Annotated in this window: 105 protein-coding genes (2 of these 105 only partly in view); 70 read left to right on the forward strand and 35 right to left on the reverse strand. The window is 60.1% G+C overall.

The genetic code is table 11. The features are described 5' to 3' along the window. The 7 genes from BSF40_RS09950 to BSF40_RS09985 form a co-directional block, all read right to left on the reverse strand. A protein-coding gene (locus BSF40_RS09950) for a gamma-aminobutyraldehyde dehydrogenase (RefSeq protein WP_095964997.1) crosses the window boundary here: on the reverse strand, window positions 1–253 show its start. The gene continues 1,172 nt to the left of window position 1, outside the view; only the first 253 of its 1,425 coding nucleotides appear in the window; the start codon lies at window positions 251–253; its stop codon lies off the left edge, out of view. 177 nt (window positions 254–430) lie between these two features. Beyond that, window positions 431–1,240 (reverse strand): ABC transporter permease, encoded by an 810-nt coding sequence (locus tag BSF40_RS09955; RefSeq protein WP_015093712.1) that lies wholly within the window; start codon window positions 1,238–1,240, stop codon window positions 431–433. After that, window positions 1,230–2,177 carry an ABC transporter permease gene (locus tag BSF40_RS09960; protein WP_095964998.1) on the reverse strand — a complete coding sequence of 316 codons (948 nt, stop codon included), beginning with the start codon at window positions 2,175–2,177 and terminating at the stop codon, window positions 1,230–1,232. The genes BSF40_RS09955 and BSF40_RS09960 overlap by 11 nt, the downstream gene beginning before the upstream one ends. A gap of 1 nt (window position 2,178) precedes the next feature. Beyond that, window positions 2,179–3,216: an ABC transporter ATP-binding protein gene (locus tag BSF40_RS09965; RefSeq protein ID WP_095964999.1), complete on the reverse strand. Its 1,038-nt coding sequence runs from the start codon at window positions 3,214–3,216 to the stop codon at window positions 2,179–2,181. Window positions 3,217–3,426: 210 nt separating this feature from the next. Next, window positions 3,427–4,578 carry a putative ABC transporter substrate-binding protein YdcS gene (ydcS, locus tag BSF40_RS09975; RefSeq protein ID WP_007975060.1) on the reverse strand — a complete coding sequence of 384 codons (1,152 nt, stop codon included), beginning with the start codon at window positions 4,576–4,578 and terminating at the stop codon, window positions 3,427–3,429. Window positions 4,579–4,695: 117 nt separating this feature from the next. Next, on the reverse strand, window positions 4,696–6,183 hold the full coding sequence (locus tag BSF40_RS09980; RefSeq protein WP_095965001.1) for a gamma-aminobutyraldehyde dehydrogenase: 1,488 nt from the start codon (window positions 6,181–6,183) through the stop codon (window positions 4,696–4,698). A gap of 102 nt (window positions 6,184–6,285) precedes the next feature. Continuing rightward, window positions 6,286–7,200, reverse strand: coding sequence for a LysR family transcriptional regulator (locus BSF40_RS09985; RefSeq protein WP_007975056.1), 915 nt, complete (start codon window positions 7,198–7,200; stop codon window positions 6,286–6,288). 204 nt (window positions 7,201–7,404) lie between these two features. Between BSF40_RS09985 and BSF40_RS09990 the strand changes: the two genes are divergently transcribed. The 15 genes from BSF40_RS09990 (at window position 7,405) to BSF40_RS10060 (ending at window position 23,967) form a co-directional block, all read left to right on the forward strand. Continuing rightward, window positions 7,405–8,097, forward strand: coding sequence for a tellurite resistance TerB family protein (locus BSF40_RS09990; protein WP_095965002.1), 693 nt, complete (start codon window positions 7,405–7,407; stop codon window positions 8,095–8,097). A gap of 311 nt (window positions 8,098–8,408) precedes the next feature. Continuing rightward, complete coding sequence (locus BSF40_RS09995; RefSeq protein WP_095965003.1) at window positions 8,409–10,031, forward strand: methyl-accepting chemotaxis protein; 1,623 nt, start codon at window positions 8,409–8,411, stop codon at window positions 10,029–10,031. Continuing rightward, entirely contained in the window at window positions 10,031–10,567 is a 537-nt protein-coding gene (locus tag BSF40_RS10000) for a chemotaxis protein CheW (protein ID WP_095965004.1), read from the forward strand. Before BSF40_RS09995 ends, BSF40_RS10000 begins: the two co-directional genes overlap by 1 nt. Further along, window positions 10,564–11,835 (forward strand): protein-glutamate O-methyltransferase CheR, encoded by a 1,272-nt coding sequence (locus BSF40_RS10005; protein ID WP_095965005.1) that lies wholly within the window; start codon window positions 10,564–10,566, stop codon window positions 11,833–11,835. The genes BSF40_RS10000 and BSF40_RS10005 overlap by 4 nt, the downstream gene beginning before the upstream one ends. Continuing rightward, window positions 11,832–12,512, forward strand: a complete 681-nt coding sequence (locus BSF40_RS10010) for a chemotaxis protein CheW (protein ID WP_095965006.1) — start codon at window positions 11,832–11,834, stop codon at window positions 12,510–12,512. The genes BSF40_RS10005 and BSF40_RS10010 overlap by 4 nt, the downstream gene beginning before the upstream one ends. Continuing rightward, window positions 12,509–14,782, forward strand: coding sequence for a hybrid sensor histidine kinase/response regulator (locus tag BSF40_RS10015; protein ID WP_095965007.1), 2,274 nt, complete (start codon window positions 12,509–12,511; stop codon window positions 14,780–14,782). The genes BSF40_RS10010 and BSF40_RS10015 overlap by 4 nt, the downstream gene beginning before the upstream one ends. After that, window positions 14,779–15,789 (forward strand): chemotaxis response regulator protein-glutamate methylesterase, encoded by a 1,011-nt coding sequence (locus tag BSF40_RS10020; protein ID WP_095965008.1) that lies wholly within the window; start codon window positions 14,779–14,781, stop codon window positions 15,787–15,789. The genes BSF40_RS10015 and BSF40_RS10020 overlap by 4 nt, the downstream gene beginning before the upstream one ends. A gap of 48 nt (window positions 15,790–15,837) precedes the next feature. Then, window positions 15,838–16,839 carry a PleD family two-component system response regulator gene (locus BSF40_RS10025; RefSeq protein ID WP_095965009.1) on the forward strand — a complete coding sequence of 334 codons (1,002 nt, stop codon included), beginning with the start codon at window positions 15,838–15,840 and terminating at the stop codon, window positions 16,837–16,839. 207 nt (window positions 16,840–17,046) lie between these two features. Next, window positions 17,047–18,142, forward strand: a protein-coding gene (gene prfB, locus BSF40_RS10030; RefSeq protein WP_095965010.1) for a peptide chain release factor 2 whose coding sequence is annotated in 2 segments (ribosomal slippage) — window positions 17,047–17,118 and window positions 17,120–18,142 — 1,095 coding nt in all. Because the reading frame shifts where the segments join, the coding sequence is not laid out codon by codon here. Between the two features lie 95 nt (window positions 18,143–18,237). Then, on the forward strand, window positions 18,238–19,740 hold the full coding sequence (gene lysS / locus BSF40_RS10035; protein ID WP_033047908.1) for a lysine--tRNA ligase: 1,503 nt from the start codon (window positions 18,238–18,240) through the stop codon (window positions 19,738–19,740). 111 nt (window positions 19,741–19,851) lie between these two features. Then, window positions 19,852–20,556: a TetR/AcrR family transcriptional regulator gene (locus tag BSF40_RS10040; protein WP_081500975.1), complete on the forward strand. Its 705-nt coding sequence runs from the start codon at window positions 19,852–19,854 to the stop codon at window positions 20,554–20,556. A gap of 158 nt (window positions 20,557–20,714) precedes the next feature. Continuing rightward, the gene (locus BSF40_RS10045; RefSeq protein ID WP_095965011.1) at window positions 20,715–21,269 is read left to right on the forward strand and encodes a hypothetical protein; all 555 of its coding nucleotides are present in this window, start codon (window positions 20,715–20,717) and stop codon (window positions 21,267–21,269) included. 32 nt (window positions 21,270–21,301) lie between these two features. Next, on the forward strand, window positions 21,302–22,579 hold the full coding sequence (locus BSF40_RS10050; protein WP_095965012.1) for a flavohemoglobin expression-modulating QEGLA motif protein: 1,278 nt from the start codon (window positions 21,302–21,304) through the stop codon (window positions 22,577–22,579). A 147-nt stretch (window positions 22,580–22,726) separates the two neighbouring features. Then, on the forward strand, window positions 22,727–23,641 hold the full coding sequence (locus tag BSF40_RS10055) for an alpha/beta hydrolase (protein WP_095965013.1): 915 nt from the start codon (window positions 22,727–22,729) through the stop codon (window positions 23,639–23,641). After that, window positions 23,638–23,967 (forward strand): hypothetical protein, encoded by a 330-nt coding sequence (locus BSF40_RS10060; RefSeq protein ID WP_007975029.1) that lies wholly within the window; start codon window positions 23,638–23,640, stop codon window positions 23,965–23,967. The genes BSF40_RS10055 and BSF40_RS10060 overlap by 4 nt, the downstream gene beginning before the upstream one ends. A 141-nt stretch (window positions 23,968–24,108) precedes the next feature. On the opposite strand, the gene BSF40_RS10065 is transcribed toward BSF40_RS10060, so the two are convergent. The 3 genes from BSF40_RS10065 to BSF40_RS10075 form a co-directional block, all read right to left on the reverse strand. Continuing rightward, window positions 24,109–24,906 carry an OmpA family protein gene (locus BSF40_RS10065; RefSeq protein WP_095965014.1) on the reverse strand — a complete coding sequence of 266 codons (798 nt, stop codon included), beginning with the start codon at window positions 24,904–24,906 and terminating at the stop codon, window positions 24,109–24,111. 46 nt (window positions 24,907–24,952) lie between these two features. Next, window positions 24,953–25,366 (reverse strand): DUF4398 domain-containing protein, encoded by a 414-nt coding sequence (locus tag BSF40_RS10070; RefSeq protein ID WP_095965015.1) that lies wholly within the window; start codon window positions 25,364–25,366, stop codon window positions 24,953–24,955. Window positions 25,367–25,738: 372 nt separating this feature from the next. Continuing rightward, window positions 25,739–26,083 (reverse strand): hypothetical protein, encoded by a 345-nt coding sequence (locus BSF40_RS10075; protein ID WP_015093732.1) that lies wholly within the window; start codon window positions 26,081–26,083, stop codon window positions 25,739–25,741. A gap of 201 nt (window positions 26,084–26,284) precedes the next feature. Between BSF40_RS10075 and ppc the strand changes: the two genes are divergently transcribed. From ppc to BSF40_RS10110, 6 genes are all read left to right on the forward strand, one after another. Continuing rightward, window positions 26,285–28,915, forward strand: coding sequence for a phosphoenolpyruvate carboxylase (gene ppc, locus BSF40_RS10080; protein WP_095965016.1), 2,631 nt, complete (start codon window positions 26,285–26,287; stop codon window positions 28,913–28,915). A 287-nt stretch (window positions 28,916–29,202) separates the two neighbouring features. Then, window positions 29,203–29,850 carry an adenylate kinase gene (gene adk, locus BSF40_RS10090; protein WP_015093734.1) on the forward strand — a complete coding sequence of 216 codons (648 nt, stop codon included), beginning with the start codon at window positions 29,203–29,205 and terminating at the stop codon, window positions 29,848–29,850. Between the two features lie 94 nt (window positions 29,851–29,944). After that, the gene (tsaB, locus tag BSF40_RS10095; RefSeq protein WP_095965017.1) at window positions 29,945–30,619 is read left to right on the forward strand and encodes a tRNA (adenosine(37)-N6)-threonylcarbamoyltransferase complex dimerization subunit type 1 TsaB; all 675 of its coding nucleotides are present in this window, start codon (window positions 29,945–29,947) and stop codon (window positions 30,617–30,619) included. Between the two features lie 249 nt (window positions 30,620–30,868). Beyond that, window positions 30,869–31,174: a hypothetical protein gene (locus tag BSF40_RS10100; RefSeq protein WP_095965018.1), complete on the forward strand. Its 306-nt coding sequence runs from the start codon at window positions 30,869–30,871 to the stop codon at window positions 31,172–31,174. Further along, complete coding sequence (locus tag BSF40_RS10105) at window positions 31,174–32,034, forward strand: DUF72 domain-containing protein (RefSeq protein WP_095965019.1); 861 nt, start codon at window positions 31,174–31,176, stop codon at window positions 32,032–32,034. The genes BSF40_RS10100 and BSF40_RS10105 overlap by 1 nt, the downstream gene beginning before the upstream one ends. A gap of 35 nt (window positions 32,035–32,069) precedes the next feature. Further along, on the forward strand, window positions 32,070–32,891 hold the full coding sequence (locus BSF40_RS10110; RefSeq protein ID WP_095965020.1) for an oxaloacetate decarboxylase: 822 nt from the start codon (window positions 32,070–32,072) through the stop codon (window positions 32,889–32,891). Window positions 32,892–32,894: 3 nt separating this feature from the next. Here BSF40_RS10110 and BSF40_RS10115 read toward each other — a convergent pair whose 3' ends face one another. Beyond that, window positions 32,895–33,515 (reverse strand): energy transducer TonB, encoded by a 621-nt coding sequence (locus BSF40_RS10115; RefSeq protein ID WP_095965021.1) that lies wholly within the window; start codon window positions 33,513–33,515, stop codon window positions 32,895–32,897. A 93-nt stretch (window positions 33,516–33,608) separates the two neighbouring features. On the opposite strand from BSF40_RS10115, the gene BSF40_RS10120 reads away from it, so the two are divergent. Further along, entirely contained in the window at window positions 33,609–34,391 is a 783-nt protein-coding gene (locus BSF40_RS10120) for a class I SAM-dependent methyltransferase (RefSeq protein ID WP_007995774.1), read from the forward strand. 138 nt (window positions 34,392–34,529) lie between these two features. On the opposite strand, the gene BSF40_RS10125 is transcribed toward BSF40_RS10120, so the two are convergent. Beyond that, entirely contained in the window at window positions 34,530–35,168 is a 639-nt protein-coding gene (locus tag BSF40_RS10125) for a TetR/AcrR family transcriptional regulator (protein ID WP_095965022.1), read from the reverse strand. Between the two features lie 93 nt (window positions 35,169–35,261). On the opposite strand from BSF40_RS10125, the gene BSF40_RS10130 reads away from it, so the two are divergent. The 4 genes from BSF40_RS10130 to BSF40_RS10150 all read left to right on the forward strand — a co-directional run bounded on the left by BSF40_RS10130 (window position 35,262) and on the right by BSF40_RS10150 (window position 42,224). Beyond that, window positions 35,262–36,362 (forward strand): efflux RND transporter periplasmic adaptor subunit, encoded by a 1,101-nt coding sequence (locus BSF40_RS10130; RefSeq protein ID WP_095965023.1) that lies wholly within the window; start codon window positions 35,262–35,264, stop codon window positions 36,360–36,362. 6 nt (window positions 36,363–36,368) lie between these two features. Further along, window positions 36,369–39,434: an efflux RND transporter permease subunit gene (locus BSF40_RS10135; RefSeq protein ID WP_095965024.1), complete on the forward strand. Its 3,066-nt coding sequence runs from the start codon at window positions 36,369–36,371 to the stop codon at window positions 39,432–39,434. Between the two features lie 1,017 nt (window positions 39,435–40,451). Then, window positions 40,452–40,733 (forward strand): DUF6124 family protein, encoded by a 282-nt coding sequence (locus BSF40_RS10145; RefSeq protein WP_095965025.1) that lies wholly within the window; start codon window positions 40,452–40,454, stop codon window positions 40,731–40,733. Between the two features lie 144 nt (window positions 40,734–40,877). Further along, window positions 40,878–42,224: a Fic family protein gene (locus BSF40_RS10150; RefSeq protein WP_095965026.1), complete on the forward strand. Its 1,347-nt coding sequence runs from the start codon at window positions 40,878–40,880 to the stop codon at window positions 42,222–42,224. A gap of 50 nt (window positions 42,225–42,274) precedes the next feature. Here BSF40_RS10150 and BSF40_RS10155 read toward each other — a convergent pair whose 3' ends face one another. Genes BSF40_RS10155 through plsB form a run of 3 tightly spaced genes read right to left on the reverse strand, consistent with a single transcriptional unit; the run spans window position 42,275 to window position 45,948 of the window. Beyond that, entirely contained in the window at window positions 42,275–42,964 is a 690-nt protein-coding gene (locus BSF40_RS10155; RefSeq protein ID WP_015093746.1) for a DUF4197 domain-containing protein, read from the reverse strand. 29 nt (window positions 42,965–42,993) lie between these two features. Further along, window positions 42,994–43,392 carry a YbaY family lipoprotein gene (locus BSF40_RS10160; protein WP_095965027.1) on the reverse strand — a complete coding sequence of 133 codons (399 nt, stop codon included), beginning with the start codon at window positions 43,390–43,392 and terminating at the stop codon, window positions 42,994–42,996. 54 nt (window positions 43,393–43,446) lie between these two features. Further along, window positions 43,447–45,948, reverse strand: a complete 2,502-nt coding sequence (plsB, locus tag BSF40_RS10165; protein WP_095965028.1) for a glycerol-3-phosphate 1-O-acyltransferase PlsB — start codon at window positions 45,946–45,948, stop codon at window positions 43,447–43,449. A 236-nt stretch (window positions 45,949–46,184) separates the two neighbouring features. On the opposite strand from plsB, the gene BSF40_RS10170 reads away from it, so the two are divergent. Continuing rightward, window positions 46,185–46,394 carry a cold shock domain-containing protein gene (locus BSF40_RS10170; RefSeq protein WP_007954750.1) on the forward strand — a complete coding sequence of 70 codons (210 nt, stop codon included), beginning with the start codon at window positions 46,185–46,187 and terminating at the stop codon, window positions 46,392–46,394. Window positions 46,395–46,540: 146 nt separating this feature from the next. Here BSF40_RS10170 and BSF40_RS10175 read toward each other — a convergent pair whose 3' ends face one another. From BSF40_RS10175 to BSF40_RS10190, 4 genes are all read right to left on the reverse strand, one after another. Then, on the reverse strand, window positions 46,541–46,918 hold the full coding sequence (locus BSF40_RS10175) for a hypothetical protein (protein ID WP_007978418.1): 378 nt from the start codon (window positions 46,916–46,918) through the stop codon (window positions 46,541–46,543). Window positions 46,919–47,002: 84 nt separating this feature from the next. Continuing rightward, window positions 47,003–47,812 carry a putative RNA methyltransferase gene (locus BSF40_RS10180; protein ID WP_095965029.1) on the reverse strand — a complete coding sequence of 270 codons (810 nt, stop codon included), beginning with the start codon at window positions 47,810–47,812 and terminating at the stop codon, window positions 47,003–47,005. Next, window positions 47,812–48,963: a succinyl-diaminopimelate desuccinylase gene (gene dapE, locus BSF40_RS10185; RefSeq protein WP_007995764.1), complete on the reverse strand. Its 1,152-nt coding sequence runs from the start codon at window positions 48,961–48,963 to the stop codon at window positions 47,812–47,814. The genes BSF40_RS10180 and dapE overlap by 1 nt, the downstream gene beginning before the upstream one ends. Window positions 48,964–49,203: 240 nt before the next feature. Further along, a complete protein-coding gene (locus BSF40_RS10190) occupies window positions 49,204–51,795 on the reverse strand; it encodes a glycosyltransferase (RefSeq protein ID WP_095965030.1) in 2,592 nt (863 codons plus the stop codon). Between the two features lie 212 nt (window positions 51,796–52,007). On the opposite strand from BSF40_RS10190, the gene tcdA reads away from it, so the two are divergent. Next, entirely contained in the window at window positions 52,008–52,826 is an 819-nt protein-coding gene (gene tcdA, locus BSF40_RS10195) for a tRNA cyclic N6-threonylcarbamoyladenosine(37) synthase TcdA (RefSeq protein ID WP_015093753.1), read from the forward strand. 118 nt (window positions 52,827–52,944) lie between these two features. Here tcdA and BSF40_RS10200 read toward each other — a convergent pair whose 3' ends face one another. The 4 genes from BSF40_RS10200 to BSF40_RS10215 form a co-directional block, all read right to left on the reverse strand. Then, a complete protein-coding gene (locus tag BSF40_RS10200) occupies window positions 52,945–53,349 on the reverse strand; it encodes a SufE family protein (RefSeq protein ID WP_095965031.1) in 405 nt (134 codons plus the stop codon). Next, window positions 53,346–54,551 (reverse strand): aminotransferase class V-fold PLP-dependent enzyme, encoded by a 1,206-nt coding sequence (locus BSF40_RS10205; RefSeq protein WP_095965032.1) that lies wholly within the window; start codon window positions 54,549–54,551, stop codon window positions 53,346–53,348. The genes BSF40_RS10200 and BSF40_RS10205 overlap by 4 nt, the downstream gene beginning before the upstream one ends. 152 nt (window positions 54,552–54,703) lie before the next feature. Next, entirely contained in the window at window positions 54,704–55,738 is a 1,035-nt protein-coding gene (gene dapD, locus BSF40_RS10210; protein WP_008000057.1) for a 2,3,4,5-tetrahydropyridine-2,6-dicarboxylate N-succinyltransferase, read from the reverse strand. Between the two features lie 32 nt (window positions 55,739–55,770). Beyond that, the gene (locus tag BSF40_RS10215; RefSeq protein ID WP_095965033.1) at window positions 55,771–56,133 is read right to left on the reverse strand and encodes an ArsC family reductase; all 363 of its coding nucleotides are present in this window, start codon (window positions 56,131–56,133) and stop codon (window positions 55,771–55,773) included. Between the two features lie 313 nt (window positions 56,134–56,446). Between BSF40_RS10215 and BSF40_RS10220 the strand changes: the two genes are divergently transcribed. Continuing rightward, window positions 56,447–58,078, forward strand: a complete 1,632-nt coding sequence (locus tag BSF40_RS10220; RefSeq protein WP_095965034.1) for a Na+/H+ antiporter — start codon at window positions 56,447–56,449, stop codon at window positions 58,076–58,078. Between the two features lie 21 nt (window positions 58,079–58,099). Here the strand turns inward: BSF40_RS10220 and BSF40_RS10225 are convergent, their stop codons facing one another. The 4 genes from BSF40_RS10225 to map all read right to left on the reverse strand — a co-directional run bounded on the left by BSF40_RS10225 (window position 58,100) and on the right by map (window position 63,894). After that, window positions 58,100–58,855, reverse strand: coding sequence for a M12 family metallopeptidase (locus tag BSF40_RS10225; protein ID WP_095965035.1), 756 nt, complete (start codon window positions 58,853–58,855; stop codon window positions 58,100–58,102). A 154-nt stretch (window positions 58,856–59,009) separates the two neighbouring features. Then, window positions 59,010–60,209, reverse strand: a complete 1,200-nt coding sequence (gene dapC / locus BSF40_RS10230; protein WP_015093759.1) for a succinyldiaminopimelate transaminase — start codon at window positions 60,207–60,209, stop codon at window positions 59,010–59,012. Between the two features lie 158 nt (window positions 60,210–60,367). Continuing rightward, the gene (locus tag BSF40_RS10235; protein WP_095965036.1) at window positions 60,368–63,070 is read right to left on the reverse strand and encodes a [protein-PII] uridylyltransferase; all 2,703 of its coding nucleotides are present in this window, start codon (window positions 63,068–63,070) and stop codon (window positions 60,368–60,370) included. 41 nt (window positions 63,071–63,111) lie between these two features. Continuing rightward, on the reverse strand, window positions 63,112–63,894 hold the full coding sequence (gene map / locus BSF40_RS10240) for a type I methionyl aminopeptidase (protein WP_008057306.1): 783 nt from the start codon (window positions 63,892–63,894) through the stop codon (window positions 63,112–63,114). Window positions 63,895–64,264: 370 nt separating this feature from the next. Here map and rpsB point away from each other — a divergent pair, with 370 nt between their 5' ends. From rpsB to ispD, 23 genes are all read left to right on the forward strand, one after another. Then, entirely contained in the window at window positions 64,265–65,002 is a 738-nt protein-coding gene (rpsB, locus tag BSF40_RS10245; RefSeq protein WP_007978390.1) for a 30S ribosomal protein S2, read from the forward strand. A gap of 189 nt (window positions 65,003–65,191) precedes the next feature. Further along, a complete protein-coding gene (gene tsf / locus BSF40_RS10250; RefSeq protein ID WP_095965037.1) occupies window positions 65,192–66,055 on the forward strand; it encodes a translation elongation factor Ts in 864 nt (287 codons plus the stop codon). 209 nt (window positions 66,056–66,264) lie between these two features. Beyond that, the gene (gene pyrH, locus BSF40_RS10255) at window positions 66,265–67,008 is read left to right on the forward strand and encodes a UMP kinase (RefSeq protein WP_003222124.1); all 744 of its coding nucleotides are present in this window, start codon (window positions 66,265–66,267) and stop codon (window positions 67,006–67,008) included. Next, complete coding sequence (gene frr, locus BSF40_RS10260) at window positions 67,005–67,562, forward strand: ribosome recycling factor (RefSeq protein WP_007978385.1); 558 nt, start codon at window positions 67,005–67,007, stop codon at window positions 67,560–67,562. Before pyrH ends, frr begins: the two co-directional genes overlap by 4 nt. Before the next feature lie 13 nt (window positions 67,563–67,575). Next, entirely contained in the window at window positions 67,576–68,331 is a 756-nt protein-coding gene (gene uppS, locus BSF40_RS10265; RefSeq protein WP_095965038.1) for a polyprenyl diphosphate synthase, read from the forward strand. Continuing rightward, entirely contained in the window at window positions 68,331–69,137 is an 807-nt protein-coding gene (locus BSF40_RS10270; RefSeq protein WP_015093764.1) for a phosphatidate cytidylyltransferase, read from the forward strand. Before uppS ends, BSF40_RS10270 begins: the two co-directional genes overlap by 1 nt. Next, on the forward strand, window positions 69,134–70,324 hold the full coding sequence (ispC, locus tag BSF40_RS10275; RefSeq protein ID WP_095965039.1) for a 1-deoxy-D-xylulose-5-phosphate reductoisomerase: 1,191 nt from the start codon (window positions 69,134–69,136) through the stop codon (window positions 70,322–70,324). The genes BSF40_RS10270 and ispC overlap by 4 nt, the downstream gene beginning before the upstream one ends. A 53-nt stretch (window positions 70,325–70,377) precedes the next feature. Beyond that, window positions 70,378–71,730 (forward strand): sigma E protease regulator RseP, encoded by a 1,353-nt coding sequence (rseP, locus tag BSF40_RS10280; RefSeq protein ID WP_095965040.1) that lies wholly within the window; start codon window positions 70,378–70,380, stop codon window positions 71,728–71,730. A gap of 72 nt (window positions 71,731–71,802) precedes the next feature. Further along, window positions 71,803–74,178: an outer membrane protein assembly factor BamA gene (gene bamA, locus BSF40_RS10285; RefSeq protein WP_015093767.1), complete on the forward strand. Its 2,376-nt coding sequence runs from the start codon at window positions 71,803–71,805 to the stop codon at window positions 74,176–74,178. Window positions 74,179–74,223: 45 nt separating this feature from the next. After that, window positions 74,224–74,727 carry an OmpH family outer membrane protein gene (locus BSF40_RS10290; protein WP_015093768.1) on the forward strand — a complete coding sequence of 168 codons (504 nt, stop codon included), beginning with the start codon at window positions 74,224–74,226 and terminating at the stop codon, window positions 74,725–74,727. A gap of 3 nt (window positions 74,728–74,730) precedes the next feature. After that, window positions 74,731–75,786, forward strand: coding sequence for a UDP-3-O-(3-hydroxymyristoyl)glucosamine N-acyltransferase (gene lpxD / locus BSF40_RS10295; RefSeq protein ID WP_095965041.1), 1,056 nt, complete (start codon window positions 74,731–74,733; stop codon window positions 75,784–75,786). Between the two features lie 272 nt (window positions 75,787–76,058). Then, a complete protein-coding gene (gene fabZ / locus BSF40_RS10300; protein WP_007978374.1) occupies window positions 76,059–76,499 on the forward strand; it encodes a 3-hydroxyacyl-ACP dehydratase FabZ in 441 nt (146 codons plus the stop codon). Further along, entirely contained in the window at window positions 76,496–77,272 is a 777-nt protein-coding gene (gene lpxA, locus BSF40_RS10305; RefSeq protein ID WP_007978373.1) for an acyl-ACP--UDP-N-acetylglucosamine O-acyltransferase, read from the forward strand. The genes fabZ and lpxA overlap by 4 nt, the downstream gene beginning before the upstream one ends. A 2-nt stretch (window positions 77,273–77,274) precedes the next feature. Next, window positions 77,275–78,405 carry a lipid-A-disaccharide synthase gene (gene lpxB, locus BSF40_RS10310; RefSeq protein ID WP_095965042.1) on the forward strand — a complete coding sequence of 377 codons (1,131 nt, stop codon included), beginning with the start codon at window positions 77,275–77,277 and terminating at the stop codon, window positions 78,403–78,405. An 11-nt stretch (window positions 78,406–78,416) separates the two neighbouring features. Beyond that, entirely contained in the window at window positions 78,417–79,043 is a 627-nt protein-coding gene (rnhB, locus tag BSF40_RS10315; RefSeq protein WP_007978371.1) for a ribonuclease HII, read from the forward strand. Between the two features lie 345 nt (window positions 79,044–79,388). Then, window positions 79,389–82,910 carry a DNA polymerase III subunit alpha gene (gene dnaE, locus BSF40_RS10320; protein ID WP_095965043.1) on the forward strand — a complete coding sequence of 1,174 codons (3,522 nt, stop codon included), beginning with the start codon at window positions 79,389–79,391 and terminating at the stop codon, window positions 82,908–82,910. A 139-nt stretch (window positions 82,911–83,049) separates the two neighbouring features. Next, a complete protein-coding gene (locus tag BSF40_RS10325) occupies window positions 83,050–83,997 on the forward strand; it encodes an acetyl-CoA carboxylase carboxyltransferase subunit alpha (RefSeq protein ID WP_007978369.1) in 948 nt (315 codons plus the stop codon). A gap of 126 nt (window positions 83,998–84,123) precedes the next feature. Next, window positions 84,124–85,452 (forward strand): tRNA lysidine(34) synthetase TilS, encoded by a 1,329-nt coding sequence (gene tilS / locus BSF40_RS10330; RefSeq protein ID WP_095965044.1) that lies wholly within the window; start codon window positions 84,124–84,126, stop codon window positions 85,450–85,452. 274 nt (window positions 85,453–85,726) lie between these two features. After that, window positions 85,727–87,358 (forward strand): CTP synthase, encoded by a 1,632-nt coding sequence (locus BSF40_RS10335; RefSeq protein ID WP_007970707.1) that lies wholly within the window; start codon window positions 85,727–85,729, stop codon window positions 87,356–87,358. 5 nt (window positions 87,359–87,363) lie between these two features. Then, window positions 87,364–88,209, forward strand: coding sequence for a 3-deoxy-8-phosphooctulonate synthase (gene kdsA / locus BSF40_RS10340; RefSeq protein ID WP_007970708.1), 846 nt, complete (start codon window positions 87,364–87,366; stop codon window positions 88,207–88,209). 156 nt (window positions 88,210–88,365) lie between these two features. Next, window positions 88,366–89,655: a phosphopyruvate hydratase gene (gene eno, locus BSF40_RS10345; RefSeq protein WP_015093774.1), complete on the forward strand. Its 1,290-nt coding sequence runs from the start codon at window positions 88,366–88,368 to the stop codon at window positions 89,653–89,655. Between the two features lie 171 nt (window positions 89,656–89,826). Further along, window positions 89,827–90,105, forward strand: a complete 279-nt coding sequence (gene ftsB / locus BSF40_RS10350) for a cell division protein FtsB (protein ID WP_007970710.1) — start codon at window positions 89,827–89,829, stop codon at window positions 90,103–90,105. Beyond that, window positions 90,102–90,809 carry a 2-C-methyl-D-erythritol 4-phosphate cytidylyltransferase gene (gene ispD, locus BSF40_RS10355; protein ID WP_095965045.1) on the forward strand — a complete coding sequence of 236 codons (708 nt, stop codon included), beginning with the start codon at window positions 90,102–90,104 and terminating at the stop codon, window positions 90,807–90,809. Before ftsB ends, ispD begins: the two co-directional genes overlap by 4 nt. Window positions 90,810–90,987: 178 nt before the next feature. Here the strand turns inward: ispD and BSF40_RS10360 are convergent, their stop codons facing one another. Further along, on the reverse strand, window positions 90,988–91,884 hold the full coding sequence (locus tag BSF40_RS10360) for a LysR substrate-binding domain-containing protein (RefSeq protein ID WP_095965046.1): 897 nt from the start codon (window positions 91,882–91,884) through the stop codon (window positions 90,988–90,990). Window positions 91,885–91,991: 107 nt separating this feature from the next. Here BSF40_RS10360 and BSF40_RS10365 point away from each other — a divergent pair, with 107 nt between their 5' ends. From BSF40_RS10365 to rpoS, 8 genes are all read left to right on the forward strand, one after another. Next, entirely contained in the window at window positions 91,992–93,104 is a 1,113-nt protein-coding gene (locus BSF40_RS10365; RefSeq protein WP_015093777.1) for an S-(hydroxymethyl)glutathione dehydrogenase/class III alcohol dehydrogenase, read from the forward strand. Between the two features lie 85 nt (window positions 93,105–93,189). Further along, window positions 93,190–94,041: an S-formylglutathione hydrolase gene (fghA, locus tag BSF40_RS10370; protein WP_172435694.1), complete on the forward strand. Its 852-nt coding sequence runs from the start codon at window positions 93,190–93,192 to the stop codon at window positions 94,039–94,041. A 43-nt stretch (window positions 94,042–94,084) separates the two neighbouring features. Further along, the gene (gene ispF, locus BSF40_RS10375) at window positions 94,085–94,558 is read left to right on the forward strand and encodes a 2-C-methyl-D-erythritol 2,4-cyclodiphosphate synthase (protein WP_007970721.1); all 474 of its coding nucleotides are present in this window, start codon (window positions 94,085–94,087) and stop codon (window positions 94,556–94,558) included. After that, window positions 94,555–95,613, forward strand: coding sequence for a tRNA pseudouridine(13) synthase TruD (gene truD / locus BSF40_RS10380; RefSeq protein ID WP_095965048.1), 1,059 nt, complete (start codon window positions 94,555–94,557; stop codon window positions 95,611–95,613). Before ispF ends, truD begins: the two co-directional genes overlap by 4 nt. Further along, window positions 95,601–96,350, forward strand: a complete 750-nt coding sequence (gene surE, locus BSF40_RS10385) for a 5'/3'-nucleotidase SurE (RefSeq protein ID WP_095965049.1) — start codon at window positions 95,601–95,603, stop codon at window positions 96,348–96,350. The genes truD and surE overlap by 13 nt, the downstream gene beginning before the upstream one ends. Before the next feature lie 41 nt (window positions 96,351–96,391). Further along, a complete protein-coding gene (locus BSF40_RS10390) occupies window positions 96,392–97,027 on the forward strand; it encodes a protein-L-isoaspartate(D-aspartate) O-methyltransferase (protein ID WP_172435346.1) in 636 nt (211 codons plus the stop codon). Window positions 97,028–97,238: 211 nt separating this feature from the next. Further along, complete coding sequence (locus tag BSF40_RS10395) at window positions 97,239–98,096, forward strand: peptidoglycan DD-metalloendopeptidase family protein (RefSeq protein WP_095965050.1); 858 nt, start codon at window positions 97,239–97,241, stop codon at window positions 98,094–98,096. Between the two features lie 105 nt (window positions 98,097–98,201). Further along, window positions 98,202–99,209, forward strand: coding sequence for an RNA polymerase sigma factor RpoS (gene rpoS / locus BSF40_RS10400; protein ID WP_095965051.1), 1,008 nt, complete (start codon window positions 98,202–98,204; stop codon window positions 99,207–99,209). Between the two features lie 471 nt (window positions 99,210–99,680). Here rpoS and fdxA read toward each other — a convergent pair whose 3' ends face one another. Both fdxA and mutS read right to left on the reverse strand, forming a co-directional pair. Further along, window positions 99,681–100,004: a ferredoxin FdxA gene (fdxA, locus tag BSF40_RS10405; protein WP_007970729.1), complete on the reverse strand. Its 324-nt coding sequence runs from the start codon at window positions 100,002–100,004 to the stop codon at window positions 99,681–99,683. 142 nt (window positions 100,005–100,146) lie between these two features. Continuing rightward, a complete protein-coding gene (gene mutS, locus BSF40_RS10410; RefSeq protein ID WP_095965052.1) occupies window positions 100,147–102,726 on the reverse strand; it encodes a DNA mismatch repair protein MutS in 2,580 nt (859 codons plus the stop codon). A gap of 210 nt (window positions 102,727–102,936) precedes the next feature. Here mutS and BSF40_RS10415 point away from each other — a divergent pair, with 210 nt between their 5' ends. From BSF40_RS10415 to recX, 5 genes are all read left to right on the forward strand, one after another. Beyond that, window positions 102,937–103,671 (forward strand): XRE family transcriptional regulator, encoded by a 735-nt coding sequence (locus tag BSF40_RS10415; protein WP_095965138.1) that lies wholly within the window; start codon window positions 102,937–102,939, stop codon window positions 103,669–103,671. A 174-nt stretch (window positions 103,672–103,845) separates the two neighbouring features. After that, window positions 103,846–104,187 carry a phage holin family protein gene (locus BSF40_RS10420; protein WP_095965053.1) on the forward strand — a complete coding sequence of 114 codons (342 nt, stop codon included), beginning with the start codon at window positions 103,846–103,848 and terminating at the stop codon, window positions 104,185–104,187. A 116-nt stretch (window positions 104,188–104,303) separates the two neighbouring features. Further along, window positions 104,304–104,804 carry a CinA family protein gene (locus BSF40_RS10425; RefSeq protein ID WP_095965139.1) on the forward strand — a complete coding sequence of 167 codons (501 nt, stop codon included), beginning with the start codon at window positions 104,304–104,306 and terminating at the stop codon, window positions 104,802–104,804. Window positions 104,805–104,887: 83 nt separating this feature from the next. Next, window positions 104,888–105,946 carry a recombinase RecA gene (gene recA / locus BSF40_RS10430; RefSeq protein WP_007971148.1) on the forward strand — a complete coding sequence of 353 codons (1,059 nt, stop codon included), beginning with the start codon at window positions 104,888–104,890 and terminating at the stop codon, window positions 105,944–105,946. 8 nt (window positions 105,947–105,954) lie between these two features. Then, entirely contained in the window at window positions 105,955–106,422 is a 468-nt protein-coding gene (gene recX, locus BSF40_RS10435; RefSeq protein WP_095965054.1) for a recombination regulator RecX, read from the forward strand. Between the two features lie 45 nt (window positions 106,423–106,467). On the opposite strand, the gene BSF40_RS10440 is transcribed toward recX, so the two are convergent. Next, window positions 106,468–107,586, reverse strand: coding sequence for a TIGR00730 family Rossman fold protein (locus tag BSF40_RS10440; protein ID WP_015093788.1), 1,119 nt, complete (start codon window positions 107,584–107,586; stop codon window positions 106,468–106,470). A 480-nt stretch (window positions 107,587–108,066) separates the two neighbouring features. Here BSF40_RS10440 and BSF40_RS10445 point away from each other — a divergent pair, with 480 nt between their 5' ends. Next, complete coding sequence (locus BSF40_RS10445; RefSeq protein ID WP_007971153.1) at window positions 108,067–108,261, forward strand: hypothetical protein; 195 nt, start codon at window positions 108,067–108,069, stop codon at window positions 108,259–108,261. Here the strand turns inward: BSF40_RS10445 and BSF40_RS10450 are convergent, their stop codons facing one another. Next, window positions 108,262–108,684, reverse strand: coding sequence for a quorum-sensing-regulated virulence factor family protein (locus BSF40_RS10450; RefSeq protein WP_007971154.1), 423 nt, complete (start codon window positions 108,682–108,684; stop codon window positions 108,262–108,264). A gap of 188 nt (window positions 108,685–108,872) precedes the next feature. Here BSF40_RS10450 and BSF40_RS10455 point away from each other — a divergent pair, with 188 nt between their 5' ends. The 3 genes from BSF40_RS10455 (at window position 108,873) to BSF40_RS10465 (ending at window position 110,940) form a co-directional block, all read left to right on the forward strand. Beyond that, window positions 108,873–109,631, forward strand: coding sequence for a tRNA-uridine aminocarboxypropyltransferase (locus BSF40_RS10455; protein WP_095965055.1), 759 nt, complete (start codon window positions 108,873–108,875; stop codon window positions 109,629–109,631). Window positions 109,632–109,849: 218 nt separating this feature from the next. After that, on the forward strand, window positions 109,850–110,500 hold the full coding sequence (gene erdR / locus BSF40_RS10460; protein ID WP_095965056.1) for a response regulator transcription factor ErdR: 651 nt from the start codon (window positions 109,850–109,852) through the stop codon (window positions 110,498–110,500). 77 nt (window positions 110,501–110,577) lie between these two features. Then, window positions 110,578–110,940, forward strand: coding sequence for a diacylglycerol kinase (locus BSF40_RS10465; protein ID WP_015093791.1), 363 nt, complete (start codon window positions 110,578–110,580; stop codon window positions 110,938–110,940). Here BSF40_RS10465 and BSF40_RS10470 read toward each other — a convergent pair. Next, on the reverse strand, window positions 110,937–111,863 hold the full coding sequence (locus tag BSF40_RS10470) for a LysR family transcriptional regulator (protein ID WP_015093792.1): 927 nt from the start codon (window positions 111,861–111,863) through the stop codon (window positions 110,937–110,939). The two genes, BSF40_RS10465 and BSF40_RS10470, sit on opposite strands and share 4 nt — an antisense overlap. A gap of 145 nt (window positions 111,864–112,008) precedes the next feature. Here BSF40_RS10470 and fpr point away from each other — a divergent pair, with 145 nt between their 5' ends. Next, on the forward strand, window positions 112,009–112,788 hold the full coding sequence (gene fpr / locus BSF40_RS10475; protein ID WP_003443014.1) for a ferredoxin-NADP reductase: 780 nt from the start codon (window positions 112,009–112,011) through the stop codon (window positions 112,786–112,788). Between the two features lie 157 nt (window positions 112,789–112,945). Here the strand turns inward: fpr and tsaA are convergent, their stop codons facing one another. Together tsaA and BSF40_RS10485 are read right to left on the reverse strand one after the other, a co-directional pair. Further along, entirely contained in the window at window positions 112,946–113,644 is a 699-nt protein-coding gene (tsaA, locus tag BSF40_RS10480) for a tRNA (N6-threonylcarbamoyladenosine(37)-N6)-methyltransferase TrmO (protein ID WP_095965057.1), read from the reverse strand. A 184-nt stretch (window positions 113,645–113,828) separates the two neighbouring features. Next, window positions 113,829–114,558, reverse strand: the 3' portion of a protein-coding gene (locus tag BSF40_RS10485) for an SDR family oxidoreductase (protein ID WP_095965058.1). It continues 41 nt past the right edge of the window; only the last 730 of its 771 coding nucleotides appear in the window; its start codon lies beyond the right edge, outside the window — the gene reads right to left on this strand; it ends in the stop codon at window positions 113,829–113,831.

The raw sequence follows: 114,558 nt of genomic DNA on the forward strand, positions 1-114,558 counted from the left end.
CCAGTTTGGCCAGCTCTTCGCCGTGGGCCTCGATGGCATCGGCGAGTTTGAGCAGCAGCAGCGAACGTTCTTTCGGCGGGGTCTGCGACCAGCTGGTGAAAGCGGCGTCGGCGGCACGTACGGCGGCATCGACCTGGGCTTCGCTGGCTTCGTTGATTTCCACCAGCACACGACCCAGCGCGGGGTTGAACACCGGTTGGGCAGGGCCTTCGCCGTCTTGCAGTTGGCCGTTGATCAAGAGTTTGGTTTGCATGGCGTTGTCCTCTTCGGAACTGTTGTTTTTTCTCTGTGGAAACCGGCCAAAATGTGGGAGCGGGCTTGCTCGCGAAAGCGGTTTATCAGTCGCCATCATTGTTGAATGTGATGGCCTCTTCGCGAGCAAGCCCGCTCCCACAGGATCCGGTTCCCCCATTGGGAGTTGAGTTGTCAGTTACTTGCCGCCACTGCCCGCAACGCTTTCACCGCCACGGGTCAGGTAATAGGCGCCAAGGATCGGCAGCATGGTCACGATCATCACCAGCATCGCCACGACGTTGGTCACCGGCACGTCCCGTGGGCGGCTCAGCTGGTTGAGCAGCCACAGCGGCAGGGTCCGTTCATGGCCGGCGGTGAAGGTGGTGACGATGATTTCGTCGAACGACAGGGCAAACGCCAGCATGCCGCCGGCCAGCAACGCCGAGCCGAGGTTCGGCAGGATGATGTAGCGGAAGGTCTGCCAGCCGTCGGCGCCGAGGTCCATCGAGGCCTCGATCAAGCTGTGGGACGTACGGCGCAAGCGGGCGATGACGTTGTTGTAGACGATCACCACGCAGAAGGTCGCGTGGCCGACGATGATGGTGAACATCCCCGGCTCGATGCCCAGTGTCTTGAAGGTTGCCAGCAACGCGATCCCGGTGATGATCCCCGGCAGGGCGATCGGCAGGATCAGCATCAGCGAGATGCCCTGCTTGCCGAAGAAGTCTCGGCGGTACAGTGCCGCCGAAGCCAGCGTGCCAAGGACCATGGCAATCAGCGTGGCAATCGAGGCGATCTGCAACGACAGCTTGATGGCTTCGAGCACGTCCGGCCGGGAGAACGCCACGCCGATCCACTTCCAAGTGAAGCCCTTGGGCGGAAAGCTGAACGCCGCGTCTTCGGTGTTGAAGGCGTACAGGAAGATGATCAGGATCGGGAAGTGCAGGAACACCAATCCGCCCCAGGCCGCGATGCGTAGCCCGAGAGATGCTTTTTCAGAGTGCATCGAAGGCCCCCAGACGTTTGACGATGGACAGATAGATGGCGATCAGCACGATCGGCACCAGGGTGAACGCTGCGGCCATGGGCATGTTGCCGATGGCGCCTTGCTGGGCATACACCATGCTGCCGACGAAGTAGCCGGGCGGGCCGATCAGTTGCGGCACGATGAAATCGCCCAGGGTCAGCGAGAAGGTGAAGATCGAACCGGCGGCAATGCCCGGGATCGACAGCGGCAGAATCACTTGCATGAAGGTCTGGCGCGGCTTGGCCCCGAGGTCGGCGGAGGCTTGCAGCAGCGAGGGCGGCAGGCGTTCCAGCGAAGCCTGGATCGGCAGGATCATGAACGGCAGCCAGATGTAGACGAACACCATGAAACGGCCCAGGTGCGAGGTCGACAAGGTGCTGCCGCCGACGCCTGGAATCCCCAACACGAACTGCAGGACCGGTTCCAGCCCCAGGTGCTGCACGAACCACTGTGCCACGCCGCCCTTGGCCAGCAGCAGTGTCCAGGCGTAGGCCTTGACGATGTAACTGGCCCACATCGGCATCATCACCGCGATGTAGAAAAACGCTTTGGTCTTGCCCGTGGTGTAGCGCGCCATGTAGTAGGCGATCGGGAATGCGACGATGGCGCTGGCAATCGACACGGCAATCGCCATGCCCAGAGTGCGCAGGATGATGTCGAAGTTCGACGGCTGGAACAGCGCGGTGAAGTTGGCCAGGGTCAGGTCGGGAGTGACCGCCATGGTGAAGTCATCGAAGGTGTAGAAACCTTGCCACAGCAGAACCAGCAACGAACCCAGGTAGATCGCGCCGAACCACAGCAGCGGCGGTACCAGCAGGAGCGACAGGTAAAAATTCGGCCGACGATACAGCAGGTTGGAAAACCTGCGCAGCAGCGAGCCGCTGGCCGGCGATTGAGGGATGGCTACGGTGTTCATCTCACACCCCGCCTGCAACGGTGTCGTGCAACGGGATCATGGCTTCGCGTGCCCAACGCGCGCTGATGCGCTGACCGGTCTGGTGTTGTGCGCTGGTGTCCAGCCACTGATTGTTGGCCTGGCTGATGTTCAGGGTCTGGCCGTTTTCCAGTTTCAGTTCATAGCGGGTGGCGCTGCCCTGGTACTGGATGTCGTGGAGCAAGCCGGTGACTTCGATTTCGTGGCTGGCCAGCGGGCCTTCGGCGAAACGCACGTGTTCCGGGCGAATCGAGAACGGCTGTGGATTGCCACTGAGCTGCCTGGCCAGGTCACCGCGAATCACGTTGGAGGTGCCGACGAATTCCGCCACGAAGGTGGTGGCCGGTTTCATGTACAGGTTGCGCGGGCTGTCGACCTGTTCGATGCGGCCCTTGTTGAACACCGCCACGCGGTCGGACATCGACAGCGCTTCGGTCTGGTCGTGGGTGACGAAGATGAAGGTGATGCCGAGCTGGCGCTGCAGTTTTTTCAGCTCGCTCTGCATTTGCTCGCGCAGTTTCAGGTCGAGTGCGCCGAGTGGCTCGTCGAGCAAGAGTACGCGAGGACGGTTGACCAGGGCGCGGGCCAGGGCCACACGCTGGCGCTGACCACCGGAAAGCTGCACCGGCTTGCGGTCGCCATAGCCGCCGAGGGCGACCATATCGAGGGCTTCTTCGGCGCGTTTCAGACGTTCGGCCTTGCCCACGCCTTTGACTTTCAAACCGTAGGCGACGTTGTCGCGAACGTTCATGTGCGGGAACAGCGCGTAATCCTGGAATACGGTGTTCACGTCACGCTGGTACGGCGGCAGGCCGGCGGCCTCTTCGCCATGAATACGGATGGAGCCTGCGCTCGGTTGTTCGAAACCGGCGATCAGGCGCAAGCAGGTGGTCTTGCCCGAGCCGGAAGGCCCCAGCATGGAGAAGAACTCGCCGTCCTGGATGTCGATGGAAACCCGGTCTACGGCTTTCACTTCGCCGAATTGACGGGAAACGTTGGTGAACTGGACTGCAAGCGTCATGGTGCGGTGCTCCAAAAAGGCGAAGGCCGTCGCAGCGGCCCTGCCTGGACTTCTGAAAAAGCTGAATCGAATACGGTGTGTTGGTTGTAGATTTCCCCCTGTGGGAGCGGGCTTGCTCGCGAATGCAGTGTGTCAGGCAACATCAATGCTGGATGTGATGGCCTCTTCGCGAGCAAGCCCGCTCCCACAGGGGCGGTGTCATCTCACAAACTACCTGCCGCCCATGATCGCGATGTAGTCCTGGGTCCAGCGGCTGTACGGCACGAACTTGCCGCCTTCAGCTTGTGGGGTTTTCCAGAAGGCGATCTTGTCGAACTGGTCGAAACCGTTGGTCTTGCAGCCTTCGGCGCCGAGCAGTTCGCTCTCCTTGCACGCCGCAGGGACCGCTGGCAGCGAGCCGAACCACGCCGCTACGTCGCCCTGGACTTTCGGTTGCAGCGACCAGTCCATCCACTTGTAGGCGCAGTTCGGGTGCTTGGCCTCGCTGTGCATCATGGTGGTGTCGGCCCAACCGGTGGCGCCTTCTTTCGGGATGGTCGAGGCGATGGGCTGTTTCTCGTTCATCAGGCCGTTGACCTGATACGGCCACGCGCCGGAGGCGACCACGCCTTCGTTCTTGAAGTCACTCATTTGCACGGTGGTGTCGTGCCAGTAGCGGTGGATCAACGGCTGCTGGGCGCGCAGCAGGTCGAGCACGGCCTTGTACTGGGCCTCGGTCAGTTCATACGGGCTCTGGATGCCCAGTTCCGGTTTGGCGGTTTTCAGGTAAAGCGCCGCGTCGGCGATGTAGATCGGGCCGTCATAGGCTTGCACGCGGCCCTTGTTCGGCTTGCCGTCCGGCAGGTTTTCGGCATTGAACAGCACGCCCCAGGTGGTCGGCGCGGTCTTGAACACGTTGGTGTTGTACATCAGCACGTTCGGGCCCCACTGATAGGGGGTGCCGTAGGTCTGCTTGTTGACCACGTACCAGGGTGCATCCTTGAGGCGCGGGTCGAGGTTTTTCCAGTTCGGGATCAACGCGGTGTTGATCGGCTGTACACGCTTGCCGACGATCAGGCGCAGGGAGGCGTCGCCCGACGCCGTCACCAGATCGTAACCACCCTTGGCCATCAGACTGACCATTTCATCGGAAGTGGCCGCGGTCTTGACGTTGACCTTGCAGCCGGTTTCCTTCTCGAAACCGGTCACCCAGTCGTAGGCCTTGTCGCTCTCGCCACGTTCGATGTAGCCAGGCCAGGCCACAATATCCAGTTGGCCCTCGCCAGCCCCGACAGCTTTGAGCGGCTCGGCGGCCTGGAGGCTGGCACTGGCCAGCAGCGCGGTGGTGATTGCACTGAGCAGTGCGGTCTTGTGCACGAACATGGGACACACCTCTTTGTTTTTTAGGTTTTTGTTAAGAGTAGCTGCAAGCGGCAAGCTTCAAGCTGCAAGGAACAGCGATCTGCTTTGGCTTGTAGCTTGTAGCTTGTAGCTTGCCGCTTAAAGCTCCTGTCCATGCCGTGCCATGATGTGCCGCACCACGCTGTAGTCCTGAAGCGAATCGCTGGACAGGTCCTTGCCGTAGCCCGAACGCTTCAGGCCGCCATGGGGCATTTCGCTGACCAGCATGAAATGGCTGTTGATCCAGGTGCAGCCGTACTGCAGGCGCGCCGCGACCTGCATGGCCTTGTCGAGGTTCTGGGTCCAGACCGACGACGCCAGGCCGTATTCCGAATCGTTGGCCCAGTCCACCGCTTGTTCCAGTTCATCGAAACGGGTCACGGTGACCACCGGTCCGAACACTTCGCGCTGGACGATCTCATCGCCTTGCTTGCAGCCGGCCAGCAGGGTCGGCTGGTAATAGAAACCGGCGCCGGAATGCACGGCCGCGCCGGTCACCCGCTCGATGTGCGGCTGGCCGAGGGCGCGTTCGACAAAGCTGGCCACGCGGTCGCGCTGGCGGGTGCTGATCAGCGGGCCGATTTCGTTGTCGGCGTCGCGCTTGCCGGCGAAGCGCAGGCTGCTGACGGCCGCGCCGAGCTCGGCCACCAGACGGTCGTGAATCCCGGCCTGGGCATAAATGCGGCAAGCGGCGGTGCAATCCTGGCCGGCGTTGTAGTAGCCATAAGTGCGCACACCTTCGACCACGGCCTGAATGTCGGCATCGTTGCAGACGATCACCGGAGCCTTGCCGCCGAGTTCGAGGTGGGTACGCTTGAGGGTTTTCGATGCGGCCTGGAGGATTTTTTGCCCGGTGACGATATCGCCGGTCAGCGACACCATGCGCACTTTAGGGTGGCTCACCAGGTGGCTGCCGACGCCTTCGCCACCCCCGCAAACGATGTTGATCACACCCCGTGGCAGGATCTCGGCCAGCGCGGGTGCCAGGGCCAGGATCGACAGCGGCGTGTGTTCCGACGGTTTGAACACCAGGGTGTTGCCGGCGGCGAGGGCCGGGGCGATTTTCCACGCGGCCATCATGATCGGGTAGTTCCACGGCGCGATCGACGCCACGACCCCGATAGGATCGCGGCGCACCATGCTGGTGTAGCCCGGCAGGTATTCGCCGCTGAGCTGGCCGGTCTGGCAACGCACGGCACCGGCGAAGAAGCGGAACACGTCGACCGTGGCGCTCAGGTCATCCTGGCGGGCCAGGTGCAACGGCTTGCCGCAGTTCATGGACTCGAGGCGGGCCAGCAGGTCGGCGTTTTTTTCGATGGCGTTGGCGATGTCCAGCAACAGGTTCGAACGTTGCTGTGGCGTGGTCCGTGACCAACCGGCAAACGCGCGGTGGGCGGCGAGGATCGCGGCTTCGACTTGCTCGGTGCTGGCTTCGGCGATTTGCGTGATGATTTCGCCGGTGGCCGGGTTGAGAATCGGCTCGACACAGCCTTGACCGGCGACTAATTCACCATCGATCAACAATGCGGTGAACAACGGGGTCTGCGCGCCAGCCATTTTTCGGGTTCTCTTTTCTTGTGTGGCCATGGTGTTCCCAGTGATTGGGACCCGGCCGTCTTATATAGATGTAACAAGACTAGTTCGCGGGCCCGAGGACAACAAATACTAAATACTGAAGGTGGCGTTCGATTAAATAGATGGCTTGCGCCCGCCATGGGGTTGTTCGCGGGCGACCGTCAGGAACGGGTCTACCAGCGCCGGCCGGGCCGTGCCGCGACGCCAGGCGAGGCCGACATCCAGGGTCTGGCTGAGGTCGGCAATCGGCCGCGCTTCGATGATGTCGCCCTCCAGCGACCACGGGCGATAGGTCATGTCGGGTTGGATCGATACCCCCAGGCCGGCGGCCACCAGGCTTCGCACCGCTTCGGTCGAGGCCGTGCGCAGGGTGATGCGCGGTTGCAAAGAGGCGGCTGACCACATGCGCTGGGCGTTGCGGTCCATTTCATCGACGTTCAGTTGAATCAATGGCTCGCGGGCCACATCGGCGAGGTTGATGCTGTCGTGTTCCAGCAAGGGATGCTGGGCCGGCAGCCATAGCCGGTGCGGCGAGTGGGTCAGCACTTCGGTCTGCAAGGCGTGACGGTCTTCGAGGTTGGAGAGGATCAGCACGCCGACATCGATCTCGCCGCTGACCAGCAAATGCTCGATGTACGGGCGCTCATCTTCCATCACGCGGATTTCCACGTTGGGGTAGGCGCGCTGGAAGCGAGTGAGCAAATCCGCCAGGTAGTAACCGGCCACCAGGCTGGTCACGCCGACGATCAATTGCCCGGCAACCTGGTCGGTGCTCTGTTGCAGGCTGCGCTTGGCGTTATCCACGGTGGCCAGGATCAAGTGCGCCTGGCGCAGGAATTGATGGCCCTGATGGGTCAGGGTCATGCCCTTGGCGTGGCGGCTGAACAGGCTGACGCCGATTTCCTCCTCCAGCTGCTGGATGGCCAGGGTCAGGGTCGACTGGGAAATGAACGCGGTTTGTGCGGCGGCGGAGATCGAACCGGTCTCGGCCACAGCGATGAAATGGCGGATCTGACGCAAGGTCATCATGGGGGGAGGCACCCGGTGGGCTGTTTTTATCGATTTGTTGGAGTGTATATCGTTTTTTTTAAACGCAGTTTTATGTCGCAGGCTTCAAGCGGCTGGCAGAAAGGCGGAGCAACATCTCGAAGCACTCTTGCGGGCAGCTGTCGTGAACTTTCGATCTAGTCTGGTGCCCTTGATTTCAGGTTAAACGTCCTGTGGAGGCAGCAAATGAACACCCGTGGATTGCTCGATCAACTACTCAAGTCCGGCCAGGACTTGCTTCAGAACAAGACCGGTGGCTCACAGCAAAAGGGCGCGAGCGGTGGCACCGGTGCCCTCGGCAGTTTGCTCTCCGGCGCAAGCGGCGGGGCATTGGCAGCAGGTGCGATGGGCTTGCTGCTCGGCAGCAAGAAGGCCCGCAAGGTGGGCGGCAAGGTTGCGGTCTATGGCGGCCTCGCCGCGTTGGGCGTGCTGGCCTACAAGGCCTACGGCAACTGGCAGGCCCAGCAGGGCACTGCGCCAGAAACGGAACCGCAAACCCTCGACCGCTTGCCTGCCGCGCAAGTCGAGCAGCACAGCCAGGCGATTCTCAAGGCGCTGGTGGCCGCGGCCAAGGCTGACGGGCATGTCGACGAGCGTGAGCGCGCGCTGATCGAGGGCGAGTTCATCAAGCTCGACAATGACCAGGAGCTGCAACACTGGCTGCACGCCGAACTCAACAAGCCGCTTGACCCCGCCGACGTCGCCCGTGCCGCGCGCACGCCGGAGACCGCCGCCGAGATGTACATCGCGAGTGTGATGATGGTCGACGAGGAGAACTTCATGGAGAAGTCCTACCTGGATGAGTTGGCGCGGCAACTCAGGCTGGAGCCGGGGTTGAAGGCTGAGCTGGAGAAGCAGGTTCGCCAGGCTTCGATGTAATTGTGGGAGCTGGCTTGCCAGCGAAGGCAGTCATTCAGTCAGTAATCGGTTGTCTGACACGACGCTTTCGCTGGCAAGCCAGCTCCCACAGGGTCCTCGTTTTCAGCCACGCCACACCCCCAATGGCCGATCCGTCGCCCGATTCTACCCAATCACCCCTAACACCCATTCCCTCAATTAGCGGACAGTCCCACCCAGAGCCCATCCCGCCTTTTTTCAACGGGATGAGAAGTGGGTTGCATCTGTCTTATAAATGAAACACCGCCCTCGGCTATACTCCCCGCATTTCGAATCAGGCCCGAGGATTGACTGTGAAGAACTGGACGTTACGCCAACGCATTTTGGCGAGCTTTGCGGTAATTATCGCCATCATGCTGCTGATGGTGGTCGTCTCGTATTCGCGGCTTCTGAAGATCGAAAGCAGCGAAGCCAGCGTTCGTGAGGATGCTCTGCCCGGGTTGTATTACAGCTCGATGATCCGCGGCGCCTGGTCCGACAGTTATCTGAGGATGATGGGGATGCTGGGGCTGGAGCAGGGACAGGGCTTCACCGACAAGGATGCATCGGACTTCAAGGATTTTTCCGCGCGTCTGCAAGAGCAGATGGAGCTTTATCGTCAAACGATCACGACGGATGAGGACAAGGTCGAGTACGCCGCGTTTGAAACCATCCACAGGGATTACCACCGGATCCTGCTTGCCGTTGCCGAGTTGCATAAACGCAACCAGGACGCCGAAGCCATCAAGATGTTCAACGAAGAACTGACCCCGGTCTGGACGGCTGGTCGAATGAGACTCAGTGAGATTCTGCGTCATAACAAAGCGGTGGCAGACCAGGATGTTGCGGCCATCGATGATGCGGTGCTCACCGCAAAAACCATCATGGGCATTTCCCTGCTGGTGGCGGTGCTGGCTGCCGGTCTCTGCGGCCTGTTGTTGATGCGCGCGATCATGGCGCCGATGAACCGTATCGTGCAGATCCTCGAAGTCATGCGTACGGGCGATCTCAGCCGCCGTCTCAACCTGGAGCGCAAGGACGAATTCGGCGCGGTAGAGACCGGTTTCAACGACATGATGACCGAGCTCACCTCGCTGGTGTCCCAGGCACAGCGTTCATCGGTGCAGGTGACCACGTCGGTCACCGAGATCGCCGCCACCTCCAAGCAGCAACAGGCGACTGCCACGGAAACCGCCGCCACCACCACGGAAATCGGCGCGACCTCCCGTGAAATCGCCGCCACCTCCCGGGATCTGGTGCGCACCATGACCGAGGTTTCCACCGCCGCCGATCAGGCTTCCGTGGCCGCCGGCTCCGGGCAACAGGGCCTGGCGCGCATGGAGGAAACCATGCACTCGGTGATGGGCGCGGCCGATCTGGTCAATGCCAAGCTGGCGATCCTCAACGAGAAGGCCGGCAACATCAATCAGGTGGTGGTGACCATCGTCAAGGTGGCCGACCAGACCAACCTGCTGTCGCTCAACGCCGCCATCGAGGCCGAGAAGGCCGGTGAGTACGGGCGCGGTTTTGCCGTGGTCGCCACCGAAGTACGGCGCCTGGCGGACCAGACGGCGGTGGCCACCTACGACATCGAGCAAATGGTGCGCGAGATCCAGTCAGCGGTATCGGCCGGGGTCATGGGCATGGACAAGTTCTCCGAAGAAGTGCGTCGCGGCATGTCCGAGGTGCAGCAGGTCGGCGAGCAATTGTCGCAGATCATCCATCAGGTCCAGGCGCTGGCGCCGCGGGTGCTGATGGTCAACGAAGGGATGCAGGCCCAGGCTACCGGTGCCGAGCAGATCAACCATGCGCTGGTGCAGTTGGGTGATGCCAGCAGCCAGACAGTCGAGTCTCTGCGCCAGGCCAGTTTCGCCATTGATGAACTGAGCCAGGTAGCCGTCGGGCTGCGCGGCGGCGTTTCGCGATTCAAAGTCTAATGAGCGAAATCACGGCCAAGCGCTCTGCCGTGAAGCAGGCGCTGCATGCATTGTTTCTGGTGTTTCGCATCGGCAGCGAGCGCTATGCCTTGAAGGCTGTCGAAGTGGTTGAAGTGCTGCCGCGCCTGCCCTTGAAGCCCATTGCCCATGCCCCCGCCTGGGTCGCCGGGGTGTTCGCCTATCGGGGCGCCGTGGTGCCGGTGATCGACTTGAGTGCACTGACGTTTGGCGCGCCGGCACAGGCCCGTACCAGCACCCGGCTGGTGCTGGTCAACTACTGCCCGGATGGAACCGCCGAGACGCAGTTGCTCGGGCTGATTCTGGAACAGGCGACCGACACCTTGCGCTGCGATCCGGCGGATTTTCAGCCCTACGGCCTGGACAATCGCCAGGCGCCGTACCTGGGGCCGGTGCGCAAGGACGAGCAAGGCTTGCTGCAATGGGTACGGGTCAGTGATCTGCTGAACGATCAGGTGCGCGCCTTGTTGTTTCCTTCGCCGCCAATGGATCCGGCGCTGCTGGAGGTGCGGCCATGAGCAGCGATCAGCGTTTTTTCGACTTCCTCAAGGAGCGAATCGGACTCGACGTGACCTCGGTGGGGCCGGCAATCATCGAGCGGGCGGTGCGCCAGCGCAGCGTGGCTGCGCAAGCAGTCTCGGCCGATGAGTATTGGCTCACCTTGCAGGGCTCACGGGACGAGCAACAGGCATTGATCGAAGCGGTGATCGTTCCGGAAACCTGGTTCTTCCGGTATCCGGAATCCTTCGCCACCCTGGCGAAACTGGCGAGCAAGCGTCTGGCTGAAATCAACAACCTGCGCGCACTGCGGATTCTCAGCCTGCCGTGTTCCACCGGTGAAGAACCGTATTCAATCGCCATGGCGTTGTTCGATGCCGGACTCAAGCCGCACCAGTTCAAGGTCGACGGCATGGACGTCAGCCCGTTGTCGGTGGATAAAGCCAGGCGAGCCTTGTACGGCAAGAATTCCTTTCGGGGCGACGACATTGCGTTTCGCGACCGCCATTTCATAGCCGAAGGCGACGGCTATCGCCTGGACCCGCGTGTGCAGGAACAGGTGCGCTTGCAGGTCGGCAATCTGCTGGACCCGGCCTTGCTGGCCGGTGAACCGCCCTTCGATTTCGTGTTTTGTCGCAACCTGCTGATCTATTTCGACCAGTCGACCCAGAAGCAAGTCTTTGAAGTGCTCAAGCGCCTGACCCACGATGATGGCGTGCTGTTTATCGGCCCGGCCGAAGGCAGTCTGCTGGGGCGTTTGGGGATGCGCTCGATCGGTATCGCGCAGTCCTTCGCCTTCAGTCGACAAGGGGCTGCGGAGCCTGAACCCCTGCCGGCATTCGTTCCAACCCCCTTGCCTGTGCCGCAACCGCTGCGCAATCGACCTGTTGCGCCGGTGCGCAGTCGTCCGTTCGCCAGTGTCGTGCCACTGGCGTCTGTGCCGAAAACCTCTGGCACCGATACGGCCGTGCTGCTGGCGAACATCGCCGGGCTGGCCAACGAAGGTAAAAGCGCCGAGGCAAAGGCTGCGTGTGAAAGCTATTTGCGCAGTCATGAACCGGTAGCCCAGGTGTTCTATTGGCTGGGACTGCTCAGTGATGTTGCGGGAAACGTCCTGGAAGCCCAGGGCTTTTATCGCAAGGCGTTGTACCTCGAACCGCAACATCCCGAAGCGTTGATGCACCTGGCCGCCTTGCTGCAGGCCCAGGGTGACGCGGCGGGGGCCAGACGATTGCAGGAACGTGCCGCCCGCAGCGCACGCGCCGCCGACAGTGAGCGTAAACGATGATCGCCTCCGACACCTTCAGCGTCACCCGGGATGCCCAGGTCATCGACGATTGCTGGAACCGCATCGGTATCCACGGCGACAAGTCCTGCCCGTTGCTGGCCGAACATATTCATTGCCGCAATTGTGCGGTGTATTCGGCCGCCGCGACGCGTCTGCTCGATCGTTATGCCTTGCAGCAGCAAGAGCGCGGACCAGTGTCCGTCGGGCTCGAGAGTGAGGTGAAAACCCGCTCGTTGTTGATGTTCCGTCTGGGAGAAGAGTGGTTGGGACTGGCCACGCGCAGCCTGGTGGAAGTGTCGCCGTTGCAGGCGATTCACTCTTTGCCGCACCAGCGCTCCCGGGCCTTGCTCGGCGTGGCGAATGTGCGCGGCGCGCTGGTGGCCTGCCTGTCGCTGGTGGAGCTGCTCGGGCTCGACGGAACCAACAGTGTGGCACCGGGTGCGCGGGTCATGCCGCGCATGCTGATCATCGCGGCCCACGGCGGGCCGGTGGTGGTGCCGGTGGACGAAGTCGACGGGATTCACGCCATCGACGAGCATATCCTCGATAGCGCATCGCGCTCGGGGGCCCAGGCCAGCGCCAGATACACCCGTGGCGTGTTGCAATTCAAAGGTCGCAGCCTGCGTTGGCTGGATGAAGAACAGCTGTTGTCCGCCGTGACCCGGAGCCTCACATGACCCCCGAGCAAATGCGCGACGCCTCTTTGCTGGAGCTGTTCAGCCTGGAGGCCGAAGCCCAGACCCAGGTCTTGAGTGCCGGCCTGCTGGCGCTTGAGCGCGATCCGACCCTGGCCGATCAGCTTGAATCGTGCATGCGTGCGGCGCACTCGCTCAAGGGGGCGGCGCGGATCGTGGGCGTCGATGCCGGGGTCAGCGTCGCCCACGTGATGGAAGATTGCCTGGTCAGTGCCCAGGAAGGGCGCCTGTTGCTGCGCCCCGAACACATCGATGCGTTGCTGCAAGGCACCGATCTGCTGATGCGCATCGCCACGCCGGACAACAATCCGCAGGCCGCGGACATTGAGGCTTACGTATCCTTGATGGCACGCTTGCTGGATCCGACAGCACCGCTGGTTGCGCCTGCCGAACCGGTCATGGCCGAACGGATTATCTCCGAGCTCATGCTTGAAGCACCCGCGCCCGAGGTCGAACCGCCTGCGGCGCCCGCCCTGCGCAAGACCAAACGCACCACCGAAAATGGTGAACGTGTGTTGCGCGTCACCGCCGAGCGCCTGAACAGCCTGCTCGATCTGTCGAGCAAGTCCCTGGTGGAAACGCAGCGCCTCAAACCGCACCTGGCGACCATGCAGCGACTCAAGCGCATGCAGAGCAACAGCCTGCGAGCGCTGGAGAATCTCAACGTTCACCTCAAGGATCACGCCTTGAGCCTGGAAGCCCAGGAAGCCCTTGAGGATGCGCGGCGCTTACTGGCGCAATCCCAGCAATTGCTCATGGAAAAGAACGCCGAACTCGATGAGTTCGCCTGGCATGCCAGTCAGCGGGCGCAGGTGTTGTACGACACGGCGCTGGCCTGTCGCATGCGGCCCTTTGCCGATGTGCTGACCGGGCAGGTGCGCATGGTCCGTGATCTGGGGCGCGACCTGGGTAAACAGGTGCGACTGGAAATTGAAGGCGAGAAGACCCAGGTCGATCGCGACGTGCTGGAAAAGCTCGAGGCGCCGCTGACTCACCTGCTGCGCAACGCGGTCGACCACGGCATCGAACTCCCGGAACAACGCCTGCTGGCCGGCAAGCCGGCGGAAGGTTTGATTCGTCTGCGCGCTTCGCATCAGGCTGGTTTGCTGGTGCTTGAATTGAGCGATGACGGTAATGGCGTGGATCTGGAAAAAGTCCGTCGCAGTATCGTTGAACGAAATCTGTCCCCCGCAGAAACCGCCGCGCAGTTGAGCGAAGAAGAGCTGCTGACGTTCCTGTTCCTGCCCGGTTTCAGCCTGCGCGACAGGGTCACCGAGGTGTCCGGTCGTGGCGTCGGCCTGGATGCGGTGCAGCACATGGTCCGGCAGTTGCGCGGTGCGGTGGTGCTGGAGCAGACGGCGGGCGAGGGCAGTCGTTTCCATCTTGAAGTGCCGTTGACCCTGTCGGTGGTGCGCAGCCTGGTGGTGGAGGTTGGCGACGAGGCCTATGCCTTTCCGCTGGCGCACATTGAGCGCATGTGTGATCTGGAGCCGGCGGATATTGTGCAGGTCGAAGGTCGCCAGCATTTCTGGTACGAAGGCCGGCATGTCGGGCTGGTGGCGGCCAGCCAGTTGCTGCATCGCCCGGCCAGCCAGAGCAGCGGGCAAACCCTGAAAGTCGTGGTGATTCGCGAGCGCGATGCGATCTATGGCGTGGCCGTGGAGCGGTTTATCGGGGAGCGGACATTGGTGGTGCTGCCGCTGGATGAGCGTCTGGGCAAGGTGCAGGACATTTCCGCCGGAGCCTTGCTAGACGACGGTTCGGTGGTGTTGATCGTCGATGTCGAAGACATGCTGCGGTCCGTGGAAAAACTGCTCAACACCGGGCGCCTGGAGCGCATCGCCCGCCACAGTAATCAGGTGGTCGAGGCGGCCCGCAAACGAATTCTGGTGGTGGACGATTCCCTGACCGTGCGAGAGTTGCAGCGCAAGCTGTTGCTCAATCGCGGATACGACGTGGCGGTTGCGGTAGACGGCATGGACGGCTGGAACGCATTGCGTTCGGAGGATTTCGATCTGTTGATCACCGACATTGATATGCCGCGCATGGACGGCATCGAACTGGTTACGTTGCTGCGTCGGGACAATCGCCTGCAATCGCTCCCGGTGATGGTGGTGTCCTACAAGGATCGCGAGGAGGACCGGCGCCGTGGACTGGATGCCGGGGCCGACTATTATCTAGCCAAGGCCAGTTTTCATGACGACGCCTTGCTCGATGCAGTGGTCGAGCTCATCGGAGGAGCGCGTGCATGAGGATTGCAATCGTCAACGACATGCCCATGGCGGTGGAGGCCCTGCGCCGCGCCCTGGCATTCGAGCCGACACACGAGGTGGTCTGGGTCGCCGGCAATGGCGCCGAAGCGGTGCGCCTGTGCGCCCAGGACACGCCGGACCTGATCCTGATGGACCTGATCATGCCGGTGATGGATGGCGTCGAGGCCACGCGGCGGATCATGGCTGAGACCCCGTGCGCCATTGTCATCGTCACCGTGGATCGCCAGCAGAACGTGCACCGGGTGTTCGAGGCCATGGGCCACGGTGCGCTGGACGTGGTCGACACCCCGACCGTCGGCGCCGGCAATGCCCAGGACGCGGCTGCGCCGTTGTTGCGCAAGATCATGAACATCGGCTGGCTGATCGGCGACAAGGGCAACCCCCCACGCCCGACGCTGGCGCCAATGCGCAGTTCGGGCTCACGCCAGAGCCTGATCGCCATTGGCTCATCCGCCGGTGGGCCGGCTGCGCTGGAAGTCTTGCTCAAGGGTCTGCCACGTGATTTTTCTCCAGCTATCGTGCTGGTGCAGCACGTTGACCAGGTGTTTGCCGCCGGCATGGCTGAATGGCTCGGCAGTGCCAGCGGCCTCAACGTGCGCCTGGCCGAGGAAGGCGAGCCGCCGCAAAGCGGCACGGTATTGCTGGCCGGCACCAATCACCATATTCGCTTGCTGAAAAACGGCACGCTGGCCTACACCGCCGAACCGGTCAACGAAATCTACCGGCCCTCCATCGATGTGTTCTTCGAAAGCGTGGCCAGTTACTGGAACGGTGACGCCGTGGGGGTTTTACTCACCGGCATGGGGCGTGATGGCGCCCAGGGGCTTAAACTCATGCGCCAACAGGGCTACCTGACCATCGCACAAGACCAGGGCAGCAGTGCGGTGTATGGCATGCCAAAGGCGGCCGCAGCCATCGACGCTGCCGTGGAGATTCGCCCGCTGGACAAGATAGCGCCACGATTGCTGGAGATTTTCGCCAAATGAGCACATTTTTCCTCATTCCTGGCTCAAGTAGTACTCAGGTGACCGCACATGAATGAATTACAGCTCGACGACTTCAAGACCGACGAAAACGCCGCCATGGTGTTGCTGGTGGACGATCAGGCCATGATCGGCGAAGCCGTGCGCCGCGGCCTGTCGAACGAAGAGAACATCGATTTCCACTTCTGCGCCGACCCGCACCAGGCCATCGCCCACGCGGTGCGCATCAAGCCGACGGTGATCCTGCAGGATCTGGTCATGCCCGGCCTTGACGGCCTGAGCCTGGTGCGCGAATACCGCAATCACCCGGCGACCAAGGACATTCCGATCATCGTCCTGTCGACCAAGGAAGATCCGCTGATCAAGAGCGCGGCCTTTGCCGCCGGGGCCAACGATTACCTGGTCAAGCTACCGGACAACATCGAACTGGTCGCGCGCATCCGCTATCACTCACGGTCCTACATGACCCTGCTGCAACGGGACGCGGCCTACCGCGCGTTGCGGGTCAGCCAGCAGCAACTGCTCGACACCAACCTGGTCCTGCAACGCCTGATGAACTCCGATGGCCTGACCGGGTTGTCGAACCGTCGACACTTCGACGAGTACATGGAACTGGAGTGGCGTCGCTCGCTGCGTGAGCAGAGCCAGTTGTCGTTGCTGATGATCGATGTCGACTACTTCAAGACCTACAACGACAGTTTCGGCCACCTGGAAGGCGATGAAGCCCTGCGCAAGGTCGCCACGGCGATCAAGGAAGCCAGTGCCCGGCCTTCGGACCTGCCGGCCCGCTACGGCGGCGAAGAGTTTGCCCTGGTGCTGCCCAACACCTCCCAGGGCGGCGCGCGGCTTGTCGCCGAGAAGCTGCGCCAGACCGTGGCAGCCCTGAAGATCCCGCATAACTCGCCAACCGAAGGGTCGAGCCTGACCATCAGCATCGGCCTGTCGACCATCACCCCGAAAGCGGGCAGCAACTGCCGCGACCTGATCCTGGCGGCGGACAAGGGGCTGTATTCGGCGAAGAACAACGGGCGCAACCAAGTGGGGATCGGGTGACCACCACGCCCCTGTAGGAGCGAGCCTGCTGGCGATGGTCGTTAACGATGACGATGGCTATCTGAATAAACGCGGTGCCTGAGCGTTTCTCGCGAGCAAGCTCGCTCCTACAGGGACTTGGCATTTCGGCCAAGCGGACTGCCGTTTTCGGCTGTTTCCCGTTATACTCGCCGGCTTTCAAAAGTTCGCCAACGAGTGCTGCCCGTCATGGAAATCAACCCGATCCTGAACACCATCAAGGACCTGTCCGAGCGCTCCGAAACTATTCGGGGGTATCTTTGACTACGATCAAAAGCATGAGCGTCTGACCGAAGTCAATCGCGAGCTTGAAGATCCGAGTGTCTGGAACAAACCTGAATACGCTCAGGAGTTGGGCCGCGAGCGCGCTGCGCTGGCGCAAATCGTCGATACCCTGGACGAACTGAACACCGGTCTGGCCGATTGCCGCGACCTGCTGGACATGGCCGTCGAAGAAAACGACGAAGGTGCAGTGGACGATGTCGTCGCCGAGCTGGCCCGACTCGAGGAAAGTCTGGCCAAGCTGGAATTCCGTCGCATGTTCAGCCACGAAATGGACCCGAACAACGCCTACCTGGACATCCAGGCCGGTTCCGGCGGCACCGAAGCCCAGGACTGGGCCAACATTCTGCTGCGCATGTACCTGCGCTGGGCCGACAAACGCGGTTTCGACGCGACCATCATGGAACTGTCCGCCGGTGAAGTCGCCGGGATCAAGGGCGCGACCGTGCACATCAAGGGCGAATACGCGTTTGGCTGGTTGCGCACCGAGATCGGCGTGCACCGCCTGGTGCGCAAGAGCCCGTTCGACTCCGGCAACCGTCGCCACACCTCGTTCTCCGCGGTGTTCGTCTCGCCAGAGATCGATGACAAGGTCGAAATCGAAATCAACCCGGCAGACTTGCGGATCGACACCTATCGTTCCTCGGGTGCCGGTGGTCAGCACGTAAACACCACCGACTCGGCCGTACGTATCACCCACGTACCGACCAATACCGTGGTCAGCTGCCAGAACGAACGTTCCCAGCACGCCAACAAGGACACCGCCATGAAAATGCTGCGGGCCAAGTTGTACGAGCAGGAAATGCAGAAGCGCAACGCGGCGTCCCAGGCGCTGGAAGACACCAAGTCCGATATCGGCTGGGGTCATCAGATCCGTTCGTACGTGCTCGATGCCTCGCGGATCAAGGATCTGCGCACCAACATCGAACGCAGCGACTGTGACAAGGTGCTCGATGGCGACATCGACGAATACCTGGAAGCGAGCCTGAAGTCCGGGCTGTAAGTTACTGACACACCGCGATCCCCTGTAGGAGCCGGCTTGCCGGCGATCCCCGGCCGCAGGCCGGGGAAAACGAACCAGATGGAATATTTAAAGACATGAGCGACCTAGAACTCGACCCGCAAGCCCTGCAACAGGAAGAAAACTCCCTGATCGCCCTGCGCAAGGAAAAGCTTGCTGCCGAGCGCGCCAAGGGCAATGCCTTCCCGAACGACTTCCGCCGCGAAAACTACTGCGATGCACTGCAGAAACAGTACGCGGACAAGACCAAGGAAGAGCTGGCAGAGGCTGCGATCCCGGTCAAGGTTGCCGGTCGTATCATGCTCAACCGTGGCTCGTTCATGGTGATCCAGGACATGACCGGTCGTATCCAAGTCTACGTCAATCGCAAGACCCTGTCCGAAGAAACCCTGGCAGCGGTGAAAACCTGGGACATGGGCGACATCATTGCCGCCGAAGGCACCCTGGCCCGTTCCGGCAAGGGTGACCTGTACGTTGAAATGACCAACGTGCGCCTGCTGACCAAATCCCTGCGCCCGCTGCCGGACAAGCACCACGGCCTGACCGACACCGAACAGCGCTACCGCCAGCGCTACGTTGACCTGATCGTCAACGAAGACGTGCGCCAGACCTTCCGCGTGCGTTCGCAAGTCATCGCCCACATCCGCAGCTTCCTGATGAAGCGTGACTTCCTGGAAGTGGAAACGCCGATGCTGCAGACCATTCCGGGCGGCGCGGCAGCCAAGCCGTTCGAAACCCACCACAACGCGCTGGACATGGAAATGTTCCTGCGCATTGCGCCTGAGCTGTACCTCAAGCGCCTTGTTGTCGGCGGGTTCGAGAAGGTGTTCGAGATCAACCGCAACTTCCGTAACGAAGGCGTTTCGACTCGTCACAACCCTGAATTCACCATGTTGGAGTTCTACCAGGCCTACGCCGACTACGAAGACAACATGGACCTGACCGAAGAGTTGTTCCGTGAACTGGCGCAGCTGGTTCTGGGCAGCACCGACGTGCCGTACGGCGACAAGGTGTTCCACTTCGGCGAGCCGTTCGTGCGCCTGTCGGTGTTCGACTCGATCCTCAAGTACAACCCCGAGCTGACCGCTGACGACCTGAACGACATCGACAAGGCTCGCGCCATCGCCAAGAAGGCCGGCGCCAAGGTGCTGGGCTTCGAAGGCCTGGGCAAGCTGCAGGTGATGATTTTCGAAGAGCTGGTCGAGCACAAGCTGGAACAGCCACACTTCATTACTCAGTACCCGTTCGAAGTGTCGCCGCTGGCACGTCGTAATGACGACAACCCGAACGTCACCGACCGATTCGAGCTGTTCATCGGTGGTCGTGAAATCGCTAACGCCTACTCCGAGTTGAACGACGCGGAAGACCAGGCCGAGCGTTTCATGGCCCAGGTGGCCGACAAGGACGCCGGCGACGACGAAGCCATGCACTACGACGCCGACTTCGTGCGTGCGCTGGAGTACGGCATGCCGCCAACGGCGGGTGAAGGCATCGGTATCGACCGTCTGGTGATGCTGCTGACCAACTCCCCGTCGATCCGCGACGTGATCCTGTTCCCGCACATGCGGCCGCAAGCGTAAGTGTTTCAATTAAAAAACCGCCTTTTCAGGCGGTTTTTTATTGCCTGTCTGGTACAAACGTATCAACTTGTTAGTTTCATCTGAGAGGAAATACCTGTCGTGATTCGTGCAATGGCTCAAGAAGGTGCAGCGGGTATCGCCACTGCGGTCGCTGAAAGTGTTCAGTACCAGGGCCGCAAGGCCAGCCGACAGGGCAGTGAGCAGCGTCGACAGGACATTCTCGACGCCGCGATGCGCATTGTCGTGCGCGATGGCGTGCGCGCCGTACGGCACCGTGCGGTGGCCGCCGAGGCGCAAGTGCCGTTGTCGGCGACCACTTACTATTTCAAGGATATCGATGACCTGCTCACCGATACCTTCGCCCAATACGTGGAACGCAGTGCCGCGTACATGGGCAAGCTGTGGGTCAACAACGAGGGCCTGCTGCGCGACATGATCGCCAGTGGCGATGGCAGCCCGCAGGCGCGCTCGAAACTGGCGGACGATATCGCACGGCTGATGACCGACTACGTTCACCGGCAACTGATCAATCGCCGCGAACACCTGATGGCCGAGCAGGCGTTCCGCCAGGAGGCGTTGCTCAACCCGCGCCTGGCCGAACTGGTGCGTTCGCATCAGCAAATCCTGTTGCAGGGCTCTTGCCAACTGTTCCAGGTGCTGGGCTCGCGCGAGCCGCATCAGGATGCCAAGGTGTTGACGGCAATTATCGGCCGGATGGAATATCAGGGCCTGCTCAACGTAGACGAGCCTGCCGCCGAAGAGGAAATGCTCGGCATCCTGACGCGCTACATGCACCTGGTGCTGGCGTCGGAGTAGTCCCGGCTGGTGCTTTCCCCTGTGGGAGCGAGCTTGCTCGCGATAGCGGTTTACCATTCAACATTAATGTTGTCTGACACACCGTCATCGCGAGCAAGCTCGCTCCCACAGGGGAATGTGTCCACCTTAGGGCGGTGTGTATTCATAGGGAGTATTGAATGAAAGCCTGGCGTGTCGTTGTGATCGCCTTGTCGTTCTTGCTGCTCAGTGGCTGTCTGGTGTCCTTCAAGGAACCGCTGCCTGCAAGCGACCCCGCGCCCAAAGGATTACTCGGCAAATGGACCAGCACCAATGCCTGGGGCGAGGCGCTCAACCTCGAACTGACCCGCCTCGGCGACAACCGCTATCAGGCCGTCAGCTATTACCGGGCCAGGCCCCGGGAGCGGGAGGCCTATCCCTTCACGGTGTCGCGTCATGGCAGCCGCTGGTACCTGTCGGCGAAGGTGCCGGCGCAGTTCGGCGGGCATTTCACCCTCGGCGGTTTTGAGCTGACCGACAAACATGAGTTGGTGGTTTACAACCTCGACCTCGAACAGATCAATCAGGCCATCAAGCAAAACGTCCTGAGCGGTGAAAGCTTCCAGACCAGCGATGGCGATGGTGTATTGATCGACAGCCACATGGATCAAGTCGCCGCCTACCTCGACGACCCGGCCAATTCCGATGTGTTCGTCGAAGCGGTGCGCTATCAGCGCCAGGCCAAAGCCAAGTAAGCAGCACCCACAGGTTTCTACAGGAGTTTCGCGTGGACGATTACCAACAGTCGATACGCATTTTGTCTGATCGCATCGTGTTGGCGCAGACGCCGATCCGCGTCCTCGATGCGGTCAAATGGGACGACAACATTCGCAAGGGTTTCCTCAAGGCCAAGGGCAAGGAAATGCCGGCGGTGGACCGCGACTACTACCTCAACCGGCCGCTGGCGTTCGATTCCAGCAAAGTGAAGCTGGAGTTCCAGAACATCGAGCGCGACATCACTCGCCAGCTCGGCCAGTTCAACCCCGTCGGCCAGATCATGCGGCGCATGTGCAAGGAGTACCGCATGGTGGTGCGCATGCTCGAAGCGCGCGGCACCGAGGATTTCGGCCTGATTTCCCAGGAATTGTACGGCGCCGCGTCCGACGCATTCCATGCCGGCGACCCGACCCTGTCCGACCTGGGCATGATGCTGTCCGAATACCTGAACAACATCGACGGCCGTGGCGACCTCAAGGACGAGCCGAAGACGCTGACGGCCAAGGATGCGGTCGATATGTTGCAGCATCGCCTGAACAAGGTGTTTGGCGAAGCCGAGGAAACCATCCGGGTGTTCGAGTCCGATGGCATCGTCGCCGATGCGGCGGCCGGCGCCGACTACATCAAGATCCGCTCCGACGCGATGTTCAACCAGCGCGATGTGCGCGCCCTGGAGGTCCACGAAGGGCTGGTGCACGTCGGCACCACGCTCAACGGCCTGAACCAGCCGATCTGCACCTTCCTGGCCAAAGGCCCGCCCTCGTCGACGGTGACCCAGGAAGGCCTGGCGATCCTGATGGAAATCATCACCTTCGCCTCGTACCCCAGCCGTCTGCGCAAACTCACGAACCGCACCCGCGCGATTCACATGGTAGAGGAGGGCGCGGATTTCCTGCAGGTGTTCGAGTTCTTCCGTGAGCAAGGCTTCGAGATGCCCGAGAGCTACAGCAACGCCAGCCGCGTGTTCCGCGGCTCGGTGCCGACAGGTCTGCCATTTACCAAAGACTTGTCCTACCTCAAGGGCTTCATCATGATTTACAACTACATTCAACTGGCCGTGCGTAAAGGCAAGCTGGAGCAGATACCGCTGTTGTTCTGCGGCAAGACCACCCTGGAGGACATGCGTACCTTGCGTCAGTTGGTGGACGAAGGCCTGGTGGTGCCGCCCAAGTACCTGCCGGAACAGTTTCGCGACATGAACGCGTTGTCGGCGTGGATGTGCTTCTCCAACTTCCTCAACCACTTGAGCCTGGACCGGATCGAGGCGGATTATTCCAACATCCTTTAAGGCTGGTGAGATCCAAATGTGGGAGCGGGCTTGCTCGCGAAGGCGGTGTGTCAGCTAACTGAGATGTTGAATGTTAAACCGCATTCGCGAGCAAGCCCGCTCCCACATTGAGCCGTGTTCCACCCATTTTCTGCGAGGTTTCAACGGATGAGAATCCTCGGCATCCTCTGCCTTTTCCTGGCCTTGAATGGCTGCAGCTCGCTGCTGTTCTATCCGGAACCCGGCCAGTTGTTCACTCCGGAAAAGGCTGGGCTTGAATACCGCACCGTCACCCTGAACACCGCCGATGGCCTCAAGCTGAATGCCTGGTGGCTGCCGGTGAAGCAGGGGGTTGAGGTCAAGGGCACGGTGCTGCACTTACACGGCAATGGCGGAAACCTGCCCATGCACCTTGGCGGCAGTTTCTGGTTGCCGAAAAATGGTTACCAGGTGTTGCTTGTGGACTATCGCGGTTACGGCCTGTCCGAAGGCGAACCCAGCCTGCCGGCGATCTACCAGGACATCGATGCGGCGTTCGCCTGGCTGGACAAGGCGCCGCAGGTTCAAGGCAAGCCGCTGATCCTGCTCGGCCAGAGTCTCGGTGGCTCGATGGCCGTGCATTACCTGGTCCAGCACCCGCAACGGCAGAAACAACTGAAAGCTTTTGTCCTCGACGGTGTGCCCGCCAGTTATCGCAGTGTCGGTCGCTATGCCTTGAGTAATTCATGGGTGTTCTGGACGTTCCAGGTGCCGTTGTCGTGGCTGGTGCCGGACGGTGACAGCGCGATCAACTCCATGGCGCAGCTTAAAGATGTGCCGAAACTGATCTACCACAGCATCGACGATCCGATCGTGCCTCTTTCCAACGGCATCCGACTGTATCAAGCTGCGCCGCCGCCGCGGGTGCTGCAACTGACCCGTGGCGGTCATGTGCAGACATTCGCCGACCCGGTCTGGCGTAACGTCATGCTGCGCTATCTCGATGACCCGCAGCATTTCAACGGCCTGCGCCGCCTGGGTGAAATCCCCAATTACCCGGCACCCCCGAATTCTGAAGATGAACCACCAGAGAGTCCGCAATGAGTGAAGAACGCAACGCCATCCCGCTGATCATCACCGGTATCTGCAGCATCCTCGGCACCGTCGGTGCCCTGTGGTGGTACGGCTACCTGCACTTCGCCAAGCCTGAGGATGCGTTGCTGCTCAACGAATTCACCATGCTCAAGACCATTCCGGGCGAAGACTACAAAGTCTCACTGGAGCCGGCCGCGCAAGTGGCGCAGTGCATCGATGGCGTGCTGGTGCTGTTTGACATGGAACAGAAAGGCCTGACCGGCGTGCTGGTCGACAGCAAGAAAAAAGCCGTGCGTTGCATGGGGCAGGAGACGCCGCAGAAGCTGGAGCCGTAACCCGGTTCTAACTAACAACACAGATCCAATGTGGGAGCGGGCTTGCTCGCGAAGGCGGTTTAACTTTCAGCAATAGTGCTGACTGATACACCGCTTTCGCGAGCAAGCCCGCTCCCACACTGGTTTCGCGTAGTAGCTTGATTATTGGGTGTATGAACTCACCGCCGAACGCGGCATCACCGGCTGATTGTCATTGGAAATGGTCACCTCCACCCGGCGGTTCATCGCCCGGCCCGAGGTGCTTGAGTTATCCGCCACCGGATACTCCTTGCCGTACCCTTGGGCAACGATGCGCGCCGGATCGACGCCCATCTTCACCAGGGCCGCTCGCACGGAATCCGCACGACGTTCCGAGAGCGACTGGTTGTGCGATGCCGTACCGGTGCTGTCGGTATAACCCTCGACAATCACTTTGCGGTCGGGGTTTTCCTGGAGGTACTGCGCCAGTTTGTTGATGTTCATCAGGCCGTTGGATTTCAGCTCGGCCTTGTCCGTGGCGAACAGCACATCCCCGAAGGTCACCAGCGTCCCGCGCTCGGTCTGCCTGGCGTTGAGGCTGTCCTTCAGTTGCTTGATCTGCTGATCGCGGCCTTCCAGGCGGGCTTCGGCCCGTTGCGCCGACGTGTTTTTCAGATTGGCTTCAGCGGTGCGCAGGGCAATGGTCTGCTTGGCCACTTCAACCCGCTGGTTGGTCAGATAGGCAAGCTGGTCAACCTTGGTTGCGTCTTCCTTGTCCCTGTAGGCCTGGTCGGCCTTGTCCAGATAATCGCTGGCCTCCTTGGTTTCCAGGGCTGCGACTTTGCTGGCCTGTGGGTCGGCTTGCAGGCCGCTGTAGTTGGTGCGGGCCTGTTCGAGGTTGGCGTTGGGCGGCGTGGAGCAGGCCGCCAGGGCGATGGTGGCAGCCAGCAGAGTTGGGATCATCAGTTGAATGCGTTTCATGATTTCGTCCTTTTTAGTCGAGTGGGAATGCGTGGAGCCGCGCCGCTTACTGAACGGTGCGCTGGCTTTCCTGACGCAATTCCTGAACGCCTTTCTGCGCGTCCTTCACGGATTGTTCGGCCTTCATCGCCTGGGCCTTGCGCTCTGCAACACGAGCATCCCACTCGGCCTGTTCGGCGAGCATCCGGGCCTGGTCATATTTTTTGTCGTGCATGGCGATTTCGGCTTGCTTGAGCTTGTCCTGGGCCGACTTCATTTCCACCGCGGCGAACTCGGTGCCGCCGGCGCTCACGGCGTCGTTGACGGCCGATTGGGTGACCGCGTACTGCTCGGTCGGCGGGTTACCGGCGCAACCGGCCAGGGCCAGGCTGCTGCCGAGGGCCAGCGCCGCCAGCTGGAGGCCGCGCGAATGAGTGAACGAGGATGTGCCGGTTCGGGTTTTCATGGTCTTCAACTCCATTGGGCTAACTCCTGAAAAGCGTTGAATCCATCCTGGGCAGGGCGCTGAAGCCATCAATTGCGGGGTGTTTTGAAACGCTCGTCCCAGGCGTGGTTACTTGGGTTGACCCGAGGCGTTTTTTGAAAGTTCAGAGAATTTAGCCAGCTATCGAAAAAACTTTGACCGAGTCGACAGGGCTCTAAGTCGGGGATTTATGTTACGCACAGCGGTATATCGGACCTTTTCAGGCCCGAAGTAACGCAATTTTTGAAGTGAAAAACGGGCCAATGTGGGAGCGGGCTTGCTCGCGAATGAGGTTTAACATTCAACAATAATGTTGACTGATACACCGCCTTCGCGAGCAAGCCCGCTCCCACAGGGTTCTACGAAAACTCAGTGTTTCTGTTTGTCGTCCGGCACTGACATGTCGTGCAGATGCCGGCGGGACAGCGCCAGAAAACGCGGGGTCGGCCCGATGTCTTCGTACAGCGGATCACCTTCTTCGTCAGTGGCGACCACGGTCGAGCCCTTGACGTACGGGAAGCTTCTTTCCAGCTCTTCGAGCGCGGCGCCGATCAGATCGCCGAGCAGTTCTTCGGGATGCCGCTTGGGGTACATCTCGACGAGCGCGGCCAGCCGTGCGGCAGACTCCACATCCAGATGAATCGAGTAGCCGGTGTCGGTCAGGCGACCCTTGGCGTTTTCTTCCCAGTGGTGGGCAAGCTCGCGAATTTTCATATTGACCTCATGGCGCGACCGCTCGTGGCGGGCAGGGTGAGTGTCCGGCGTTGGCCGGCGACAGCCGTTGTACGGCTTATCTTCAGACTAGCTTCAACAGGCAAGGTTTGAAGGCCCTTCGTCGTCTTGCTTGTAAGAAGCTGTCTGGGGCGGCACTCTCTAGGTTCCAAGCCGCCCGGATTTTTTGCTGGAGACCTGCTGATGACCGATATTGATGCACGCTTGCGCGAGGACGTTCACTTGTTGGGTGAGCTGTTGGGCAACACCATTCGTGAGCAGTATGGCGATGGTTTTCTCGACAAGATCGAGCAGATCCGCAAGGGCGCCAAGGCGGACCGGCGCGGCTCCATGGACGCCGAGCTCAGCGCCAGCCTCAACCAGTTGACCGAAGACGAGCTGTTGCCGGTAGCGCGGGCGTTCAATCAGTTTCTCAACCTGGCCAATATCGCCGAGCAATACCAGTTGATTCACCGTCGGGAGGCGTCTCAACAGGCGCCGTTCGAAGCCCGGGTGTTGCCCGAATTGCTCGCTCGCCTGCGCGCCGAGGGCCATGGTGCCGACGCGCTGGCCCGGCAATTGGGGCGACTGGAGATTGAACTGGTGCTGACCGCGCACCCGACCGAAGTCGCGCGTCGCACGCTGATCCAGAAGTACGACGCCATCGCCGCGCAACTGGCGGCTCAGGATCACCGCGACCTGACCCGTGCCGAGCGCGAGCAGATCAAGACCACCTTGCAGCGCCTGATCGCCGAAGCCTGGCACACCGAGGAAATCCGCCGCACGCGTCCGACACCGGTGGACGAAGCCAAGTGGGGTTTCGCGGTGATCGAGCATTCGCTGTGGCAGGCCATTCCCAATTATCTGCGCAAGGCCGACCAGGCCCTGCACGCCGCTACCGGCCTGCACTTGCCACTGGAGGCGGCGCCGATTCGCTTTGCCTCGTGGATGGGCGGCGACCGCGACGGCAACCCCAATGTGACGGCGGCGGTGACCCGAGAGGTTTTACTGTTGGCGCGCTGGATGGCGGCTGATCTGTACCTGCGCGATGTCGATCACCTGGCGGCTGAGCTGTCCATGCAGCAGGCCAGCGATGAATTGAAGGCCAGGGCGGGTGACAGCGCCGAACCTTACCGGGCCGTGCTCAAACAGCTGCGCGAGCGCCTGCGGGCGACGCGCAACTGGGCGCACACCTCATTGTCGACACCCACACCGGCACCGGCCGATGTGCTGCAAAACAACCGCGAACTGCTCGACCCGCTGGAGCTGTGCTACCACTCGTTGCATGAATGCGGCATGGGCGTGATCGCTGACGGACCCTTGCTCGACTGCCTGCGTCGGGCGGTGACCTTCGGTCTGTTCCTGGTTCGTCTGGATGTGCGCCAGGACTCGTCGCGACACAGCGCGGCCATGACCGAAATCACCGACTACCTCGGCCTGGGGCGCTACGAGGACTGGAGCGAGGAAGAGCGCATCGCCTTCCTGATGCGTGAACTGAATAACCACCGGCCGTTGCTGCCGGCGTACTTCAAACCCTCCGCCGATACCGCCGAGGTGCTGGCGACCTGCCGGGAAATCGCCGCTGCACCGGGGGCGTCCCTGGGTTCCTATGTGATCTCGATGGCCGGTGCCGCTTCCGATGTGCTGGCGGTGCAATTGTTGCTCAAGGAATCCGGCGTGCTGCGGCCGATGCGCGTGGTGCCGCTGTTCGAAACCCTGGCCGACCTCGACAACGCGGGGCCGGTGATCGAGAAACTGCTGCTGTTGCCGGGCTATCGCTCGCGTCTGCAAGGGCCGCAGGAAGTGATGATCGGCTATTCCGATTCGGCCAAGGACGCCGGCACCACCGCGGCGGCCTGGGCGCAGTACCGGGCGCAGGAGCGACTGGTGGATATCTGCCGTGAACAACAAGTGGAGCTGCTATTGTTCCACGGCCGCGGCGGCACCGTGGGGCGTGGCGGCGGACCGGCCCACGCGGCGATTCTGTCGCAGCCGCCGGGTTCGGTGGCGGGGCGGTTCCGCACCACCGAACAGGGTGAAATGATTCGATTCAAATTCGGCCTGCCGGACATCGCCGAGCAAAACCTCAACCTGTACCTGGCCGCCGTGCTTGAGGCGACCTTGCTGCCGCCGCCGCCACCGACGCCCGAGTGGCGCCATTTGATGGACGAACTGGCCGCAGACGGTGTCAGCGCTTACCGCGCCGTGGTGCGGGAAAATCCGCAGTTCGTGGAGTATTTCCGCCAGTCCACGCCGGAACAGGAACTCGGTCGTTTGCCCCTGGGCAGTCGGCCGGCCAAGCGCCGGGCCGGGGGGATCGAAAGCCTGCGGGCGATTCCGTGGATCTTCGGCTGGACCCAGACACGCCTGATGCTGCCGGCCTGGCTGGGTTGGGAATCTGCCCTGAGCAAGGCACTGGAGCGGGGTGAAGGTGAACTGCTGGGGCAGATGCGTGAGCAATGGCCGTTCTTCCGCACCCGCATCGATATGCTGGAGATGGTCCTGGCCAAGGCCGATGCCGACATTGCCCGGTCCTATGACGAGCGTCTGGTGGAGCCGAATCTGTTGCCATTGGGTGCGCACTTACGCGACCTATTGTCGCAGGCGTGCTCCATCGTTCTCGGCCTGACCGGGCAGTCGCAGCTACTGGCACATAGCCCAGCGACCCTTGAATTCATCCGCTTGCGCAACACCTACCTCGACCCGCTTCATCTATTGCAGGCCGAGTTGCTGGCCCGTTCACGATTGCAGGATGTAGCGCAGGGCAGCCCGGTAGAACAGGCCCTGCTGGTGTCTGTCGCGGGGATTGCCGCCGGTTTGCGTAACACCGGCTAAGGTTTTTGCCGTGGGGTCAGGCATCCGGCAGGTGAGGCGGATGCCGCCGCAGGACGGGTTGAAAAGTGCTGTCAGGCGACAGTTAATGTTGGGGTTGCGACTTGGGGAACCGTGCGCAATGGTCGCAGGAGGCAGCGGTTTCTCCGACTTTTGGCGTCTTGTGTGGGCGCAGCCTGCTGTGTATCTTGATCAGCCTTTGGCCGTTTGGGCGGCCACGACCCTTTTTTGAGATTGGCCCCACGAGGCGAATCTGACGTTATCCATATAAAAAATTGAGGAGCACATCGATGCGCGTCATTCTGCTGGGAGCTCCCGGGGCCGGTAAAGGTACTCAGGCTAAGTTCATCACCGAAAAATTCGGCATTCCGCAAATCTCCACCGGCGACATGCTGCGTGCAGCGGTCAAGGCCGGCACCGAGCTGGGCATCAAGGCCAAGAGCATCATGGATGCCGGTGGCCTGGTGTCCGATGACCTGATCATCGCACTGGTCAAGGACCGCATCGCCCAGTCCGACTGCGCCAACGGTTTCCTGTTCGACGGCTTCCCGCGCACCATTCCCCAGGCTGAAGCCCTGGTGACTGCCGGTGTCGAGCTGGACGCAGTGGTTGAAATCGCCGTCGAAGACGAAGAAATCGTCCAGCGTATCGCCGGTCGTCGTGTTCACGAGGCCAGCGGCCGCGTGTACCACATCGTCTACAACCCGCCGAAAATCGCCGGCAAGGACGACATCACCGGTGAAGAGCTGGTACAGCGCAAGGACGACACCGAAGAAACCGTGCGTCATCGCCTGTCGGTCTACCACTCCCAGACCAAGCCGCTGGTGGATTTCTACCAGAAGCTGTCGGCCGCCAATGGCAAGCCGCAGTACAGCCATATCGAAGGCGTCGGTTCGGTTGAAGCGATCACCGCCAAGGTGCTTGAAGCCCTGAGCTGAAAAGTCTGATCCGCTGCATCATCCACGGCCCGCTTGCGGGCCGTAGTTGTTTATACTGACGCACTTTTTTCTGATCTCTCTTGTGGATACATCGATGAGCACCTTGCTGGCCCTGGACACCGCGACTGAAGCTTGCTCCGTTGCCTTGCTGCATGACGGCAAGGTATCGAGCCATTACGAGGTGATCCCGCGCCTGCACGCGCAGAAGCTGTTGCCGATGATCAAGCAATTGCTGGCCGATGCTGGCACCACCCTGCAAGCAGTCGATGCCATTGCATTCGGCCGTGGCCCGGGAGCCTTCACCGGTGTGCGCATCGCCATCGGCGTGGTGCAAGGCCTGGCGTTTGCCCTGGATCGTCCGGTGCTGCCGGTGTCGAACCTGGCCGTGCTGGCGCAACGTGCATTGCGCGAACATGGCGCCACTCAGGTCGCTGCTGCCATCGATGCGCGCATGGATGAAGTGTATTGGGGGTGCTACCGCGAAACGGCCGGGGAGATGCGTCTTGTTGGCGCTGAAGCGGTACTGCCGCCGGAGTCCGCGGCATTGCCGGCCGATGCCGGCGGCGAGTGGTTCGGCGCTGGCACCGGTTGGGGGTATGGCGAACGCATCGCGGTCAGCCTGAGCGGTCAGGACGCGGCCATGTTGCCCCATGCCGAAGACCTGCTGACCCTGGCGCGATTTGCCTGGGCGCGTGGCGAGGCGATCGTGGCTGACGAGGCTCAGCCGGTTTATCTGCGCGACAAAGTGGCGACGCCCAAAGCGCGTTGATTCACGCAGTACCTGCGGGCTTGCTCGCGAAGGCGGTATAACATTCAACATTTCTATTGCCTGACACACCGTCTTCGCGAGCAAGCCCGCTCCCACAGGGTTGGTGTTCTGCTCTAATTCTGCCAATCGTCATTTTCTAACCCCGGCTTTTAAACCTTTTGCCTTTTATGTGTTCTAGTTATCACTCGGCGGTTTGCGAAGTGGGAAATGCGCCACTAAACTGCCATCACTGATTCCGAGTATGCACGTATGCGTATCGACGGCGTTTCCTCTCAGTCCTACCCCATCAAGCGCAAGCCACGCAAAGACCGTGTGGTGGAAGACGACGCCATTGATATCGAAGGCGAGCTGGAATTCCCGACTGAAGAGCAGTTGGCTGCCCGCGCCGCCAAAGCCTCTGCGCAAAAACCGAGCAATCTTCCCGCCCGTCAGCAAGACATGATTTACCACCGCGCCATGAGCAAAAGCGTGGCGACGGCGCTGGCCAGCTACCTGAGTACCGCCGGTTTCGTCGATTGGGAGACGGATGTGCTGGGTCTCGACCTGTACATCTGATGGTGCTGCCGTATTACCTCGGTTGCCCGTCCTGGAGCGAGAACGCCTGGCGCGATTACCTGTATCCGCCGCACGCCCGCCCCGCTGAATTTCTTGATCTCTATTGCCAGGTATTCAATGCCGTAGAAGGCAACACAACCTTCTACGCCAGCCCTGCGGCCAGCACCGTGCAGCGTTGGGCCCAAACCATGCCGCAGCACTTTCGCTTTACCGCCAAGTTTCCCGGCGAGATCAGCCACGGTGGCGATCTGCGCGAACAGCTGACAGCCGCCGAAACCTTCCTGCAATTGCTCACTCCGCTGGGTGATCGGGTGTCGCCATTGTGGTTGCAGCTGTCGAAAAACTTCACGCCCCAACGCTTGCCCGAGCTGGCCGGATTTATCGATGCCCTGCAGCGCCCGCTGGCCGTTGAAGTGCGCCATGGCGATTTTTTCGCCAAGGGAGACAGCGAGCGAATGCTCAATCGTCTGTTGCTGGATCGCGGTATTGAACGCATCTGTCTTGATCCCCGTGCGTTGTTCAGTTGCACATCGACCGAGCTTTCGGTGCTTCACGCCCAATCGAAGAAGCCCCGGGTGCCTCCGCGTCCGGCGGCGTTCACGCAGTGTCCGCAGGTGCGTTTTATCGGCCATCCGGTGCTTGAGGCCAACGATCCGTTCCTGGAGCCCTGGGTCGAGAAAATCGCGGTGTGGATCGAAGAAGGGCGCACGCCGTATATCTTCCTGCACACCGCCGACAACCTGCTGGCCGCGAAACTGGCGCAGCGTTTTCACGCCAGGCTGATGCGGCGTCTGCCTGGCTTGCCGGCGCTGCCTGAGCTATACAGAGAACCCGCCGCCGAGCAACTTGGCCTGCTCTGAGGCGGATTCCTTCCCCCTTTTCAGGAGTCTGCCCCATGGATGCGCAAACCCTTCGAGCCCAGGCGTTCAAAGCCCTTCACGAACGCTCCGGCGCTTTTGTGATTCCCAATCCGTGGGATGCCGGTTCAGCGAAGATGCTCGCCAGCCTCGGCTTCGAGGCGCTGGCGACCACCAGTGCCGGTTATGCCTTTTCCCAAGGCCGTGCCGATGGCGGCTTGAGCCTCGACGATACCCTGATGAACGTTCAGGCGATTGTTGCCGCCACCGACTTGCCGGTTGCCGTGGACCTGGAAAACGGTTTTGCCGACAACCCGGCCGATTGCGCCAAAAGCATTTTGCGCGCGGCAGAGGTCGGTGCTGTCGGTGGTTCGATTGAAGATGCCACCGGCCGCGAAGAAGGCCCCATCTACTGCTTCGACCACGCGGTGGCGCGCATCGAGGCCTCTGTGGCTGCCGCTCGCAGTTTGCCGTTCCCCTTCACATTGACCGCCCGGGCCGAAAACTTCCTGCACGGCAATCCTGATCTGGCCGACACCATCCGCCGCTTGCAGGCATTCGCCGAGGCCGGTGCCGATGTGCTTTACGCACCCGGTCTGCGCAGCGCCGAGGATGTGCTGGCGGTGGTGCGCGCGGTGGCGCCCAAACCGGTGAATGTGTTGATGTCGGGCGGCTTGAACCTGACGGTCGCGCAGTTGGCTGAAATGGGCGTCAAACGCATCAGCGTCGGTTCGGCGCTGGCGTTGGCGGCCTATGGTGAATTCTTTCGCGCCGCCGAAGAAATCCAGACATCAGGCACGTTCGGCTTCACTTCGCGGTCGATGCCGTACCAGAAGGCCAATCAGTTCTTCAAAGGCTGAGGGTCAGGCGGCGATGCGCAGGTTTTGCAGGATGATCGGGCGCGCCCAACCATTGTCGAAATCCAGTTGTTTCTGCTGTTCGATCCGTTCTTCCGGGGAGAACGGCGGGAACGGCTTGTCGAGCAGATCCAGGTCGAATTCGGCAATCGGCAGGTGCAGCGGACGTGGTTGCGGGGCAGGGCTGGCTTGCGGCAGTGGCTGACCGGCGTTGAGCACGATCGGGCGAACCCAGCCGCTGTCGAAATCCTGGTGTTTTTGCTGGGCGACGATTTCATCCGCCGGGAACGGTGGGAATGGTTTGTCGGCCAGGTCCATTTCGAATTCGGCAATCGGCAGGAACAGCGGCTCGGGCGGACGTACCTGAATGTCCTTCACGTCGCACTCACGCTGGGAAACGATGTGTTCCAGCAGATCGCTGCCAACGGTCGGCTCGACCGGGCTTTCGAGATCGACCGGTGGGAAATTCAGTGATTCAGGCAGCACATCACCCGACTGATCGGCCAGCGCACGGGCAAAGAAATCCTGCCAGAGGTGACTGACACCGCTCAGTGCCTGGGTGTTTCGCAGGTTGTAATTGCCGTAGGGCGATATAAAACCTGTGATTGTGGGTTGAATGTCTGACATTTCTCTCGGTCGACGCTCAGCTCTGGCAAAATGCTCGATAGTTTTGTTATCGGCAGTTTTTGCCGATCATTAATTTTTTGAGCGTGTTTTCCGATGATTGATCAACCCGCGGCCTGCCGCATCCATGTCCAGGCGCTGGACGCGGCTTTCGAGCCACAAGCCGAGCAATGGGCCGAGCGCCTGGGCTTGCCGATGCAAGTGGCGGACGGCGAATTTGCCTTGCAGGTGGGTGACCAGGGTTTGCAGTTGCAACAGCTGGGGCCGGACGCGCCGGGGCCGGTGCGGGTGGACTTCGTCGAGGGCGGTGCGGCCCATCGCCGTCTGTACGGCGGCGGCAGCGGGCAGATGATCGCCAAGGCTGTTGGTGTCGCCCAGGGCGTGCGCCCGCGGGTGCTGGATGCCACGGCAGGGCTGGGCAAGGACGCGTTCGTGCTGGCCAGCCTCGGTTGCGAGATGAGCCTGATCGAGCGTCAGCCGTTGATCGGTGCCTTGCTGGAAGATGGCCTGGCCCGTGGTGCGGAAGATTTCGACGTGGCGCCGATCGTGGCGCGCATGCGGCTGCTCAAGGGCAACTCGATCGAGGTGATGCGCAATTGGGAGGGCGAACCGCCGCAGGTGATCTACCTCGATCCGATGTTCCCGCACCGTGAGAAAACCGCGCTGGTGAAGAAGGAAATGCGCCTGTTCCGACCGCTGGTGGGTGATGACCCGGATGCGCCGGCTTTGCTCGAGGCTGCGTTGGCCCTGGCCAGCCACCGGGTGGTTGTCAAGCGCCCGCGCAAGGCGCCGTGCATCGACGGGCCGAAGCCGAGCCATGCGCTGGATGGCAAGTCCAGTCGTTACGATATTTATCCGAAGAAAGCGCTCAAGCCTTAAGACCGAGTCGCCTTCATCGCGGGCAAGCCACGCTCCCACAGGTTCTGTGCCGGGTTCAAAATTCGAGTACACCTCGGACCCTGTGGGAGCGGGCTTGCCCGCGAAGGCGTCGGTACAGTCAACGCAATGCTGTCAGGCTCACTCAGGCCGATAAGCCCGCATAAACAACCCCACCACTTCCCGCACATGGCTCTCCGCGGCCTCGCCGACCGGCGGCTCGCCGCAGCCATACAGCAAGCGGAAATTCCCGGCTCCCTTGAGCAGGCAGAAGAAGTGCTCGGCGGCGTTGTGCGGCTTGTCGATGCTCAGCACGCCACTTTCGTCGATCCGGCTCAGCAAACGTTCCATGCCGTGCAGCATGCGCTCCGGGCCCGCCTCAAAGAAGATTTGCGCGAGTTTCGGGTCCTGGCTGCCCAAGGTCATCATCAGTCGGTGCAAGTTCACTGATTCGTCACTGTTGATCAGCTGATGAAAGCCGCGCGCGATGTTCAGCAGCACGGTTTCCACTGCCACGCCTTGGGGCAACTCGAAGAACAGCGGGGGCAACTGCTCCTCGCACTTGGCCATCACGGCGGCGGAGAACAGTGTCTCCTTGTCGTTGAAGTGGCTGTAGACCGTCAGCTTCGACACACCGGCCTCGGCTGCGACGGCATCCATGCTGGTATTGGCATAACCCTTACTCAGAAACAGCACTTTTGCCGCATCGAGAATGGCCTGGCGTTTCACCAGATCCTTGGGTCTGCCTGGGCCATTGGGTGCTGAAAGATTGTTTGGCATATTCGCTTTTATTACTGGACTGGTGAGTTTGCTATTAATAACATACTGCTCAGTATAATTATTCAAAGCACCATTAGCGAAAGGTCCTTCACCATGTTCCGCTATGCCTTGCCCCTCGCGTTGCCAGTCACTCTGGCTTTTTTATTGTCTGCGTGTGGCTCCGACGAAGTGCCGCCAGTCAGCGTGCGCCCGGCCATGGTGGTTCAGCCAGAGCCTTCGGCACAGGCCATGGAAAGTTATCCAGGTGAAGTCCGTGCGCGTTATGAGCCGGACCTGGCGTTCCGCATCGGCGGTAAAGTCAGCCGACGACTGGTCGAGGAAGGGCAGCGGGTCAAGGCCGATCAACCTTTGGCAGAGCTCGATCCTCAGGATGTGCGCCTGCAACTGGAGGCCACCCGGGCCCAGGTCGCTGCAGCTGAAGCCAATCTGAGCATGGTGCGTGCCGAGCGTGATCGCTACAAAACCCTGATGGAGCGTCAGCTGGTCAGCCGCTCGCAGTACGACAATCACGAAAACCTCTACCGCTCCGGCGAAGCGCGCCTCAAGCAAATCAAGGCCGAATTCAACGTTTCCAATAACCAGGCCAGCTACGCCGTGCTGCGTGCGCCGCAGGACGGCGTCGTGGCCAAGCGTCTTGTGGAAGTCGGGCAAGTCGTGGCCGCGGGGCAAACGGTGTTCACACTGGCAACCGATGGCGAGCGTGAAGTGTTGATCAGCCTGCCGGAGCAGAACTTCGGCCGTTTCAAGGTCGGTGAACCGGTGGCGGTGGAGCTCTGGACCCAACCCGGCCAGCGTTTCGAAGGGCGCATCCGTGAGCTGTCGCCAGCGGCTGATCCAAAGTCCCGCACCTTTGCGGCGCGCATCGCCTTCACCTCCGGCAAGGTGCCGGTGGAGCTGGGCCAGAGCGCCCGGGTGTTCGTGCAGGCCGCCGACGTGGTGCCTCTGTCCGTTCCACTGTCGGCGTTGACGGCAGAAAACGGCGTGACCTATGTCTGGGTCGTCAGCGCCAACAACACCTTGAAGAAAACCCCGGTGCGAGTGGGTGCCTTCGGTGAGAAAACCGTACCGGTGCTCGAGGGGCTCAACGCCAGCGACTGGGTCGTGGCCGCCGGTGTCCATGTGCTTCTCGACGGGCAGCAGGTGCGTCCGGTGGATCGCTCCAATCGCGTGGTCAATCTGGCGGACAAGGAGTAAGCCCCGATGCGCTTCAACCTTTCCGAATGGGCGCTGCGTAATCGCCAGATCGTCCTGTTCCTGATGCTGTTGCTGGCCATCGTCGGCGCACTTTCCTACACCAAGCTCGGCCAGAGTGAAGACCCGCCGTTCACCTTCAAGGCCATGGTGATTCGCACCAACTGGCCGGGCGCGACCGCCGAGGAAGTCTCGCGCCAGGTCACCGAACGCATTGAAAAAAAGCTGATGGAAACCGGCGAGTACGAGCGCATCGTTTCGTTCTCGCGGCCCGGGGAATCCCAGGTCACCTTCATTGCGCGTGATTCCATGCACTCGGCAGAGATCCCGGAGCTCTGGTATCAGGTACGCAAGAAAGTCAGCGACATCCGTCATACCCTGCCGCCTGGGATTCAGGGGCCGTTCTTCAACGATGAATTCGGTACCACGTTCGGCAACATCTACGCCCTGACCGGTGCGGGCTTCGACTACGCCGTGCTCAAGGATTACGCCGACCGCATCCAGATCCAGCTGCAACGGGTCAAGGATGTGGGCAAGGTCGAACTGCTGGGGTTGCAGGACGAGAAAATCTGGATCGAGCTGTCCAACGTCAAGCTCGCCACCCTCGGCTTGCCGCTGGCGGCTGTCCAGCAAGCCCTTGAAGAACAGAACGCAGTGTCCACGGCAGGTTTCTTCGAGACCAGCAGCGAGCGTTTGCAGCTACGGGTGACGGGGAATTTCCAGACGGTCGACGAGATCAAGAACTTCCCGATCCGCGTCGGTGATCGCACCTTCCGCATCTCCGATGTGGCCGACGTTCGGCGTGGTTTCAATGATCCGCCGGCGCCGCGCATGCGCTTCATGGCGCAAGACGCCATCGGCCTGGCGGTGGCGATGAAGGACGGCGGTGACATTCTGGTGCTGGGCAAGGCACTGGAAGTCGAATTCGCCCGCATCCAGAAAAACCTCCCGGCCGGTATGGAGCTGCGCAAAGTCTCCGACCAGCCGGCGGCGGTGAAAACCGGGGTTGGTGAGTTCGTGCAAGTGCTGGTCGAGGCGCTGGCCATCGTGTTGCTGGTGAGCTTCTTCTCCCTCGGCGTGCGCACCGGCATGGTGGTGGCCCTGGCGATTCCGCTGGTGCTGGCGATGACGTTTGCCAGCATGTATTACCTGGGCATCGGCCTGCACAAGATCTCCCTCGGCGCGCTGGTACTGGCGCTGGGCTTGCTGGTGGACGACGCGATCATCGCCGTGGAAATGATGGCGATCAAAATGGAGCAGGGTTTCGACCGGGTCAAAGCGGCGAGTTATGCCTGGACCAGTACCGCGTTCCCGATGCTCACCGGTACGCTGATCACCGCGGCCGGCTTCCTGCCGATTGCCACGGCGCAATCGGGCACTGGCGAATACACCCGTTCGATCTTCGAGGTGGTCACCATCGCGCTGTTGGCGTCGTGGGTGGCCGCGGTGGTTTTCGTACCGTATCTCGGGGAAAAACTCCTGCCGGACCTGGCAAAAATTCACGCCGCCAAGCACGGTGCCGGCCAACCCGATCCCTATGGTACGCCGTTCTACCAGCGCGTCCGGCGTCTGGTGGAGTGGTGCGTGCGCTGGCGCAAAACCGTGATCGCCGCGACTGTGCTGTTGTTCATCGCTTCCATCGTGCTGTTCAAGTTTGTACCGCAGCAGTTCTTCCCGGCATCGGGTCGCCTGGAGTTGATGGTCGATCTGAAACTGGCCGAAGGTGCTTCGCTGAGCAATACCGCCGACGAGGTCAAACGCCTCGAAGCGCTGCTCAAGGACAAGGCAGGGATCGACAACTACGTGGCCTACGTCGGCACCGGTTCGCCGCGTTTCTACCTGCCGCTGGATCAGCAACTGCCGGCGGCGAGCTTCGCCCAGTTTGTCGTCCTGGCGAAAACCATCGAAGAACGGGAAGCCCTGCGCACCTGGTTGATCTCAACCCTCAACGAGCAATTCCCCGCTCTACGCTCGCGGGTCACGCGACTGGAAAACGGTCCGCCGGTTGGCTACCCGGTACAGTTCCGCGTGACCGGGGAGCACATCGAGGAGGTGCGGGCGCTGGCGCGCAAAGTCGCGGCCAAGGTTCGCGAGAACCCGCATGTGGTCAACGTCCACCTCGATTGGGAAGAACCGAGCAAGGTGGTGTACCTGAACATCGATCAGGACCGCGCGCGGGCGCTGGGCGTGAGCACGGCGAACCTGTCGAGGTTCCTGCAAAGCTCCCTCACCGGTTCCAGCGTCAGCCAGTACCGTGAAGACAACGAGTTGATCGAGATCCTGTTGCGCGGCACCGTGCATGAACGCACCGAGCTGTCATTGCTGCCGAGCCTGGCGGTGCCGACCGAGAACGGTCGCAGCGTCGCGTTGTCGCAGATCGCGACCCTGGAGTACGGCTTCGAAGAGGGCATCATCTGGCACCGCAACCGCCAGCCTAACGTGACGGTTCGCGCCGACATCTATGACAAGCAGCAACCGGCGACACTGGTGCAGCAGATCATGCCGACCCTCGATCCGATCCGCGCCGAACTGCCTGACGGCTATTTGCTGGATGTTGGCGGCACCGTTGAAGACTCGGCGCGCGGACAGAACTCGGTGAAGGCCGGCGTGCCGTTGTTCATCGTGGTGGTGTTGACCTTGCTGATGCTGCAACTGCGCAGTTTCTCGCGCACGGCGATGGTGTTTCTGACGGCGCCGTTGGGGTTGATCGGGGTGACGCTGTTTCTGTTGGTGTTTCGCCAGCCGTTCGGTTTCGTGGCGATGCTGGGGACTATCGCCTTGTCGGGGATGATCATGCGTAACTCGGTGATTCTGGTGGATCAGATCGAGCAGGACATTGCTGCGGGGTTGAAGCCTTGGCAGGCGATTATCGAGGCGACGGTGCGGCGGTTCCGGCCGATTGTGTTGACGGCGCTGGCGGCGGTGTTGGCGATGATTCCGTTGTCGCGCAGTGTGTTTTTTGGGCCGATGGCGGTGGCGATCATGGGGGGGTTGATCGTTGCTACGGCGTTGACGCTGCTGTTTTTGCCTGCGCTTTATGCGGCCTGGTTTCGGGTCAGGAAGGAGTCCGTTTGATTGGGGACATATCCATTGCTTCGGTAGCGGCGACTTACGGTTCCGCTCTTACAGCGGGTCACTTTTGGCAAACGCCCCAAAAGTAACCAAAAGGTCTCGCCCCTTACGTACGGCCCCTCGCTGAGGCTCGGGGTTCCTTCGCTCCGGTATTCATCCGGGGGCATTGCCCTCCGGTCGGCTTCGCTTCGACCTACATGCAATGAGTTCGGCTGCGCCGAACGGCGCTGCGCGCCCATCCCCGGATGAACACCTCCACTCAGCCTGCCGAGGGGGCGGGTGGATCAAGATCAAGAGCTGCAGGCGAGCTAACGCTCGGCCTGTTGAGTGGTGAGAAGCGTGGGTGTACGCCGCTCTGCCTTTGCTCTTCTGTGGGAGCGAGCCTGCTCGCGAAGGCGGCCTGACAGCCGACCAATTTCTTTCAGATGTACTCGGTCAAATTGTGGGAGCGGGCTTGCCCGCGAAGGCGTCCTGCCAGCCAACCAATTTCTTTCAGGTGTCCCCGGCCCAACTGTGGGAGCGAGCTTGCTCGCGAAGGCGGCCTGACAGCCGACCAATTTCTACCGAATGCACTCGGTCCAATTGTGGGAGCGGGCTTGCTCGCGAAGACGGCCTGTCAGCCAACCAATTTCTTTCAGGTGTCCCCGGCCCAACTGTGGGAGCGAGCTTGCTCGCGATGGCTGCCCAACAGTCAACAACGTTTACCGCCCAAGCCAACCATTCAGACCATTCCCACAAGACTTTCAGGTTGCCTGTCGGAAGCACGGTCACTAGCCTCTGACGGTTGCTGCCAATTCAGCGACCGGGACTGCAAGCCCGCCAATAGTTTGTTAGGCGCCCACTGGCGCACCTATAATCGTGGCGCTTTTTTAGCGACCACCGATTTATGGTGGCTGTGTGCGGGAGATCTTCGGGTCTGCCGGGTTTGCCTAACAACTCGGTCTTGCAGACCCGCATACAGCTGCCACCCATCATCTGCAAGTGATGCTGGCTGCTCCAACTTTCGTTAGGAGCTTCACAATGATCAAACCCAGCCCCAACCCCCCGGCTCCAGAGTCCGAAGAAAATACCGGCACTTCAAACCGCCCCTGCCCAATTTTCACTATCTACCCAGGCGTCGACTCCGAAACCTTGTTGGTCCATGCCTACGAAACCCTCGCTTCAGCCAATGTAATGGCAACCGAACTGTCGTCCATCCTGACCGGCCCAACCTGCAATCTGGCACTCGGCATTCAGCAGATGATTGTCCTGGCGCAACTATCAGTGAATCGCGTGCTCGATCAGTTGGATCAGCAGCAATAGCAATAGGAAGAAGCCCGCTGAACCTGTACCCATCAGCGGGCCCTCATTGTTCCTACATTTATCTCGGACCCGTCTGATATTGAGGCTCATGAGCCCAGGTGTTGTACTCAAACCCCGGTTTTGTGAATGTTTGAGACAGTGCGTATGAAGAATCCACCCAAGTTGCGGGGACGGACCGACCCGGTGTTTGATCGACTAGGGCAGTCGCCTCACAAGGAGCGTCTCGCGGATTACTTGGCTCTGCTCAAGCCCCTGGACGATCAGGGGCGTTATCTGCCATTCGATGCGTTGCGCTATCGCTGGGCGCCGGGTCTGGATTCCAGTTTGTGCTGGGCCTTGGTCAAGAAAGCCCGGACGGCGCAGTATTCGAGTCTTTTGCCATTGGGTGATCCGGTGCGGTGGCTGCAATTCGTGCTGACGCCGCTGGCGCAAAAGGCTATTTCCGCGGTAGACCGGCAAACCACTACGGCCGTGCTGGAGTACATGACCAGCCAGATCGGCGAGCGTGCGCACTTCAGCTATCTGCTCAATGACCTGATTGAAGATGAAGCCATCAGTAGCAGCCAGCTCGAAGGCGCGGCAACCACGACACGTGTGGCCAAGGACATGCTCAAGCGTCATCGCCTGCCGCGTACGCCGGACGAGCGAATGGTCATCGGTAATTTCAAGATGATGAACTTCGCCTGGGAGCAGCGCTACGAGCCTCTGAGCGTGGAGTTGATCGCGGCGATGCACCGCGTTGGCGTCGAGGGCATCGATGATCCGCAGTATTCGCCGGGGGTGTTCAGAAGCCGTGATGATGTCGTGGTGCAGGATGGCGAGGGCAACACCGTTCATACACCACCGCCCGCAGCAGGCATTGGGTTGCGTTTGCAGGCGCTGGCGCAATGGATCAACCATTCCCATAACAACCTCCATCAAGCGGATTACCTTCATCCTTTGATCAAAGGCATCGCTCTGCATTTTGCCTTGGGTTATGAGCATCCTTTTCGTGACGGCAACGGTCGGGTCGCGCGGGCGCTGTTTTACTGGTTCATGTTCAAGAATGACTTCTCGGCGTTCCGCTACATCGCGATCAGCGTCTTGTTACGCAATGCACCGGTGAAGTACGGGCGCTCATACCTGGATACCGAGGCGGATGATCTGGATCTGACGTATTTCATCGATTTCCAGTGTTCGGTAGTGCTGCGTGCCGTAGGCAGTTTTACCGAGGCGTATCGGAAAAGTCTGGTTGATGCCGAGTGCTTTGATCGATGGTTGCGGGAAAGTGGTTTTCTCGAGCAACTCACGGAGAATCAGCGGGCCGTGTTTCAAGCGGCCAAGAGCGGAATGGCCAAGGAATTTACTGCGGTCAATGTGAAGGAAAACCTGGGGTGCTCTTACAACACGGCATCAGCCACATTGAATGGGCTGGTCGAGTTGAAGTTATTTGAGAAACGGAAGATGGGACAGGAGTGGGTGTTTTTTCTACGACCTGCCTCCGTGACCTGAACCAATGTGGGAGCGAACAGGCCCACTCCCACAGGGTTTTATGTTGTGGCTTAGAGCGTGCCGAACACCTTCTTCGCCAAACTGGTCGCCGCAGCCGCCGGGTTCTGGCGGATGGTTTCTTCCTGTTTGCCGATCATTTCGAACAAGCCATTCAGCGCCTGCTCGGTGACGTAGTTTTCGACGTTGGCGTTCTTCGCGTCCAATACGCCCATGGTCGCCGCTTGCCCTGCGAACGAGTTGTACTGCTGGGCCAGGCCCACCTTGTCGGTGGCTTGCTTGACGATCGGCAGGAACTTGGCGCGGATCTGTTCGCGGCTGGTCTTGTTCAGGTATTGGGTGGCCGAGTCGTTGCCGCCGCTGAGGATGCCCTTGGCGTCTTCCACGGTCATTTTCTTCACGGCATCGACGAGGATTGGCTGGGCCTGGGTCACGGCGGTTTCGGCCGCCTTGTTCATGCTGGCTTCCAGTTCATCGACCTGGTCACCCATGCCGAACTGTTTCATTTTGCTCGCGACCTTGCCCAGTTTGCCCGGCAGTTCGATTTTTACTTCCGGGTTGTCGCTGAAGCCGCCCGGGGTGCCGAGTTGTTTCACGGCCAGTTGCGCGCCTTGGGTCAGTGCGTCCTTGAGCCCGCCGGTGGCGTCTTTCTGCGACAGGTCGCTGAGGGAGAGCGCCAGGGCGTTGGCACAGATCATCAATCCTGCGCACAGGCCGGCAAAACGAAGGGTAGGGCGGAGCATGGCAGCTTCCTTGTTCAAAAAAGAGAGAGTTAGCGAATGGCGTCGACGCGGATTTTCAGCGGTTGCGGGTCCTTGCCATCAAGACGCACGGCATGGTGTTCGGTGGTGATGAACATCAGCTTTCCGTCGACTTCGATGCGCGCGCTGACCGAGTAGCGATGGCCTGGTTTGACCTGCGCCGGATCGTAACTCAGATGAAACGGCAGTGGCACCTGGCCTTTGACCGGGCCGTTCTGTTCGTCGAGGACAATGGCCGGTGCGTCGGCCACAGACACGTCCTGCAAGCTCACGCTCAGGGTAGCTGTGGGCGGCAGAGCGCTGCGTTGCAGGTAAAAGACTTCGCCGTCGAGGCTCGCCTTGTCGCTCGGGGAAGTCGATTGGCAAGCGCTGAGCAGGGTGGCAGCGGCCAGAAGAGTCAGTTTTTTCATCAGCAATCTCCAATTGATGTGGGAGCGAGCCTGCTCGCTCCCACAGGTTTTGCATCAGGCCTGTGGCGCTGGGATCGCTTGATCCGCCGCATCTTCACTGCGATGCAACGCCACCTGCCGGATCGACAAACGGATCTCCGCCGGCAACACCCGTTTGGCCGCGCCTTCGGCCAGTTCGCCGAGCAGTTCGTGATAACCGAGCTTGCCTGCTTCGTCGCGCTTGAGCACTTCGAGGTCGAGCAGGGTCTGGATGAAGTGGCGGAACAGGCTTTTGTCGAAGAACTCCGGGGCGTTCAGGCCATGCAGGATCGACAGGCGCTGGGCCATGACCGTGCACAGGTCTTCCAGTTCTTCGGCGCTGATGCTGTTCTGGCCGCTGTTGAGCAGCAGGGACACGGTCATGTAGAAACGCTGCAGGGTCTGGGCGATGCTTTTCGACAGCAGCGTCAGCAACACGAAATGCCGTGAGCTTGGCGCCGGGCGCAGGTACACATCGTTCTCGACGCGCAGCAGGCCTTGCTCGACGAACGCCTCCAGCCATTGATCAATCACCGCATCCAGTTCGTCCAGCGACCAGCGAATGAACAGCTCCGCTTGCAGGTACGGGTACAGCGCGCGGGTGTAGCGCAGGATCTGTTCGCGGCTCATGCGCGAGGCACTCTGGAAGAAGCTCGCCAGCAGTGCCGGCAGGGCGAAGATGTGCAATACGTTGTTGCGGTAGTAGGTCATCAGGACGGCGTTCTGTTCGTCCAGATACAGAATCTTGCCCAGGGCATCGCTCTGCTCGGACAGCAGGTCCATGTCCTTCACGTGCTCGATCAGCGCCCGGCCGTCACCTTCCGGCAGGGTGGTGTGCGGCGAGTACGGCACCTTGCGCAGCAGCGCCAGATACAGGTCGAGCACCCGTGCCATGGCGCGGTCGTCCAGGGCCAGGCGGCTGGTGGACAGCAGCGCCAGGGCGACGAGGTTGACCGGGTTGATCGCTGCCGCTTCGTTCAGATGCCGCGCGACCTTCTCGCCGAGGCGGTTGGTGGTTTCGTTGAGCCAGGCCGGTCTGAACTGCGGGCCGAGTTCCTGTTGGCGCCAGTCCGGCTGTTCGCTGTCGAGGAATTGCGCCAGTTTGATCGGCTCGCCGAAGTTCACCGCGACCTGGCCGAAGCGCTGCTTGAGTGCGCCGATGACTTTGAAGATGTCGAAGATCGATTCTTTCTTCTTGGCCGCACCGCGCAATTCGCCGAGGTAGGTCCGGCCTTCCAGTACGCGCTCGTAGCCGATGTACACCGGCACGAAGACAATGGGCATGCGCGACGAACGCAGGAAGCTGCGCAGGGTGATCGCCAGCATCCCGGTTTTCGGTTGCAGCATGCGCCCGGTGCGCGAACGGCCACCCTCGACGAAATACTCCACCGGGAAGCCCTTGGTGAACAGTGTGTGCAGGTATTCGTTGAACACCGAGGTGTACAGCGGGTTGCCCTTGAACGTCCGGCGCATGAAAAACGCGCCGCCACGACGTAGCAGGCCGCCGATCACCGGCATGTTCAGGTTGATCCCGGCGGCGATGTGCGGCGGGGTCAGGCCGTTGCGGAACAGCAGGTAGGACAGCAGCAGATAATCGATATGGCTGCGGTGGCAGGGTACGTAGATCACTTCGTGACCCTGGGCGACCTTCTGCACGCCTTCGATGTGGTTGACCTTGATGCCGTCGTAGATCTTGTTCCAGAACCAGCTCAGCACCACTTCCATAAAACGGATGGCGGTGTAGGTGTAGTCCGAGGCGATTTCGTTGCCATAGCGCAGGGCCTGGGCCTTGGCTTTTTCCGGCGAAATGTTCTCGCGTTCGGCTTCGTCGAGGATCGCCTGTCTGACCTGCGGCTGGTTCAGCAGGCCCTTGACCAGGTTGCGACGGTGGGAAATGTCCGGGCCGATCACCGCCGCCTTCAGGTTGCGAAAGTGTACCCGCAGGATGCGCTGGGCCATGCGCACGGTGCGCTCGTGGCCCTTGTTGTGTTCGATCAGTTCGCGCAGGTGGATCGGCGCGGAGAACTGCACGCGGGTCTTGCGGCCCAACACGATGATGCTCAACAAGCGACGCAGGCGCCCGGTCACCGCCCAGCTATCGGCGAACAGGAGTTTCCACGGGCTGTTTTCGCTGTCCGGCGACTGGCCCCAGAACACGCTGACCGGAATGATCTGCGCGTCTTCGGCGGCGTTCTGGCTCAGGGCGCTGACCAGGCGGGTCAAGGTTGGCGGTGCGCCGCGCTTGTCCTGGCGGCCGAGCCAGTCCGGGTCCGGCGTCAGGTAGAAGAACGCGGCCGGTTCCAGCAGGTTGCCCACCGATACCGGCAGCACGGGGCGCGGCAGACCCGCCTTGCTGCACTCGGTGTCGACCACGGCAAGGTCGGTCAGCGATGGGTTTTGCAGGACGTAGAACACCGGACGACTGCGGTCGAGGTTGAGGGTGAACGACGACTGGTTGATCGTCTCTGAGCGAACCCAGAGGTACAGCAGTCGACGCAGGGTGCCAAACACAAGACGGCGGAACGGGGAACGGGTCATACGGCTTCTGCGTGAGTGAATGAAACCAAGCGTTTGCTCGGGAAGCCGATAGTGTGCCGTATTCGCTGAAAATCGGCAAAAAAGCACCTAAGTAAAGTCTTGTTGAGAGTTTTCACGTCTGTCATATACTCGGCGCTCTGTCGCCGTTACCCACATGGGACCGGTATGCGCAGGCTGACGTTCCCGAGGCTTTCCTGCGAAAAGCCCGATCAATAATAAAAAGGGAGTATGAACAAATGGCAACACGCGAAACCGGCAACGTGAAGTGGTTCAACGACGCCAAGGGCTACGGCTTCATTCAGCGCGAGGACGGGGTGGACGTGTTCGTGCACTACCGCGCGATTCGTGGCGAGGGGCACCGCTCACTGACCGAAGGCCAGCAGGTTGAATATGCGGTGGTCGAAGGGCAGAAGGGGTTGCAGGCTGAGGATGTGGTGGGTCTGTAAACCGGATCTTCAGTTCACTCAAAAACCACTGTAGGAGCGAGCTTGCTCGCGAAGAACTCAAGGACGCCGCGCATACTCGGAGTTGGCGCGTTATCGTTGAAGACCATCGCGAGCAAGCTCGCTCCTACAGGGGCGGTGTTCAGGCTTTAAGCCGTTTTCCAGGTGATCTCTTCTTCACCATCGGCGCTGATGCGAATCCAGCGGTCCGCCGTCTCTTCACCTTCTTCCTCGACCCAGGTTCCCGGCGCGCAACGCACTTCGACGTTCAGCGCGGCAAACGCGGCGCGGGCGCAGGCGATGTCGTCGTCCCATGGGGTCTGGTCGCTTTCCAGGTACAGGCTGTTCCACTTGCCGACCGCTTTTGGCAGCCAGGTCACCGGCACGTTGCCGGCCTTGCACTTGTAGGTCTGGCCCTTCTGCACCCAATCCGAACACGGGCCAAGTGCCGCGCCTAGCCAGGCGGCAATGGCTTTGTGATCGACGTCGGCGTCTTTCAGGTAAATCTCGATATCGGGCTGGCGCATGGATGTCCTCACTGCGGGTCTGAAAAATCCATTCGCGGATTTAGCCGGCCTTGAGCCGTTGCCCAAGACCAAAAATGTTTGAAGTTATTGAAGAACGAAATAATCGTAGCGCATCGACACGGTGACCTCGAACGGCTCGGCCTGCTCGATAACGGCAGCACGGCGTTCGGCACTGGCGCGCCAGCCGTGGGGCGTCATCGCCAGCAGGTTCGCCCGGTCCTGACCACTGTGGAGCGTCAGTTTGAATTCCAGGGTTTCGCTGTGCGCCAGCGCCATGCCTTCCGGCACCAGGTCAAGATGCTTGTCGTCGATGTACTCGCGGACCTCATCGTACAGCCGCTCGCGCAACTCCATCAGGTGGCCGCTGGTCGGCCCGACTTTCATCAGGCCGCCGCCGACGCTGAGCAGGCGTTTGGCTTCTTCCCAGTCCAGCGGGCTGAAGACGCTGGCGAGGAACTGGCAACTGCCGGAAGCCAACGGCACCCGCGCCATGCTGGCGATCAACCAGGTGAGCTGCGGGTTGCGTTTGCAGGCGCGTTTGACCGCTTCGCGGGAGATGTCCAGGGCATAACCTTCGGCCTCTGGCAGCGCCTCGGCGATCTGCGCGGTGTAGTAGCCCTCGCCACAACCGATGTCCAGCCAGCGCTGCGGTGCATAGCGGGCGGCCAGCTCCGCCAGACGCCTGGCCACCGGCGCATAGTGCCCGGCATTGAGGAAGTCACGGCGCGCTTCGACCATCGCCTGGTTATCCCCAGGGTCGCGGCTGTTTTTGTGCTGCACCGGCAGCAGGTTCAGGTAACCCTGGCGTGCACGGTCGAACCGGTGCCCGGCGGGGCAGACCACACCGTTGTCCACCGCATTGAGCGGTTCGCTGCAGATAGGGCAGGCAAGCATCAGGCGAGCAACTTGATCAGGGTCTGGTAGTAGATTTCGGTCAGCACATCGAGGTCGGCTGCCAGCACACGCTCGTTGACCTGGTGGATGGTCGCGTTGACCGGGCCCAGCTCAACCACTTGCGTGCCCATGGTCGCGATGAAGCGTCCGTCGGAGGTGCCGCCGCTGGTGGATGCCTTGGTGTCGCGACCGGTGATGTCCTTGATGCTCGACGACACCGCGTCCAGCAGCGCGCCTGGCTCGGTGAGGAACGGCAGACCGGACAAGGCCCAGTCTACGTGCCAGTCCAGGCCATGCTTGTCGAGGATGTCGGCGACGCGCTTCTGCAAGCCTTCGACCGTTGACTCGGTGGAGAAGCGGAAGTTGAACACCGCCACCAGGTCACCCGGGATCACGTTGGTCGCACCGGTGCCGGAGTTGACGTTGGAGATCTGGAAACTGGTCGGCGGGAAGAAATCGTTGCCGTGGTCCCAGTGCTCGGCGGCCAGTTCTGCCAGGGCCGGAGCGGCGAGGTGGATCGGATTCTTTGCCAGGTGCGGGTAAGCCACGTGTCCTTGCACACCGCGCACGGTCAGCTTGGCGCCGAGGGAGCCGCGACGGCCGTTCTTGACCACGTCACCCACCAGGGTGGTGCTCGACGGTTCGCCGACGATGCACCAGTCCAGACGCTCCTTGCGCGCGGCGAGGCGTTCGACCACTGCCTTGGTGCCGTGGTGCGCCGGGCCTTCTTCATCGCTGGTGATCAGGAACGCGACTTTGCCCTTGTGATTCGGGTAGTCGGCGACAAAACGCTCGGACGCGACGGTCATGGCGGCGAGGCTGCCTTTCATGTCGGCAGCGCCACGGCCGCAGAGCATGCCGTGTTCGTCGATCAGCGCGTTGAACGGTTCGATCTGCCAGGCCGTTACCGGGCCGGTCGGGACCACGTCGGTGTGGCCGGCGAAGCACAGCACCGGACCATCATCCTGGCCGTGGGTGGCCCAGAAGTTATCCACATCTTCGATGCGCATCGGTTCCAGGGTGAAACCGGCATCGCCCAGGCGCTGCATCATCTGCTTCTGGCAATCGGCGTCGATCGGCGTCACGGACGGACGGCGGATCAGGTCGATGGCGAGTTGGAGGGTCGGCGAAAGGTCGGCGTGGGCCGTCATGGAAAACTCCGGAATCATGGAATATGGGCTTGGGCTTTTAATGTGGGAGCGGGCTTGCTCGCGAAAGCGGTGTGTCAGTCAACATACGCCTCAACTGTTACAACGCATTCGCGAGCAAGCCCGCTCCCACAGGTATTGGGTTCGATCGGAAAACCGCGACGTGCCCAAGCCCCGCAAAATGGCGGTTATCTTAAAGCAAAACGGCGACCATTGGCCGCCGTTTAGTGCATCCGCAAAGATTTAGACGACAGGTGCCGCTTCAGGCTCGGCGGCCGGTTTCGGCAGCGACGACAGGAACGCCATGATCAGCGCCGCCAGATACGGCAGCGACTGCACCAGCAGCATGGTGACCCAGAAGCGCATGTCGTTGCTCGGCATGCCGTTGACCAGATAAATCCCCAGCGCCGCGCTCCACAACAGCAGCATGATGAACAACTCTTCGCGCGCTTCGGAAATCGCTACCCAGAAACCATGGTTGTCGGCGTTTTTCGGTGTGCGGAAGAACGGAATGCTGCTGGTGAAGAAGCCGTACAGCACCGCTTTGGCGATGGTGTGGGACAACGCCAGACCGGCCAGCGCCGCGCAGAAGGCATCCTTCAAGTTCACCCCGACCGCACGACGGTAGAGGAAGATGATCTTGGCGACCTTGAACACGAACAGCGCCAACGGCGGGATTGCGAAGATCAGCAGCGGCGGATCGACCCGTTGCGGCACGATGATCATTGCCGCCGACCACAACAGCGCGCCGACGGTAAAGAAGATGTTCATGCCGTCCGCCACCCACGGCAACCAGCCCGCGAGGAAGTGGTAGCGCTGACCGCGGGTCAGCTCGGTGTCCTTGCCGCGCAGCAGGCTGGCGGTGTGGCGCTTGATGATCTGAATCGCTCCGTAGGCCCAGCGGAAACGCTGTTTCTTGAAGTCGATGAAGGTATCGGGCATCAGGCCTTTGCCGTAGCTGGTGTGGTAGTACGCCGCCGACAGGCCTTTCTCGAATACGCGCAGGCCCAGCTCGGCGTCTTCACAGATGCACCAGTCGGCCCAGCCCAGCTCTTCGAGCACCGAACGGCGGGTCATGGTCATGGTGCCGTGCTGGATGATCGCGTCGCGGTCGTTGCGGGTGACCATGCCGATATGGAAGAAGCCTTTGTATTCCGCGTAGCAGAGCTTCTTGAAGGTGCTTTCGTTCTGGTCGCGGTAATCCTGTGGCGACTGCACCACAGCGATTTTCGGGTCGGCGAAATGCGGCACCATGTGTTTGAGCCAGTTGCGGTCGACGCAGTAGTCCGAGTCGATCACGGCAATCACTTCGGCGTCCTTGGCGGTGTGCGGAATCAGGTAGTTCAGCGCGCCACCCTTGAAGCCGGCCAGCGGTGCCACGTGGAAGAACTTGAAGCGCGGGCCGAGGGTGGCGCAGTAGTCGCGCACCGGTTCCCAGACCGCCGGGTCCTTGGTGTTGTTGTCGATGATCAGGACTTCGAAATCCGGATAGTCGAGGTTGGCCAGGGCGTTGAGGGTCTGTTTGACCATCTCCGGCGGTTCGTTGTAGCAGGGCACGTGAATCGACACTTTCGGGCGGTAGCCGGAATCGCCTTCCACCGGCAGGAACTCGCGGCGGCGCTTGTGCACCCACACCGCTTCGGCCAGTTCATGGGCTTCGGTCAGCAGCACGATGAACACCCCAAGCGCACCGAGGGCAAGCAGGAAACCCACTGTCAGGCTGAACCAGGTGCTGTACTGCTGGCTGTAGTCGTAGCCGATCCACACCAGCACCGAACCACAGAGGAACGCAATGAAGGTCAGGAAGGTGCGACCACGCTGGCGCAGGGCCGAGCCGTCGATCATCAGCAGGGTCAGCGACAACAGCGCCAATACCACCGAACCGATGGCCAACACGCGCCACTGCGGAATCGCCACCACCGGGCCTTCGAAGTTGAACTTCTGCTGGCGCGCGGCGTTGAATACGCCCCAGTAGGCGCCAACGGAACCTTCGTCGCTGACTTTCCACGGCTGGTCAAACGCTTCGATCACGAAGTAGTTGAAACCCTGGCGATTGAGCTTGTTGACCAGGGTTCGCAGGTAGATCGCCTGGTCTGCTGGCGAAGCATCGGCGCCGCCGCGCATGCGGCCATTGCTCGGCCAGCCCACTTCGGACAGTAGCAGCGGCTTTTTCGGGAACATCTTTTTCAGGTCGCGGGCGCGGTCGAGGACGAACTGCCCGGCCTTGTCCATCGGGATGAATTCCCAGTAAGGCAGGACGTGCGCGGCGATCAGGTCGACGTGCTTGGCCAGTTCCGGGTGTTCTTCCCAGACGTGCCATTGCTCGGACGTGGTCACCGGCACCTTCACGGCGGCGCGGACACGATCGAGCATCACGCTCAGTTCGGCGGCGGTGATTTCCTTGCGGAAGATCGCTTCGTTGCCGACCACCACACGAACCACGCTGCGCGAAGAGTTGGCGATTTCGATGGCGCGGGTAATTTCCCGTTCGTTGCGTTCCTGGTCCGGACTGATCCAGATCCCCAGTGTCACCCGCAAACCAAACTCTTCCGCCAGTTTCGGGATGTTTTGCAGGGTGCCATCGACCGAGTAGATGCGGATGTTATCCGTCAGCTTGCTCATGATCTCCAGGTCGCGACGCATTTGATCGTCGGTCGGGTACTGGTCTTTCTGCGGGAACTGGCCCTGCTGGAATGGCGAGTACGAGAAGCCGGAGATCTGTTCAGGCCAGTTGGGGGCGGTGACCGGGCGGTTGATCAGCGCCCAGAAGCCGGTAAACAAGGCCGCGATGGCGAGCACCACGACCAGGTTGAGTCCAAATTTACGCGATGACATGGTTATTTCAGGTTCCAAAGGCTGTGGAACGAAGGAACGGTTGGCTGCCGCCAAGGGGCGCGCATCCTACACCGGGCCTTCCCTGACCGTACAGCAGACAGGGAAATGCCTGACGTTGGGCAATTGGCTTTCACATAAGTTCTTACACTTGTCGCTTGAAACTTAAAACTTGTAGCTGCGAAGCCCTATAATGCCCGCCGGTTTTTGGGGTAATGGTCATGAGTACTGAAGATCCGCGTTTTGCCGGCATTGCCCGTTTGTATGGCATCGAAGGCCTTGAACGCCTGCGCGCAGCCCATGTGGCGATTGTCGGCGTCGGTGGGGTCGGTTCCTGGGCGGCCGAAGCCATGGCCCGTTGTGGCGTGGGCGAGATTTCGCTGTTCGATCTGGACGACGTCTGCGTCAGCAACGCCAACCGTCAGTTGCACGCGCTGGACAGTACCGTCGGCAAACCCAAGGTCGAGGTGATGGCCGAGCGTCTGCGCGGGATCAACCCGGACTGCACGGTGCACGCGGTGCCGGACTTCGTCACCCGCGACACCATGGCCGAGTACATCACGCCGAACATCGACTGCGTGATCGACTGCATCGACAGCGTCAACGCCAAGGCTGCGCTGATCGCCTGGTGCAAGCGTCGCAAGATCCAGATCATCACCACCGGCGGCGCGGGAGGGCAGATCGACCCGACCTTGATTCAGGTCTGCGACCTGAATCGCACGTTCAACGACCCGTTGGCGTCGAAAGTGCGCTCAACGCTACGCCGCGACTACGGCTTCTCACGCACCGTGACCCGCCATTACAGTGTGCCGTGCGTGTTTTCCACCGAGCAGCTGCGTTATCCGAAACCGGACGGCAGCATTTGCCTGCAGAAGAGTTTTGTCGGTGATGGCGTGAAGCTCGACTGCGCCGGCGGGTTTGGCGCGGTGATGATGGTGACGGCGACCTTCGGCATGGTCGCGGCGACCAAGGCTGTGGACAAGATCGTGGCCGGAGTGCGGCGGCCGGCGGAGCGGGTCAAGCCTCAGATTTAAGTGTTGCTACTGATGGCCTCTTCGCGAGCAAGCCCGCTCCCACATTCGATGTTCAGAGAGTACAGTTTTTGTGTACGACCGAAATCCAATGTGGGAGCGGGCTTGCTCGCGAAGGCGATTAACCGGCCAACTCATTCATTCGCTGAAGTACGGCATTGAGGCCATTGCTACGAGACTGGGACAACTGCCGCCCCAATCCCAACTGATTGAACCAGTCCGGCAAATCCACCTGCTGCAATTGAGCCGCCGACAAGCCGTTGACCCGCGCCAGCAGCAACGCCACCAACCCACGAATCAACCGCGCATCGCTGTTGGCGCTGAACTGCCAATGGCCGTCGCGCAATTCGCCCACCAGCCACACCTGGCTTTCACAACCGTACACCCGGTTGGCGTCGCACATCTGCGTATCACTCAAGGCAGGCAGGCGCTCGCCCCATTGCATCAGCAGGCGTGCGCGTTGTTCCCAGCTGGCGGCGTTGCCAAAGGTATCGAGTGCGGTCACGGCATCGGCAGGCAGGTTCATCGCAGCAGCTCCAGGGCCTGATCCAGGGCTTCAAAAAACCGTTCCAGGTCTTCGGAGTCGTTGTACAGCGCTAACGACACCCGAATCGCCCCCGCCAGTTCAAAGCGTTTGAGCAGCGGCATGGCGCAGTGATGGCCAGCGCGCACTGCAATCCCTTGCTCAGTCAGCAAGTGCGCCAGGTCAGAGTTATGTACACCCTCGACGGTAAAACTGGCCAGTGCCACTTGCGGCCTGCCCAGCAGGCGGATGCCGTGACGTGCCTCAAGACCCTTGAGCAAACAGGCATGCAGCGCCGCTTCATGGGCGGACACGGCGTCCTGATCAAGCCCGGCGAGGTAATCCAGGGTCGCTCCCAGGCCGATCACACTGGCAATCGGCGGCGTCCCGGCCTCGAGGCCCAGAGGGGCCGGGCGAAAGCGGGCGTCGTGATAATTGGCATCGAGCACCATTTCACCGCCGAACTGCCAGGGACGCAGCTGTTGCAGCGCTGTATTGCGCCCGAACAGCACGCCCAGGCCATCGGGACCGTAGAGCTTGTGGCTGGAGAATACATAAAAATCGCAGCCCAATGCTTGCACGTCGTGGCGGCCATGGACCACGCCCTGGGCGCCATCGATCACGGTCAGGGCATTGTGCGCCTTGGCCAGTGCCAGCAATTGAAGCAGCGGCTGCCACGCGCCAATCACGTTGGACAGTTGACTGACGGCCAACAGACGCGTGCGTGGGCCGATCAAACCGGCGGCGGCTTCAAGGTCGATCACGCCGTCGGCGTCCAGTGGCAGGATCACCAGCTTCAGCTCGCGACGGTTCGCCAGTTGCTGCCACGGCAAAAGGTTGGCGTGATGTTCCAGGGCGCTGATGACAATTTCGTCGCCCGGATTGAAAAGGTGTTCCAGGCCATAGGCCAGGAGATTCAGCGCGGACGTCGCGCCGTGGGTAAAGATGATTTGCCCGCAATCTCCAGCATTGAGCCATTGCGCGGCTTTGCGACGACTGTCCTCGAACGCCTGGGTGGCGTGGGCGCCGGGCAAGTGTTGCGCCCGATGCACGTTGGCCGCGCCATTGGCGTAGTAGTGCGCCAGGGCGTCCAGCAGGGCTTGGGGTTTTTGCGTGGTGGCGGCGTTGTCCAGATAGGTCTGGCCTTGCCGCTGCAGGGCGGCGATGGCCGGAAAGTCGGCGCGCCAGGGAGAGAGAATCAGCATGTTATCGGGCCCTGGTGAGGGTACGCCGTATCCATGTAGGAGCGAGCTTGCTCGCGATGGACGCATGGAAAACGCGTACTGTCTGGTGACGCGCGTTATCGTTGACGTCCATCGCGAGCAAGCTCGCTCCTACACAGGTCATCGTGTGATGCTTAGTTGTGAGCGTGCAGCGCTTCGTTCAACTCGATGGCCGATTTGTGGGTTTTGCATTCCACGGCACCGGTCTCCGAATTGCGACGGAACAGCAGGTCCGGCTGGCCGGCCAGTTCACGGGCCTTGACCACTTTGACCAGTTGATTGTTCTCGTCCAGCAGTGCGACTTTGGTACCGGCGGTCACGTACAGGCCCGACTCGACGGTGTTGCGGTCGCCCAACGGAATGCCGATACCGGCATTGGCGCCGATCAGGCAGCCTTCGCCGACCTTGATCACGATGTTGCCGCCGCCCGACAGGGTGCCCATGGTCGAGCAGCCGCCGCCCAGGTCCGAACCCTTGCCGACGAATACGCCAGCGGATACGCGGCCTTCGATCATGCCCGGGCCTTCTGTGCCGGCGTTGAAGTTGATGAAACCTTCGTGCATCACGGTGGTGCCTTCGCCCACGTAAGCGCCCAGGCGCAGACGCGCAGCGTCAGCGATACGCACGCCGGCCGGAACCACGTAGTCGGTCATTTTCGGGAACTTGTCCACCGAGAACACTTCCAGCAACTCGCCGCGCAGGCGGGCTTCGAGTTGCAGTTCGGCCAGTTCGCTCAGGTCGACAGCGCCCTGGCTGGTCCAGGCCACGTTCGGCAGCAGCGGGAAGATTCCGGCCAGGTTCAGGCCGTGAGGCTTGACCAGGCGATGGCTCAGCAGGTGCAGCTTGAGGTAGGCCTCCGGGGTGGACGACAGCTGGGTGTCTTCAGCCAGCAGGGTGGCGACCAGCGGCTTGTGGCTCTCGGCCAGGCGGGTCAGCAGGGCGGCCTGGGCAGCGTCGACGCCTTTGAGGGCTTCGGCCAGTTGCGAGGCCTGGGCGGTGCTGAATGCGATGGCCTGATTGCCTTCGGTGTAGCCCAGGATCGGTGCGATAGCGGCGACGACTTCAGCCGATGGCTTGAGAACCGGGGCGGCGTAGAACACTTCCAGCCATGCGCCTTGACGGTTTTGAGTGCCGACGCCGAAGGCCAGGCTGAACAGGGTAGTGGACATGTGAATACCTCTAACAAAATTGAACGGGCTGCTTACTTGAGCGCGGCCGCGTAGATATCTGGCTTGAAGCCAATCAGGGTTCGGTCACCGAGATCGAGCACCGGGCGCTTGATCATCGAGGGTTGTGCGAGCATCAATTCGATGGCTTTCGTCTGGTCGAGATCGGCTTTGCGTTCGTCGTCGAGCTTGCGAAAGGTCGTGCCTGCACGGTTCAACACCACTTCCCAGCCGTGCTCGCTGCACCATTGGGTCAGGTGTTCACGGTCGATACCGACCGCTTTGTAATCATGAAAGTCATAGCTGACAGCGTGTTCATCGAGCCAGGTGCGCGCCTTTTTCATGGTGTCGCAGGCTTTGATGCCGAAAAGGTGCAACGTTTTGCTTGAAGCGGTCAAGGAATTGCCCCCTTTGCAGGTGCTGGAAATAAAAGGTGGAGGATTATGCCATGGCCGGACGGTTTCGCGGCGGCTGTGGTCGGGTTTGTATTTTTGTCATGCCATAAATCCCTTGTAGGAGCGAGCTTGCTCGCGATGAACCTGAGAGCGCCGCGGGGTATCAGGCATGCCGCGTCATCGTTAACGACCATCGCGAGCTCGCTCCTACAGGAGGGCGGTATTCCGGCGTGCGACATTGGTGCAAGGGCCCCCATCCAGTCTAAGCAGCTAATATGGCACTTCAATGTTGTCGATTGTCCGGGAACCACGCTTTATGCAAACCGCCTACACCGTCCTGATCCTGTTGATGCTGGTGGGCGTTTCGCGCCTGATCGGACGGGTGATCCCGCTGCCGTTGCCGCTGGTGCAAATCGCCGCAGGGGCATTGCTTGCGTGGCCGACTCTGGGATTGCATGTGGCCCTGGATCCCGAGTTGTTCCTGTTTCTGTTCCTGCCGCCGCTACTGTTCTCCGACGGTTGGCGCATGCCCAAGCGCGAATTCTGGCACCTGCGCGGACCGATCCTGACCCTGGCGGTGGGCCTGGTGTTGTTTACCGTGGTGGGCGCCGGCTATTTCATTCATTGGCTGCTACCTAGTGTGCCGTTGCCGGTGGCGTTTGCCTTGGCGGCGGTACTGTCGCCGACGGATGCGGTGGCGGTGTCGGCGATCTCCCGCAATCGGCTGCCCACGCCATTGATGCACATCTTGCAGGGTGAGGCGCTGATGAACGACGCCTCGGGCCTGGTGACGTTCAAGTTTGCCTTGGTGGCGGCGGTGACCGGCGTGTTCTCACTGGCCAATGCCAGCCTGACGTTCGTGCTGGTCGCGGTGGGCGGTCTGGCCGTGGGAGTGGCCTTGAGCTGGCTGGTTGGCCGTCTGCGGGCGTGGATGATCGCTCGCGGTTGGGATGATCCGGCGACGCACGTGGTGTTCATGTTGTTGCTGCCGTTTGCGGCCTACGTGCTGGCCGAGCGCATGGAAGTGTCGGGCATCCTCTCGGCGGTGGCGGCGGGGATGATGCAGAGCTGGCTCGATCTGCTGCCGCGCCAGACCAACACGCGCCTGCTCAATCGCAGTGTCTGGTCGTTGTTGGAATTCGCCTTCAACGGCTTGATTTTCCTGCTGTTGGGCCTGCAGTTGCCGGACATCATCAAGGCGGTGGCCAGTCACGAAACCTCTCTATGGCCGACGTTGTTGTATCGCGGGCTGGATGTGGTGGCGATTTTCCTGGTGCTGCTGGTTTTGCGGTTCGTCTGGGTGCAAAGCATCTGGCGGCTGTCCATTTTGGTGCGGCGCTGGCGTGGCAAGGCTGAGATAACCCGGGTGCCAAGCGCGCGTTCCTGCTGGTTGCTGACTGTCGGTGGCGTGCGTGGGGCCGTGACGCTGGCGGGGGTAATGTCGGTGCCGATGCTCATGGGGGACAGTGCGTTTCCCGAGCGCGATCTGCTGATATTCATCGCCGCCGGGGTGATTCTGCTGTCGTTGATTGCGGCCTGCATCGCGCTGCCACTGTTGTTGCGCGGCATCGAAGCCAGCCCGGACGACAAGCGCCGCAACGAAGTGCGCGACGCCTGGCGCAAGACCGCCGAAGCGGCCATTCATGCGCTTGAGACAGAAGAAATCAACCCGCAGGACGCTGCCCAGTCCGCGCTGGCGGCCGAACTCAAGGCGCGGATCATGTCCGAGTACCGGCACCAGTTGGAGGTGTTCAACGATTCAGCCGAAGCCCAGGCCCTGGCCTTTCAGATGGACTTGCTGGAGCGGCGTCTACGTTTGAAGGCGCTGCGGGCACAGCGCCTGGAGTTGTACAGCCTCAGTCGTCAGCACCAGATTGGCGATGACGTGTTGCGTGAGGTGTTGGGGGAACTGGATCTGAGTGAGGCCAAGTTGGGAGCGGTGAAATAATAAAGAGGTTCGTTGTTTGGTTTACGCTGAATGATAATTGATGTCTTGATCTGGCTTTGGATATGCTTTGCGCATTAGTCGGCGATCGTTTTGGCTTATTGTTGTATTTTTATATACCGCCCAATCCCCGATTGTCAGTTCGTTGGGTATGGGGTAGTGCATTATTGAGGTTGGATCATAAGCAGTGGTTCGAGAGGTTGCTGTTTCCAGCAATCTGAACAGATTGTGATCAACTTCCTCCTTGCTCCATTGAAAAGCGGTCCAGTAGTGCTCATATACCGCAGGTTTGTTCCACGGGATATTAGCTTTTGGATGTTGATGTTCATGCTCCATGCCGAGTGCATGGCCGAATTCGTGTAATACCGCAGCTTCAAACCAAGGATGGTCGGGAGCGGTGCCAATGTTCATGGTGTTTTCGCCAGGGCCGCGCAGCGTGGCGTCGGTGCCGATGGCTGAGTAGTTTAAGGGAGCTTCCATGGTGATCCGAATGTCACCCTTGGAGCCGCTGACAAACTCCAGATTCAAGTTGATAGAAGGTTGCCATAGCATGATGGCTTTTATGGCAGCCTCACGATGTGTGTCGGACGGCGGGTTGAGAAATGCTACTTTGAGTGTCCTCTGGTTAGCCCAAAATTTTGAGTGAGTTGCTACTCCTCTTTTTTTTCGACTTCCAGTGGTCGCAATGTTGGTATTGTCAGGGTTTTCATTAATGGCGGCGTCATAAGAGGCTTGTAAGTCTGCCGGTTCGATAACTTTGCAGGGATGTGAATGAGACATTGACTATCTCCTTGTCATGTTTTTTAGTTGAATCGGTTGATTCAGCTTGGAGATTAGTTGTCGTTCTGTTGTGGGTAAAGTTGCTGCCTATTAGGGGATGTTGCGATAACTAAGCATGGCCTGCACCGCGTTGCACGGTGCAGGCTTGGAGCGCTTACTGGTTTCTCGTAATAAATGCACGGATCCGTTCGGCAGCCTCGACACACTCCGCCAACGGCGCAACCAGCGCCATGCGCACGCGCCCGGCGCCCGGATTGACGCCATCGACATCCCGCGACAGGTAAGAGCCCGGCACCACGGTCACATGCTCCTGCTCGAACAGGTCGCGGCAGAACGCTGCATCGTCACCGGCCACATTCGGCCACAGGTAGAAACTGCCATCCGGGCGCTGTACGTCCAGCACCGGGCTGAGGATTTCCAGTACCGCATCGAACTTCTCGCGATACAACGCACGGTTGGCGCGCACATGCACTTCGTCATTCCATGCAGCAACGCTGGCCAGTTGGGTTTGAACCGGCATCGCGCAGCCGTGGTAGGTGCGGTAAAGCAGGAAGCCTTTGAGAATGTCGGCGTCGCCGGCGACAAAACCCGAACGCAGGCCTGGCAGGTTCGAACGCTTGGACAGGCTGTGGAACACCACGCAGCGCTTGAAGTCCTTGCGGCCCAGTTCTGCGCAGGCGCTGAGCAGGCCTGGCGGCGGCGTTTGTTCGTCGAAGTAGAGTTCGCTGTAGCACTCGTCCGCGGCAATCACGAAGTCATGCTCATCGGCCAGGGCGATCAGCTTTTTCAGGGTCTCGACCGGAATCAATGCGCCGGTCGGGTTGCCTGGCGAGCACAGGAACAGGATCTGGCAGCGTTTCCAGATGTCCGGCGAAACGGCGTCGAAATCCGGATTGAAGCCGTTTTCGTCCAGGCATGGCAGGTAATGCGGCTTGGCCCCGGCGAGGAACGCCGCGCCTTCGTAGATCTGGTAGAACGGGTTCGGGCTGACCACCAGCGCGTCATCGCCACGGTTGACCACGGTCTGGGTGAAGGCGAACAGCGCCTCGCGGGTGCCGTTGACCGGCAGCACGTTGCGCGCCGGATCGATCCAGCCTTTGGGGACATCGAAGCGACGTTCGCACCAGGCGGCGATGGCTTCGCGCAGGGCCGGGATGCCGAGGGTGGTCGGGTATACGGCCATCTGATCGAGATTGCTGGCCAGCGCTTCGGCGACGAAGCTTGGCGAGCGGTGTTTAGGCTCGCCAATGGACAGTGCAATAGGGCGTTTGTCCGGGTTGGGCGTGACGCTGCCGAGCAAGGCACGGAGTTTTTCGAACGGGTAGGGCTGGAGCTGGGACAGAGCGTTGTTCATCGATAAATCTCGTTCGGTGTTGGAGCGGCGCTGGTCCCTGTAGGAGCGAGCTTGCTCGCGATGGTCGTCAACGATAACGCGTTCTTGCCAGAATAACGCAGCGTATTTGAGTTCATCGCGAGCAAGCTCGCTCCTACAAAAGGCGGGCCGTTGTTAAGTCAGATGCTGATGCGCGACAGTTTGATATCGGGTTCCTGGTTGACGCTCAGTTGTTCGACGATCGCATCCTGCAGGCGGCTGCACAGCAGCGGGTCGGACAGCGGCTGATTGTGGGCGTCGGTGATGAAGAACACGTCTTCCACGCGCTCGCCGAGGGTGGCGATCTTGGCGTTTTGCAGCGACAGATCGAACTCCAGGAAAATCGTGCCGATGCGCGCCAGCAGGCCCGGGCGGTCGGGTGCCGTGAGTTCCAGCACCGTCACCGGCCGCTGGGCGTCGTTGTGGATCGTTACCTGTGGTGCAAAGGCGAAATGCTTGAGCTGGCGCGGTACCCGGCGCTGGATGATGGTCGGGTAGTCGTCCGGGTTGCGCAGGGCCTCGGTCAGGCCGTCGCGGATCTGTTTGACCCGTGCCGGGTTGTCGCCAATCGAGTCGCCGTCGGTGTCGAGCACGATGTAGGTGTCGAGGGTGAACTGGCTGCTGGAGGTGATGACCCGGGCGTCATGGATGTTCAGGTTGAGCTGGTCCATCGCGGCCACGGTCACGGCGAAGAAGTCGTGCTGGTCGGGGGCGTAGATGAAGATCTGGGTTCCGCCTTCGAACTCGCGCTGGGTAGTCTCCTTGATCAGCACCAGCGGCCCGCCATCGGCCGGTTGCTGGAGGATCGCGTCGCTGTGCCAGGCCACATCGCCGGCGGTATGGCGCAGGAAATAGTCATCACCCAACTGCGCCCACAGCTGCTCGACATCGTCCGGGTCGGTGCCGCCGCGCACCAGTATGTCCAGGGCGGCGCTCTGGGTCTGGCGGATCTGCTCTTCGCGATCCACCGGATTCTCCAGGCCGCGACGCAGGGCACGCTTGGTTTCGGTGTAGAGCTGGCGCAGCAGGCTGGCGCGCCAGGAATTCCACAGCGTCGGGTTGGTGGCGTTGATGTCGGCGACGGTCAGCACATACAGGTAGTCAAGGCGGGTTTCGTCGCCGACGATCTGTGCGAAATCGTGGATCACCTGCGGGTCGGACAGGTCCTTGCGCTGGGCGGTGGTCGACATCACCAGGTGGTTTTGCACCAGCCACACGATCAGGCGGCTGTCCCACACTGGCAGCTGATGGCGCTGGCAAAAGGCCTCGGCATCCACGGCACCGATGTCCGAGTGGTCGCCGTGCCGGCCTTTGCCGATGTCGTGGTACAGGCCGGCCATGTAGATCAGCTCGGGTTTGGGCAGCTTGCCCATGAGTTTGCTGGCCAGCGGGAATTTTTCCGATACCTGGGTGTACTGCAACTTACGCAGGTGCTTGATCAGGTTCAGGGTATGGGCATCGACCGTATAGATGTGGAACAGGTCATGCTGCATCTGCCCGACGATAAAACCGAATTCGGGCAGATAACGCCCCAGGATGCCATAGCGGTTCATTCGTCGCAGGTTGCGATGGATGCCGATCTTGCACTTGAACAGCTCGATAAACAGGCTGGTATTGCGAATATCGTTGCGGAAGTCGTCGTCGATCAGGTGACGGTTTTCCCGCAGCATACGAATGGTGTCGGCGCGCACGCCCTTGATTTCCGGCTGCTGGGCCATCAATACGAAAATTTCCAGCATGGCGAACGGCGTGCGGCGGAAAACGTTGTGGTTGCGTGCTTCGATATAGCCATCATGCAACTGGAAGCGCGAATTGATCGGCTGCGGTGGTGCCTCGTCTTCCGGTGCGAGGATGACTTCCTCGAAGTGCTGGATGATCAGGTCGCTGAGCTGTGCGATGCTCATCACCACCCGGTAATACTGCTGCATGAAATTTTCGATGGCTTGCTTGGCGTCGTCGCCTTTGAAGCCCAGCAGCCCGGCAATGGTGCGCTGGTGATCGAACAGCAGGCGGTCTTCGGCGCGACCGGCGAGCATGTGCAGGGCATAGCGAACTTTCCACAGGAATTCCTGGGAAGAGGCCAGCAGGGCGTTTTCACTCTCGACCAGGAAGCCTTCGCCGGCCAGTGCCCGCAGGTTCAGGGTGCCGTACTCGCGACGGGCCACCCACAGAATCGTCTGGATATCCCGCAGGCCGCCGGGCGAGCCCTTGACGTTGGGTTCCAGGTTGTATTCGGTGTCGTTGTACTTGTGGTGCCGGGCCTTTTGTTCGGCACGCTTGGCCAGGAAGAAGTCCTTGCTCGGCCACATGTGCCCGGTGCTGGTGACGTCCAGCATGCGCTGGCGCAAACGCTCGGGGCCGGCGATCGTGCGGCTTTCCATCAGGTTGGTGACGACCGTCAGGTCGGCGCGGGCCTCGACGGCGCATTCGTCGACCGAGCGAACGCTCTGACCGACCTCCAGGCCGATGTCCCACAACAGTGTCAGAAAGCGCTCGATGGAATCGCGGAAAACTTCGTGGTCCGCGCTGTCCAGCAGGATCAGCAAATCGATGTCGGAATAAGGGTGCAATTCACCGCGGCCGTAGCCACCGACCGCGACCAGCGCGATGTCGGCGTCCTCGCTCCAGCTGAACTGTTCCCAGGCCTTTTGCAGGATGTTGTCGACGAACCAGGCGCGATCCTCGATCAGCCGGCGAATGTCCCGGCCATTGCGAAAGCGTGCGTCGAGCACCTCGCGGGCCTGGCGGATCGCCTTCTTGAAGGCCGCGATCGGGCTTGCCTTCAGGGCCAGTTCAGCCTGGAACTGGCCACGGTCGAAGAGTTCGGGGTCCACCTGCGGCATCGATTGGCTTTCCTTTCTATAGGCGAGATACGCTGGCGAGATCAGGCCGAAACGCGAGGGATGGTGTCATCGCTGCGCAGAGTGAAGATCTCGTAACCGGTTTCGGTCACCAGCAGGGTGTGTTCCCACTGTGCCGAGAGCTTGCGGTCCTTGGTGATCGCGGTCCAGCCGTCGCCCAGAACCTTGGTGTCGGCACGGCCCTGGTTGATCATCGGCTCGATGGTGAAGGTCATGCCGGCCTTGAGTTCCATGCCGGTGCCAGCGCGGCCGTAGTGCAGGATCTGCGGCTCCTCGTGGAACACCTTGCCGATACCGTGGCCGCAGAATTCGCGAACCACCGAGAATCCGTTCTTTTCAGCGTGCTTCTGGATGATTTCACCGATATCGCCCAGGCGGCAGCCGGGTTTGACGATTTCAATCGCCTTGTACATGCATTCCTGGGTCACCTGGGACAGGCGCTCGGCCCAGACCGGCACGGTGCCGACGTGGAACATGCGGCTGGTGTCGCCGTGGTAGCCGTCCTTGATGACGGTGACGTCGATGTTCAGGGTGTCGCCGTCTTTGAGCGGCTTGTCGTTCGGGATGCCGTGGCAGACCACATGGTTGATCGACGTACAGATCGACTTTGGATAGCCCTTGTAGTTGAGCGGGGCAGGAATGGCCTTCTGCTCGTTGACGATGTAGTCGTGGCAGATCTGGTTCAGTTGGTCGGTGGTAACGCCCGGCTTGACGTATTCGGCAATCATTTCCAGCACATCGGCGGCCAGTTTGCCGGCGATACGCATTTTGGCGATATCCTCGGGCGTTTTGAGGGTGACGGTCATACAGGCTCTCTCTGCGCCGGTGGCGCTTTCTGAACGGAAAGGGCATTGCGCGATGGGTCTTCGCAGCCCTGAAAAATACGATTCTACCAGACGATCAGCGCAAATCTGCGCCTGTGTGCATCGCTTCTCTCTATAGAATGGTGCATTCTTGGAGGATTCCAAGGGATGGCGCAAAGCGCTCGCCAGGATTTCAGAATCCGGGTTCCGTTTTGCCCTGCCTTGTGATATAAAATGCGCCGCTTTCCGGGGATGTCCCGAAAAGCCTAAATCCACACACGTGTCGACACGATGACCTGGGTGCCTTCAGCTGATGCTGCTGGTTGGTCATTGGGATACGTGGAGGCCAAACCCGACTTATTAAGGAACTATCATGTCCCAAGTCAACATGCGCGATATGCTGAAGGCCGGTGTGCACTTCGGTCACCAGACCCGTTACTGGAACCCGAAAATGGGCAAGTACATTTTCGGCGCGCGTAACAAGATCCACATCATCAACCTTGAAAAAACCCTGCCAATGTTCAACGAAGCTCTGACTTTCGTAGAGCGTCTGGCCCAGGGCAAAAACAAGATTCTGTTCGTTGGCACCAAGCGTTCCGCTGGCAAGATCGTTGCTGAAGAAGCAGCACGTTGCGGTTCGCCGTACGTCGATCACCGCTGGTTGGGCGGCATGCTGACCAACTTCAAAACCATCCGTGCTTCCATCAAGCGTCTGCGTGACCTTGAAGTTCAAGCCGAAGACGGTACTTTCGCCAAGCTGACCAAGAAAGAAGCGCTGATGCGCACTCGTGACCTGGAAAAGCTGGATCGTTCCCTGGGTGGTATCAAGGACATGGGCGGTCTGCCAGACGCTCTGTTCGTTATCGACGTTGATCACGAGCGCATCGCGATCACCGAAGCCAACAAGCTGGGTATCCCGGTTATCGGCGTAGTCGATACCAACAGCAGCCCGGAAGGCGTTGACTACATCATCCCAGGCAACGATGACGCAATCCGCGCTATCCAGCTGTACATGGGTTCGATGGCTGACGCTGTAATCCGTGGCCGCAACAACGTTGCCGGCGGCACCGAAGTTTTCGTTGAAGAAGCTCCGGTAGCAGCAGCTGAGTAATTGACGCCTTGGCGTTGACTCAGTAAGCAAAAAGGGGGCTTGGCCCCCTTTTTGCCACCTCGAAAACCATTTGTCGGCGCCCACTGCTCTATCTGTAATGTGCGGCAGCTAACAAGGGTGGTTCGGGAAGAATTGATCGCCCGTTCGATCGGGTGGAATGGTTGAAAACCTATCCAAGAGGATTTTGAAATGGCAGAGATTACTGCAGCGTTGGTCAAAGAACTGCGCGAGCGTACTGGCGAAGGCATGATGGACTGCAAAAAGGCCTTGACCAAGGCTGGCGGCGACATCGAGAAAGCCATTGATGACATGCGTGCTTCGGGCGCCATCAAGGCTGCCAAGAAAGCCGGCAACGTTGCCGCTGAAGGCGCTATCGCCATCAAGGCTGACGACAAGGCAGCCGTGCTGCTGGAAGTCAACTCGCAGACCGACTTCCTGGCCCTGCAAGACGACTTCAAGAACTTCGTTGCTGCCAGCGTAGAGAAAGCCTTCGACGAAAAACTGACCGACGCAGCTCCGCTGATCGCCGCTCAGGAATCGGCTCGTGAAGCACTGGTTGCCAAAGTTGGCGAAAACGTCAACATCCGTCGCCTGGTGCGTGTAGAGGGCGACGTTGTCGGCACCTACCTGCACGGCAACAAGATCGGTGTTGCTGTTGTTCTCAAGGGCGGCGATGTTCAGCTGGCCAAAGAGATCGCCATGCACGTGGCTGCAAGCAACCCTGAGTTCCTGCTGCCATCGCAGGTTTCGCCAGAAGCCATCGAGCGCGAGAAGGGCGTTTTCCTGACCCTGAACGAAGACAAGATGAAAGGCAAGCCAGCTGAAATCGTCGAGAAGATGATCGCTGGCCGTATCACCAAGTTCCTGGCCGAAGCCAGCCTGGTCGAGCAAGCTTTCGTCATGAACCCGGAAGTCACCGTAGGTGCTCTGGCCAAGAAAGCCGGTGCTGAAATCGTTTCCTTCACTTACTTCAAGGTAGGCGAAGGCATCGAGAAGCCAGTGGACAACTTCGCAGAAGAAGTTGCTGCCCAGCTGGCTGCTGCCAAGCAATAAGACGGTTTTTTAACTGTCGCCCAGAAGAGGCTGCCCGCTCACGCGCGCAGCCTCTTTTCAGATGGGGCACCAATTTTTATTGGTTTCCTTTTGGAACTGGCTTACAAAGCCATGTTCCGATGGCGCTGAAGCAGCGCCAAGCTAGAGTGAACGCCAGCTGTAAACAGCTCGCAAAGAATTTTTAAAATACGCCGCAGGAGAGATTCGCAATGGCTCAGCAGGGCAGTGGTTATCAGGCTCGCTATAAACGCATTCTACTCAAGCTCAGCGGCGAGGCCCTGATGGGCTCGGAAGAGTTCGGGATCGATCCGAAAGTTCTGGATCGCATGGCATTGGAAGTTGGCCAGCTGGTCGGCATCGGTGTTCAGGTCGGTCTGGTTATCGGTGGTGGCAACCTGTTCCGCGGTGAAGCGCTGAGCAAGGCTGGCATGGATCGGGTGACCGGCGACCACATGGGCATGCTGGCCACTGTGATGAACGCCCTGGCCATGCGCGACGCCCTTGAGCGCGCCAACATCTCGGCCATCGTGATGTCCGCTATTTCCATGGTTGGCGTGACCGATCACTATGATCGCCGCAAGGCCATGCGCCACTTGAACTCCAAGGACGTGGTGATTTTCGCGGCCGGTACCGGCAACCCGTTCTTTACGACGGATTCGGCTGCCTGCCTGCGTGCAATCGAAATCGATGCCGATGTCGTGCTCAAGGCGACCAAGGTCGATGGCGTCTACACCGCTGACCCGTTCAAAGACCCGCATGCCGAGAAGTTCGATCATCTGACTTACGATGAAGTGCTGGATCGCAAGCTGGGTGTTATGGACCTGACGGCCATTTGCCTGTGCCGCGACCACAAGATGCCGCTACGCGTATTTAACATGAACAAGCCCGGCGCCCTGCTGAACATCGTGCATGGCGGCGCTGAAGGAACACTGATCGAGGAAGGCCAACAATGATCAACGAAATCAAGAAAGACGCTAAAGAGCGCATGCAGAAGTCCGTGGAATCGCTCGCGCACAACTTCGGCCGCATTCGTACCGGTCAAGCGCACCCGAGCATCCTGGAAGGCGTGATGGTGCCGTACTACGGTTCCGACACCCCGATCAAGCAAGTGGCAAACATCACCGTCAAAGACGCCCGTACCCTGCAGGTCGTTGCCTTCGAGCGCAACATGCTGGGTGCCGTCGACAAGGCGATCGGCAGTGCAGGTCTGAACCTGAACCCGACCAACCTTGGTGAGCTGCTGCTGATCAGCATGCCGGCCCTGACCGAAGAAACCCGTCGCGGTTTCACCAAGCAGGCTCGCGATGTGGCTGAAGATGCCCGTGTTGCCGTGCGCAACATCCGTCGCGATGCGAACAGCTCGCTGAAGGATCTGGTCAAGGAAAAGGAAATCAGCGAAGACGAAGAACGTCGCGCCACTGGCGAGATCGACGATCTGACCAAGAAGTTCGTAGCTGAAATCGACGCTAAGTTGGCGGAGAAAGAAAAAGACCTGATGGCCGTATAAGAGTCGCGTTTTCATGGATAAGACTAAACAGACTGCACCGTCCGCGGTGCCGCGCCATGTCGCGATCATCATGGATGGTAATAATCGCTGGGCAAAAAAACGCTTTATGCCAGGTGTCGCCGGGCATAAAGCGGGCGTGGATGCGGTGCGTGCGGTCATTGAGGTCTGTGCCGAGGCCAAGGTCGAAGTGCTGACCCTGTTCGCCTTCTCCAGTGAGAACTGGCAGCGTCCGGCCGATGAGGTCAGCGCTTTGATGGATCTGTTCTTCAGGGCGCTACGTCGTGAGGCCAAGCGCCTCAACGACAACAACATCAGCCTGCGCATCATTGGTGACCGCTCGCGTTTTCACCCCGAGCTGCAGGCTGCCATGCGCGAAGCCGAGGCCATGACGGTTGGCGCCAATCGTTTTGTCCTGCAGATCGCCGCCAATTACGGCGGTCAGTGGGATATCGCGCAAGCGGCGCAACGACTGGCACGAGAGGTTCAGGCCGGACACTTGCGTCCGGAAGACATCACGCCTGATCTGCTGCAGACCTGCCTGGTCACAGGCGACCTGCCGTTGCCTGACTTGTGTATTCGTACTGGTGGCGAGCATCGCATCAGTAATTTCCTGCTCTGGCAACTGGCCTATGCCGAGCTGTATTTCTCCGACCTGTTCTGGCCGGACTTCAAACACGGTGCCATGCGCGATGCGCTGGCCGATTACGCTTCCCGCCAGCGCCGCTTCGGTAAAACGAGCGAGCAGGTCGAGGCTGGAGCCCGGGTTTAATGCTTAAACAACGAATCATCACCGCGCTGATCCTGCTGCCGATTGCCCTGTGCGGGTTTTTCCTGCTTGAAGGTTCCGGTTTTGCACTGTTCATCGGGCTGGTAGTTACCCTTGGTGCATGGGAATGGGCGCGTCTGGCGGGTTTCGCCGGGCAAGCGTTCCGCGTCGGCTTTGCCGCTGTGGTCGCCTTGATGCTGTTCGTCATGTACATCTTGCCTGGGCTGGCGCCTTGGGTATTGGGCGCTTCGGTGCTGTGGTGGGCGGTGGCGACATATCTGGTACTGACCTATCCGCGTTCGAGCGAGCATTGGTCCAGTGCGGCGACCAAGCTGGTGATCGGCCTGTTGATTCTCCTGCCGGCCTGGCAGGGGCTGGTGCAGATCAAGCAGTACCCGCTGGGTAACTGGCTGATCATGGCGGTGATGGTGCTGGTCTGGGGTGCCGATATCGGTGCCTACTTCTCTGGTCGTGCTTTCGGCAAGCGTAAACTCGCGCCACAGGTCAGTCCGGGCAAAAGCTGGGAAGGCGTGTACGGTGGTCTGGCGCTGAGCCTGGTCATTACCACGCTCGTTGCTCTGGTGCGCGACTGGACGGTGGCGCAGCTGTTCAAAGGGCTGATCTGTGCTGCGCTGATCGTGTTCATTTCGGTAGTGGGCGATCTCACTGAAAGCATGTTCAAGCGTCAGTCCGGGATCAAGGACAGCAGCAATCTGCTTCCGGGACACGGTGGTGTGCTGGATCGTATCGACAGCCTGACAGCGGCTATTCCGGTGTTCGCCGTGCTGTTGTGGATGGCGGCACCATGAGCCGCCCGCAACAGATTACCGTTCTGGGGGCAACCGGTTCGATTGGCCTGAGTACGCTCGACGTCGTTGCTCGTCATCCTGATCGTTACCAGGTCTTTGCCTTGAGTGGCTTCACTCGCTTGAGTGAATTGCTGGCGCTCTGCGTGCGCCATATCCCGCGATTTGCCGTAGTGCCTGAGGTCGCGGCTGCCCGCACCTTGCAGGATGATTTGCGCGCGGCGGGCCTTCCAACCCGTGTTCTGGTGGGGGAGGACGGTTTGTGTCAGGTCGCTTCCGATCCGGAAGTCGATACGGTCATGGCGGCCATCGTCGGTGCGGCGGGATTGCGCCCGACACTGGCGGCGGTCGAGGCGGGCAAGAAGATCCTCCTGGCCAATAAAGAAGCGCTGGTGATGTCCGGCGCGCTGTTCATGCAGGCGGTGCGCAAGAGCGGTTCGGTATTGCTGCCGATCGATAGCGAGCACAACGCCATTTTCCAGTGCATGCCGCACGATTATGCCCGTGGCCTCGAGTCAGTCGGCGTACGCCGGATTTTGCTGACGGCTTCCGGCGGTCCGTTCCGTCAGACGCCACTGGCTGAATTGGCGCATGTTTCACCTGACCAGGCGTGTGCGCATCCGAACTGGTCCATGGGGCGAAAGATTTCCGTGGACTCGGCCAGCATGATGAACAAAGGGCTTGAGCTGATCGAAGCCTGCTGGCTGTTCGATGCCAGGCCATCCCAGGTCGAGGTGGTGATTCACCCGCAAAGTGTGATCCATTCGCTGGTTGACTACGTCGATGGTTCTGTCTTGGCGCAGCTGGGTAATCCGGACATGCGCACGCCCATCGCCAATGCGCTGGCCTGGCCGGAGCGGATCGATTCGGGTGTGGCGCCGCTGGATCTGTTTGCCATTGCACGGCTCGACTTCCAGGCGCCCGATGAGGAGCGTTTCCCTTGTTTGCGTCTGGCCCGTCAGGCGGCCGAAGCGGGTAATAGCGCGCCGGCCATGCTCAATGCGGCAAATGAAGTGGCGGTGGCGGCATTTCTCGACGAGCGGGTTCGTTACCCGGAAATCGCGAGTATCATCGAGGAAGTACTGAGTCTGGAGCCCGTCGTGGCAGTGGATGATCTCGAGGCAGTGTTCACGGCAGACGCGAAAGCGCGATTGCTGGCCGGACAATGGTTGAGCCGTCACGGGCGGTAAACGCTGCAGATAGTCAACCCAGGCAGCAGCGAATAGGATTGCGGAGAAAGTAGATGAGCGCGCTCTATATGATTGTCGGCACCCTGGTCGCTCTGGGTGTGCTGGTTACCTTCCACGAGTTCGGCCACTTCTGGGTCGCGCGTCGCTGTGGGGTCAAGGTGCTGCGCTTCTCCGTAGGCTTCGGCACGCCTTTGCTGCGTTGGTACGACAAGCAGGGCACCGAATTCGTCGTTGCCGCCATCCCGTTGGGCGGCTACGTGAAAATGCTCGACGAGCGCGAAGGCGAAGTGCCGCCCGATCAGCTTGATCAATCCTTCAATCGTAAATCCGTTCGTCAGCGCATTGCCATCGTAGCGGCGGGGCCGATCGCCAACTTCCTGCTGGCATTGGTGTTCTTCTGGGGGCTGGCAATGCTCGGCAGCGAGCAGGTGCGTCCGGTCATCGGGGCTGTCGAGTCCGGCAGCATCGCGGCCAAGGCGGGTTTGAGTCCCGGCCAGGAAATCGTGGCCATTGATGGTGAGCTGACTTCCGGCTGGGCGGAGGTGAATCTGCAACTGGTTCGTCGTCTGGGCGAAAGCGGCTCATTGCAGATATTGGTTCGCGAGCAAGGGTCGACGACCGATTCGCCACGTGAACTTGCGCTGGATAAATGGCTCAAAGGGGCTGACGAACCCGACCCCATTCATTCGTTGGGGATTCGCCCGTGGCGCCCGGCATTGCCGCCTGTTCTGGCCGAACTTGATCCAAAGGGGCCGGCCCAGGCTGCCGGCCTGAAGACCGGTGACCGGTTGCTGGCGCTCGATGGTCGTGCGCTGGATGATTGGCAGCAAGTCGTCGATACCGTCCGTATGCATCCTGATACCAAAATCATGCTGCGGGTCGAGCGAGACGGTGCTCAAATCGACGTCCCGGTGACGCTTGCCGCTCGCGGCGAGAGCAAGTCACCCAACGGCTACCTGGGGGCAGGGGTGAAGGCTGTCGATTGGCCACCGGAGATGCTCCGCGAGGTCAGTTATGGACCATTGGCAGCGATTGGCGAGGGGGCTCGGCGCACCTGGACCATGAGCGTGCTGACCCTCGATTCACTGAAGAAAATGTTGTTCGGCGAGCTCTCGGTAAAAAACTTGAGTGGACCGATAACCATTGCTAAAGTGGCGGGCGCTTCGGCCCAGTCGGGTGTTGCTGATTTCCTGAATTTCCTTGCTTATCTGAGTATTAGCCTGGGAGTTCTGAATTTGCTGCCCATTCCTGTGCTGGATGGGGGGCATTTGTTGTTTTATCTGATCGAGTGGGCGCGTGGTCGTCCCTTGTCGGATCGGGTGCAAGGTTGGGGGATACAGATCGGCATCAGTTTGGTGATCGGAGTGATGTTGCTCGCTCTGGTTAATGATCTGGGTCGTCTGTAACGTCGCTGAATTGCGAATCTGCCGCATTTTGCGGCAGTTTGTTTATTGCCAGTTGGAATAAGAAAGGACTTCATGAAACGTCTGCTGCTAACTGCGGTTCTCACCGTATTGATGATCGCCGAAGTTCACGCCGAGTCCTTCACTATCTCTGATATTCGCGTCAATGGCCTCCAGCGGGTCTCCGCGGGTAGCGTCTTTGGTGCTTTGCCGTTGAACGTCGGTGAACAGGCGGATGATCGTCGCCTGGTGGAATCCACTCGTGCGTTGTTCAAAACCGGTTTCTTTCAAGATATCCAGCTGGGCCGCGATGGCAACGTCCTGGTCATCACTGTAGTCGAGCGCCCGTCGGTCGCCAGTATCGAGATCGAAGGCAACAAGGCGATCTCTACCGAAGACCTGATGAAAGGCCTCAAGCAATCCGGTCTGGCCGAAGGCGAGATCTTCCAGCGTGCCACCCTTGAAGGTGTGCGTAACGAACTGCAGCGCCAATACGTCGCCCAGGGTCGCTACTCGGCTACCGTCGACACCGAAGTGGTGCCGCAGCCGCGTAACCGCGTTGGCCTGAAGGTCAACATCAACGAAGGTACCGTTGCGGCTATCCAGCACATCAACGTGGTGGGCAACACGGTCTTCCCCGATGAAGACCTGATCGACCTTTTCGAACTCAAGACCACCAACTGGTTGTCGTTCTTCAAGAACGATGACAAGTACGCCCGTGAAAAACTGTCCGGTGACCTGGAGCGTCTGCGTTCCTACTACCTGGACCGTGGCTATATCAACATGGATATCGCTTCGACCCAGGTTTCCATTACGCCGGACAAGAAACACGTCTACATCACCGTCAACGTCAACGAAGGCGAGAAATACACCGTTCGTGACGTCAAGCTCAGCGGCGACCTGAAAGTCCCTGAAGACCAGATCAAGTCCCTGTTGCTTGTGCAAAAAGGCCAGGTGTTCTCGCGCAAGCTGATGACCACCACTTCCGAACTGATCACCCGTCGCCTGGGTAACGAAGGCTACACCTTCGCCAACGTCAACGGCGTGCCTCAGCCGCACGATGAAGATCACACCGTGGACATCCTGTTCGCGGTCGATCCGGGCAAGCGTGCCTACGTGAATCGCATCAACTTCCGTGGCAACACCAAGTCCGAAGACGAAGTGCTGCGTCGTGAAATGCGTCAGATGGAAGGCGGCTGGGCTTCGACCTACCTGATCGATCAATCCAAGACCCGTCTGGAGCGTCTGGGCTTCTTCAAGGAAGTCAACGTCGAAACCCCGGCCGTACCGGGTGTCGATGACCAGGTTGACGTCAACTACAGCGTTGAAGAGCAAGCCTCCGGTTCGATTACCGCCAGCGTCGGTTTCGCCCAGAGCGCCGGTCTGATCCTCGGTGGTTCGATCACCCAGAACAACTTCCTGGGTACCGGTAACAAGGTCAGCGTCGGCTTGACCAAAAGCGAATACCAGACCCGCTACAACTTCGGTTTCGTCGACCCCTACTGGACCGCCGACGGCGTGAGCCTGGGTTACAACGCCTTCTACCGCACGACTGACTACGATGACCTCGATACTGACGTCGCCAGCTACGCCGTAGACAGCTTGGGTGCCGGTGTGAGTGTCGGTTATCCAATCAGCGAGACTTCGCGTCTGACCTTCGGCCTGAATGCGCAACAAGACGAAATCAAGACCGGCGTTTACACCGTTGACGAGATCTTCGACTTCGTTAACAAGGAAGGCGACAAGTACCTGAACTTCAAGGCTTCGGCCGGTTGGTCCGAGTCCACCCTGAACAAGGGCGTGCTCGCTACCCGTGGTCATTCCCAGAGCCTGGTGCTGGAATCCACGATTCCAGGCAGTGACCTGTCGTTCTTCAAGCTCGACTACCGTGGCCAGTTGTTCCAGCCATTGAGCGAGAACTACACCATGCGCCTGCACACCGAGCTGGGTTATGGCGATGGTTACGGTTCGACCGACGGCTTGCCATTCTATGAAAACTACTATGCTGGTGGTTTCAACTCGGTACGCGGCTTCAAGGACAGCACCCTGGGTCCTCGCAGTACGCCAAGTACCGGCAAGAACCCTGGTACAGCGTTCGACCCGGATCAGGATCCACTGCCGTTCGGTGGTAACGTCCTGATCCAGGGCGGTGTGGAAGTTCTGTTCCCGCTGCCGTTCGTCAAAGATCAACGCTCCCTGCGTACCTCGGTATTCTGGGATGTGGGTAACGTGTTCGATTCGTCGTGCTCGGATACCACAAACGCTGATGGCACGAAGTCCGACACCAAGTGCAACGACATTAGCCTGAGCAATATGGCCAGTTCTGTTGGTGTAGGTGTGACGTGGGTCACTGCACTGGGTCCTTTGAGTTTCGCATTGGCCATGCCGGTCAAGAAACCGGATGACGCCGAGACTCAAGTGTTCCAATTTTCCCTCGGCCAGACGTTCTAAGCGTCTGACCCAAGATAACGACAATGAATTTTGTAGGAGTGCATCGTGCGTAAGTTGACTCAATTGGTTCTCCTGGCCAGCGTATTGGTCGCTGGTCCGGCATTTGCCGACATGAAAATTGCAGTTCTGAACTATCAGATGGCTCTGCTGGAGTCTGACGCGGCCAAGAAATACGCCGTGGATGCCGAGAAGAAGTTCGGTCCTCAGCTGACCAAGCTCAAGACGCTGGAAACCAGCGCCAAGGGTATTCAGGACCGCCTGATGGCCGGTGGTGACAAAATGCAGCAGGGCGAGCGCGAGCGTCTGGAGCTTGAATTCAAGCAAAAGGCCCGTGACTTCCAGTTCCAGTCCAAGGAGCTGAACGAAGCCAAAGCCGTTGCCGACCGTGAAATGCTGAAGCAGCTCAAGCCGAAACTGGACAGCGCTGTGGAAGAAGTCATCAAGAAAGGTGCTTTTGACCTGGTCTTCGAGCGTGGCGCAGTGATTGATGTCAAGCCTCAGTACGACATCACTCGCCAGGTTATCGAGCGCATGAATCAGCTGAAGTAATCCATGACCGTGACCATTAAGCTCGGCCAGCTGGCCGAGTTCCTCGGCGCCACGCTACGTGGCGACCCGGAGAGAGAAATTACTGGGCTAGCCACCTTGCAGGAGGCTGGCCCAGCTCAGTTGAGCTTTCTCGCAAACCCTCAATACCGTAAGTACCTGGCGGACAGCCGGGCCGCAGCACTGTTGCTGAAGGCTGCTGATGCCGAAGGTTATGCCGGTAATGCGCTGGTGGTGCCTGATCCGTATCTGGCCTATGCGCGTGTTTCCCATCTGTTCGATCCAAAGCCGAAAGCGGCTGCCGGCATTCACCCGACAGCCGTTGTGGCCGAGGACGCGGTGGTTGACCCGGCTGCGAGTATTGGCGCCTTTGCGGTGATCGAAAGCGCGGCACGAATTGCTGCCGGCGTGACCATCGGTGCGCATTGCTTCATCGGCGCCCGTTGCGAAATCGGCGAAGACGGCTGGCTGGCCCCGCGGGTCACGCTGTACCACGACGTGCGCATCGGCAAGCGTGTGGTCATTCAGTCGGGGGCCGTGCTCGGCGGTGAAGGCTTCGGTTTTGCCAATGAGAAAGGTGTCTGGCAGAAAATTGCCCAGATTGGTGGTGTGCTGGTCGGTGACGATGTCGAAATTGGCGTGAATACCGCTATTGATCGCGGCGCATTGGCCGATACCATTCTCGGCAATGGTGTGAAACTCGACAACCAGATCCAGATCGCCCACAACGTTCAGGTCGGCGATCACACCGCCATGGCCGCCTGTGTCGGGATCTCCGGCAGCACCAAAATCGGCAAGCATTGCATGCTCGCTGGCGGTGTAGGGCTGGTGGGGCATATCGAAATTTGCGATAACGTTTTCATCACCGGGATGACCATGGTGACCCACTCGATTACCGAAAAGGGTTCCTATTCTTCCGGTACGGCCATGCAACCAGCAGCCGAATGGCGCAAAAGCGCGGCTCGCATCCGTCAGCTCGATGACATCGCGCGGCGCCTGCGACAGCTGGAAAAGCAAGTAGGGGAAGTGACCCCTGACGGTAATGCTTCATCAGATGGCTGATACCATTTCCATATCAAGTGTGCACAGCCGCAAAACAGGCTGCATGGAAACGTAGCGAGCGAAGACAAGACAAGGCAAAAACAGGCGAGGAACGGTTGGAGTCGCACGCGACTTTACTGGCTGTAAATGAGCATTCCGAGCCTGTTTTTAACGCAGTATTGTGCGCGTAGCCCGCAGTAGTTTCCATGCAGTCTGTAGACTGGCTCCTTGATTTGCTAGCGGAACGTGCATCAGTCGCGCGCTCCCAATCTTTACATAGGCTTCCCCCCGAAATGATGGACATCAACGAGATTCGCGAATACCTGCCTCACCGTTACCCGTTCCTGCTGGTGGACCGGGTAGTGGAGCTGGATGTTGAAGGCAAGCGCATTCGCGCCTACAAGAATGTCAGCATCAACGAACCGTTCTTCAATGGTCACTTCCCCGCGCATCCAATCATGCCGGGCGTATTGATCATCGAAGCCATGGCTCAGGCTGCCGGGATCCTTGGTTTCAAGATGCTCGACGTGAAACCGGCCGACGGCACCCTCTATTACTTCGTCGGTTCCGACAAGCTGCGCTTCCGCCAGCCGGTTCTGCCAGGCGATCAGTTGATCCTTGAAGCCAAGTTCATCAGCTGCAAGCGTCAGATCTGGAAATTCGAATGCCAGGCTTCGGTCGATGGCAAGCCGGTCTGCTCCGCTGAAATCATCTGCGCGGAACGCAAACTATGAGTTTGATTGACCCTCGTGCAATCATCGATCCGACAGCCATTCTGGCTGACGGCGTCGAGGTCGGCCCGTGGTCGATCGTCGGCGCAGGTGTGGAAATCGGCGAGGGGACAGTCATCGGGCCGCACGTGATCCTCAAGGGCCCGACCCGAATCGGCAAGCACAATCGCATCTACCAGTTTTCCTCGGTGGGTGAGGACACGCCTGACCTGAAGTACAAGGGCGAGGAAACCCGCCTGGTGATTGGTGATCACAACGTCATCCGTGAAGGCGTGACGATCCACCGTGGCACCATCCAGGATCGTTCGGAAACGACCCTGGGCGATCACAACCTGATCATGGCCTATGCCCACATCGGCCACGACAGCGTGATTGGCAACCACTGCATCCTGGTGAACAACACCGCACTGGCGGGCCATGTGCATGTGGAAGACTGGGCGATCCTCTCCGGTTTTACCCTGGTTCACCAGTATTGCCACATTGGCGCCCACAGCTTTTCCGGCATGGGTACGGCGATTGGCAAGGATGTTCCAGCCTACGTCACGGTGTTCGGCAACCCTGCCGAAGCCCGCAGCATGAACTTCGAGGGCATGCGCCGTCGGGGCTTCAGCGAAGATGCGATCCACGCGCTGCGTCGTGCCTACAAGGTGGTGTACCGCCAGGGCCTGACCGTGGAGCAGGCGCTTGCCGAACTGGCAGAGCCGTCCGCCCAGTATCCGGAAGTGGCGGTGTTCCGTGACTCCATCCAGTCTTCGACCCGCGGCATCACCCGCTAACCATGGCCAATCTGCGTATTGCGCTGGTAGCGGGTGAGGCTTCCGGTGACATTCTGGGTGCGGGCCTCATGCGCGCGCTCAAAGCTCGCCACCCGGCGGTCGAGTTCATCGGTGTCGGTGGTCCGTTGATGCAGGCTGAAGGCCTGACCTCGTATTTCCCGATGGAGCGTCTGTCCGTCATGGGCCTGGTGGAAGTGCTGGGCCGGTTGCGCGAGTTGCTGGCGCGGCGCAAGAAGCTGGTCGCCGACCTGATCGCCGCGAAACCCGATGTGTTCATCGGTATCGATGCGCCGGACTTCAACCTCAATATCGAACTCAAACTGCGTCAGGCCGGTATCAAGACCGTGCATTACGTCAGTCCGTCGGTGTGGGCCTGGCGGCAGAAACGCGTGCTGAAAATTCGCGAAGGCTGCGACCTGATGCTCACGCTGTTCCCGTTCGAAGCCAAATTTTATGAAGAGAAAGGCGTGCCGGTGCGGTTCGTCGGCCATACCCTGGCCGATGCCATTCCACTCGAAGCCGATCGCGCGGCTGCGCGGGCCGAGCTCGGTTTGCCTGACGGGCCGCTGGTGGCGTTGATGCCAGGCAGCCGTGGCGGTGAAGTTGGCCGGCTAGGTGCGTTGTTTCTCGATACCGCGCAGCGCCTGCGGGCGTTGCGCCCGGGTGTGCGGTTTGTCATGCCTTGCGCCAGTGCACAGCGTCGCGCACAGCTTGAAGAACTGTTGGCTGGTCGCGATCTGCCGCTGACGCTGCTCGACGGACAGTCGCATCTGGCCCTGGCAGCGTGCGATGCGGTGTTGATTGCCTCCGGTACCGCGACGCTCGAAGCATTGCTGTACAAGCGGCCGATGGTGGTCGCCTATCGCCTGGCGCCGCTGACGTTCTGGATACTCAAGCGCATGGTGAAAAGCCCCTACATTTCGTTGCCGAACCTGTTGGCTCAGCGTCTATTGGTGCCCGAGTTGTTGCAGGACGATGCTACGGTCGAAGCGCTGGCCCAGACCCTGTCACCCTTGATCGAGGGTGGGGAAGAGCAGACCCGTGGCTTTGACGAGATTCACCGGACCCTGCGTCTGGATGCCTCCAACCAGGCGGCGGACGCCGTGCTGAACCTGATCGGCCAAGTAGAATGAGTAAAACGAACATGCAGATGGGGCTGGACTTTACCTTGGTCGCTGAAGTCGAAGAGTTGGTTGCCGGCGTCGATGAAGTCGGTCGCGGCCCGCTCTGTGGCGCAGTAGTGACGGCGGCGGTGATTCTTGATCCGAACCGCCCGATCCTCGGCCTGAACGACTCGAAGAAACTCACCGAGGCCCGTCGCGAAAAGCTCTACGACGAAATCTGCGAAAAAGCCCTGAGCTGGTGCATCGCTCGCGCCGAAGTCGAGGAAATCGACGAACTGAATATCCTCCACGCCACCATGCTGGCCATGCAGCGTGCGGTCGCCGGGCTGCATATTCAGCCGAAACTGGCGATGATCGACGGCAACCGCTGCCCGAAACTGCCGATGCGTTCCGAAGCTGTGGTGAAGGGCGACAGCAAGGTTCCAGCCATCGCTGCTGCGTCTATTCTGGCCAAGGTCAGTCGCGACCGGGAAATGGCTGCGTTCGAGTTGATCTACCCCGGCTACGGCATCGGTGGCCACAAGGGCTACCCGACACCCGTTCATCTGGAAGCGCTCGCCCGTCTTGGCCCGACCCCGATTCACCGGCGCTCCTTTGCTCCGGTGCGTCTGGCTTACGAGGCGCGGGAAAGTCTCATCGAGAGTTAGGGGGCGTTCTCAACTAGTTTCCCCACCGCGCCGGGCCTGCTCTTGTGCAGGGCAAGGCGCGAGAAGCGTAGTTTGGTCATTCCAAATAAGCTTCGAGCAACGCAGCCCTGCACAAGAGCAGGCCCGGCCCTTCGGGTTGTGCCTTGAAGCGGGCCAGGCTGCGTTGCAGGCCTTGGAAAGGGAGCAACCATTCCCAGCGGCCTGCGCCTTGCCTGGCCCGCTTCAAGGCGACAACGCGGTGGGGAAACTAGTTGAGAACGCCCCCTGATCGCAAGGCTGATTTTTTTTACCAAGGCCCGGTACAATCCGGGCCTTGTTGTCTTTACGTTCTCAGACAGGATCACTATGCCGGCTTCATTCGTTCACCTACGCCTGCACACTGAATACTCCCTGGTCGACGGTCTGGTGCGGATCAAGCCGCTGGTCAAGACCCTGGTCGGCATGAACATGCCTGCCGTGGCGGTCACCGACCAGAACAACATGTGTTCCCTGGTCAAATTCTATAAAAACGCCATGGGTGCCGGGATCAAGCCGATCTGCGGCGCCGACCTGTGGCTGTCGAACAAGGATCCGGACAACCCGCTGAGCCGGATCAGCCTGCTGGTGATGAACGCCGAAGGCTATCGCAACCTCACCGAACTGATTTCCCGCGGCTTTATCGAAGGTCAGCGCAATGGCGCAATCATCATCGAGCGCGAATGGGTCGCTGAAGCCAGCGCCGGCTTGATCATGTTGTCGGCGGCCAAAGAGGGCGAGATCGGCCAGGCCATGCTCAGCGGCAACCCCGCGGAGGCCGAAACCCTGGCCCGCGAATGGATGGACGTTTTTCCGGATCGTTTCTACCTGGAGATCCAGCGCACCAACCGCCCCAACGATGAAGAACAACTGCACGGCGCCGTGGCCCTGGCCGAGAAGCTCGGTGCGCCGCTGGTGGCGACCAACGACGTGCGTTTCATCAAACAGGAAGACTTCGCCGCCCACGAAACCCGCGTCTGCATCGGTGAGGGCCGTGCTCTCGACGATCCGCGGCGTTCAAAGAACTACAGCGATCAGCAGTACCTCAAAAGCGCCGAGGAAATGGCCGAGCTGTTCAGCGACATTCCCGAGGCGCTGGAAAACACCGTCGAGATCGCCAAGCGTTGCAACATCGAAGTGAAGCTGGGTACGCACTTCCTTCCCAACTTCCCGATCCCTGATGGCATGACCATCGACGAGTACTTCCGCAAAGTGTCCTTCGATGGCCTGGAAGAACGGCTTGCCGTCCTGCTGCCCAAGGACACCACCGAAGACTACGAAACCAAGCGTCAGGTCTATGTCGACCGGCTGAATTTTGAGCTGGATATCATCATCCAGATGGGCTTCCCCGGTTACTTCCTGATCGTGATGGACTTTATCCAGTGGGCCAAGAACAACGGCGTGCCGGTAGGTCCTGGCCGTGGGTCGGGTGCCGGATCGCTGGTGGCCTATGTGCAGAAGATCACCGACCTCGACCCGCTGGAATATGACCTGCTGTTCGAACGTTTCCTCAATCCGGAACGGGTATCGATGCCCGACTTCGACGTCGACTTCTGCATGGACGGTCGCGATCGGGTGATCGACTACGTGGCCGAGAAGTACGGTCGCAACGCGGTAAGCCAGATCATCACCTTCGGTTCCATGGCCGCCAAGGCTGTGGTCCGCGACGTGGCGCGGGTGCAGGGCAAGTCCTATGGCCTGGCGGACCGTCTGTCGAAGATGATCCCGTTCGAAGTCGGCATGACCCTGGAAAAGGCCTACGAGCAGGAAGAGATCCTGCGCGACTTCATCAAGGTCGATGAAGAGGCCGCGGAAATCTGGGAGATGGCCCGCAAGCTTGAAGGCGTTGTGCGTAACGTCGGCAAGCATGCCGGTGGCGTGGTGATCGCCCCGACCAAACTGACCGACTTCTCGCCGATCTACTGCGACGAAGCGGGCGATGGCCTGGTAACCCAGTTCGACAAGGACGACGTTGAAGCGGCCGGTCTGGTGAAGTTCGACTTCCTCGGTTTGCGGACCCTGACGATCATCGATTGGGCGCTGAAAACCATCAACCGCGACCGCGCCAAGGTCAACGAGCCGCCGCTGGATATCGCGTTCATCCCGCTGGACGACAAACCGACCTACACCTTGCTGCAAAAAGCCGAAACCACGGCGGTGTTCCAGCTTGAATCCCGGGGCATGAAAGAGCTGATCAAAAAGCTCAAGCCCGACTGCCTGGAAGACTTGATCGCACTGGTGGCCCTGTTCCGTCCGGGCCCGCTGCAATCGGGCATGGTGGACGACTTCATCAACCGCAAGCACGGTCGCGCCGAGCTGGCGTATCCGCACTCGGACTACCAGTACGAAGGCCTCAAGCCCGTACTGGCACCGACCTACGGCATCATCCTGTATCAGGAACAGGTGATGCAGATTGCCCAGGTCATGGCCGGCTACACCCTCGGTGGTGCGGACATGCTGCGTCGCGCCATGGGCAAGAAAAAACCTGAGGAAATGGCCAAGCAGCGCGGCGGCTTCATTGAAGGTTGCGCCACCAACAATATCGACGCGGACCTGGCCGGTAACATTTTCGACCTGGTGGAAAAATTCGCCGGTTACGGCTTCAACAAGTCCCACTCCGCCGCCTATGGCCTGGTGTCGTACCAGACCGCGTGGCTGAAGGCGCACTACCCGGCGCCGTTCATGGCCGCGGTACTCTCGGCGGATATGCACAACACCGACAAGGTCGTGACCTTGATCGAAGAAGTGCGGACCATGAAGCTGCGTCTCGACGCGCCGGACGTAAACACTTCCGAGTTCAAGTTCACGGTGAACGACGAAGGCCGGATCATCTACGGCCTGGGTGCAATCAAGGGCGTGGGTGAGGGACCGGTCGAGGCCATCACCGAAGCGCGTCTGGCCGGGCCGTTCAAGGATCTGTTCGATTTCTGTGCCCGGGTCGACCTCAAGCGCATCAACAAGCGCACCCTCGACGGCTTGATTCGCAGCGGTGCCCTGGATCGCCTCGGGCCGTATTTCCACGATGAGCAGAAAGCCTACCAGGCCAATATCGACCGCAATCGCGCGGTGCTGCTGACGGCCATGGAAGAGGCGATCAAGGCCGCCGAACAGACTGCGCGGACCCAGGACAGCGGTCACTCCGACCTGTTTGGCGGTCTGTTTGTCGAAGAAGACGCCGACGTCTACGCCAACCACCGCAAGGCCAAGGAACTGACCCTCAAGGAGCGTCTCAAAGGCGAGAAAGATACCCTCGGCCTGTACCTGACCGGTCACCCGATTGACGAGTACGAGGGTGAAATCCGTCGCTTCGCCCGTCAGCGCATCATCGATCTGAAACCGGCGCGTGATACCCAGACCGTTGCCGGGATGATCATCGCCTTGCGGGTGATGAAGAACAAAAAGGGCGACAAGATGGGGTTCATCACCCTCGACGACCGCTCCGGACGGATCGAGGCCTCGCTGTTTTCCGAGGCGTTCCATTCGGCGCAGTCACTGTTGCAGACCGACGCGATGGTGGTGGTCGAAGGCGAAGTCAGCAATGACGACTTCTCCGGTGGCCTGAAATTGCGGGTCAAGCGGGTGATGAGCATGGAAGATGCGCGCACCAACCTGGCCGAAAGCCTGCGCCTGAAGTTGCATGCCAAGGATCTCAAGGGCGATCAGCTACGCTGGTTGGGCGAACTGTTGAAGCGTCACCGCGGTGCGTGCCCGATCACCATGGACTACACCAGTCCCGATGCGAAGGCCTTGTTGCAGTTCGGCGAGGGCTGGCGGATCGATCCGGCGGATGCGTTGATTCAAGCCCTGCGTGACCAGTTCGGGCGAGACAACGTCTTCCTCCAATACCGTTGACGGTCAGTGCTATCAGATTGCCCTGACCCAGACCTGAATTTTTAATCTCGACCTCAACGCGCCTGTCCCTTAAGGTAGGGCGCGAATAGACAACCGGCCGGCCCAAGATCCCTTGGGACTCGACCCAAGACGGACGCCTATGAACCCGAATTTTCTAGATTTCGAACAGCCGATCGCCGACCTGCAAGCCAAGATCGAAGAGTTGCGCTTGGTCGGTAATGACAATTCGCTGAATATCGGCGATGAGATCTCCCGCCTGCAGGACAAGAGCAAAACGCTGACCGAAGACATTTTCGGCAAGCTGACCAGCTGGCAGATCGCACGCCTGGCACGTCACCCGAAACGTCCGTATACCCTGGACTACATCGAACACATCTTCACCGAGTTCGACGAACTGCACGGTGACCGTCACTTCTCCGACGACGCGGCCATCGTTGGCGGCATCGCCCGTCTGGACGACAAGCCAGTCATGGTCATCGGCCACCAGAAGGGCCGTGAAGTGCGCGAGAAGGTTCGCCGCAACTTCGGCATGCCGCGTCCGGAAGGCTACCGCAAGGCTTGCCGCCTGATGGAAATGGCCGAACGCTTCAAGATGCCGATCCTGACCTTCATTGACACCCCGGGCGCTTACCCTGGCATCGACGCTGAAGAGCGCAACCAGAGCGAAGCGATTGCCTGGAACCTGCGGGTCATGGCGCGCCTGAAAACCCCAATCATCGCCACCGTGATCGGTGAGGGTGGTTCCGGTGGTGCACTGGCAATCGGTGTCTGCGACCAGTTGAACATGCTGCAATACTCGACCTACGCGGTGATTTCGCCGGAAGGTTGCGCTTCGATTCTGTGGAAAACCGCCGAGAAGGCACCGGATGCCGCAGAAGCGATGGGCATCACCGCCGAGCGCCTCAAGGGTCTGGGCATCGTGGACAAGGTGATTGGCGAGCCATTGGGCGGCGCGCACCGTGACCCGGCCGCTGCCGCTGCATCGATCCGCGCCGAGCTGAGCTCGCAACTGGCGATGCTGAAGAAGTTCGATAACGACGCGCTGCTCAAGCGCCGTTACGATCGACTGATGAGCTACGGTCTCTGATCTCGGCTTGAATGTGGGAGCGGGCTTGCTCGCGAAAGCGGTATAACAATCAACTGATGTGTTGAATGTTCAGCCGCCTTCGCGAGCAAGCCCGCTCCCACATTTGATTTGTGCAAAGGGAGAGATATGGATCGGCCCGCGATTGACTTGCCTTCCAGGCTTTTGCTGAATCTGAAACCGTGGCGTAACGCTCCGGCTTGGCACATCGCCTTCTCCGGCGGCCTGGACTCCACCGTCCTGCTGCACCTCCTTGCACATCTCGCAAAAACCGAATCCCTGCCGGCGCTGTGCGCCATCCATGTTCATCACGGCCTTCAAGCTGTGGCCGATGCGTGGCCGGAACATTGTCGTTCTGTGTGCGCTGCGCTGGGCGTCCCGTTGCAGATCGTTCAGGTGCAGGTGCAGCCCGGTGCCAGTCTGGAGCGTGCGGCGCGGGACGCGCGTTATCACGCGTTCACCGAAGTGATACTGCCCGATGAGGTCCTGCTGACCGCCCAGCACCGCGACGATCAGGCGGAAACCTTGCTGTTCCGTATGTTGCGTGGGGCCGGCGTGCGCGGGCTGTCGGGTATGCCGCGTCAACGCCCGTTGGGCAAGGGCCATCTGCTGAGGCCATTGCTCGACGTCACGCGGGCTGAACTGGAGACCTATGCCAACGAGCATGGCTTGAGCTGGATCGAAGATCCTTCAAACGAAGATCGGCAGTACTCGCGCAACTACCTGCGGCATCAAGTCTTCCCCGCCTTGACCCGGCGCTGGCCACAAGCGGTGGCAACCATGGCCCGCAGCGCGGCGCATCTGACTGAGGCGCAGGGGTTGCTCGAAGAACTGGCAGACATGGATTTGCGTAACGCCAACTCTGTCAGTGAGTTCGCCTGGCTGGGCTTGCGATCCCTTGAACTGGCGTCGCTTGCGCAACTCTCCGACGCCCGGCAGCGCAATGCCTTGAGTCATTGGCTCGAACCGCTGACCCGCCTGCCGGACACTGACCATTGGTCGGGTTGGGAGGATTTGCGCGACGCCAGCGGCGATGCCTGCCCGGTGTGGCGGCTGGCCGATGGTGAACTGCATCGGGCTGGCGGGCGGATCTGGTGGTTGTCCGGCCGCTGGTTGCGCCCTCTGCCTGTCGCCGGAGCGTGGCAGGACCCGCGTTCACCGCTGGTAACCCCGGACAACGGCATGCTGTCGCTCACCGGACAAATCCCCGATGGCCCGTTACAGATCCGCTATCGTGAAGGGGGAGAGGTCATGGCTTTGCCAGGCCGCGGCCATCGGGACCTGAAACGTTTGCTCAATGAAAGCGCTGTACCGTCCTTCGTGCGCGGCAGATTGCCGCTGCTCTACAAAGAGGGGCAATTGCTGGCGGTAGCGAACCTCAACGGGCTCGATGGTGGTGCGATCGGTAACTGGCATTTGCATTGGCAGCCACTGAACGAAGATCAAGGTTTGAGCTGAAAGGGGCTTTCCGGTAGACTACGCTCCCTTCTTGATACAACTTCTGTGGATTCGCCTGAATTGCAGGAGTTGCCGATTACCAAGCAGTCTTTGCTGGGCGATTCCAAAAAATGTGTAGCGAGCAACGAACCGGTGATTCATTTCCCGGTCTGTCCCAACGCGGCGGTTTTTTTGAAAGGTGCACTGTGATTAATGCAGGTGATCGGGGGCTTCGGCCTTCCTTCGCTTTCCCCGGCGGCTCGGACCGCTTTAACGCAGACTTCTAGGGTTTTTCATGACGCGCTACATATTCGTCACGGGCGGTGTTGTTTCTTCATTGGGGAAAGGCATTGCATCGGCATCATTGGCGGCCATCCTGGAGGCGCGGGGACTTAAGGTCACCATGCTGAAGCTGGACCCGTACATCAACGTCGACCCGGGCACCATGAGCCCGTTCCAGCACGGTGAAGTGTTCGTCACACACGACGGCGCCGAGACCGACCTGGACCTGGGTCACTACGAGCGGTTCATCCGCACGACCATGACCCAGAACAACAACTTCACCACCGGCCGTGTCTACGAACACGTCCTGCGCAAAGAGCGCCGTGGTGACTACCTGGGTGCAACCATCCAGGTGATTCCGCACATCACCGACGAAATCAAGCGCCGTATCATCAAGGGTGCCGGCGACGCTGACGTGGCCATGGTCGAGATCGGTGGCACCGTGGGTGACATCGAGTCGCAACCGTTCCTCGAAGCGATCCGCCAACTGCGTTTCGAAGTCGGCGCCAAGCGCGCGATGCTGATGCACCTGACACTGGTGCCGTACATCGCCACTGCCGGTGAAACCAAAACCAAGCCAACCCAGCACTCGGTGAAGGAACTGCGTTCCATCGGCCTGCAACCAGACGTGCTGGTCTGCCGCTCCGACCACCCGATCGATGTGTCGTCGCGTCGCAAGATCGCGCAGTTCACCAACGTTGAAGAGCGTGCGGTGATCGCGCTGGAAGACGCCGATACCATCTACAAGATCCCGGGCATCCTGCACTCCCAGGGCCTGGACGATTTCGTCGTCGAGCGCTTCGGCCTGCAATGCGGCGGTGCCGATCTGTCCGAGTGGGAAGCCGTGGTCGACGCCAAGCTCAACCCTGAGCACGAAGTCACCATCGCCATGGTCGGCAAGTACATGGAGCTGCTGGACGCCTACAAGTCGCTGATCGAAGCGATGAGTCACGCCGGCATCAGCAACCGTACCAAGGTCAACCTGCGCTACATCGATTCCGAAGACATCGAGAACCAGGGCACTGCGCTGCTGGAAGGCGTCGACGCGATCCTGGTGCCTGGCGGCTTCGGTCTGCGTGGCGTTGAAGGCAAGATCACTGCCGTTCAATACGCTCGCGAAAACAAGGTTCCATACCTGGGTATCTGCCTGGGCATGCAAGTGGCCGTAATCGAGTTCGCCCGTAACGTGATGGGCTGGAAAGACGCCAACTCCACCGAGTTCGATCGTGCAAGCGGTCACCCGGTCGTGGGCCTGATCACCGAGTGGGAAGATGCCACCGGTGCGGTCGAAACCCGTACCGAAGCTTCCGATCTGGGCGGCACCATGCGTCTGGGCGCGCAGGATTGCCTGCTGGAGCCAGGTTCCCTGGTTCATGGTTGCTATGGCAAGGACGTGATCGTCGAGCGTCACCGTCATCGCTACGAAGTGAACAACAACCTGCTGCCGCAAATCATGGAAGCCGGTTTGAAAATCTCCGGTCGTTCCGGGGATGGCGCACTGGTTGAAGTGGTTGAAGCACCGGATCATCCATGGTTCGTCGCTTGCCAGTTCCACCCTGAGTTCACCTCGACGCCACGCGACGGTCATCCGCTGTTCAGCGGTTTCGTCAAGGCCGCGTTGGCTCAACACCAGAAGAAGGCGTAACCCCGATGGCACAGAAGATCATCCGCGTCGGCGACATCGAGATTGCCAACGACAAACCCATGGTGCTGTTCGGCGGCATGAACGTGCTGGAAAGCCGTGACATGGCCATGCAGGTTTGCGAAGAGTATGTGAAGGTCACCGAAAAGCTCGGTATCCCTTACGTGTTCAAGGCCAGTTTCGACAAGGCCAACCGGTCTTCTGTGACCTCCTATCGTGGTCCGGGCCTGGAAGAAGGCATGCGCATCTTCCAGGACATCAAGCAAGCCTTCGGCGTGCCGGTCATCACCGACGTCCACGAGCCTGACCAGGCCGCGGTCGTCGCTGAAGTCTGTGACATCATCCAGTTGCCGGCCTTCCTGTCGCGCCAGACCGACCTCGTGGTCGCAATGGCCAAAACGGGCGCCGTGATCAACATCAAGAAAGCCCAGTTCCTCGCCCCCCAGGAAATGAAGCACATCCTGAACAAGTGCGTGGAAGCGGGTAATGATCAGTTGATTCTCTGCGAGCGTGGTTCGAGCTTCGGCTACAACAACCTGGTCGTCGACATGCTCGGCTTCGGCATCATGAAGCAGTTCGAATACCCGGTGTTCTTCGACGTGACCCATGCGCTGCAAATGCCTGGCGGTCGCTCCGATTCCGCCGGCGGTCGTCGCGCCCAGGTCACCGACCTGGCGAAGGCCGGCATGAGCCAGTCGCTGGCCGGCCTGTTCCTGGAAGCCCACCCGGATCCGGACAACGCCAAATGTGACGGTCCTTGCGCCTTGCGCCTGGACAAACTGGAGCCATTCCTGGCCCAGCTCAAAGCCCTGGACGAACTGGTGAAGAGTTTTCCGACGGTAGAAACCGCGTAATCCTCAATTCTCCGGTAAAGTACCGCACGATTTAATGCTCAGGCCCTCGAGCCTGAGCCTTGTCGTCTGCAAGACTGCCCGCTGCACCTCGCTTGCCGACGACCAAAGATTTCCTACAGCTGCGTCGTTTTCGTCAACTTTGGAGTGTTTACAACAATGGCTAAAATCGTCGACATCAAAGGTCGTGAAGTTCTCGACTCCCGTGGCAATCCCACCGTGGAAGCGGATGTGCTTCTCGATAACGGCATCATCGGCAGCGCCTGCGCGCCGTCCGGTGCTTCCACTGGCTCGCGTGAAGCGCTCGAGCTGCGTGATGGCGACAAGAGCCGTTACCTGGGCAAGGGTGTTCTGAAGGCCGTAGCCAACATCAACGGTCCGATCAAGGACCTGTTGAAAGGCATGGACCCAAGCGACCAGAAAGCGCTCGATCTGGCAATGATCAAGCTCGACGGTACTGAAAACAAAGGTTCCCTGGGCGCCAACGCGATCCTCGCCGTTTCCCTGGCTGCCGCCAAGGCCGCCGCACAGGACCAGGACCTGCCGCTGTACGCTCACATCGCCAACCTGAACGGCACCCCGGGTGTCTACTCGATGCCGGTTCCGATGATGAACATCATCAACGGCGGCGAGCACGCCGATAACAACGTCGACATCCAGGAATTCATGGTTCAGCCGGTTGGCGCCAAGTCTTTCTCGGAAGGTCTGCGCATGGGCACCGAGATTTTCCACCACCTCAAAGCTGTACTGAAGGCCCGTGGCCTGAGCACTGCCGTCGGTGACGAAGGTGGTTTCGCGCCGAACCTGGCTTCCAACGAAGACGCTTTGAAAGTGATCTCCGAAGCCGTGGCCAATGCCGGTTACAAGCTGGGCACCGACGTGACCCTCGCCCTGGACTGCGCGGCCAGCGAATTCTACGAAGACGGCAAGTACAACCTGTCCGGCGAAGGCCAGGTGTTCACCGCCGAAGGTTTCGCTGACTACCTCAAAGGCCTGACCGAACGTTACCCGATCATCTCCATCGAAGATGGCCTGGACGAGTCCGACTGGGCTGGCTGGAAGATCCTCACCGACAAGATCGGCGAGAAGACCCAACTGGTAGGCGACGACCTGTTCGTGACCAACACCAAGATCCTGAAAGAAGGCATCGACAAGAAGATCGCCAACTCGATCCTGATCAAGTTCAACCAGATCGGCACCCTGACCGAAACCCTGGAAGCCATCCAGATGGCCAAGGCTGCCGGTTACACCGCCGTGATCTCGCACCGCTCCGGCGAAACCGAAGATTCGACCATTGCCGACCTGGCCGTGGGCACCTCGGCTGGCCAGATCAAGACCGGTTCCCTGTGCCGTTCCGATCGCGTATCCAAGTACAACCAACTGCTGCGTATCGAAGAGCAGTTGAATGGCAAGGCCAAGTACAACGGTCGCGGCGAATTCCGCGGCTGAGTCAGTACATGGTAAAAAAGACACCGGATTGTGTCGGAAAAATCGCTACGGCGACGTTTTTGCCACTAATCTGATGCCTTATATGCACAAGCCTGGTTCTTCCAGGCTTCGTGCTATCAGAAGCTTCACGTTTGGCATGGCTGTCTTTTTTCACTGGATACCTGATATTCGATGCGCAGTCCCAATTGGTTGTTCCTCATTCTGCTTTTGTTGCTGGCTGGCTTGCAGTACCGCCTGTGGGTGGGAAACGGCAGTCTGGCGCAAGTGGCCGAGTTGACGCAGCAGATCGCGGATCAGCAAGCTGAGAACCAGGCATTGCTGGAGCGCAATCGGGTAATGGACGCCGAAGTCAGTGAGTTGAAAAAGGGCATGGAGACCGTTGAAGAACGGGCTCGCCATGAGTTGGGCATGGTCAAGGACGGTGAAACCCTTTACCAGTTGGCGCAATGAGCCAGACGTTACCGGCCTTCTGGGCCGTGATTCCTGCCGCGGGCGTCGGTGCCCGTATGGCCGCGGACCGTCCCAAGCAATACTTGCAACTGGGCGGGCGCACTATTCTCGAACACAGCCTCGGCTGTTTCCTTGACCATCCTTGCCTGAAAGGCCTGGTGGTCAGTCTTGCTGTCGACGATCCTTATTGGCCGAACCTGGCGTGTGCCAGTGACCCGCGTATTGTCCGGGTCGAGGGCGGTTCCGAACGTTCCGGATCGGTGCTCAATGCCTTGCTGCACCTGCATGCGCAGGGCGCTGATAATGAGGATTGGGTACTGGTTCACGATGCCGCACGGCCGAACCTCAGTCGTGACGACCTGGACAAGCTGCTGGCTGAACTGGCTGACGACCCTGTTGGCGGACTGCTGGCGGTTCCGGCACGGGATACGCTCAAGCGGGTCGACAAGCACGGTCGTGTGCTCGAAACCGTGGATCGCAGTGTGATCTGGCAGGCCTACACGCCGCAGATGTTTCGCCTTGGGGCATTGCATCGGGCGTTGGCTGACAGCCTGGTGGCGGATGCCGTCATTACCGACGAAGCTTCGGCCATGGAGTGGGCCGGTTCGGCACCACGGCTGATCGAAGGGCGGTCCGATAACCTCAAGGTGACGCGTCCTGAAGATCTTGAATGGTTGAGACAGCGTTGGGCTAATCGTCGCTAAGTTGTGCGGCAATCAACTTTGAGACCGCGTCGCGCCTTTCGCGAGCAAGCCCGCTCCCACATTTGACCGGTGTTGCCCGCAATTTTTGTGAGCAAGACTGTTCCCCCTGTGGGAGCGGGCTTGCTCGCGAAAGCGCCGTTTCAGTCAGCCAATCTGTCACTGAGAAACACTGGTGATTCTAACCCCGATACTCCGGTCGCTCAGCCAACCCTTCCTTCAAAAAATCCACCAGCTTGCGCACCTTCGGCGATAAATGCCGCTGCTGCGGGTACAGCGCCCAAACCGCGGTGTTCGGCGGTTGATGCGCCTCCAGCAACGAAATCAATGCGCCGCTCTTCAAATGCTCCAGCACGTAATAGTCCGGCAACTGACACAACCCCACGCCCTGTAGCGCCGCGTCCAGTACGGCTTGCCCACTATTGCAGCGCCAATTTCCCTGGACTCGCTGGGAAAATTCCCGCCCGTTCTGCTCCAGTTGCCAGAGATCCGAACTGCCGATAAGACAGTTGTGGCGACTGAGTTCCGACAGGCTGTGCGGCCGGCCGTAGCGCTCAATGTAGGAGGGTGATGCGCAGAGAAACATGCGCCGTGGCGCGAGGCGGGTGGCAACCAGCCGTGAATCCTGCAAGCGCCCGAGGCGGATCGCCAGATCGAGGCCATCATGTACCAGGTCGAGTTGCCGGTTGGTCAATTCGATATCGATGCGCAGCTGTGGATACAGCCCCATGAAACGGGTCACCAACGGCACGATGAAGCGTTCACCGTAAGCCACGGCGCATGTCATGCGCAGCATGCCTTTGGGCTCGCTGGTCAAGTCGCCCACCGCGCGCAGTGCCTCTTCGCGGCCGTCCTGCAAGCGTTGGCAATGCTGCAGGAACGTTTGTCCGGCCTCGGTCAGCGCAACCCGACGGGTACTGCGGTAGAGCAAACGGGTTTGCAGGCGCTCTTCGAGGCGTACGATTTGTCGACTGATATGGGAGGACGAAACCCCCAGGCGTTCCGCCGCCGCGGTGAACTGGTTGCACTCGGCGACGGCGACAAACTCGTCGATCCCTTCCCAGCGGTTTTCGGACATCGATGATTATCCCTGTGTAGCAATAATATTTTGCATTTGCGTCGATTATTCATCGCTTGGCCATGTATTACACTCCCTGTCTCGTTTTTATTCACTGGAGAGCCATCATGATCAAGTCGCGCGCCGCCGTTGCCTTCGAGGCCAAGAAACCCCTCGAAATCGTTGAGGTCGATGTTGCCATGCCCAAGGCCGGCGAAGTCTTGCTGCGCGTGGTGGCCTCCGGTGTCTGCCATACCGATGCCTACACCTTGTCCGGCGCTGATCCGGAAGGCATCTTCCCGTCGATCCTCGGTCACGAAGGCGGGGCGATCGTTGAAGCCATCGGCGAGGGTGTGACTTCCGTGGCGGTAGGCGACCATGTGATCCCGCTGTACACCCCGGAATGTCGCCAGTGCAAATTCTGCCTGTCCGGCAAGACCAACCTCTGCCAGGCGATTCGCGCGACCCAGGGCAAAGGCTTGATGCCGGACGGCACTTCGCGTTTTTCCTACAAGGGCGAAACGATTTTCCACTACATGGGTACTTCGACCTTCTCCGAGTACACCGTGCTTCCGGAGATTTCCGTTGCGAAAATCGCCAAGGAAGCGCCACTGGAAAAAGTCTGCCTGCTGGGCTGCGGTGTCACTACCGGTATCGGCGCCGTGCTCAACACCGCCAAGGTAAAACCGGGTGATACCGTGGCCATTTTCGGCCTCGGCGGCATCGGTCTGTCGGCCGTCATCGGCGCGGTCAAAGCCAAGGCTGCCCGCATCATCGCCATCGACATCAACCCGGCGAAGTTCGAGATCGCCAAACAGCTGGGTGCAACCGATTGCGTGAATCCGAAAGACTTCGATCGTCCGATCCAGGAAGTCATCGTCGACATGACCGACGGTGGCGTCGACTTTTCCTTCGAGTGCATCGGCAATGTGCAACTGATGCGCGCGGCACTGGAGTGCTGCCACAAGGGCTGGGGCGAGTCGGTCATCATCGGTGTTGCCGGTGCCGGCCAGGAAATCTCCACCCGTCCGTTCCAGCTGGTCACCGGCCGCGTCTGGCGCGGTTCGGCGTTCGGTGGTGTGCGTGGCCGTACCGAGTTGCCAAGCTATGTGGAAATGGCCGAGACCGGTGAGATCCCGCTGGATACCTTCATCACCCACACCATGGGCCTGGAAGATATCAATAAGGCGTTTGACCTGATGCATGAAGGAAAAAGCATCCGCTCGGTCATTCATTTCTAAGAAGCAGCAGTCAGCCGCAAGCCATAAGCTGCAAGAGAGCGCGCCTCGACTTGCAGCTTCAGGCTTGTGGCTTGCAGCTGGGAGGATTCCCATGAGTCTGGAAAACATCTCCTGTCAGAAAAGCTTCGGTGGCTGGCACAAGCGCTATCGCCATCGCTCCGACGTGCTCGGCTGCGACATGGTGTTCGCCGTCTATCTGCCGCCGCAGGCGGAGCAGGGCGGCAAGCTGCCGGTGTTGTACTGGTTGTCCGGCCTGACGTGCACCGACGAGAACTTCATGCAGAAGGCCGGCGCCATGCGCATGGCCGCCGAGTTGGGGCTGATCATCGTCGCACCGGACACCAGCCCTCGCGGTCCTGATGTGCCGGGTGATCCGGATGGCGCCTGGGACTTTGGCCTCGGCGCCGGGTTTTATCTGAATGCCACCCAGGAACCCTGGTCGCGACACTATCGGATGCATGATTACGTTGTGCAGGAATTGCCGACATTGGTTGAAGCCCATTTCCCGGCGTCGGACAAGCGCGGCATCAGCGGACACTCCATGGGCGGCCACGGCGCGCTGGTCTGTGCTTTGCGCAACCCGGGGCGTTATCGTTCGGTATCGGCGTTCTCGCCTATCAACAATCCGATGGATTGTCCGTGGGGGCACAAAGCCTTCTCCCGCTACCTGGGAGAGGACCGTTCGAAATGGCGTGAATGGGATGCCTGCGCGTTGATTGCCGAGGCCGATGAAAAGCTGCCGCTGCTGGTCGACCAGGGAGATCGCGACGATTTTCTCGCCACCCAGCTCAAGCCGGAAGCCTTGCAGCAGGCGACCAAACTGGCCGGTCATCCGCTGACGTTGCGCCTGCAACCGGGCTATGACCACAGCTATTTCTTCATCGCCAGTTTCATCGATGAGCACTTGCGGCATCACGCGCATGCTCTGGTTGGCTAATGCAGGTAGAATCACGCCCTGACAAAAATCGGGGCGTTTTTTTATGCGTATTGGCCACGGCTATGATGTGCACCGTTTCGCTGAAGGCGATTTCATCACTCTGGGCGGTGTGCGCATTGCACACAGCTTCGGGCTGCTCGCCCACTCAGACGGTGACGTCCTCTTGCACGCCTTGAGCGATGCCTTGCTCGGCGCCGCGGCGCTGGGTGACATCGGCAAGCATTTCCCGGATACCGACCCGCAATTCAAGGGCGCCGACAGCCGTGCGCTGTTGCGTCATGTCGTCGCACTGGTCCATGCCAAGGGCTGGAAAGTCGGCAACGTCGACAACACCATCGTCGCCCAGGCGCCGAAAATGGCCCCGCATATCGAATCGATGCGCGCGCTGATTGCCGCGGATCTTCAAGTAGAGTTGGATCAAGTGAACGTGAAAGCTACCACCACCGAAAAGCTCGGCTTTGTCGGTCGCGAAGAAGGCATTGCCGTGCACTCCGTTGCCTTGTTGCTGCGCGCATGAACGAACTGCAATTGCTCGGCCCGCGGGCTTACGGTGAGGCCCTCGGCACGGCGGTCCTGAAGGCGACCGCGGAAGATTTCCAGGTCGACGAAGTCCTCGACATTCCCCTCAGTGGCGAAGGCGAACACCTGTGGATCTGGGTGGAAAAGCGCGGCCTGAATACTGAAGAAGCGGCGCGACGGATTGCCAAGGCTGCGGGTGTGCCGTTGCGAACTGTCAGTTATGCCGGCCTCAAGGACCGTCAGGCGTTGACTCGCCAGTGGTTCAGCGTGCAGCTGCCGGGCAAGGCCGACCCTGATCTGACAGCCGCGGAAAACGATACGCTGAAGATCCTCAAGACCGCCCGCCACAAGCGCAAGCTGCAACGTGGCGCGCACTCGGCCAACGGCTTCACCTTGCGCCTGACGCAGTTCGCCGGTGACAAGGCTGCGCTTGAAGAGCGTCTGCAACTGATCGCCAAGCAAGGCATTCCCAATTATTTCGGCGCTCAGCGTTTCGGCCATGATGGCGGCAACGTCGTCGATGCTCGCGCCTGGGCCGCGCGCAAGGCCTTGCCGGAGCAGCGCAACGTGCGCTCGCGGCTGCTCTCCACGGCGCGCAGTTTTCTGTTCAACCAGGTATTGGCTGCACGTGTCGCCGACGGCACCTGGCAGCGTGCCCAGGTGGGCGATCTGCTGGCATTTACCGACAGTCGCAGCTTTTTCCCGGCAGGCGAAGCCGAGTGCAGCGACCCGCGCCTGGCGATTCTCGATCTGCACCCGACCGGTCCTCAGTGGGGCGAAGGTGACTCGCCGGCCATGGGGGTTGTCCATGAACTGGAGCAGGCCATCGCCGAACGCGAAGCGGATTTGCGTGATTGGCTGATCAACGCCGGTATGAGCCACGAACGTCGCATCCTGCGGCTGCCCATTGGCGGGTTGACGTGGCATTATCCCTCGCTGGACATTCTGCAACTGGAATTCGTCCTGCCGGCCGGATGCTTCGCCACCGTATTGGTGCGCGAGCTTGTTGATCTGGTGCCGGTGGGGCAGACGGACAGCCCATGCGTATTCTGATTTCTAACGACGATGGGGTAACAGCACCCGGTCTCGCCGCGCTTTATGCTGCGCTGGCGGATTACACTGAGTGCGTGGTTATCGCCCCGGACCAGGACAAGAGCGGCGCCAGCAGTTCGCTGACGCTCGACCGTCCGTTGCACCCGCAAACCCTGGCCAACGGCTTTATCAGCCTCAACGGCACGCCAACCGATTGTGTGCACCTGGGCCTCAACGGCCTGCTGGAGCGCGAAGCGGACATGGTGGTTTCCGGTATCAACCTGGGCGCGAACCTGGGGGACGATGTCCTGTATTCCGGCACGGTGGCGGCGGCCCTTGAGGGACGTTTCCTGAAACACCCTTCGTTTGCCTTTTCGCTGGTCTCACGCCAGGTAGAGAACCTTCCCACAGCTGCCCATTTCGCGCGCAAACTGGTTGAAGCCCATGCTGACCTGGATCTGCCACCGCGTACGGTACTGAACGTGAATATTCCGAATTTGCCGCTCGATCGCATCCGCGGTATCCAGTTGACCCGCCTGGGCCATCGCGGCCGTGCCGCGGCACCGATTAAAGTGGTAGATCCGCGGGGCAAGTCCGGTTACTGGATCGCCGCGGCCGGGGATGCCGAGGACGGTGGACCGGGTACCGATTTCCATGCAGTGATGCAGGGTTATGTGTCGATCACGCCGCTGCAACTGGATCGCACCTTCAATGATGCCTTCAGAAGTCTGGACGGCTGGCTGGAGGGGCTGCGCTGATGGGTCGCGAACAAGACGATATGCTGCGTCGCGGCATCGGCATGACCTCCCAGCGAACCCGGGAGCGGCTCATCCAGCGCCTGTATGAAGAAGGCATTTCCAACGCGAGGGTGCTGGAGGTCATTCGCCGGACCCCGCGCCACCTGTTTGTCGACGAAGCGCTGGCGCACCGTGCCTATGAAGACACCGCGCTGCCGATTGGCAATAACCAGACCATCTCCCAGCCTTATATGGTGGCGCGCATGAGCGAGCTGCTGCTGGAGGCCGGTCCCCTCGACAAGGTGCTGGAAATCGGCACCGGGTCGGGTTATCAGACGGCAGTGCTGTCGCAACTGGTCGAGCGTGTGTTCTCGGTCGAGCGCATCAAGGTTCTGCAGGATCGGGCAAAGGAACGTCTGGTCGAACTGAACCTGCGCAACGTGGTGTTCCGCTGGGGCGATGGTTGGGAAGGCTGGCCGGCACTGGCGCCGTACAACGGGATTATCGTCACCGCCGTGGCGACTGACGTGCCCCAGGCATTGCTTGACCAGTTGGCTCCGGGAGGCCGAATGGTGATCCCGGTCGGGGCCGGCGAAGTCCAGCAATTGATGCTGATCATCCGCGAGGAACAAGGTTTTTCCAGGCATGTTCTGGGGGCTGTGCGCTTCGTGCCATTGCTCAATGGGCCATTGGCCTGAGCATTTGTTTCGGCACGCTGAATTCTCTTCGATTGCCTTTGTCTTACAGCGGCATCGATTGTTTCAACGGGATTCATCTTCAGGCAGCAAACGTGTGCGCGACAGCGATTCGCCACATTAAAGGTAAAGCGTGCACGGCCCGTTATACTTGCGACAGTTCATGCCGGACTCCGGTATTTCACATTTTCAGCCACCACAGAGGGAGCGGCGGGTGAGTCTCACAGTCATTGCGCAGCGTATGAGTAAAACGAGCTTTCAGCGCCTGGTGACTGGCCTTGTCTTGAGTACATTGCTGGTCGGTTGTTCCAGCAACAAATCCAGTGATGTTCGTGTCGTGGATCGCAACAATGCGGCGGCTCAGCGTCCAGCCGTGACCACCGGGCAATACGTGGTGCGTCCAAAGGACACCCTGTTTTCCATTGCTTTCCGTTACGGCTGGGACTACAAGGCCCTTGCGGCCCGAAACAATATTCCTGCGCCCTACACCATCCATCCGGGTCAGACGATTCGCTTTGATGGTCGTACCGGTTCAACGTCGACGGCGGTGGTCAGTTCGTCCGGTTCAACGCCTTCGTCGTCGAGTAAAACCACGGTCATCCGTCGTTCGGCAAACGGTACGACTACCAGCACAACGACAGTTGTACCGTCCGTCGCGAACAAGCCTGCCCCCGCTCCGTTGCCTCCTCCGGGGCCAGCCCCGACCGGCTGGGGATGGCCATCTAATGGCATTCTGATTGGAAAATTCTCTTCAAACGGTAGTTTGAATAAAGGAATTGATATCGCCGGAGATTTGGGACAGCCTGTTTTAGCTGCGTCTGATGGGACGGTGGTATACGCCGGGAGTGGCTTAAGGGGCTACGGCGAATTAGTGATCATCAAGCACAGTGAAACCTACGTCAGTGCCTACGGACATAACCGCAGGCTGTTGGTTCGGGAGGGGCAGCAGGTCAAGGTCGGACAGACAATTGCCGAAATGGGGTCAACGGGTACAGACCGGGTGAAACTGCATTTTGAGATTCGCCGCCAGGGTAAACCTGTAGATCCTCTGCAATTCCTGCCACGTCGTTGATCGCTTACCAGCCTGTTCCGTCGCGTAGAGGGGACAGGCTCCAGCGTTGCCAGGGAGAAAGGCGCCGCTTGAGCTTGAGGTCGAACTCACCAAAGGACTATAACAATGGCTCTCAGTAAAGAAGTGCCGGAGTTTGACATCGACGATGAGGTTCTCCTGATGGAGGGCAGCATTGATACGGATTCGATGTCGAATGATGAAGGGGCGACTCCACCTTCCGTTCGTGCCAAATCCAAACACTCCGCATCGTTGAAACAGCACAAGTACATTGACTACACGCGGGCACTCGATGCCACGCAGTTGTATCTCAATGAAATTGGTTTCTCTCCTCTGCTATCACCCGAAGAAGAAGTTCATTTTGCGCGCCTGTCGCAAAGTGGCGATCCGGCCGGGCGCAAGCGCATGATCGAAAGCAACCTGCGACTGGTGGTGAAAATCGCCCGACGCTATGTCAATCGTGGGCTGTCGCTGCTGGACCTGATCGAAGAGGGCAACCTCGGCTTGATCCGGGCGGTGGAGAAGTTCGATCCGGAACGCGGTTTCCGCTTTTCGACCTACGCGACCTGGTGGATTCGCCAGACCATCGAACGCGCAATCATGAATCAGACCCGGACCATCCGGCTGCCGATCCATGTGGTCAAAGAGCTGAATGTGTACCTGCGGGCTGCGCGGGAACTGACGCAAAAACTCGACCATGAACCCTCACCCGAAGAAATCGCCAACCTGCTGGAAAAACCGGTGGGAGAGGTCAAGCGTATGCTCGGCCTTAACGAACGGGTTTCTTCGGTCGACGTCTCGCTGGGTCCGGATTCGGATAAAACCCTGCTCGACACCCTGACTGACGACCGCCCGACCGATCCATGCGAACTGTTGCAGGACGACGACCTGTCCCAGAGCATCGATCAATGGCTCTCGGAACTGACCGACAAGCAACGCGAAGTGGTTGTACGCCGCTTCGGCCTGCGCGGTCATGAAAGCAGCACCCTTGAAGACGTCGGCCTGGAAATCGGCCTGACCCGTGAGCGGGTCCGGCAGATTCAGGTGGAAGGCTTGAAGCGGCTGCGCGAGATACTGGAAAAAAATGGTCTGTCGAGCGAGTCGCTGTTCCAATAAGGCACTCACTGCGATGGCATGAAAAACCCCGACTGGCTCGGGGTTTTTTATTGCCTGACCAAGAGACCGAATCCCCTCGGGATTTTGGTTTCGTGCTGTAAGCCCAGGCTTACACTTGCGTAAGTGTTCGTTATTTTTACACCCTGGCAATCGTCCATGCTGAACGCTTCTCGTTTTTATCTTTTTGATTTATATGGCTATTTTTTATTATTAATGACGTGTGACAGCTGGGCTTCGCGCCAAGGGGCGATTGATCCCGCAGGGGAACACTCTAGTATTGAGGTTGTGTCGACGGACAGACACGTCCTTCAAGGATGAGGGATAGGGAAATCGCAGGACGCGATTCATCAGGATGATGAAAAGGAACACAGGGAATAGGGAAAAAATGTGGGCGGGTCAAACCGCCCCTTTTTTTGCCCGCAGAAAAGCAAAAAGGCCCTTGTGGGGCCTTTTTCGCGAACGCGGGGGTAATCAGCGTTCGAGGTCTGCGATCTTGCCTGGCTTGCCATCCCATTCTGCGGAATCGGGCATTGGATCCTTGCGTTCGGTGATGTTCGGCCAGATATCGGCCAGCTCAGCGTTCAGCTCGATGAAGTTCTCCATGCCGGCCGGAACCTCATCTTCGGAGAAGATAGCCACGGCAGGGCATTCAGGTTCGCACAGCGCGCAATCGATGCACTCATCCGGGTGAATCACCAGGAAATTCGGGCCTTCGTAAAAGCAGTCCACCGGACAGACTTCTACGCAGTCGGTGTACTTGCACTTGATGCAGTTGTCGGTGACGACGAAGGTCATTTCTAATTTTCTCCTCAGGCGCGGCTTGCTGCGCCCCTTCTCGTAGGGGTCGCCAGGTTTGGGAGCGATAGTCTGCTGGCCAGGCTATTAGCCAGCAGCATCCCAAACCGCGCGAGATTCTAACAGCTTGCAAGCCGCTGCGTTAGATCCGTGTCTTCAGTGTATAGAGCATTTCGAGAGCACGACGTGGTGTCATGTCGTCCAGATCGAGCTTGGCCAGTTCCTCCAGCACCGGGTGTGGCAGGCTGGCAAACAGGTCGCTTTGCTGTGGAACCGCCGGTTTGCCTTTGGCAGGTGCTGGCGACTCATGGGGCAGTGCGGTGTCTTCCAGGCGGCTCAAATGCTCGCGGGCACGGGTGATCACCTCACTTGGTACGCCCGCCAGCTGCGCGACCGCCAGGCCGTAACTCTGGCTGGCCGGGCCGGGCAGCACGTGGTGCAGGAACACGATGCGTTCATTGTGCTCGGTGGCATTGAGGTGCACGTTGGCCACCAGCGGCTGGGCCTCCGGCAGGACGGTCAGTTCGAAGTAGTGGGTGGCGAACAGCGTGTAGGCACGCAGATGCGCCAGGCGTTCGGCCGCCGCCCAGGCCAGCGACAGGCCATCGAAGGTGCTGGTGCCGCGCCCGACTTCGTCCATCAACACCAGGCTGCGCTCGGTGGCGTTGTGCAGGATGTTCGCGGTTTCGCTCATTTCCACCATGAAGGTCGAGCGCCCGCCGGCCAGGTCATCGCTGGAACCGATCCGGGTGAAGATGCGGTCGACGAGCGACAATTCGCAACTGGCCGCCGGCACGAAGCTGCCGATATGCGCCAGCAGCACAATCAGAGCGGTTTGACGCATGTAGGTGGATTTACCGCCCATGTTCGGGCCGGTGATCACCAGCATGCGCGTGTTGTCGTCCAGGCTCAGGTCGTTGGCCACGAACGGCGTGGTCAGCACTTGCTCGACCACTGGATGACGGCCCTGGCTGATGCGCATGCACGGTTCACTGACGAAGCGTGGGCAGTTCAGGTCGAGGTTCAGTGCACGCTCGGCCAGGTTGCTCAAGACGTCCAGTTCGGCCAGGGCGCCTGCGGTGTCCTGCAAGGGCGGCAGTTGGGCGATCAGGTCTTCGAGCAGTGCTTCGTACAGCATCTTCTCGCGGGCCAGGGCGCGGCTCTTGGCTGACAATGCCTTGTCTTCGAACGCCTTGAGTTCCGGCGTAATGAAACGCTCGGCGCCTTTGAGCGTCTGGCGGCGAATATAGTCGGCCGGTGCCGACTCAGCCTGCTTGCTTGGCAGCTCGATGAAGTAACCGTGAATGCGGTTGTAACCGACCTTCAGGTGCGACAGGCCGGTGCGGGCCTTTTCCCGTGCCTCGAGGTCGATCAGGAATTGTCCGGCGTTTTCGCTGAGCGATTGCAGTTCGTCGAGTTCGCTGTCGTAGCCGGTTTTCAGTACACCGCCGTCACGAATGACCGCGGGCGGGTTGTCGATGATGGCCTTCTCCAGCAGTGCCGCCAGCTCCGGGTAGGTGCTGGTGATGCTGGCGAGTTGCTGGAGGTGCGGGGCTTCAAGTTCCGTCATTGCCACTTGCAGTTCGGGCAGTGCGCCGAGGGCGTCACGCAAGCGGGCGAGGTCGCGCGGGCGGGCATTGCGCAGGCCGATCCGCGCAAGAATCCGCTCGATGTCGCCGATTTCCTTGAGCTGCGGTTGCAGTCTCTCGAAGCGGTAACCGTCGAGCAGGCAGGTGATCGAGGTCTGGCGCGCCAACAGCACCGTCAAATCGCGTAACGGGCGATTCAGCCAGCGGGTCAGCAGGCGGCTGCCCATGGCCGTCTGGCAACGGTCCACCACCGATTGCAGGGTGTTGTCGCGGCCCCCGGCCAGGTTGGTGTCGAGTTCCAGGTTGCGACGGCTGGCGCCATCGAGCACCACGGTGTCGTCGAGGCGTTCATGACGCAAGCTGCGCAAGTGAGGCAGGGCAGTGCGCTGGGTTTCCTTGGCGTAAGCCAGCAGGCAACCGGCGGCGCCGATGGCCAGGGTCAGGTTTTCGCAGCCAAAGCCCTTGAGATCCTGGGTCGAGAATTGCTGGCACAGGCTTTTGAGCGCTGAATCGCGCTCGAAATCCCATGGCGCACGGCGACGCACACCGCGGCGTTTTTCCGCCGGCAAATCCTTGGGCCAGTCATCCGGGATCAGCAGTTCCACCGGGTTGACCCGCTCCAGCTCCGCCAGCAGGTTTTCCCACCCCTTGATTTCCAGCACGCTGAAGTTGCCACTGGTGATGTCCAGCACCGCGAGACCGAACAGGCGCTCATCACCCAAAACAGCAGCGATCAGGTTGTCTCGACGCTCATCCAGCAGCGCCTCGTCACTCACCGTCCCCGGCGTGATGATGCGCACCACCTGCCGCTCCACGGGCCCTTTGCTGGTGGCCGGGTCACCGACCTGCTCGCAGATCACCACCGATTCGCCAAGCTTCACCAGTTTTGCCAGGTAACCCTCAGCGGCGTGGTAAGGAATCCCGCACATCGGAATCGCCTGCCCCGCCGACTGCCCGCGGGCGGTCAGGGTGATGTCCAGCAACTTGGCGGCCTTCTTCGCGTCTTCATAGAAGATCTCGTAGAAGTCGCCCATGCGGTAGAACATCAGCTGGTCCGGGTGCTGGTTTTTCAGGCGCCAGTACTGCTGCATCATCGGGGTGTGGGAGGACAGGTCGGAGACGGCTTTATTCATCGGATTGTCAGGAAGCTCGTTGAAAGAGGTGGGGCAAAAGCGGGGCAACGGCCGGGCTTTTCCGCGATGGGCGCAAGGTTACCATGGGCGCTCTACCCGACGCAGGCATCGCGGCCGGGTGACATCTTTTACGACGCAAAAAACAGGTCATGCATCGATTATGCAATTGGGCATTTGTCTTCTGCGAAAATAACCAGCACTATGCGCGTTATGCACAAACGCAACGTATCTACTGTCTTAAGAGCATTGCTCGATCAGCACGGGATCTCCCCCACGGAGCTTCACCGTCGTACCGGCGTGCCTCAATCCACGCTCTCGCGTATTCTCAGCGGGAAGATCGTCGATCCTTCGGATCGGCACATTTCGAAAATTGCCGACTATTTTTCCGTGAGCACCGACCAGTTGCGCGGTCGCGCGGACGTCGCGCCCGCCACCAATGCCGGGCGCGCTCCTGTGCATTCGGAACTCAAGGATATAAGCCTGTGGGACGACGATACCCCTGTCGATGACGATGAGGTGTCGGTTCCTTTTCTTCGTGAGGTTGAGTTGGCCGCAGGGTCGGGAAGATTCGTCATCGAGGAAAGCGAGCGCTCTAGCCTGCGCTTTGGAAAGCGTAGTCTGCGCCACAATGGTGTGCAGTTCGATCAGGCGAAATGCGTGACAGTGCGTGGCAATAGCATGCTGCCAGTACTGCGCGATGGCGCCACGGTCGGCGTGAATGCCGGCAAGTGCGGCATCGGCGATATCGTTGACGGCGACCTTTATGCAATCAATCACAACGGCCAATTGCGGGTGAAGCAGCTGTATCGCCTGCCGACCGGGATTCGCCTGCGCAGCTTTAATCGTGATGAGCACCCGGACGAGGATTACACCTTTCAGGACATCCAGGAGGAGCCGATTGTTATCCTCGGACATGTCTTCTGGTGGGGCATGTACGCCCGCTAACCCCCCCTGCGTTCAGATAAAACCCGCTTCCCGAGCGGGTTTTTTTCGTTTGCTGAAAGCATCGGATTGTCTTCTTGTATGCGTTTGCGCATTGACTGGTTATGCATAAATGCATGGTCTTGTTGTCTATCTATTCAAGAACACGGAATGACCGTTCACTCAAGGAGGCATGAAATGACCGCTGAGCAATATGCGTTGCTGGACATGCCTCTTTGGCTGGTCATCAGCCTGCCAATACTCGGTGGCGTTACCGGTGAAATGTGGCGTGCCGATAAAGAGGGCGTTCGTGGCTGGCCCCTTATCCGGCGCCTGAGCCTGCGGTCTGGCTCCAGCATGATCTGTGGCGCCTCGGTCATCATGTTGCTGCACGCCGCCAATGTTTCCATTTGGGCTGCTTGTGCAGGCGGTTGTTTGGCGGCGATGGCCGGGACTGACGTGGTTTTGGGGTTGTATGAGCGTTGGGCGGCCAAACGCATGGGTGTCAGTCAAGTTCCATCCGGCGACGTCGAAGATTGAATCCTCGGCAGGCCTTTTCCAGAGCCTCTGGTTCTTTGCATTTTGATCGCTCCAGTCGCTTGCAAGTGCAGTCTGCTGGTGTACGGTTAACCCATCCCGCCCATCAGGAGATGACCGTGAAATTAATTACCCAGCTCGCCGCTGACCTTGGCAGGCAATTGCAGGTTCTCAATGCCCACGTTTCCACGGCCGAGTCCTGCACCGGCGGCGGGATCGCCGAGGCGATCACCCGTATTCCCGGCAGCTCGGCGTGGTTCGAGGCCGGTTATGTCACCTACTCCAATCTGCAGAAGAACCTGCAACTGGATGTTCCTGTTGAGTTGTTCACCACGGTGGGGGCGGTCAGTCGCGAGGTGGTCGAGGCGATGGCCAGGGGCGCGCAGGAGAAAAGTCGCGCATATTTTTCCGTGGCGGTCAGTGGCGTAGCCGGGCCGGACGGTGGTTCGCCGAGCAAGCCAGTGGGGACGGTTTGGCTGGCCTGGGGTGTGGGTGAGCGAGTGTTCAGCGAGTTGCAATACTTCGCCGGTGACCGCGACGAGGTGCGCCGACAAACGGTGAAGGCCGCGCTAGAGGGGCTGCTGCGCTATGCCGCGGCAGAAATCTCAAATCAGGGGTAGGCGATCCGGAATCGCTGTGGAATAATACTGGCTACTTATACAGGTGTTGGCCGTCAGGCCTTATTGATTACGTGAGGACTTTAATGGACGACAACAAGAAGAAAGCCTTGGCTGCGGCCCTGGGTCAGATCGAACGTCAATTCGGCAAGGGTGCCGTAATGCGTATGGGCGATCAGGACCGTCAGGCGATCCCGGCCATTTCCACTGGCTCTCTGGGTCTGGACATTGCTCTCGGCATCGGCGGTCTGCCAAAAGGCCGTATTGTTGAAATCTACGGTCCTGAATCTTCCGGTAAAACCACGCTAACCTTGTCCGTGATCGCCCAGGCTCAAAAAGCCGGCGCGACCTGCGCATTCGTCGACGCCGAACACGCCCTCGACCCTGAGTACGCCGGCAAGCTGGGCGTCAACGTCGACGACCTGCTGGTTTCCCAGCCGGACACCGGCGAGCAGGCCCTGGAAATCACCGACATGCTGGTGCGTTCCAACGCGGTTGACGTGATCATCGTCGACTCCGTGGCCGCCCTGGTGCCAAAGGCTGAAATCGAAGGCGAAATGGGTGACATGCACGTGGGCCTGCAAGCCCGCCTGATGTCCCAGGCGCTGCGTAAAATCACCGGTAACATCAAGAACGCCAACTGCCTGGTGATCTTCATCAACCAGATCCGCATGAAAATCGGCGTGATGTTCGGTAGTCCGGAAACCACCACCGGTGGTAACGCTCTGAAGTTCTACGCATCGGTTCGTCTGGACATCCGTCGTACTGGCGCGGTGAAGGAAGGTGATGAAGTCGTTGGTAGCGAAACCCGCGTCAAGGTCGTGAAGAACAAGGTGGCTTCGCCGTTCCGTCAGGCCGAGTTCCAGATTCTTTACGGCAAGGGCATCTACCTCAACGGTGAGATGATCGACCTGGGTGTTCTGCACGGTTTCGTCGAGAAGTCCGGCGCCTGGTATGCCTATGAAGGCACCAAGATCGGTCAAGGCAAGGCCAACTCGGCCAAGTTCCTGGCGGACAACCCGGAAGTCGCGGCAAAGCTGGAGAAGCAACTGCGTGACAAGCTCCTGTCCCCGGCATCGGTAGCGGACGCCAAAGCTTCTGCGGTCAAAGAGACCGAAGACGACCTGGTTGACGCTGATATCTGATCGAAGCGATGACCGCCGTACTCGATACACTCGTCGCGGTGCGGCGAACCGCAATGGACCTGCTCGCACGACGCGAGCACGGTCGAGTCGAGCTGACGCGTAAACTGCGTCAGCGCGGCGCCCTCCCTGAAATGATCGAAACAGCACTCGACCGGTTGACGGAAGAGGGGTTGTTGTCTGAAACCCGTTACCTCGAAAGTTTTGTTTCCTACCGCGCCCGTTCCGGTTATGGCCCTTTACGCATTCGTGAAGAGTTGAGCCAGCGCGGCCTGCAGCGCACCGATATTGAACTCGCCCTGCGAGAGAGCGGTATCGACTGGCAGGAGCAACTGGCCGACACCTGGCGACGCAAATTCTCCGGGCAATTGCCGGCAGATGTCCGGGAGCGAGCCAAACAAGGCCGATTCCTGGCGTATCGGGGATACTCCATGGAAATGATCAACCGCCTGTTCAGCGGTCGAGGGATGGACGACTGAACTGAAACGGCCTGCTATTTCGATAGCAGGCCGTTTTTTTATGCCTCACGTAACCTTTGACGACTCCCGCGTGCGTTGTTGTGCCTGGGATTTTGATTGTGCCCAGTTTTCCGGCAGGTTGATGTAGTCCACAAGTTCGCGCAGGCGGCCATGATTGCGGGCGTTGAAGTTGAAGACCAGTCGCGCCAGATGGCTGAATTCGGCTTCGTCGTGTTCTTCCCCGCTGTAAGTGTGCTGATGGAAATGATCACTCAGGCACAGGTCGGCGAAAGCCTCCTGCATGTATTCGAGTGCCTGGTCGTTGAGTGAGTGATTCATGCGAATCAGGAACTGATGCTTGAGCCAGCGACTGGAGTGGAAGTTGCCGTAGAACTGGTTGATGTGCTCTACCGCTTCTTCGACGTTGTAGACCAGTCTCACCAGCTTCATGTCAGTGGGCAGGATGTAGTGGTTTTCCTCCAGTTGCTGGTGAATGAAGTCCAGTGCGCCTTGCCAGAATTTACCGCCCGGCGCGTCGAGCAGCACCACGGGCACCAATGGGCTCTTGCCGGTCTGAATCAGCGTCAGTACTTCCAGGGCTTCATCCAGCGTGCCAAAGCCGCCCGGGCACAGCACCAGGGCATCGGCTTCCTTGACGAAGAACAGCTTGCGGGTGAAGAAGAAATGGAAGGGCAGCAGGTTGGTCGTGCCGTCGACAGTGGGGTTGGCATGCTGCTCGAAGGGCAGGGTGATGTTGAACCCCAGGCTGTGTGTCAGGCCGGCGCCCTCGTGGGCGGCGGCCATGATGCCGCCACCGGCGCCGGTAATGACCATCATGTCCGAGCGCGCCAGAGCGGCGCCGAGTTCCCGGGCCATCCTGTAGAGCGGATGTTCCATGGGGGTACGGGCCGAGCCGAAAACAGTGACCTTGCGCCGTCCCTTGAATTGTTCGAGCACGCGGAAGGCCTGTTCCAGTTCGCGCAGGGCTTGCAGGGTGATTTTGGCGTTCCAGCGGTTGTGGTCTTCCTGGGCCATGCGCAGCACGGTCAGGATCATGTCACGGTAGATCGGGATGTTCGGGCTGTTGGGTGAAATCAGCTTGAGTTGTTCTTCGACCTTGCTGAGGAGGTCGTGGCCGCTTTCTTCAAAATGACGGCTCAGGAGGTCATTCGGTTGGTAAGGCATTCAACTTCTCCTTCTGCACAGAACCCTCGGCCCGACAACGTACGCCGCGCCACGACACTTCATGTGTCGCTGTCTGCCCAGGCCCATGCCTGGGCGATCTACTTGACCCGAAAGGCATCGGATCATCCAAACAGGTTCTGTTTTTCCCTTGGATGAAAGAAACAATCGCACAACACGACAAGCGACGGCCAGCCCCTTTCCAGCCCTGAAAAAGTGAACGTGGATACCTGAAATCTAGACCTTCACAATGATTTGCGCTGATTGATCATTGCGCCACAACGTCTTTGCTGGCAACCGCTTATTGACGATTTGCAAGGTGGTTTCACCGCTCGTCTGAACAGGCGTCGCGTGTGCCGCACTCTGATTTACTAAGTTACAGGTGCCACACGACAGCTTTGCGTCAACGGCAGGACGCACGGTACATGCAGTTCAAGGATTTAATCGCTCAAACATGAGTGAAGTGCAGGGAGGCGGGAAACCATGGCCAGAGTCGTTCTGGAGGTCGATACGCAACTGTATCGATTGTTGAAATCATCAGCCGAGGCCAATCATTTGAGCCTCGAAGAGGAGTGCTGCCGGCGTTTGCGTGGCGGCGAACGCCGTTCGCATTACTTGCAGGCGTTGCTGGCAGAATTGCGCGCCGAAGATGAACAGCGGCGCGCCAATTCCCGGTGATTACTTTTTCTTCTTGGCCGGTTGCAGGCAATCCGATTCCTGGAAGCTTGCGGAACCAACCGGACGGTTGGTCTTCACCTCGGTGAAGTCGTAACGCATGATCGCGCCCTTGGCCATCAGCTTGCGAAACCCTTCGTTTCTGCAGACAGAAGCACCCAGCTGGAAGTACACCGCCTTCGGGTCTGCACGCATCTTGTCGGCGTGGCTGCTCTGCACGCTCAGGTGGTTGATCAGCTGTTTGCCTTCAACGGTGTAGCCTTGATCGAGTATGTCTTCGTTGATCGCTCGAGGAGTGCCGACGCTGCTCTGGGTGGCGACGTTTTGCAGCATTTTGTTCAGTTCCGTGTCTTTCAAGGACGCAGCCTGGGCATTGAGGGACGACGCCAGCAAAATAGCCGCGGTAGGAACGATAAGGCGCAGCATGAAACTCTCCTGGTTCAGTGATGGGGCTTTGACCCGTCACGTGACTGTGCGTTCAGTGGCGGCGAATTATAGGGGAGGCGGGCTGGACGGTACAGGCTTGCACCGGGCGGTCTGGTAAACTGCTGGCACTTTTTACCCTGTCGAGTGTTTTTCGTGTCGAGTTCCCTTCTCTGTGGGCGTTGCCCGCTATGAGCCCTACCCCCGCGCGCTTTGCCTTGAATGCCGTAGCCCGCTTGCGCGATCAGCGTGAGGAGGAGGGCATCAAGCCGATTCAGGCCCGCGGCTGGCGTGCGCCGCGTTGCCGTGACTGCCGGGTGATCGAGAGCCACTGCTTGTGCGCATGGCGTCCGCAGGTCGCGACCCGCTCCGGCGTGTGCCTGATCATGACCAACAAGGAAGTGTTCAAGCCGAGCAACACCGGTTGGCTGATCGCCGACGTGGTCCCTGACAACCACGCCTTCATCTGGTCCCGTACGGAGGTCGATCCGAAGTTGCTGGCGCTGTTGTCCGACCCGCAATGGCAGCCGTACCTGGTGTTTCCGGGTGAATATGTCGAGCCTGAGCGGGTGACAAACAGTGTGGATGTCGATGGCGCGAAGCGTCCGTTGTTCATTCTGTTGGACGCGACCTGGACCGAAGCACGAAAGATCTTTCGCAAGAGTCCCTATTTCGATCGATTGCCGATCCTCAGCCTGCTGCCCGAAAAACTCTCGCGCTACCGGTTGCGCCGCTCGACCCGTAGCGAGCATCTGTGCACGGCGGAAGTGGCGGCGCTGTGTCTCGACCTTGCGGGCGATGTCGACGCAGCCTCGGCGCTGGATGCCTACTTTGATGTGTTCAGCCAGCATTACCTCGACGCCAAACATCAGTTGGACATGAACGTTTCGACCCCGGCGCATGCCGAGTTGATGCCCTATGTCCAGTCGGTCACTCCATGGGTGGACTGATTGTCGCTCATACTGCAATAAACTGTACCGGGCATGCTGCTTGACCACCCTGGCTTCGCTGGGCATGCTTGGCGCCGATCAGGGTGCGGCCAGCGTTTGCAATGGCTTTTTTTGCGTTGAGCGTGCCTTGTCAGTGCAGCTCCATGGCTGTGCCTTGAGGTGCTTTGGCGAGGTCCGAATGCATCGGGCGTCTCATGAAAAACAGGATCACTTGAAAAATGGCCACATACGAAATCCTGATTGCCGATGACCACCCACTGTTTCGTAGTGCCTTGCATCAAGCGTTGACCCTGGGCCTTGGCCCGGATGTCCGTCTGGTGGAGGTGGCGAGCATTGCCGAACTGGAAGTCCGCCTGACGGAAAAATCCGACTGGGATCTGGTACTGCTGGACCTGAACATGCCGGGGGCCTACGGTTTTTCCGGGCTGGTCCTGCTGCGCGGTCAGTACCCGCAGATTCCGGTGGTCATGGTCTCGGCCCAGGAAGAGCCGACCATCATGGTCAAGTCCCGTGAGTTCGGCGCCAGTGGCTTCATTCCCAAATCCAGCGACTTGAGTGTGATCCAGAAAGCCGTGCGTGCGGTCCTCGATGGCGATGTGTTCTGGCCCCCGCAGGCGTTCGAAGCGGTCAGCGTTTCGGCAGAGGCCAAGGCGGCCAGCGAAGGCCTTGCCAGTCTGACGCCGCAGCAATTCCGCGTGCTGACCATGGTCTGCGAAGGCTTGCTGAACAAGCAGATCGCCTACGAGTTGAGTGTTTCCGAGGCGACTATCAAGGCGCACGTGACCGCGATTTTCCGTAAACTGAATGTGCGGACCCGGACCCAGGCTGCGCTGCTCTTGCAACAACTTGAGTCAACTTCCAGCCTTTAAAGGCTGGCAACTTCACGCTTTTTTGACTTTGGTTGAACTAGCTTTCCCACTTCCTTTTTTTGTCAGTTGCCCACTCTATGTCACCTTTCAAAGGCCAGACCGGTCTGAAACGTATTCTCAATGCCTCCGGTTATTCGCTGGATGGCCTGCGCGCAGCCTTCACCGGCGAAGCCGCTTTTCGGCAACTGGTATTGCTCAACGTCATCCTGATTCCCTTGTCGTTCTTCCTGAATGTCAGCCGGGTCGAACAGGCGTTGTTAATCGCGGTCTGCCTGTTGGCGTTGATCGTCGAGTTGCTCAATTCGGCCGTGGAAGCGGCCATCGACCGCATTTCCCTCGAACGGCACCCGCTGTCCAAGAATGCCAAGGACATGGGCAGTGCCGCCCAGTTCGTGGCATTGAGCATGATTGCCCTGGTGTGGGCGGTCATCCTGCTCTAAGCGATCGTCGGCAGCACGATCTCGTCGCTGCGCTGAACCCCGGCGGTGAAGGCGCGGCACAGATCGAGGAATTCGCGCATCGCCGAGGTCTGATATTTCTGTTTATGCCAGATGAAATAAAACTGTCGCGCCAGATCCAGATCCGGCGTTTCGACAGGCACCAGGCTGCCGCGGCGAAATGCGTCGCGCAAAGCCAGCCGGGAAATGCAGCCAATTCCCAAACCTGACTCCACCGCGCGCTTGATCGCTTCGGTGTGCTCAAGCTCCAGACGGATATTCAAGGAAGAACGGTGATGACGCATGGCTTGATCGAAGGTCAACCGTGTGCCGGAACCCTGTTCGCGCAAGATCCACGCTTCGTGGCTCAACTCGTCCATGGTGGCCGTGCCGCGCTGGGCCAGCGGATGCTGAGGGGCGCAAAACACCACCAGTTCGTCCTCGACCCAGCTTTGCACTTCGATGTCCGGGTGACTGCAATCGCCTTCGATCAGACCCAGGTCAATTTCATAGTGGGCCACCTGTTGCACAATGTTGGCAGTGTTCTGCACGTGCAACTTCACCTGGCTTTCCGGATGGCGCTGCATGAAGCTGCCGATCAGCAGGGTGGCCAGGTAATTGCCGATGGTCAGGGTCGCGCCCACGGCCAGCGAGCCGAAACCGGACTTGCCGTTGAGCAGGTCTTCGATTTCCTTGGCCTGGTCCAGCAGGGCGACCGCTTGCGGCAATAGTTGTTTACCGAGGGCGTTCAGGCTCAGCCGTTTGCCGGCGCGGTCGAACAGTTGGCAGCTGCACTGGCGCTCCAGTTCGGTGATCGAGGTGCTCGCCGCCGATTGCGAGAGGTTGAGCAGGCCCGCAGCACGGGACACGCTTTCCTGCTGGGCGACGGCGACGAATACTTGAAGTTGACGGAGAGTAAATCGCATATCGATATAACCGATAACCCTTATCTTAATAATCCATTTAACAGATATTGTCTCTGCCTTTAGAATGCGATGCAATTGCGCAGAGCTGGCTTTCTTGCAGAGCACACCGAACACGCGCAGACCAATCTCCAGGAGTCCCACGTACATGAGCAACATGAACCACGAGCGTGTCCTCAGTGTTCACCACTGGAACGACACTCTGTTCAGCTTCAAGTGCACCCGTGATCCGGGTCTGCGCTTCGAGAACGGTCAGTTCGTGATGATCGGCCTGCAACAACCCAACGGCCGCCCGCTTATGCGCGCTTACTCGATTGCCAGCCCGAACTGGGAAGAGCATCTCGAGTTCTTCAGCATCAAGGTGCCTGATGGTCCGCTGACTTCGCAGTTGCAGCATCTGAAGGAAGGCGACGAGATCATCATCAGCAAGAAGCCTACCGGCACGCTGGTGCTGGACGACTTGAAGCCTGGCAAACATTTGTACCTGCTCAGCACCGGTACCGGCCTGGCGCCGTTCATGAGCGTCATCCAGGACCCGGAAACCTACGAGCGTTTCGAAAAAGTGATCCTGTGCCACGGCGTGCGTTACGTCAACGAAGTCGCTTACCGCGAGTTCATCACCGAGCACCTGCCGCAGAACGAATTCTTCGGCGAAGCGCTGCGTGACAAGTTGATCTACTACCCGACCGTGACCCGCGAGCCGTTCGAGAACGAAGGTCGCCTGACCGACCTGATGCGCAGCGGCAAGCTGTTCAGCGACATCGGTCTGCCTCCGATCAACCCGCAGGACGACCGCGCCATGCTGTGCGGCAGCCCGAGCATGCTCGACGAGACCAGCGAAGTGCTGAACAGCTTCGGCCTGAAGGTTTCGCCGCGGATGCGCGAGCCGGGTGACTACCTGATCGAGCGTGCGTTCGTAGAGAAGTGACCGGAACCCTGTGGGAGCGGGCTTGCTCGCGAAGACGGATTGTCATTCAACATCATCGTTGAGTTTTAAATCGCTTTCGCGAGCAAGCCCGCTCCCACATAAAGCCAAAGCCCGCGTTGCCTGTGAAGGCAGCGCGGGCTTTTTGCATTTTCGGCGTTCAGGTTTTCGCGGGAATGACTTCCAGGATGCGGATCAGCTCCGGTGTCGGGTAATGCCAACGCACATCCAGATCCCAGAACTGCGCGCCGTATTCCCGCTCGGGTGCCGGCGTTTGATAGGCCGGGCGTGGGTCTTGCGCCAGGCATTGCTCGATCAGCTCAACCAAAGGCTCATCAAGGCGCCGGGCATGCTCGTGAGCCTGCAGCAGCGCTGAGTCCGTCCACTGCACGGGAATCAGCCTTGGCGCAGCGCTGGCGATGCTGTTGGCGGCTGTATCGATGATGTCGGCGTAGGGCACGTAGGGCTTGATATCGAGAATCGGTGTGCCATCCAGCAGATCGATGCCCGAGATCCACAGGCGGTTGGCTTCGACCCTGTCCAGTTTCACCACTGATTGCCCGATGCCATTGGGGCGGTGGGTGGCGCGGGTGGCAAACACGCCCATGGATTTATTGCCGCCGAGGCGAGGGGGGCGGACCTTCAGGCGAGGCTTTTCTTCCAGGGCCTGGTGGAACAGGAACAGCAGCCACACGTGGCTGACCTGCTCCAGGCCCTGCACTGCATCCCCTTGATCGAACGGAGCCACCAGTTCCAGTACCCCACGGGCGGCCGGGGCCAGTTGTGGCTGGCGCGGAATGGCGAACTTCTCCTTGAAGCAGGAGCGCACGAAGCCGATGGGGGAAACGCTGTAGGTCATGATTTGAGGTCGAGGCGGGAAGAGGGGGGCATGATAACTCACGTGACCTCTAGCCCGGTGGCGCCTGTCAGTCCGTCATCGCGGGCAAGCCACGCTCCCACAGGTTTTGTGATGGACACAAATTTTGTGTGCGCTCTAGAACCCTGTGGGAGCGGGCTTGCCCGGGAAGGCCGCACCGCCGATTTCAGAGACTGAACCCGCCATCCAGCGCAATGATGTTCCCGGTCATGTAGGCCCCCGCGGTACTCGCCAGACTGATCGCCAGCGCCGCCATCTCTTCCTCGCGGCCCCAACGCTTCATGGGAATCAGCGCCGTATCCTCAGCCAATGCCTGTTCATCATCGCCAATGTGCCGGGTCATCTTGCTCGGAAAACGCCCCGGGGCGATCACATTGACATTGATGTGCTGGCTCACCAGTTCGCGCGCCAGAATCCTCGACAGTTGATGCAGCGCCGCCTTGCTCGGCCCGTAGGCATACGCCTGTTCGCCGAACGATGAAATCCCGGCCACCGAACCAATGTTGATGATCCGCGCGGGATTCTGCGCTGAACCGGCCTTGCGCAGCAGGGGCAGCAATTGCTGGATACAGTTGAATACCGATGTCACGTTGAGCTGCATGACTTTTTCCCAGCCCTTGATCGGGTAGCTCTCCAGTGGTGCACCCCAGGTGGTGCCGGCATTGTTCACCAGGATGTCCAGTTGGGAAATCTGCTCGCCCAGGCGTGTGGCCAGTTGCAGGACGCCCTCTTCGGTGGCGAGGTTGGCCACCATGGCGTGGCAGTGTCCGAGCGCTCCGAGTTCGTCGGCGGTTTGCCGGCAGGCTTCGGCGTCGCGGGCGCAGACGTACACGGTGGCGCCCGCCTCGAGGTAGGCCTTGGCGATCATCTTGCCGATACCACGGGTGCCGCCGGTC

The sequence above is a fragment of the Pseudomonas sp. ACN5 genome, from assembly GCF_002303975.1.
Taxonomy (GTDB): Bacteria; Pseudomonadota; Gammaproteobacteria; order Pseudomonadales; family Pseudomonadaceae; genus Aquipseudomonas; species Aquipseudomonas laurylsulfatiphila.

Coding starts and splice junctions, on each gene's coding strand:
- truD (WP_095965048.1), top strand. CDS start 94,555: ATGAACGAACTGCAATTGCTCGGCCCGCGGGCTTACGGTGAGGCCCTC.
- map (WP_008057306.1), bottom strand. CDS start 63,894: ATGACCGTCACCCTCAAAACGCCCGAGGATATCGCCAAAATGCGTATC.
- BSF40_RS10445 (WP_007971153.1), top strand. CDS start 108,067: ATGGCCAGAGTCGTTCTGGAGGTCGATACGCAACTGTATCGATTGTTG.
- BSF40_RS10070 (WP_095965015.1), bottom strand. CDS start 25,366: ATGGAGTTGAAGACCATGAAAACCCGAACCGGCACATCCTCGTTCACT.
- lpxD (WP_095965041.1), top strand. CDS start 74,731: ATGACCGTGACCATTAAGCTCGGCCAGCTGGCCGAGTTCCTCGGCGCC.
- kdsA (WP_007970708.1), top strand. CDS start 87,364: ATGGCACAGAAGATCATCCGCGTCGGCGACATCGAGATTGCCAACGAC.
- BSF40_RS10200 (WP_095965031.1), bottom strand. CDS start 53,349: ATGAACCTGCCTGCCGATGCCGTGACCGCACTCGATACCTTTGGCAAC.
- ftsB (WP_007970710.1), top strand. CDS start 89,827: ATGCGCAGTCCCAATTGGTTGTTCCTCATTCTGCTTTTGTTGCTGGCT.
- ydcS (WP_007975060.1), bottom strand. CDS start 4,578: ATGTTCGTGCACAAGACCGCACTGCTCAGTGCAATCACCACCGCGCTG.
- BSF40_RS09955 (WP_015093712.1), bottom strand. CDS start 1,240: ATGCACTCTGAAAAAGCATCTCTCGGGCTACGCATCGCGGCCTGGGGC.
- BSF40_RS10360 (WP_095965046.1), bottom strand. CDS start 91,884: ATGTCCGAAAACCGCTGGGAAGGGATCGACGAGTTTGTCGCCGTCGCC.
- frr (WP_007978385.1), top strand. CDS start 67,005: ATGATCAACGAAATCAAGAAAGACGCTAAAGAGCGCATGCAGAAGTCC.
- BSF40_RS10170 (WP_007954750.1), top strand. CDS start 46,185: ATGGCAACACGCGAAACCGGCAACGTGAAGTGGTTCAACGACGCCAAG.
- BSF40_RS10390 (WP_172435346.1), top strand. CDS start 96,392: ATGACCTCCCAGCGAACCCGGGAGCGGCTCATCCAGCGCCTGTATGAA.
- BSF40_RS10010 (WP_095965006.1), top strand. CDS start 11,832: ATGATCGCCTCCGACACCTTCAGCGTCACCCGGGATGCCCAGGTCATC.
- BSF40_RS10115 (WP_095965021.1), bottom strand. CDS start 33,515: ATGTCAGACATTCAACCCACAATCACAGGTTTTATATCGCCCTACGGC.
- BSF40_RS09960 (WP_095964998.1), bottom strand. CDS start 2,177: ATGAACACCGTAGCCATCCCTCAATCGCCGGCCAGCGGCTCGCTGCTG.
- BSF40_RS10025 (WP_095965009.1), top strand. CDS start 15,838: ATGAATGAATTACAGCTCGACGACTTCAAGACCGACGAAAACGCCGCC.
- BSF40_RS10160 (WP_095965027.1), bottom strand. CDS start 43,392: ATGAAAAAACTGACTCTTCTGGCCGCTGCCACCCTGCTCAGCGCTTGC.
- BSF40_RS10455 (WP_095965055.1), top strand. CDS start 108,873: ATGAGCCCTACCCCCGCGCGCTTTGCCTTGAATGCCGTAGCCCGCTTG.
- dnaE (WP_095965043.1), top strand. CDS start 79,389: ATGCCGGCTTCATTCGTTCACCTACGCCTGCACACTGAATACTCCCTG.
- BSF40_RS10135 (WP_095965024.1), top strand. CDS start 36,369: ATGCGCTTCAACCTTTCCGAATGGGCGCTGCGTAATCGCCAGATCGTC.
- dapC (WP_015093759.1), bottom strand. CDS start 60,209: ATGAACAACGCTCTGTCCCAGCTCCAGCCCTACCCGTTCGAAAAACTC.
- BSF40_RS10450 (WP_007971154.1), bottom strand. CDS start 108,684: ATGCTGCGCCTTATCGTTCCTACCGCGGCTATTTTGCTGGCGTCGTCC.
- rpsB (WP_007978390.1), top strand. CDS start 64,265: ATGTCCCAAGTCAACATGCGCGATATGCTGAAGGCCGGTGTGCACTTC.
- surE (WP_095965049.1), top strand. CDS start 95,601: ATGCGTATTCTGATTTCTAACGACGATGGGGTAACAGCACCCGGTCTC.
- BSF40_RS10470 (WP_015093792.1), bottom strand. CDS start 111,863: ATGCGATTTACTCTCCGTCAACTTCAAGTATTCGTCGCCGTCGCCCAG.
- lpxA (WP_007978373.1), top strand. CDS start 76,496: ATGAGTTTGATTGACCCTCGTGCAATCATCGATCCGACAGCCATTCTG.
- lysS (WP_033047908.1), top strand. CDS start 18,238: ATGAGCGACCTAGAACTCGACCCGCAAGCCCTGCAACAGGAAGAAAAC.
- BSF40_RS09965 (WP_095964999.1), bottom strand. CDS start 3,216: ATGACGCTTGCAGTCCAGTTCACCAACGTTTCCCGTCAATTCGGCGAA.
- uppS (WP_095965038.1), top strand. CDS start 67,576: ATGGATAAGACTAAACAGACTGCACCGTCCGCGGTGCCGCGCCATGTC.
- rseP (WP_095965040.1), top strand. CDS start 70,378: ATGAGCGCGCTCTATATGATTGTCGGCACCCTGGTCGCTCTGGGTGTG.
- tsaB (WP_095965017.1), top strand. CDS start 29,945: ATGAGCACCTTGCTGGCCCTGGACACCGCGACTGAAGCTTGCTCCGTT.
- dapE (WP_007995764.1), bottom strand. CDS start 48,963: ATGACGGCCCACGCCGACCTTTCGCCGACCCTCCAACTCGCCATCGAC.
- BSF40_RS10335 (WP_007970707.1), top strand. CDS start 85,727: ATGACGCGCTACATATTCGTCACGGGCGGTGTTGTTTCTTCATTGGGG.
- BSF40_RS10420 (WP_095965053.1), top strand. CDS start 103,846: ATGACCGCTGAGCAATATGCGTTGCTGGACATGCCTCTTTGGCTGGTC.
- BSF40_RS10175 (WP_007978418.1), bottom strand. CDS start 46,918: ATGCGCCAGCCCGATATCGAGATTTACCTGAAAGACGCCGACGTCGAT.
- BSF40_RS10045 (WP_095965011.1), top strand. CDS start 20,715: ATGAAAGCCTGGCGTGTCGTTGTGATCGCCTTGTCGTTCTTGCTGCTC.
- pyrH (WP_003222124.1), top strand. CDS start 66,265: ATGGCTCAGCAGGGCAGTGGTTATCAGGCTCGCTATAAACGCATTCTA.
- BSF40_RS10235 (WP_095965036.1), bottom strand. CDS start 63,070: ATGCCGCAGGTGGACCCCGAACTCTTCGACCGTGGCCAGTTCCAGGCT.
- plsB (WP_095965028.1), bottom strand. CDS start 45,948: ATGACCCGTTCCCCGTTCCGCCGTCTTGTGTTTGGCACCCTGCGTCGA.
- adk (WP_015093734.1), top strand. CDS start 29,203: ATGCGCGTCATTCTGCTGGGAGCTCCCGGGGCCGGTAAAGGTACTCAG.
- BSF40_RS09980 (WP_095965001.1), bottom strand. CDS start 6,183: ATGGCCACACAAGAAAAGAGAACCCGAAAAATGGCTGGCGCGCAGACC.
- ispC (WP_095965039.1), top strand. CDS start 69,134: ATGAGCCGCCCGCAACAGATTACCGTTCTGGGGGCAACCGGTTCGATT.
- BSF40_RS10225 (WP_095965035.1), bottom strand. CDS start 58,855: ATGTCTCATTCACATCCCTGCAAAGTTATCGAACCGGCAGACTTACAA.
- BSF40_RS10415 (WP_095965138.1), top strand. CDS start 102,937: ATGCACAAACGCAACGTATCTACTGTCTTAAGAGCATTGCTCGATCAG.
- BSF40_RS10005 (WP_095965005.1), top strand. CDS start 10,564: ATGAGCAGCGATCAGCGTTTTTTCGACTTCCTCAAGGAGCGAATCGGA.
- BSF40_RS09990 (WP_095965002.1), top strand. CDS start 7,405: ATGAACACCCGTGGATTGCTCGATCAACTACTCAAGTCCGGCCAGGAC.
- BSF40_RS10075 (WP_015093732.1), bottom strand. CDS start 26,083: ATGAAAATTCGCGAGCTTGCCCACCACTGGGAAGAAAACGCCAAGGGT.
- BSF40_RS10190 (WP_095965030.1), bottom strand. CDS start 51,795: ATGTCATCGCGTAAATTTGGACTCAACCTGGTCGTGGTGCTCGCCATC.
- BSF40_RS10125 (WP_095965022.1), bottom strand. CDS start 35,168: ATGCCAAACAATCTTTCAGCACCCAATGGCCCAGGCAGACCCAAGGAT.
- BSF40_RS10060 (WP_007975029.1), top strand. CDS start 23,638: ATGAGTGAAGAACGCAACGCCATCCCGCTGATCATCACCGGTATCTGC.
- BSF40_RS10145 (WP_095965025.1), top strand. CDS start 40,452: ATGATCAAACCCAGCCCCAACCCCCCGGCTCCAGAGTCCGAAGAAAAT.
- mutS (WP_095965052.1), bottom strand. CDS start 102,726: ATGAATAAAGCCGTCTCCGACCTGTCCTCCCACACCCCGATGATGCAG.
- BSF40_RS10365 (WP_015093777.1), top strand. CDS start 91,992: ATGATCAAGTCGCGCGCCGCCGTTGCCTTCGAGGCCAAGAAACCCCTC.
- recA (WP_007971148.1), top strand. CDS start 104,888: ATGGACGACAACAAGAAGAAAGCCTTGGCTGCGGCCCTGGGTCAGATC.
- BSF40_RS10020 (WP_095965008.1), top strand. CDS start 14,779: ATGAGGATTGCAATCGTCAACGACATGCCCATGGCGGTGGAGGCCCTG.
- BSF40_RS10220 (WP_095965034.1), top strand. CDS start 56,447: ATGCAAACCGCCTACACCGTCCTGATCCTGTTGATGCTGGTGGGCGTT.
- BSF40_RS10110 (WP_095965020.1), top strand. CDS start 32,070: ATGGATGCGCAAACCCTTCGAGCCCAGGCGTTCAAAGCCCTTCACGAA.
- fpr (WP_003443014.1), top strand. CDS start 112,009: ATGAGCAACATGAACCACGAGCGTGTCCTCAGTGTTCACCACTGGAAC.
- BSF40_RS10270 (WP_015093764.1), top strand. CDS start 68,331: ATGCTTAAACAACGAATCATCACCGCGCTGATCCTGCTGCCGATTGCC.
- erdR (WP_095965056.1), top strand. CDS start 109,850: ATGGCCACATACGAAATCCTGATTGCCGATGACCACCCACTGTTTCGT.
- BSF40_RS10000 (WP_095965004.1), top strand. CDS start 10,031: ATGAGCGAAATCACGGCCAAGCGCTCTGCCGTGAAGCAGGCGCTGCAT.
- lpxB (WP_095965042.1), top strand. CDS start 77,275: ATGGCCAATCTGCGTATTGCGCTGGTAGCGGGTGAGGCTTCCGGTGAC.
- BSF40_RS10065 (WP_095965014.1), bottom strand. CDS start 24,906: ATGAAACGCATTCAACTGATGATCCCAACTCTGCTGGCTGCCACCATC.
- BSF40_RS10055 (WP_095965013.1), top strand. CDS start 22,727: ATGAGAATCCTCGGCATCCTCTGCCTTTTCCTGGCCTTGAATGGCTGC.
- BSF40_RS10180 (WP_095965029.1), bottom strand. CDS start 47,812: ATGCTTGCCTGCCCTATCTGCAGCGAACCGCTCAATGCGGTGGACAAC.
- tilS (WP_095965044.1), top strand. CDS start 84,124: ATGGATCGGCCCGCGATTGACTTGCCTTCCAGGCTTTTGCTGAATCTG.
- BSF40_RS09985 (WP_007975056.1), bottom strand. CDS start 7,200: ATGATGACCTTGCGTCAGATCCGCCATTTCATCGCTGTGGCCGAGACC.
- BSF40_RS10015 (WP_095965007.1), top strand. CDS start 12,509: ATGACCCCCGAGCAAATGCGCGACGCCTCTTTGCTGGAGCTGTTCAGC.
- BSF40_RS10465 (WP_015093791.1), top strand. CDS start 110,578: ATGTCACCTTTCAAAGGCCAGACCGGTCTGAAACGTATTCTCAATGCC.
- BSF40_RS10325 (WP_007978369.1), top strand. CDS start 83,050: ATGAACCCGAATTTTCTAGATTTCGAACAGCCGATCGCCGACCTGCAA.
- eno (WP_015093774.1), top strand. CDS start 88,366: ATGGCTAAAATCGTCGACATCAAAGGTCGTGAAGTTCTCGACTCCCGT.
- tsf (WP_095965037.1), top strand. CDS start 65,192: ATGGCAGAGATTACTGCAGCGTTGGTCAAAGAACTGCGCGAGCGTACT.
- dapD (WP_008000057.1), bottom strand. CDS start 55,738: ATGTCCACTACCCTGTTCAGCCTGGCCTTCGGCGTCGGCACTCAAAAC.
- ppc (WP_095965016.1), top strand. CDS start 26,285: ATGACCGATATTGATGCACGCTTGCGCGAGGACGTTCACTTGTTGGGT.
- BSF40_RS10105 (WP_095965019.1), top strand. CDS start 31,174: ATGGTGCTGCCGTATTACCTCGGTTGCCCGTCCTGGAGCGAGAACGCC.
- BSF40_RS10155 (WP_015093746.1), bottom strand. CDS start 42,964: ATGCTCCGCCCTACCCTTCGTTTTGCCGGCCTGTGCGCAGGATTGATG.
- rpoS (WP_095965051.1), top strand. CDS start 98,202: ATGGCTCTCAGTAAAGAAGTGCCGGAGTTTGACATCGACGATGAGGTT.
- BSF40_RS10440 (WP_015093788.1), bottom strand. CDS start 107,586: ATGCCTTACCAACCGAATGACCTCCTGAGCCGTCATTTTGAAGAAAGC.
- rnhB (WP_007978371.1), top strand. CDS start 78,417: ATGCAGATGGGGCTGGACTTTACCTTGGTCGCTGAAGTCGAAGAGTTG.
- fdxA (WP_007970729.1), bottom strand. CDS start 100,004: ATGACCTTCGTCGTCACCGACAACTGCATCAAGTGCAAGTACACCGAC.
- ispF (WP_007970721.1), top strand. CDS start 94,085: ATGCGTATTGGCCACGGCTATGATGTGCACCGTTTCGCTGAAGGCGAT.
- recX (WP_095965054.1), top strand. CDS start 105,955: ATGACCGCCGTACTCGATACACTCGTCGCGGTGCGGCGAACCGCAATG.
- BSF40_RS10205 (WP_095965032.1), bottom strand. CDS start 54,551: ATGCTGATTCTCTCTCCCTGGCGCGCCGACTTTCCGGCCATCGCCGCC.
- BSF40_RS10040 (WP_081500975.1), top strand. CDS start 19,852: ATGGCTCAAGAAGGTGCAGCGGGTATCGCCACTGCGGTCGCTGAAAGT.
- BSF40_RS10120 (WP_007995774.1), top strand. CDS start 33,609: ATGATTGATCAACCCGCGGCCTGCCGCATCCATGTCCAGGCGCTGGAC.
- BSF40_RS10100 (WP_095965018.1), top strand. CDS start 30,869: ATGCGTATCGACGGCGTTTCCTCTCAGTCCTACCCCATCAAGCGCAAG.
- bamA (WP_015093767.1), top strand. CDS start 71,803: ATGAAACGTCTGCTGCTAACTGCGGTTCTCACCGTATTGATGATCGCC.
- tcdA (WP_015093753.1), top strand. CDS start 52,008: ATGGTCATGAGTACTGAAGATCCGCGTTTTGCCGGCATTGCCCGTTTG.
- fabZ (WP_007978374.1), top strand. CDS start 76,059: ATGATGGACATCAACGAGATTCGCGAATACCTGCCTCACCGTTACCCG.
- tsaA (WP_095965057.1), bottom strand. CDS start 113,644: ATGACCTACAGCGTTTCCCCCATCGGCTTCGTGCGCTCCTGCTTCAAG.
- BSF40_RS10150 (WP_095965026.1), top strand. CDS start 40,878: ATGAAGAATCCACCCAAGTTGCGGGGACGGACCGACCCGGTGTTTGAT.
- ispD (WP_095965045.1), top strand. CDS start 90,102: ATGAGCCAGACGTTACCGGCCTTCTGGGCCGTGATTCCTGCCGCGGGC.
- BSF40_RS10130 (WP_095965023.1), top strand. CDS start 35,262: ATGTTCCGCTATGCCTTGCCCCTCGCGTTGCCAGTCACTCTGGCTTTT.